The sequence below is a fragment of the Devosia sp. genome (assembly GCF_036563435.1).
In the GTDB taxonomy this organism is placed as follows: Bacteria; Pseudomonadota; Alphaproteobacteria; order Rhizobiales; family Devosiaceae; genus Devosia.
Window position 1 is genome coordinate 224,965 of the sequence record NZ_DATCMJ010000012.1, and the last position, 113,083, is coordinate 338,047.

109 protein-coding genes, 1 other RNA gene and 2 pseudogenes (2 of these 112 running past the window's edge) are annotated in these 113,083 nt (G+C 63.2%); 41 read left to right on the forward strand and 71 right to left on the reverse strand.

From position 1 onward, the window contains the following. Both VIL88_RS07090 and ffs read right to left on the reverse strand, forming a co-directional pair. Positions 1-893, reverse strand: a pseudogene (locus VIL88_RS07090) (DNA polymerase III subunit gamma/tau); its annotated part reaches 874 nt to the left of the window's first position; the annotation flags it as partial. Positions 894-950: 57 nt separating this feature from the next. After that, positions 951-1,046: signal recognition particle sRNA small type (gene ffs / locus VIL88_RS07095), an RNA gene on the reverse strand. A 133-nt stretch (positions 1,047-1,179) separates the two neighbouring features. Here ffs and VIL88_RS07100 point away from each other — a divergent pair. Next, on the forward strand, positions 1,180-2,040 hold the full coding sequence (locus VIL88_RS07100; RefSeq protein WP_331987275.1) for an LOG family protein: 861 nt from the start codon (positions 1,180-1,182) through the stop codon (positions 2,038-2,040). Between the two features lie 3 nt (positions 2,041-2,043). Here the strand turns inward: VIL88_RS07100 and VIL88_RS07105 are convergent, their stop codons facing one another. Further along, positions 2,044-2,874: a prephenate dehydratase gene (locus VIL88_RS07105; protein ID WP_331987277.1), complete on the reverse strand. Its 831-nt coding sequence runs from the start codon at positions 2,872-2,874 to the stop codon at positions 2,044-2,046. A gap of 255 nt (positions 2,875-3,129) precedes the next feature. Here VIL88_RS07105 and VIL88_RS07110 point away from each other — a divergent pair, with 255 nt between their 5' ends. Beyond that, entirely contained in the window at positions 3,130-4,005 is an 876-nt protein-coding gene (locus VIL88_RS07110; RefSeq protein WP_331987279.1) for a cytochrome c family protein, read from the forward strand. Between the two features lie 66 nt (positions 4,006-4,071). Beyond that, positions 4,072-5,013, forward strand: coding sequence for a glyoxylate/hydroxypyruvate reductase A (locus tag VIL88_RS07115; RefSeq protein ID WP_331987281.1), 942 nt, complete (start codon positions 4,072-4,074; stop codon positions 5,011-5,013). A gap of 8 nt (positions 5,014-5,021) precedes the next feature. Here VIL88_RS07115 and VIL88_RS07120 read toward each other — a convergent pair whose 3' ends face one another. Then, positions 5,022-6,380: a leucyl aminopeptidase family protein gene (locus VIL88_RS07120; RefSeq protein ID WP_331987283.1), complete on the reverse strand. Its 1,359-nt coding sequence runs from the start codon at positions 6,378-6,380 to the stop codon at positions 5,022-5,024. A 137-nt stretch (positions 6,381-6,517) separates the two neighbouring features. Between VIL88_RS07120 and VIL88_RS07125 the strand changes: the two genes are divergently transcribed. Further along, positions 6,518-7,288, forward strand: coding sequence for a tetratricopeptide repeat protein (locus VIL88_RS07125; RefSeq protein ID WP_331987285.1), 771 nt, complete (start codon positions 6,518-6,520; stop codon positions 7,286-7,288). A gap of 3 nt (positions 7,289-7,291) precedes the next feature. Here the strand turns inward: VIL88_RS07125 and VIL88_RS07130 are convergent, their stop codons facing one another. From VIL88_RS07130 to VIL88_RS07165, 8 genes are all read right to left on the reverse strand, one after another. Continuing rightward, a complete protein-coding gene (locus VIL88_RS07130) occupies positions 7,292-8,296 on the reverse strand; it encodes a type II secretion system F family protein (RefSeq protein WP_331987287.1) in 1,005 nt (334 codons plus the stop codon). Positions 8,297-8,308: 12 nt separating this feature from the next. Further along, positions 8,309-9,283 carry a type II secretion system F family protein gene (locus tag VIL88_RS07135; RefSeq protein ID WP_331987289.1) on the reverse strand — a complete coding sequence of 325 codons (975 nt, stop codon included), beginning with the start codon at positions 9,281-9,283 and terminating at the stop codon, positions 8,309-8,311. Continuing rightward, positions 9,283-10,776 carry a CpaF family protein gene (locus VIL88_RS07140; RefSeq protein WP_331987291.1) on the reverse strand — a complete coding sequence of 498 codons (1,494 nt, stop codon included), beginning with the start codon at positions 10,774-10,776 and terminating at the stop codon, positions 9,283-9,285. Before VIL88_RS07140 ends, VIL88_RS07135 begins: the two co-directional genes overlap by 1 nt. Before the next feature lie 39 nt (positions 10,777-10,815). Then, a complete protein-coding gene (locus VIL88_RS07145) occupies positions 10,816-12,087 on the reverse strand; it encodes an AAA family ATPase (RefSeq protein ID WP_331987293.1) in 1,272 nt (423 codons plus the stop codon). Between the two features lie 23 nt (positions 12,088-12,110). Then, positions 12,111-13,541: a type II and III secretion system protein family protein gene (locus VIL88_RS07150; RefSeq protein ID WP_331987295.1), complete on the reverse strand. Its 1,431-nt coding sequence runs from the start codon at positions 13,539-13,541 to the stop codon at positions 12,111-12,113. 13 nt (positions 13,542-13,554) lie between these two features. After that, entirely contained in the window at positions 13,555-14,463 is a 909-nt protein-coding gene (cpaB, locus tag VIL88_RS07155) for a Flp pilus assembly protein CpaB (protein ID WP_331987297.1), read from the reverse strand. A gap of 146 nt (positions 14,464-14,609) precedes the next feature. After that, positions 14,610-15,110 (reverse strand): A24 family peptidase, encoded by a 501-nt coding sequence (locus tag VIL88_RS07160; protein WP_331987299.1) that lies wholly within the window; start codon positions 15,108-15,110, stop codon positions 14,610-14,612. A 100-nt stretch (positions 15,111-15,210) separates the two neighbouring features. Continuing rightward, a complete protein-coding gene (locus VIL88_RS07165) occupies positions 15,211-15,396 on the reverse strand; it encodes a Flp family type IVb pilin (RefSeq protein WP_331987301.1) in 186 nt (61 codons plus the stop codon). 365 nt (positions 15,397-15,761) lie between these two features. Between VIL88_RS07165 and VIL88_RS07170 the strand changes: the two genes are divergently transcribed. From VIL88_RS07170 to VIL88_RS07185, 4 genes are all read left to right on the forward strand, one after another. Then, positions 15,762-16,202, forward strand: a complete 441-nt coding sequence (locus tag VIL88_RS07170; protein WP_331987303.1) for a pilus assembly protein N-terminal domain-containing protein — start codon at positions 15,762-15,764, stop codon at positions 16,200-16,202. A 98-nt stretch (positions 16,203-16,300) separates the two neighbouring features. After that, a complete protein-coding gene (locus VIL88_RS07175) occupies positions 16,301-16,864 on the forward strand; it encodes a TadE/TadG family type IV pilus assembly protein (RefSeq protein ID WP_331987305.1) in 564 nt (187 codons plus the stop codon). After that, the gene (locus VIL88_RS07180) at positions 16,864-17,427 is read left to right on the forward strand and encodes a TadE/TadG family type IV pilus assembly protein (protein ID WP_331987307.1); all 564 of its coding nucleotides are present in this window, start codon (positions 16,864-16,866) and stop codon (positions 17,425-17,427) included. The genes VIL88_RS07175 and VIL88_RS07180 overlap by 1 nt, the downstream gene beginning before the upstream one ends. A gap of 72 nt (positions 17,428-17,499) precedes the next feature. Continuing rightward, positions 17,500-18,120 (forward strand): HAD family phosphatase, encoded by a 621-nt coding sequence (locus tag VIL88_RS07185; protein ID WP_331987309.1) that lies wholly within the window; start codon positions 17,500-17,502, stop codon positions 18,118-18,120. A 119-nt stretch (positions 18,121-18,239) separates the two neighbouring features. On the opposite strand, the gene VIL88_RS07190 is transcribed toward VIL88_RS07185, so the two are convergent. From VIL88_RS07190 to VIL88_RS07250, 13 genes are all read right to left on the reverse strand, one after another. Next, on the reverse strand, positions 18,240-18,635 hold the full coding sequence (locus VIL88_RS07190; RefSeq protein ID WP_331987311.1) for a VOC family protein: 396 nt from the start codon (positions 18,633-18,635) through the stop codon (positions 18,240-18,242). Beyond that, on the reverse strand, positions 18,635-19,264 hold the full coding sequence (upp, locus tag VIL88_RS07195; protein WP_331987313.1) for a uracil phosphoribosyltransferase: 630 nt from the start codon (positions 19,262-19,264) through the stop codon (positions 18,635-18,637). Before upp ends, VIL88_RS07190 begins: the two co-directional genes overlap by 1 nt. A gap of 12 nt (positions 19,265-19,276) precedes the next feature. Continuing rightward, complete coding sequence (locus tag VIL88_RS07200; RefSeq protein ID WP_331987314.1) at positions 19,277-20,494, reverse strand: phosphopentomutase; 1,218 nt, start codon at positions 20,492-20,494, stop codon at positions 19,277-19,279. 3 nt (positions 20,495-20,497) lie between these two features. Then, positions 20,498-21,820: a thymidine phosphorylase gene (gene deoA / locus VIL88_RS07205; RefSeq protein ID WP_331987316.1), complete on the reverse strand. Its 1,323-nt coding sequence runs from the start codon at positions 21,818-21,820 to the stop codon at positions 20,498-20,500. A gap of 81 nt (positions 21,821-21,901) precedes the next feature. After that, a complete protein-coding gene (locus VIL88_RS07210) occupies positions 21,902-24,280 on the reverse strand; it encodes an aldehyde dehydrogenase family protein (protein WP_331987317.1) in 2,379 nt (792 codons plus the stop codon). 99 nt (positions 24,281-24,379) lie between these two features. Then, positions 24,380-25,384 carry a deoxyribose-phosphate aldolase gene (gene deoC, locus VIL88_RS07215; RefSeq protein ID WP_331987319.1) on the reverse strand — a complete coding sequence of 335 codons (1,005 nt, stop codon included), beginning with the start codon at positions 25,382-25,384 and terminating at the stop codon, positions 24,380-24,382. Beyond that, positions 25,381-26,175 carry a purine-nucleoside phosphorylase gene (locus VIL88_RS07220; RefSeq protein ID WP_331987320.1) on the reverse strand — a complete coding sequence of 265 codons (795 nt, stop codon included), beginning with the start codon at positions 26,173-26,175 and terminating at the stop codon, positions 25,381-25,383. The genes deoC and VIL88_RS07220 overlap by 4 nt, the downstream gene beginning before the upstream one ends. An 11-nt stretch (positions 26,176-26,186) precedes the next feature. Then, a complete protein-coding gene (locus VIL88_RS07225; RefSeq protein WP_331987322.1) occupies positions 26,187-26,594 on the reverse strand; it encodes a cytidine deaminase in 408 nt (135 codons plus the stop codon). Positions 26,595-26,621: 27 nt separating this feature from the next. Further along, positions 26,622-27,587 (reverse strand): ABC transporter permease, encoded by a 966-nt coding sequence (locus VIL88_RS07230; protein WP_331987323.1) that lies wholly within the window; start codon positions 27,585-27,587, stop codon positions 26,622-26,624. Positions 27,588-27,590: 3 nt separating this feature from the next. Then, positions 27,591-28,721: an ABC transporter permease gene (locus VIL88_RS07235; RefSeq protein ID WP_331987325.1), complete on the reverse strand. Its 1,131-nt coding sequence runs from the start codon at positions 28,719-28,721 to the stop codon at positions 27,591-27,593. Beyond that, positions 28,718-30,328: an ABC transporter ATP-binding protein gene (locus VIL88_RS07240; RefSeq protein WP_331987514.1), complete on the reverse strand. Its 1,611-nt coding sequence runs from the start codon at positions 30,326-30,328 to the stop codon at positions 28,718-28,720. The genes VIL88_RS07235 and VIL88_RS07240 overlap by 4 nt, the downstream gene beginning before the upstream one ends. A 25-nt stretch (positions 30,329-30,353) precedes the next feature. Continuing rightward, a complete protein-coding gene (locus VIL88_RS07245; protein WP_414650112.1) occupies positions 30,354-31,358 on the reverse strand; it encodes a BMP family lipoprotein in 1,005 nt (334 codons plus the stop codon). A 210-nt stretch (positions 31,359-31,568) separates the two neighbouring features. Continuing rightward, complete coding sequence (locus VIL88_RS07250) at positions 31,569-32,033, reverse strand: carbon monoxide dehydrogenase subunit G (protein WP_331987327.1); 465 nt, start codon at positions 32,031-32,033, stop codon at positions 31,569-31,571. Positions 32,034-32,233: 200 nt separating this feature from the next. On the opposite strand from VIL88_RS07250, the gene VIL88_RS07255 reads away from it, so the two are divergent. Genes VIL88_RS07255 through VIL88_RS07265 form a run of 3 tightly spaced genes read left to right on the forward strand, consistent with a single transcriptional unit; the run spans position 32,234 to position 35,976 of the window. After that, the gene (locus VIL88_RS07255) at positions 32,234-33,457 is read left to right on the forward strand and encodes a cell surface protein (protein WP_331987328.1); all 1,224 of its coding nucleotides are present in this window, start codon (positions 32,234-32,236) and stop codon (positions 33,455-33,457) included. A gap of 28 nt (positions 33,458-33,485) precedes the next feature. Beyond that, on the forward strand, positions 33,486-34,424 hold the full coding sequence (locus VIL88_RS07260; RefSeq protein ID WP_331987330.1) for a DUF6384 family protein: 939 nt from the start codon (positions 33,486-33,488) through the stop codon (positions 34,422-34,424). A 4-nt stretch (positions 34,425-34,428) separates the two neighbouring features. After that, positions 34,429-35,976 (forward strand): hypothetical protein, encoded by a 1,548-nt coding sequence (locus VIL88_RS07265; protein ID WP_331987331.1) that lies wholly within the window; start codon positions 34,429-34,431, stop codon positions 35,974-35,976. Between the two features lie 10 nt (positions 35,977-35,986). Here the strand turns inward: VIL88_RS07265 and VIL88_RS07270 are convergent, their stop codons facing one another. From VIL88_RS07270 to VIL88_RS07365, 20 genes are all read right to left on the reverse strand, one after another. Further along, positions 35,987-36,385 carry a VOC family protein gene (locus VIL88_RS07270; protein ID WP_331987332.1) on the reverse strand — a complete coding sequence of 133 codons (399 nt, stop codon included), beginning with the start codon at positions 36,383-36,385 and terminating at the stop codon, positions 35,987-35,989. A gap of 65 nt (positions 36,386-36,450) precedes the next feature. Then, positions 36,451-37,209 carry an ABC transporter ATP-binding protein gene (locus VIL88_RS07275; protein WP_331987334.1) on the reverse strand — a complete coding sequence of 253 codons (759 nt, stop codon included), beginning with the start codon at positions 37,207-37,209 and terminating at the stop codon, positions 36,451-36,453. Continuing rightward, positions 37,206-38,192: an iron chelate uptake ABC transporter family permease subunit gene (locus VIL88_RS07280; RefSeq protein WP_331987335.1), complete on the reverse strand. Its 987-nt coding sequence runs from the start codon at positions 38,190-38,192 to the stop codon at positions 37,206-37,208. Before VIL88_RS07280 ends, VIL88_RS07275 begins: the two co-directional genes overlap by 4 nt. Next, positions 38,189-39,151, reverse strand: coding sequence for an ABC transporter permease (locus VIL88_RS07285; RefSeq protein ID WP_331987336.1), 963 nt, complete (start codon positions 39,149-39,151; stop codon positions 38,189-38,191). The genes VIL88_RS07280 and VIL88_RS07285 overlap by 4 nt, the downstream gene beginning before the upstream one ends. A 62-nt stretch (positions 39,152-39,213) precedes the next feature. Continuing rightward, positions 39,214-40,131, reverse strand: coding sequence for a siderophore ABC transporter substrate-binding protein (locus VIL88_RS07290; protein ID WP_331987338.1), 918 nt, complete (start codon positions 40,129-40,131; stop codon positions 39,214-39,216). Positions 40,132-40,291: 160 nt separating this feature from the next. Then, entirely contained in the window at positions 40,292-40,888 is a 597-nt protein-coding gene (locus VIL88_RS07295; protein ID WP_331987339.1) for an SCO family protein, read from the reverse strand. Then, on the reverse strand, positions 40,888-41,373 hold the full coding sequence (locus VIL88_RS07300; RefSeq protein WP_331987341.1) for a copper chaperone PCu(A)C: 486 nt from the start codon (positions 41,371-41,373) through the stop codon (positions 40,888-40,890). Before VIL88_RS07300 ends, VIL88_RS07295 begins: the two co-directional genes overlap by 1 nt. A gap of 49 nt (positions 41,374-41,422) precedes the next feature. Further along, positions 41,423-41,812: a hypothetical protein gene (locus tag VIL88_RS07305; RefSeq protein ID WP_331987342.1), complete on the reverse strand. Its 390-nt coding sequence runs from the start codon at positions 41,810-41,812 to the stop codon at positions 41,423-41,425. A 45-nt stretch (positions 41,813-41,857) separates the two neighbouring features. Next, positions 41,858-42,769 carry a LysR family transcriptional regulator gene (locus VIL88_RS07310; protein ID WP_331987343.1) on the reverse strand — a complete coding sequence of 304 codons (912 nt, stop codon included), beginning with the start codon at positions 42,767-42,769 and terminating at the stop codon, positions 41,858-41,860. Positions 42,770-42,795: 26 nt separating this feature from the next. Next, positions 42,796-43,539: a TSUP family transporter gene (locus VIL88_RS07315; RefSeq protein WP_331987345.1), complete on the reverse strand. Its 744-nt coding sequence runs from the start codon at positions 43,537-43,539 to the stop codon at positions 42,796-42,798. A gap of 233 nt (positions 43,540-43,772) precedes the next feature. Beyond that, positions 43,773-45,671, reverse strand: a complete 1,899-nt coding sequence (locus tag VIL88_RS07320) for an ABC transporter ATP-binding protein (protein WP_331987346.1) — start codon at positions 45,669-45,671, stop codon at positions 43,773-43,775. Then, positions 45,668-47,524, reverse strand: coding sequence for an ABC transporter ATP-binding protein (locus VIL88_RS07325; protein ID WP_331987348.1), 1,857 nt, complete (start codon positions 47,522-47,524; stop codon positions 45,668-45,670). Before VIL88_RS07325 ends, VIL88_RS07320 begins: the two co-directional genes overlap by 4 nt. 164 nt (positions 47,525-47,688) lie before the next feature. Then, complete coding sequence (locus tag VIL88_RS07330; protein ID WP_331987349.1) at positions 47,689-48,660, reverse strand: heparan-alpha-glucosaminide N-acetyltransferase; 972 nt, start codon at positions 48,658-48,660, stop codon at positions 47,689-47,691. Next, entirely contained in the window at positions 48,657-50,465 is a 1,809-nt protein-coding gene (gene recQ, locus VIL88_RS07335; protein ID WP_331987517.1) for a DNA helicase RecQ, read from the reverse strand. Before recQ ends, VIL88_RS07330 begins: the two co-directional genes overlap by 4 nt. An 84-nt stretch (positions 50,466-50,549) precedes the next feature. Then, complete coding sequence (locus VIL88_RS07340; RefSeq protein WP_331987351.1) at positions 50,550-50,867, reverse strand: hypothetical protein; 318 nt, start codon at positions 50,865-50,867, stop codon at positions 50,550-50,552. 54 nt (positions 50,868-50,921) lie between these two features. Beyond that, on the reverse strand, positions 50,922-51,227 hold the full coding sequence (locus tag VIL88_RS07345; protein ID WP_331987352.1) for a plasmid stabilization protein: 306 nt from the start codon (positions 51,225-51,227) through the stop codon (positions 50,922-50,924). A gap of 178 nt (positions 51,228-51,405) precedes the next feature. Then, positions 51,406-51,957, reverse strand: a complete 552-nt coding sequence (locus VIL88_RS07350) for a DNA-3-methyladenine glycosylase (protein ID WP_331987353.1) — start codon at positions 51,955-51,957, stop codon at positions 51,406-51,408. Positions 51,958-52,113: 156 nt separating this feature from the next. After that, positions 52,114-53,178, reverse strand: coding sequence for a D-TA family PLP-dependent enzyme (locus VIL88_RS07355; protein WP_331987355.1), 1,065 nt, complete (start codon positions 53,176-53,178; stop codon positions 52,114-52,116). Then, on the reverse strand, positions 53,175-53,948 hold the full coding sequence (locus VIL88_RS07360) for an SDR family oxidoreductase (protein WP_331987357.1): 774 nt from the start codon (positions 53,946-53,948) through the stop codon (positions 53,175-53,177). Before VIL88_RS07360 ends, VIL88_RS07355 begins: the two co-directional genes overlap by 4 nt. Then, entirely contained in the window at positions 53,945-54,331 is a 387-nt protein-coding gene (locus VIL88_RS07365) for a RidA family protein (RefSeq protein WP_331987359.1), read from the reverse strand. The genes VIL88_RS07360 and VIL88_RS07365 overlap by 4 nt, the downstream gene beginning before the upstream one ends. Before the next feature lie 175 nt (positions 54,332-54,506). Here VIL88_RS07365 and VIL88_RS07370 point away from each other — a divergent pair, with 175 nt between their 5' ends. Continuing rightward, positions 54,507-55,964 (forward strand): M81 family metallopeptidase, encoded by a 1,458-nt coding sequence (locus VIL88_RS07370; protein ID WP_331987361.1) that lies wholly within the window; start codon positions 54,507-54,509, stop codon positions 55,962-55,964. A gap of 138 nt (positions 55,965-56,102) precedes the next feature. On the opposite strand, the gene VIL88_RS07375 is transcribed toward VIL88_RS07370, so the two are convergent. From VIL88_RS07375 to VIL88_RS07405, 7 genes are all read right to left on the reverse strand, one after another. Beyond that, positions 56,103-58,115: a beta-N-acetylhexosaminidase gene (locus VIL88_RS07375; protein ID WP_331987363.1), complete on the reverse strand. Its 2,013-nt coding sequence runs from the start codon at positions 58,113-58,115 to the stop codon at positions 56,103-56,105. A 162-nt stretch (positions 58,116-58,277) separates the two neighbouring features. Further along, positions 58,278-59,144, reverse strand: coding sequence for a MurR/RpiR family transcriptional regulator (locus tag VIL88_RS07380; protein WP_331987365.1), 867 nt, complete (start codon positions 59,142-59,144; stop codon positions 58,278-58,280). Between the two features lie 29 nt (positions 59,145-59,173). Further along, a complete protein-coding gene (locus tag VIL88_RS07385) occupies positions 59,174-60,250 on the reverse strand; it encodes a sn-glycerol-3-phosphate ABC transporter ATP-binding protein UgpC (protein WP_331987367.1) in 1,077 nt (358 codons plus the stop codon). Between the two features lie 89 nt (positions 60,251-60,339). Beyond that, positions 60,340-61,563, reverse strand: a complete 1,224-nt coding sequence (locus VIL88_RS07390; protein WP_331987368.1) for an extracellular solute-binding protein — start codon at positions 61,561-61,563, stop codon at positions 60,340-60,342. A 71-nt stretch (positions 61,564-61,634) separates the two neighbouring features. Beyond that, entirely contained in the window at positions 61,635-62,477 is an 843-nt protein-coding gene (locus tag VIL88_RS07395; protein ID WP_331987518.1) for a carbohydrate ABC transporter permease, read from the reverse strand. Between the two features lie 86 nt (positions 62,478-62,563). Continuing rightward, entirely contained in the window at positions 62,564-63,451 is an 888-nt protein-coding gene (locus VIL88_RS07400; protein WP_331987370.1) for a sugar ABC transporter permease, read from the reverse strand. Positions 63,452-63,461: 10 nt separating this feature from the next. After that, positions 63,462-64,616: a Gfo/Idh/MocA family oxidoreductase gene (locus tag VIL88_RS07405; RefSeq protein ID WP_331987372.1), complete on the reverse strand. Its 1,155-nt coding sequence runs from the start codon at positions 64,614-64,616 to the stop codon at positions 63,462-63,464. A 354-nt stretch (positions 64,617-64,970) separates the two neighbouring features. Between VIL88_RS07405 and VIL88_RS07410 the strand changes: the two genes are divergently transcribed. The 4 genes from VIL88_RS07410 (at position 64,971) to VIL88_RS07425 (ending at position 68,984) form a co-directional block, all read left to right on the forward strand. Further along, positions 64,971-65,462, forward strand: a complete 492-nt coding sequence (locus VIL88_RS07410; protein WP_331987374.1) for a hypothetical protein — start codon at positions 64,971-64,973, stop codon at positions 65,460-65,462. Positions 65,463-65,540: 78 nt separating this feature from the next. Next, positions 65,541-66,719 (forward strand): MFS transporter, encoded by a 1,179-nt coding sequence (locus VIL88_RS07415; protein WP_331987376.1) that lies wholly within the window; start codon positions 65,541-65,543, stop codon positions 66,717-66,719. Then, the gene (locus VIL88_RS07420; protein WP_331987378.1) at positions 66,719-68,155 is read left to right on the forward strand and encodes a M81 family metallopeptidase; all 1,437 of its coding nucleotides are present in this window, start codon (positions 66,719-66,721) and stop codon (positions 68,153-68,155) included. The genes VIL88_RS07415 and VIL88_RS07420 overlap by 1 nt, the downstream gene beginning before the upstream one ends. A 49-nt stretch (positions 68,156-68,204) precedes the next feature. Continuing rightward, entirely contained in the window at positions 68,205-68,984 is a 780-nt protein-coding gene (locus VIL88_RS07425; RefSeq protein ID WP_331987380.1) for an SDR family NAD(P)-dependent oxidoreductase, read from the forward strand. Positions 68,985-69,129: 145 nt separating this feature from the next. Here VIL88_RS07425 and VIL88_RS07430 read toward each other — a convergent pair whose 3' ends face one another. The 4 genes from VIL88_RS07430 to VIL88_RS07445 all read right to left on the reverse strand — a co-directional run bounded on the left by VIL88_RS07430 (position 69,130) and on the right by VIL88_RS07445 (position 73,518). Next, positions 69,130-69,858 carry an ATP-binding cassette domain-containing protein gene (locus VIL88_RS07430; protein ID WP_331987382.1) on the reverse strand — a complete coding sequence of 243 codons (729 nt, stop codon included), beginning with the start codon at positions 69,856-69,858 and terminating at the stop codon, positions 69,130-69,132. Next, entirely contained in the window at positions 69,855-70,844 is a 990-nt protein-coding gene (locus VIL88_RS07435) for an ABC transporter permease (RefSeq protein WP_414650117.1), read from the reverse strand. Before VIL88_RS07435 ends, VIL88_RS07430 begins: the two co-directional genes overlap by 4 nt. A 99-nt stretch (positions 70,845-70,943) precedes the next feature. Further along, positions 70,944-71,894, reverse strand: a complete 951-nt coding sequence (locus tag VIL88_RS07440; protein WP_331987384.1) for a substrate-binding domain-containing protein — start codon at positions 71,892-71,894, stop codon at positions 70,944-70,946. A gap of 94 nt (positions 71,895-71,988) precedes the next feature. Next, positions 71,989-73,518 carry an aldehyde dehydrogenase family protein gene (locus VIL88_RS07445; RefSeq protein ID WP_414650113.1) on the reverse strand — a complete coding sequence of 510 codons (1,530 nt, stop codon included), beginning with the start codon at positions 73,516-73,518 and terminating at the stop codon, positions 71,989-71,991. A gap of 131 nt (positions 73,519-73,649) precedes the next feature. Here VIL88_RS07445 and VIL88_RS07450 point away from each other — a divergent pair, with 131 nt between their 5' ends. Genes VIL88_RS07450 through VIL88_RS07460 form a run of 3 tightly spaced genes read left to right on the forward strand, consistent with a single transcriptional unit; the run spans position 73,650 to position 75,689 of the window. Then, positions 73,650-74,333 carry a GntR family transcriptional regulator gene (locus VIL88_RS07450; protein ID WP_331987386.1) on the forward strand — a complete coding sequence of 228 codons (684 nt, stop codon included), beginning with the start codon at positions 73,650-73,652 and terminating at the stop codon, positions 74,331-74,333. An 18-nt stretch (positions 74,334-74,351) separates the two neighbouring features. Beyond that, positions 74,352-75,122: an SDR family oxidoreductase gene (locus VIL88_RS07455; protein ID WP_331987388.1), complete on the forward strand. Its 771-nt coding sequence runs from the start codon at positions 74,352-74,354 to the stop codon at positions 75,120-75,122. Positions 75,123-75,161: 39 nt separating this feature from the next. Continuing rightward, entirely contained in the window at positions 75,162-75,689 is a 528-nt protein-coding gene (locus VIL88_RS07460) for a peptidylprolyl isomerase (protein ID WP_331987390.1), read from the forward strand. On the opposite strand, the gene VIL88_RS07465 is transcribed toward VIL88_RS07460, so the two are convergent. Beyond that, on the reverse strand, positions 75,686-76,576 hold the full coding sequence (locus tag VIL88_RS07465; RefSeq protein WP_331987392.1) for a sugar kinase: 891 nt from the start codon (positions 76,574-76,576) through the stop codon (positions 75,686-75,688). The genes VIL88_RS07460 and VIL88_RS07465 overlap by 4 nt on opposite strands. 122 nt (positions 76,577-76,698) lie before the next feature. Here VIL88_RS07465 and VIL88_RS07470 point away from each other — a divergent pair, with 122 nt between their 5' ends. Both VIL88_RS07470 and VIL88_RS07475 read left to right on the forward strand, forming a co-directional pair. Further along, complete coding sequence (locus VIL88_RS07470; RefSeq protein ID WP_331987394.1) at positions 76,699-77,952, forward strand: D-amino acid dehydrogenase; 1,254 nt, start codon at positions 76,699-76,701, stop codon at positions 77,950-77,952. Between the two features lie 158 nt (positions 77,953-78,110). Then, complete coding sequence (locus tag VIL88_RS07475) at positions 78,111-79,877, forward strand: sensor domain-containing diguanylate cyclase (RefSeq protein WP_331987396.1); 1,767 nt, start codon at positions 78,111-78,113, stop codon at positions 79,875-79,877. A gap of 99 nt (positions 79,878-79,976) precedes the next feature. Here VIL88_RS07475 and VIL88_RS07480 read toward each other — a convergent pair whose 3' ends face one another. From VIL88_RS07480 to VIL88_RS07490, 3 genes are all read right to left on the reverse strand, one after another. Next, the gene (locus tag VIL88_RS07480) at positions 79,977-80,123 is read right to left on the reverse strand and encodes a hypothetical protein (RefSeq protein ID WP_331987398.1); all 147 of its coding nucleotides are present in this window, start codon (positions 80,121-80,123) and stop codon (positions 79,977-79,979) included. Between the two features lie 22 nt (positions 80,124-80,145). Beyond that, positions 80,146-80,310: a DUF1127 domain-containing protein gene (locus VIL88_RS07485; RefSeq protein WP_331987399.1), complete on the reverse strand. Its 165-nt coding sequence runs from the start codon at positions 80,308-80,310 to the stop codon at positions 80,146-80,148. 172 nt (positions 80,311-80,482) lie between these two features. After that, positions 80,483-80,707 (reverse strand): hypothetical protein, encoded by a 225-nt coding sequence (locus tag VIL88_RS07490; protein ID WP_331987400.1) that lies wholly within the window; start codon positions 80,705-80,707, stop codon positions 80,483-80,485. A 271-nt stretch (positions 80,708-80,978) separates the two neighbouring features. On the opposite strand from VIL88_RS07490, the gene VIL88_RS07495 reads away from it, so the two are divergent. Genes VIL88_RS07495 through VIL88_RS07505 form a run of 3 tightly spaced genes read left to right on the forward strand, consistent with a single transcriptional unit; the run spans position 80,979 to position 83,922 of the window. Next, a complete protein-coding gene (locus VIL88_RS07495) occupies positions 80,979-81,521 on the forward strand; it encodes a molybdopterin-dependent oxidoreductase (protein ID WP_331987402.1) in 543 nt (180 codons plus the stop codon). Next, positions 81,518-82,891 carry a HAMP domain-containing sensor histidine kinase gene (locus tag VIL88_RS07500; protein ID WP_331987403.1) on the forward strand — a complete coding sequence of 458 codons (1,374 nt, stop codon included), beginning with the start codon at positions 81,518-81,520 and terminating at the stop codon, positions 82,889-82,891. Before VIL88_RS07495 ends, VIL88_RS07500 begins: the two co-directional genes overlap by 4 nt. Beyond that, entirely contained in the window at positions 82,888-83,922 is a 1,035-nt protein-coding gene (locus VIL88_RS07505; RefSeq protein ID WP_331987405.1) for a response regulator, read from the forward strand. The genes VIL88_RS07500 and VIL88_RS07505 overlap by 4 nt, the downstream gene beginning before the upstream one ends. A 3-nt stretch (positions 83,923-83,925) precedes the next feature. Here VIL88_RS07505 and VIL88_RS07510 read toward each other — a convergent pair whose 3' ends face one another. Next, complete coding sequence (locus VIL88_RS07510) at positions 83,926-84,135, reverse strand: hypothetical protein (protein ID WP_331987406.1); 210 nt, start codon at positions 84,133-84,135, stop codon at positions 83,926-83,928. A 283-nt stretch (positions 84,136-84,418) separates the two neighbouring features. After that, a complete protein-coding gene (locus tag VIL88_RS07515; RefSeq protein WP_331987407.1) occupies positions 84,419-85,822 on the reverse strand; it encodes an FAD-binding oxidoreductase in 1,404 nt (467 codons plus the stop codon). A 213-nt stretch (positions 85,823-86,035) separates the two neighbouring features. Here VIL88_RS07515 and VIL88_RS07520 point away from each other — a divergent pair, with 213 nt between their 5' ends. The 6 genes from VIL88_RS07520 (at position 86,036) to VIL88_RS07545 (ending at position 90,833) form a co-directional block, all read left to right on the forward strand. Continuing rightward, positions 86,036-86,572, forward strand: a complete 537-nt coding sequence (locus VIL88_RS07520; protein ID WP_331987409.1) for a molybdopterin-dependent oxidoreductase — start codon at positions 86,036-86,038, stop codon at positions 86,570-86,572. Next, positions 86,542-87,927 carry a HAMP domain-containing sensor histidine kinase gene (locus VIL88_RS07525; protein ID WP_331987410.1) on the forward strand — a complete coding sequence of 462 codons (1,386 nt, stop codon included), beginning with the start codon at positions 86,542-86,544 and terminating at the stop codon, positions 87,925-87,927. Before VIL88_RS07520 ends, VIL88_RS07525 begins: the two co-directional genes overlap by 31 nt. A 119-nt stretch (positions 87,928-88,046) precedes the next feature. Beyond that, positions 88,047-88,625 carry a TetR/AcrR family transcriptional regulator gene (locus VIL88_RS07530; protein ID WP_331987411.1) on the forward strand — a complete coding sequence of 193 codons (579 nt, stop codon included), beginning with the start codon at positions 88,047-88,049 and terminating at the stop codon, positions 88,623-88,625. Positions 88,626-88,645: 20 nt separating this feature from the next. Further along, the gene (locus VIL88_RS07535) at positions 88,646-89,689 is read left to right on the forward strand and encodes an NAD-dependent epimerase/dehydratase family protein (RefSeq protein WP_331987413.1); all 1,044 of its coding nucleotides are present in this window, start codon (positions 88,646-88,648) and stop codon (positions 89,687-89,689) included. Between the two features lie 17 nt (positions 89,690-89,706). Then, entirely contained in the window at positions 89,707-90,564 is an 858-nt protein-coding gene (gene bla / locus VIL88_RS07540) for a class A beta-lactamase (RefSeq protein ID WP_349257495.1), read from the forward strand. Between the two features lie 62 nt (positions 90,565-90,626). Beyond that, positions 90,627-90,833, forward strand: a complete 207-nt coding sequence (locus tag VIL88_RS07545) for a hypothetical protein (RefSeq protein ID WP_331987417.1) — start codon at positions 90,627-90,629, stop codon at positions 90,831-90,833. Here VIL88_RS07545 and VIL88_RS07550 read toward each other — a convergent pair. Continuing rightward, positions 90,830-91,027: a DUF2934 domain-containing protein gene (locus VIL88_RS07550; protein WP_331987419.1), complete on the reverse strand. Its 198-nt coding sequence runs from the start codon at positions 91,025-91,027 to the stop codon at positions 90,830-90,832. The two genes, VIL88_RS07545 and VIL88_RS07550, sit on opposite strands and share 4 nt — an antisense overlap. A gap of 240 nt (positions 91,028-91,267) precedes the next feature. Between VIL88_RS07550 and VIL88_RS07555 the strand changes: the two genes are divergently transcribed. From VIL88_RS07555 to VIL88_RS07585, 7 genes are read left to right on the forward strand one after another with little or no spacing between them, the layout of a single operon-like run. Continuing rightward, positions 91,268-92,809 carry a UbiA family prenyltransferase gene (locus tag VIL88_RS07555; RefSeq protein WP_331987421.1) on the forward strand — a complete coding sequence of 514 codons (1,542 nt, stop codon included), beginning with the start codon at positions 91,268-91,270 and terminating at the stop codon, positions 92,807-92,809. Positions 92,810-92,861: 52 nt separating this feature from the next. Beyond that, positions 92,862-93,260, forward strand: a complete 399-nt coding sequence (locus VIL88_RS07560) for a GtrA family protein (RefSeq protein ID WP_331987423.1) — start codon at positions 92,862-92,864, stop codon at positions 93,258-93,260. Continuing rightward, entirely contained in the window at positions 93,261-94,586 is a 1,326-nt protein-coding gene (locus VIL88_RS07565; RefSeq protein ID WP_331987425.1) for an FAD-binding oxidoreductase, read from the forward strand. It begins immediately after the preceding gene. Then, positions 94,583-95,326 carry an SDR family oxidoreductase gene (locus VIL88_RS07570; protein ID WP_331987427.1) on the forward strand — a complete coding sequence of 248 codons (744 nt, stop codon included), beginning with the start codon at positions 94,583-94,585 and terminating at the stop codon, positions 95,324-95,326. Before VIL88_RS07565 ends, VIL88_RS07570 begins: the two co-directional genes overlap by 4 nt. A 1-nt stretch (position 95,327) precedes the next feature. Then, entirely contained in the window at positions 95,328-96,938 is a 1,611-nt protein-coding gene (locus VIL88_RS07575; RefSeq protein ID WP_331987429.1) for a hypothetical protein, read from the forward strand. Continuing rightward, on the forward strand, positions 96,935-98,446 hold the full coding sequence (locus VIL88_RS07580; protein ID WP_331987431.1) for a hypothetical protein: 1,512 nt from the start codon (positions 96,935-96,937) through the stop codon (positions 98,444-98,446). Before VIL88_RS07575 ends, VIL88_RS07580 begins: the two co-directional genes overlap by 4 nt. Then, positions 98,443-100,071, forward strand: coding sequence for a hypothetical protein (locus tag VIL88_RS07585; protein ID WP_331987433.1), 1,629 nt, complete (start codon positions 98,443-98,445; stop codon positions 100,069-100,071). Before VIL88_RS07580 ends, VIL88_RS07585 begins: the two co-directional genes overlap by 4 nt. Here VIL88_RS07585 and VIL88_RS07590 read toward each other — a convergent pair. Beyond that, on the reverse strand, positions 99,993-101,153 hold the full coding sequence (locus VIL88_RS07590) for a glycosyltransferase family 87 protein (RefSeq protein ID WP_331987435.1): 1,161 nt from the start codon (positions 101,151-101,153) through the stop codon (positions 99,993-99,995). The two genes, VIL88_RS07585 and VIL88_RS07590, sit on opposite strands and share 79 nt — an antisense overlap. A gap of 515 nt (positions 101,154-101,668) precedes the next feature. Between VIL88_RS07590 and VIL88_RS07595 the strand changes: the two genes are divergently transcribed. Continuing rightward, positions 101,669-102,136, forward strand: coding sequence for a DUF2231 domain-containing protein (locus VIL88_RS07595; protein ID WP_331987437.1), 468 nt, complete (start codon positions 101,669-101,671; stop codon positions 102,134-102,136). A 58-nt stretch (positions 102,137-102,194) separates the two neighbouring features. Here the strand turns inward: VIL88_RS07595 and VIL88_RS18105 are convergent. Continuing rightward, a pseudogene (locus VIL88_RS18105) lies at positions 102,195-102,536 on the reverse strand (DUF4267 domain-containing protein); the annotation flags it as partial. Positions 102,537-102,628: 92 nt separating this feature from the next. On the opposite strand from VIL88_RS18105, the gene VIL88_RS07600 reads away from it, so the two are divergent. Next, complete coding sequence (locus VIL88_RS07600; protein WP_331987438.1) at positions 102,629-103,012, forward strand: SPW repeat domain-containing protein; 384 nt, start codon at positions 102,629-102,631, stop codon at positions 103,010-103,012. A gap of 126 nt (positions 103,013-103,138) precedes the next feature. Here VIL88_RS07600 and VIL88_RS07605 read toward each other — a convergent pair whose 3' ends face one another. Beyond that, entirely contained in the window at positions 103,139-105,199 is a 2,061-nt protein-coding gene (locus tag VIL88_RS07605; protein WP_331987439.1) for a response regulator, read from the reverse strand. 165 nt (positions 105,200-105,364) lie between these two features. Here VIL88_RS07605 and VIL88_RS07610 point away from each other — a divergent pair, with 165 nt between their 5' ends. Further along, the gene (locus VIL88_RS07610; RefSeq protein WP_331987441.1) at positions 105,365-107,119 is read left to right on the forward strand and encodes a PAS domain S-box protein; all 1,755 of its coding nucleotides are present in this window, start codon (positions 105,365-105,367) and stop codon (positions 107,117-107,119) included. A gap of 187 nt (positions 107,120-107,306) precedes the next feature. After that, entirely contained in the window at positions 107,307-108,605 is a 1,299-nt protein-coding gene (locus tag VIL88_RS07615; protein ID WP_331987442.1) for a phytase, read from the forward strand. 123 nt (positions 108,606-108,728) lie between these two features. Here the strand turns inward: VIL88_RS07615 and VIL88_RS07620 are convergent, their stop codons facing one another. The 5 genes from VIL88_RS07620 to VIL88_RS07640 all read right to left on the reverse strand — a co-directional run. Then, the gene (locus tag VIL88_RS07620; RefSeq protein ID WP_331987443.1) at positions 108,729-109,793 is read right to left on the reverse strand and encodes a sn-glycerol-3-phosphate ABC transporter ATP-binding protein UgpC; all 1,065 of its coding nucleotides are present in this window, start codon (positions 109,791-109,793) and stop codon (positions 108,729-108,731) included. A gap of 15 nt (positions 109,794-109,808) precedes the next feature. Continuing rightward, entirely contained in the window at positions 109,809-110,657 is an 849-nt protein-coding gene (locus tag VIL88_RS07625; protein ID WP_331987445.1) for a carbohydrate ABC transporter permease, read from the reverse strand. Continuing rightward, positions 110,647-111,582 carry a sugar ABC transporter permease gene (locus VIL88_RS07630; RefSeq protein WP_331987446.1) on the reverse strand — a complete coding sequence of 312 codons (936 nt, stop codon included), beginning with the start codon at positions 111,580-111,582 and terminating at the stop codon, positions 110,647-110,649. The genes VIL88_RS07625 and VIL88_RS07630 overlap by 11 nt, the downstream gene beginning before the upstream one ends. A 59-nt stretch (positions 111,583-111,641) precedes the next feature. Continuing rightward, positions 111,642-112,856 (reverse strand): sugar ABC transporter substrate-binding protein, encoded by a 1,215-nt coding sequence (locus VIL88_RS07635; protein ID WP_331987447.1) that lies wholly within the window; start codon positions 112,854-112,856, stop codon positions 111,642-111,644. A 78-nt stretch (positions 112,857-112,934) separates the two neighbouring features. Further along, positions 112,935-113,083, reverse strand: the 3' portion of a protein-coding gene (locus VIL88_RS07640) for a DUF4037 domain-containing protein (RefSeq protein WP_331987449.1). Its footprint extends 637 nt past the window's final position; only the last 149 of its 786 coding nucleotides appear in the window; the start codon falls outside the window, past its right edge; its stop codon occupies positions 112,935-112,937.

Consider the following 113,083-nt stretch of genomic DNA (forward strand, 5'->3'; position numbering starts at 1 on the left):
GCAAGGTCCGCCACCAGCGTCTGCGGATCGGCACCCAGGTCATAGAGCGCGCGCATGGTTTCGATGGCCTGCCCCACCTGCCCACCCATCAGTTCCTCGAAGAGGTCGATAACGCGTGCCCGGTCGCCGAGGCCGAGCATGGACTTGACGGTGGCCGCTGTCACCGTGCCATTGCCATGGGCAATGGCCTGGTCCAGCAGCGAAAGGTTGTCGCGTGCCGAGCCTTCGCCGGCCCGCACGATCATGGCCAGCGCCTCGGGTTCGAAGCTGATGCCCTCTTGCCCCAGGATCGACTCGAGGTAGGCCGTCATGATCTCGGGCGTGATCCGGCGCAGGTCGAAGCGCATGCAGCGGGAAAGGATCGTCACCGGCACCTTGCGGATTTCGGTGGTGGCGAAGATGAACTTCACGTAGGGCGGCGGTTCTTCGAGAGTCTTGAGCAGCCCGTTGAAGGCCGCCGTCGAGAGCATGTGCACTTCGTCGATGACATAGACTTTGTAGGGCGCCGACGAGGGCGCGTATTTCACCGAGTCGATGATCTCGCGAATGTCGTTGATGCCGGTATTGCTGGCGGCGTCCATCTCGATGACGTCGACATGGCGTCCCTCGATGATAGCGCGGCAATGCTCGCCCTCGACGCTGAGGTCGAGCGTCGGATGCGGCCCAGAGGCATCTTCATAGTTAAAGGCACGGGCCAGGATGCGCGCCGTGGTGGTCTTGCCCACGCCGCGGACGCCGGTCAGGATAAAGGCGTGGTGGATGCGGTTCTGCGCAAAGGCATTGCCCAGCGTCTGCACCATCGCGTCTTGGCCGACAAGCGTGGTGAAGTCGCGCGGCCGGTATTTGCGGGCGAGAACGAGATAGGGCGAGGTCGGTGCGTCAGCCATCGAGCCCTTCCACTGCTGGCATGCTGGAGAATCTGCCTGGAGCCATGGCTCATCATAGGGCGAAGTAGGAGGCTGGCAACGACCCGTGAAGGTCTCGTTGGGGCTGCTTCCTTCCGGACCTGACCCGGTTGGCGAGGAACACGTCCGCGCCAACCTCCCGACCCGCTATATGCGAACAAATGTCCCCAAAGGCAAGAGCGGCGCACCGATTTGAACGCATCCTCTTTCCTCCGCGGCCATTGCACCTTAACTGCGGAGGCAGACGATATGCCGCTCAAGGAGAAGCCGGAACATGGCCAGACGCCGCCCCACGCCCCTACGCACTTCCGTGGAAGATGTTGCAGCGTCCAAGCGCGCCCCCTCGACGCCGCAGACCGAGTCACCGGCATTCCGACTCGCCTTTGCCGACGACGACTTCATGACTTCGGAAGACACGCGCGGCATCCGCTTTCAGCTCGAATACCTCAAACCCGAATACCGCCTGCGCGAACAGGGGATCAACTCCACCGTCGTCCTGTTCGGCGGCGCGCGCATCCCAGCACCTGGCAAGCCGGCTTGGGCGGCCAAGAACGAGGTGCAGAAAGCCAATCTCGAAGCCGCATCCATCTACTATGACGAGGCGCGTGAATTCGCCCGGCTGGCATCGACTACCTCCAAGGCGCTCGACTTCAAGGAATTCGTGGTCACCACCGGTGGCGGGCCCGGAGTCATGGAAGCGGGCAATCGCGGCGCGGCCGATGTCGGCGCACCATCGATCGGGCTCAACATTGTCCTGCCGCACGAGCAGGCGCCCAACCTCTTCGTCACCCCCGAGCTCAGCTTCAACTTTCACTATTTCGCGACGCGCAAGATCCACTTCCTGATGCGCGCCAAGGCCGTGGCGGTGTTTCCCGGCGGCTTCGGCACCCTTGACGAGTTTTTCGAAACCCTGACGCTGATCCAGACCGGCCGTATGGACAAGATCCCGCTGCTGCTCTTTGGCGCGGAGTTCTGGGGCAAGGTCATCAATTTTGAGGCGCTGGCCGAAGCCGGCACCATCGCGCCCAACGACCCGCACCTGTTCCATGTCGTCGACACGGCGCAGGAAGGCTGGGAAGTGGTGCGCCGGTTCTACGACCTGCCCGTCACCAACGAGCCACCGCGCGGCGACTAACGCCTATTTCGGTTCGCTGGCGGGGTAGACGCCGAGGATACGGAACTGGTCGGTGAAAAAGCTCAGTTCCTCGAAGGCATGCTGCACACCCACGTCGGACGGGTGGCCCTCGATATCGGCATAGAACTGGGTAGCGGTGAAGGCGCCGCCCACCATATAGCTTTCGAGTTTGGTCATGTTGATGCCATTGGTGGCAAAGCCGCCCATGGCCTTGTAGAGCGCGGCCGGGACGTTGCGGACGCGGAACACAAAGGTGGTCTTGACCTTGCCCGAGCCTGCTGGTGCCTCCTGCTTGTCCCGCGACATTACAAGGAAGCGGGTGGTGTTGTGCCCTTCATCCTCGATATTGGCCTGCAGCAGGTCCAGTCCATAGATTTCACCGGCGAGGCGCGAACCGATGGCAGCAACAGTCTTGTCACCCTTGGCGGCGACCTCGCGGGCAGAACCGGCCGTGTCGGCGCCGTTGATGGTGCGCAGGTTGTGCTGGGCAATGAACTTGCGGCACTGCCCCAGCGCCGGCGGCTGCGACTGCACCGCCGTCAGGTCGGCAATGGTCGCGCCGGGCACGCCCAGGAGGTTCATCTCGATACGAAGATAGGTCTCGCCGATGATGAAGAGGCCGCTTTCGGGCAGCAGGTGGTGAATGTCGGTGATGCGGCCATAGAGCGAGTTCTCGACCGGCAATACCGCCCGGTCCGCCTCGCCCGACTGCACCGCAGCCATCGCCTCTTCAAAGGTCACTTTAGGCACAAAGCTCGCGTCAGGGAAAACGCCGCGCGCGGCAGCGTGGCTGAAGGCACCGGGTTCACCCTGGAAGGCGATCTTCATGGTCATGGCAGTCCCTGCAATGGAGGCGAGTGGCTTTTGAACCGAGGCCGGGATGGAGTCAATTGAACCGCGGTCAAAGCTATGGCGTTGGGTGCGGTGGGGAAATGTCGCAGCGCCGCTTTGAGTGGTTGCACCACTCTAACCGACCGACTATCTTCCGCGCGCGTCGGACCCCTCGTTGAGCAGATTTCCCCCGGGATATCGGAAGTTGGGCGGAGTTCGCATATCGTCCATAGGGGATGGACTGGCAGAGAGTTTCAAATGGATTCGTTCGAGCTAAACAAGATCATGGGCGCCGTGCTCGGCACGCTGCTGTTCGTCATGGGCGCCGGCTTTGTCGCTGAAGCCATCTACCATCCCATCGAGAACCGTGGGCCCGGCTACGCCCTCCCCGAACCGGAAGTCGCAGCCGAAGGCGGCGAAGCCGTCGCCGAAGCCCCGGCCGTTCCGCTCGGCGTCCTCTTGGCGAGCGCCAGCGTCGAACGCGGGCAGGCTGCAGTGCGCAAGTGCCAGTCCTGCCACAACTTCGGTGAAGGCGAACCCAACAAACAGGGTCCCCACCTCTATGGCGTCGTCGGCCGCCTCGAAGGCTCCGTGCCGGACTTCGCCTATTCGGAAGGCATGATGGCGCATAACGCTGCCGGCGATGTCTGGACCTATGAGAACCTCGACCACTTCCTCACCAAGCCCAGCGACTACGTGCCCGGCACCAAGATGAACTTTGCCGGTGTGCGCACCGCTGAAGAACGCGCCGACATCCTGGCATATCTCCAGACCCTGTCGCCCGATCCGGTGCCGTTCCCGGCTGCCGATGTCGCTCCAGCAGAAGCGCCTGCGGCTGACGAAGGCGAAACCGACGCAGGGGCGCCTGCCGCCGAAGCTGCCGGTACTCAGCAGCCTGAACATACAACGCCGACCGATCCGGCTGCAGACCAGCCCGGCAACGCCACCGAGCCCTCCGCTCCGGCCGAGGTCAATGACACGCCGACGACCACTCAAAGCGAAACGCCCGTGGTCGGCACCCCGACCGGCAGCGGCGTTCCTGCGCCCAATGCTGGCGCAACGCCCACCACCACGCCGGCGCCTGCCAATCCACCCGAAGCCGAGCCTGCTCCAGCGGGCGCGACCGTGCAGTAGTGGCTGCCGGATAACGATCACCCAGCCGCGCCCGTCAAACGGCGCGGCTTTTTCTTGAGGTTCACTATGCTGCTGCTGCACCTTTCCGACGTGGACGAAGCGAGTTGGGGCGCCAGACTCAAAGAGGAACTGGCTCCCTACCCAGTGGTGCGCCGGGGCGAGACCTACGATCCCGCCGATATTCGCTACATCTTCGTCTGGAAGCCCAAGCCGGAGGCCTTTGACGGGCTCACTGGGCTCAAGGCCATTCTCTCGCTGGGCGCCGGCGTCGATGCGCTGCTCAAGCATCCCAAGCTCCCGCGAGACGTGCCCATCGTGCGCTTTGTGGATGACGATCTCAGCCAGCGCATGAGCGACTATGTGGTGGCCCATGTCACCATGCACCACCGGCTCTACACCCGCTTCCGGGCCGACCAGAAGGCGCGGCGCTGGAGCCAACTCTACCCACCCGCCGCCTCGCAAACCACGGTGGGGATCATGGGCATGGGCGTGCTCGGGCAGGATGCAGCCAAGCGCCTGCTCGCCCTGGGCTTCACACTGCGCAGCTGGAGCCGCACGCCCAAGCAGATCGAAGGCGTGGAGGGTTTTGCGGGACAGGACACGTTCGACGCCTTCCTTTCGGGCACCGACATCCTGGTCAACCTGCTGCCGCTGACGCCGGAAACGGCAGGCATTCTCAACTACGAGACCTTCGGCAAGCTCCGCCGCAATGTGCTGGAGGGCGGCCCGGTGATCATCAACGCCGCTCGTGGCGGCCACCAGCGGGAAGCCGACATCGTGCGCGCCCTTGGGGACGGAACCCTCGCGGCCGCAAGCTTGGATGTGTTCGAGACCGAGCCCCTGCCGGAGCAGAGCCCGCTATGGGACCTCGACAACTGCTATATCACGCCCCACATCGCTGCCATTTCCAGCGAAACGACGGGCGTGCGCTACTTCTCGCGCATCATTCGCGAACATGAAGCGGGCAAGCCGCTGATCAACGTGGTGGACCGCAGCCTCGGCTACTAGCCGGGGCGTCAGTGCCTCTCCGGAAAGCGGCGCTTGAGCATGCGGTAGACGGCACGGATGCCCTGGTCGGTGCCACCCTGGCTGCGTCCGGCCCGCGCTTCCGGGGCCCAGCCGAAGATGTCGAGGTGCACCCACGCCCCGGCATTGGCGACGAAGCGGCGGAGGAACAGGGCGGCCGTAACCGAGCCGGCAAAGCCACCGCTGCCAGCATTGTTAACGTCAGCGATCTTGGAACTCATCATCGCATCATAGGGCGACCAGAGCGGCATCTGCCACAGCGGGTCGTCCGATAACGCGCCCTCGGCCATGAGTTCGCGGGCGAGCGCGTCATCGGTCGAATAGAGCGGCGGCAGTTCGGGACCGAGCGCCACCCGCGCCGCGCCGGTCAGCGTTGCCATGTCGATCAGCAGCTCCGGGCTTTCCTCATCGGCCAGGGCCAGTGCGTCAGCCAGGATGAGGCGGCCTTCGGCATCGGTGTTGCCGATCTCCACCGTCAAGCCCTTGCGCGAGGGAAGAACGTCGCAGGGACGGAAGGAATTGCCGCTGATGGCATTCTCGACGATCGGCAGGAGGACGCGCAGCCGCACCGGCAGCCCAGCCGAGACGATGGCGTGCGCGAGACCCAGGACGTTGGCGGCACCGCCCATGTCCTTTTTCATGATCAGCATGCCGGCCGAGGTCTTGATGTCGAGACCGCCTGTGTCGAAGGTCACGCCCTTGCCCACCAGGGTCACCTTGGGGTCCCCTTCCCGGCCCCACCGCAGGTCCACGAGCCGCGGCGCCTCTGTGCTGGCGCGGCCAACTGCATGGATCATGGGGAAATTGGCGGCAAGCAGCTCATCGCCGCGCGTCACCTCAATCTGCATGTCGCGCGCCTGGGCAAACTGCTGGATCGCCGCTTCGAAAGCGTCTGGCCCCAAGTCATTGGAGGGCGTGTTGATGAGGTCTCGCGCCAGGGCGGCAGCCTCGAACAGCCGGTCCACTTCGGCGACGTCAGCCTCTGGCGGATATTCCGCTAGTTCTGCAACAGCGGTGGCCTTGCGATAGCGATCGAAGCGATAGGTGCCAAGGCGGAAGCCCAGCGCCGCCAGGATGGGGTCGCCAAAGGCGCCCTCCAGCCGGTAGGATCCAGCCGGCAAGGCAGCACTCGCGAGACCCAGCACCAGGGCCGGACGCTCCTTGGCCGCACCCAGGCCGAAGAGGTAAGACGCCACGCGACCACCCTCGCCCGGCATTGCCAGCAATCGGCCGCGCTGCCCCGTAAAACCGTTTGCTGCAGCCCAGCTCGCCTGCTCCCCTTGGAGCCCAGCGGCCGCCAACCCGCCTTCCTCGATGCAGATGATGGGGATGATTGCGTGTTCTGGCATGAGCGAACTCCATTGGGCGCCGAGTTGTAACCACGCTCTCCCTGCTCCGCAACGCCCGGCACCACCGGTTTAACCGCGCGTTAGGGTTAATGATTTATTGAACAGGCACGGGATCTGCTACCCGAGGAGTAACGCCTGTGCTGTCGCTTGCCCAGTTTTGCAAACCCATGCGAGCCCTGCTGCTGGCGGGCGTGGCCGCACTGGCAATCAGCGCCTGCGCGTCCAACCGCGGCAGCATGCCCTCACCCGATTATTCAGGCATGCCGGCGGCGCAAAGCCAGCAGAGCCTGGCGGAACTGACAGCCCGATACAAAAGCAATCCCAAGGACAAGATGGTGGCCATCCACTATGCGGCGGCTCTCCGCGTTGCGGGGCAGAGCCAGCAGGCCGTCGCTGTCCTCGAGATCAGCATGACGCTTCATCCAAAGGACGTCGACATCAACGTCGCCTATGCCAAGGCCCTGACTGCCGATGGCCGCTTCGAACAGTCGCTGCAGGTGCTCGACAACGTCATCCGCCCCGAAGCGCCCGATTGGAACGCCCTCCTCGTCAAGGGCGCGGCGCTGGACCAACTCGGCCGCAACGGCGAAGCGCGAGCCCTTTATGCGCAGGCGCTGGTGCATGCACCGGGCGAAGCCTCGATCGAAGCCAATCTGGGCCTCTCCTATGCCATGACCAATGAACTCCCCGCTGCCGAACAGCATCTCCGCCGTGCGGTGCAGATGCGCGGGGCGACCAGCCAGATCCGGCAGAACCTTGCATTGGTGGTGGGGCTGCAGGGGCGGTTCGACGAGTGCCGCGCCATCTATGCCGCCGAACTGCCGCCCGAGCAGGTTGAAAGCAACATGGCCTATGTGCGCGCCCTGCTGACGCAGCAGAACCGCTGGGACATGATCGCCAAGAGCTGAGCCCTAGCCGCCGAATGCGCTGACCGAAGGCCCGCTCATGATCTTGATCACGGCAGGCGCCATGATCACGATGAACAGCACCGGCAGGAAAAACAGGATCAGCGGTACCGTGAGCTTGGGCGGCAGGGCCGAGGCCTTCTTCTCCGCCTCCGACATGCGCTGATCACGCCCCTCTTCGGCCATGACGCGGAGCGCCTGGCCGATGGAGGTACCATAGCGGTCCGCCTGGATCAGCGCGGTCATCACGGACTTCACGCCATCAAGGCCCGTGCGCCGCCCCAGATTGTCATAGGCGCGGGTGCGGTCTTCGAGGAAGGCCAGTTCGGCGGTGGTCAGCGTCAGCTCTTCTGCTAGTTCCACGCTCTGCTGGCCGATCTCCTTGGCCACGCGCTTGAAGGCATGTTCAACCGACATGCCCGATTCCACGCAGAGCAGCATCAGATCGAGGCAGTCCGGCCATGCCTTCTTGATCGAAGCCTGGCGCTTGGTCGTCGTGTTCTTGAGCAGCAGCAGCGGCAGGTAGGCGCCCACAAGTGCCGCGCCCACTGCATAGGTCAGGTTGAGATAAAGCGGACGCCCACCAGGCGCCAACACCAGAAGGTAGAGCGCGGCCACCACAAAGATGATGATCGGGGTCATCAGGCGCATGAACAGGAACGTCGTCAGGTGCCCCTGCCCGCGATAGCCAGCCATAGCCAGCTTGTCGACCGTGGCGTCGTCCTGGAACGCCTTCTTGAGGTCGAAACGCTCGACCACCGTCTTCATATAGGTCTTGGTCTCGGCATTGCGGCGGATGTTGCGGCTGTCGCCGGCGGCAACCCCGCGCAAGCGCGCCATTTCCTCGGCGCGCATCTTCTCGCGCTCCAGGGCTACGCGCTTGATGCGATCGCGCATCTCCGACTTGACGATGAAGCTCGAGCCGAATGTGAAAACCACGGCGGCCGCGGAGACCGCAGCAAGCACGGAGATCAGGAATTCCCGCTGACCCAGAAGCGCAAAGATGTCCATGCTAGGCTCCGATCAGTAGTCGAACTGCACCATGCGGCTCATGAAGAACACGCCCGCCGAGAGCATGACCGCGCCGATGCCCAGCCAAATCTGGCCCAGCGTGGTGAAAAACAGCGGCGCTAGGTAAGACGGCGACACAAGGCTCACCAGGATCGCCACGACGAAGGGCAGCGAGCCGATAATGCCGGCCGAAGCCTTGGCTTCGGACGACATGGCCTTGATCTTCTGCTTCATTTTCTTGCGATTGCGCAGCACCTTGGCGAGGTTCCCCAGCGCCTCGCTGAGATTGCCGCCGGCCTGCTGCTGCACGGTGATCACCACGACGAAGAAGTTGACCTCCGGCAGCGGCACGCGGTCGAGCAGGACCACGACGGCCTCGCTCATGGACATGCCGAAGGCCTGCTGGTCTAGCACGCGCCCGAACTCTGATTTCACCGGTTCCTTGGCATCCTTGGCGACCACGCGGATGGAGTCGTTGAGCGGCAAGCCGGTCTTGACGCCACGGACAATGGCCTCCACCGCGTTGGGAAGTTCATCGAGAAACTGGTTCTGGTACTTCTTGCGCTTGCGGTTGATCCACATGCGCGGCAGCAGGTAGGCCGCAGCCACGGCAAAGACCGGCGCGAGGAAGATCGGCACCTGAACGATCACGAGGACCACGAAGACCACCGCGCCGAAGATGACGCTGTTGCGGATAAAGGCTCCTGGCTTGATGGTCATGCCCGCCTGAAACAGCATCTGCGGCAGGGTCAGGCGCTTCTTGGCGTTAAGAGCGTCAGTCTGCGATTTCAGGGCCTGCTGCACGCTCTTGCGCCGCTCGTCGCGGCTGCGGGCAGCGTTGGCTTCCATGCGGTTGACGCGCATATTGCCCTGCAGCGCCTTGCGGCGCTTTTCCGCCCGGCCGCTGCCCAGCGCATTAGGCACCAGCGCGAAGCCGGCTGCTCCAACTGTGATCATGGCCAGGACGATAAGGAGGATGGTGGTCATCAGGCGTTCAGCAACTGGTGTTGCTCGGTATTGGCCTGCTCCAGCGCCTCGATGAGGTTGGGTTCCTCGTTGAAGTACCGGGCGCGCTCGGCAAATTGCGGCTTGGTGATGCCGGTGGAGCGGTGCTTGCCGAGCAGCATGCCGTGCTGGTCTTCGCCCATGATGTCGTAGACGAAGATGTCCTGCGTCACGATCACATCGCCCTCCATGCCCAGGATCTCGGTGATGTGGGTGATGCGGCGCGAGCCGTCCCGCAGGCGTGCCGCCTGCACCACCACGTCGATGGAGGAGGTAATCATCTCGCGGATGGTGCGGCTGGGCAGTGCATAGCCACCCATGGTGATCATGGATTCAAGACGCGAAAGGGCTTCGCGCGGCGAATTAGCGTGGAGCGTGCCCATCGAACCGTCATGGCCGGTATTCATGGCCTGGAGGAGGTCGAAGGCCTCGGGGCCGCGCACTTCGCCAACGATGATGCGTTCGGGGCGCATGCGCAGGCAGTTCTTGATCAGGTCGCGCATGGTGATCTCGCCCTCGCCCTCGAGATTGGGCGGGCGGGTTTCCAGGCGCACCACGTGCGGCTGCTGCAATTGCAGTTCCGCCGAGTCTTCGCAGGTGATGACGCGCTCGTCCTTCTCGATGAAGGCGGTGAGGCAGTTGAGCAGCGTCGTCTTGCCCGAGCCAGTACCGCCCGAGATCAGCACATTGGCGCGAACGCGACCCAGGATGCGCAGGACCTCGGCACCCTCGGGCGAGATGGAGTTGTACTTGACCAGCTGCTGGAGGGTCAGCTTGTCCTTCTTGAACTTGCGGATGGTGAGCGCGGCGCCATCGATGGCCAGTGGCGGGGCGATGACGTTGACGCGCGAGCCGTCAGGCAGGCGGGCGTCGCAAATGGGGGAACTTTCATCGACGCGGCGGCCGACCTGGGACACGATGCGTTGGCAGACGTTCATCAGGTGCGCATCGTCGCGGAAGCGCACATTGGTAAGGCGCACCTTGCCACCCACTTCGATGTAGCACTTCTGCGACCCGTTCACCATGATATCGGCGATGTCGTCGCGCGCCAGCAGCGGCTCGAGCGGGCCATAGCCCAGCACGTCGTTGCAGATGTCTTCGAGCAGGTCTTCCTGCTCGGAGATGGACATGATGATGGACTTGAGCGCGATGATCTCGGCGACAATGTCGCGGATTTCCTCGCGTGCCGCATCCTGGTCCATGGTGGCCAGCTGCGACAGGTCTATGGAGTCGATCAGCGCATTAAAGATCGCCGACTTGGTCTGGAAATACTGCTGGTCCCGCGCCGCATCGATAGGCGCGCGCACGTCGACGACTTCGTCGGCGTTGCGCATGCGGTTGGCCATAGCATCGCTCCGCACGTCCTGGCGAACGGGTGCGGCGGGTTCAGGGCGCGGCAGCGGGCTGGCAATGGGGCGCGCGACTTCAGCGACGCCGGGCGTATTGCCGCCAAAAGTTGTGCGCTTGCCAAACATGGTATCCTACCGTTTCAGAGGGCTTGACGTGGAGCGCCCTCAGGCTCGCTTCTTCAAAAAGGCCGGCAGCTTCATCAGGCTGGCCGAGCGTCCACCGGCCTGCATGGCCTGCCGGCCGGTCACGTGCATGCCGACGCTGCGATAGATGTCGTTGATCCTGTTGCTGGCCGAGACCTCAGCAATCATCTGCCCATTGTTGGCGGCCGTGCCGAACAGCGCCGCGTCGAACGGTATCTGGCCCAGCAGCTGGCACTCGACGGAGTCGGCAAATTCAGCAGCGTTGATCTCGGGCCGGCGTGGCATAGCGAGCTTGTTGAGCACCAGCGACGGCGCGCTCTCGGTTGGCCTCAGGGCGCGGATCGTGTCGGCAAGGTTCTTGGCGTTACGCAGGTTTGCCAGGTCCGGTTCGGCGACAATCACCACCTCGTCCACCGTTGCCAGCGTGTGCCGGATCCATGCGTTCCAGGCATGAGGAATGTCCAGCACCACGACGGGCATGGCGTTCTGGCACATTTCGATGACCTGCTCGAACTCGCGGCCCTCGAAATCGAAGGTGCGGTCCAGCGTGACCGGGGCGGTCAGCAGGTTGATGTGGTTGGCCGCCTTGCTCATCAGCCGATCAAGCATGGTCTGGTCGATCTTCACATTGGCCTGCAGCACGTCCGCGATGCCGTGCGGTGGGTCCTGGTTGAAGTTGAGCCCGACCGTGCCGAAGGCCAAGTCCATGTCGATGATCAGCGTGTCCTGGCGCAGGGCCGTAGCGATGGCCCAGGATACGTTGTGCGCCACCGTGGACCCGCCGGCGCCGCCTTTGGCGGAGACAAAGCCGATGGTGCGGCCGATAGGCGCCGCGTTCTCGGAGGCAAAGAGTTCTGTGATGGCCCCGACGATCTGCTGGGCCGAGGCCGGCAGCACGATATACTCGGAGATGCCGGAGCGGATCAGTTCGCGGTAGAGCAGCACGTCGTTGACATGACCGAGGACGATCACCCGGGTCGAGGCGTCGCACACTTCGGCGAGCCGCTCCAGCGCCGCCGGGATCTCGTCAGGCGGCAGCGTGGTTTCGACGATGATCAGGTTCGGCGTCGGGTTGGACTTGTAGGTCTCGACCGCCCCATCGATGCCGCCATTATGCGTGGTCAGCGCCACCTTGGACATGCGCCGGTCATGAATGGCGCTTTCCACCAGCTGAGCCGTCTGTGAGTGGTCGCAGAAGGCCTGGATGGTGATGCGCGGAATGAGCCGGGCGCCCGAGGCGATCTCGGCTGCAGGCTCTTCCGGCTTCTTTGGCTCAGGAGTGAGAAAACTCATTACAAACTCTCTTTATCGTCGTCTCAGTCGAGCACGAAGCCGACCGACCCACTGAAACCGCCGCGCATCTCACCCGTCTTGCCCACGCCATAGAGGGTTTCGAGGCGGCCGAGGAAGATACCCTCGGCGTCAGGGGCCGGCACTGAATGGTCGGTTGGCACAGGAATGGAATTGGCGATGCTTGGCGCTACCAAGTATGGCGTGACAAGGATGACAAGCTCCGTCTGCTGCGTCTGATAATCCCGAGAGCGGAACAGCGCGCCCAGGATAGGAATGTCGCCTAACCACGGAAACTGATCGACCTGTGTGCTGGAGCGCTCTTCCAGAAGCCCTCCAATGGACAGGGTCGTGCCGCTCGGCAGTTCCACAGAAGTGCTCGCTTCGCGCTTGCTGATCGACATATCAGCCTGAGGCTCAGAGACGGAGGTATCGACCTTCAGCCCTATTGAGCCGTTCGAGCGGACTACCGGAGTGAAGGCCAGCTCGACACCGTATGGTTTGAAGATGACGGTTCTCTTGAGGCGATCCTCATCGTTCTCTGGTTCGTAGGTAACATAGGGGATCTCACCGCCCGCGAGGAAGGTGGCTTGCTCACCTGAAATCGCGGTCAGCGTGGGCTGAGCCAGAACACGCAGGGCTCCACGCTCCTCCAGCGCCCGAATAGCCGAAGTGACCCTGTTGCCATTGGCTCCGAAGCTCGCATCGGCGCCATGCGGGCTATCCTGGTCCTTCATCACATTCGCAAAGTTCAGGAGGTTGGTGGTACCAACGTTGAAGACAGCGGATAGATTGATGCCGAATTGCTTGGCAACAGAACGCTTAACCTCCGAGACAGTGACCTGCAGCATGACCTGCTGAGCGCCCGAAACGTCGAGGATATTGGCGACATTTTCTACCCCGCCGGCGAACTGAATCGCGACTTGTGTGGCGCGGTCGCGATCCTCGGAAGACATAACATTGCCGGTGAGCACCACACGGTTCACTTCGCCGATGTCGTCACCTAGGGTGACCGACTCCACACGAATATTGGAGCCAGGAATTACGCGAGCCAGCGCCGTTTCAAGCGCGTTGCCCACTTGCGATGGCTCCTCCATCACCTTCACGTCCAGCACCGCGATGGTGCGGCCGCTGTCATCGAGGAAAAAGATGTTGGTGTCGCCGCCCGTCACGCCCTGGACGATCGCCCGGGTACGGGTACGCATGATGGCTGCAGCCACTTCAGGCTGCGAGACGATGACCTCCGCCGCTCCCGCGGGTAGATCAACCAGAACCGTCTTGTTGAGCTCGATCTGCATTTCCCGGGTCGCACCGTAGGCGGCCGGTGAGATCGAGACGTGGTTTTCTTGTGCAGTGACTGCCGAGAGGCTCGACCCAGCCAGCAAGGCCACAGCGAACATGGGGACGGCGACAGCACAGACAGCAGCACTGCGGAGAATGGAATGGAAGGTTTTCATGGTCATCTCCGCCCTACATGGGCACCGAGGCGGGGTCGATGGGAGGCATGGTCTGCGGCGCTGCCGCTGGGGTCACGCTCACAGGCGTGTTCACAATTGCCTGCTGATCGGAAGAGACAGATCCCGCTTGCACGGCCTGTTCCTTGCCGAAGCGGATCAGTCGCACGGTCTTGGAGCCTGAAGCGTCAGCAGTCACCGGGTTGTTGAAGTCTACCACCGAACGCAGGGTGAGGCTTAGTTGGCCAGCCGTAGAGGCGTTGACGAGCGTTTCAGCCTGCCCCGGGGTGAGTTCAAGGGTCGCGATAGTAGCGTCGGTAAAGGTAGCCGGCGTTGTCTCTGCGGCACCGGGATTTTCGCCGCCGCCGGTGACGCCGAGTTCGCCAAGGCGCTGGCCAATGGCGAGGACCCGAACGTTAGAGAGGATAAGTTGCGATTGCTGCGCAGCGCCGCTGCCCGTGGTCAAAAGAACGTCGACATGATCATTGGGTACAACAAAGCCGCCCGCGCTGGAGGCTGGCGTAACGTTCACCGAGACACCGCGCATCCCTTCCGACAAAACTGCCGAAAGGTAGCCTTGTTCGGAGCGTACCAGCTTGGCTTCACGGATGGGTTCGCCCGGAAAAAACTCGAAGCGAGCAACCGCGCCAGTTAGCGCCGCGGGCGCATCTGGCATGGCCGAGCTGGTGACATATTCGCTGCGCAGCGCGCCTTCGGGCCAATCCTGCCACGCCACCATGTCTGGCGTGAGCCGCTCGCCCATGCCGATCGGGGTCCGCGCGACGAGAACCTGCGCCTTGGCCTCCTCGATGACTTCAGTCTGGGTAATCGTGGTGGGCGCAGAGCCGCCGCGCGTGACCAGGAAGGCCGCCAGACCACCGGCAACGATCGCCACGATCAGCAAGATGATACGCGCGGGCTTCATGACTTACTCCGGCTGTACGCGGGCACAACGAGCCCAATTCCACCGGGTTGAAGTGTGAGGCCAAAGGGTCAAAGTTTGGTTAACCGGAGCTTTGCGCGTGCGGTTAACAAAAGGTTAGCCAATTGACAGCATATCGGGCGCAGAAGCTAAGCCGTCAGCCGCTGGAAAATGCTGGAGTCCGCATAGACAAGCATGCCCGCGATTGCCAGCGCAATGCCATAGGGCACCCCCTGCTTGCGGTCATGCAATCGCTCCAGCCAGGCAAAGCGCGTGATCACCGGATTGAGCGGCATGGCTCTCAGGGCCAATACGGACAAAGTAAGCGCCCCGCCCAGAAGCCCGGCATAAACCAGGTAGGGCAAGGTCAGACCAAAGCCAAGCCACAGCGTTGTCGCCGCCGCCAGCTTGGCATCCCCGCCCCCGATCCAGCGCAGCGCGAACATGGCAAAGCCCGCGGCCAATACCGCAAAGGCGCACAGCACATGCATGCCAAGCTGTTGAAGCGGAAGGTTTATTATGAGCGCGAGCCCGAAAAAGCCGGCGACCAGAAGCAGGACCAGCTTGTTGGAAATGCGCATGGTCAATAGATCGGACGACGCGGCGAAGGCCATTCCCAAAGGGAAAATCAGCATTGCCAAAGTGGACATCGATCTGCCTCGTGGTCTCAAACGCCACGATCATGCCCAAGCCGCTTTAAGAAAGCGCAAATGAGGGGGCCATACGGCCCCCCTCCGTGCAATAATGACGTTACTGAGCAGTATTGGCCGCTTCGAGATCAAGCCTGTCACTGATGCCATCAAACAGGCCGCTCAAGCTGCCACCGAGAGTGGTTGCAGCAACGATGATGCCAACGGCGATCAGAGCGGCGATCAGGCCGTATTCAATTGCGGTCGCGCCGGACTCGTCCTGCGCAAAGCGTGCGAAGATGTTCATTCCCCAACTCCATTTTACGTCAGCTCGTGACGTTCATCGTTCGACACGTGATACATCGAACAGGAGCGAAGTTACTGGGCGGCGTCTTGCCAAGGAGTTAATTACCGCAAGCATTGGGCCGAAGAATTCGGTATGTTTATCATGCAGTTAATGCGACAACTCAAATACCAACGAGTTTCTCCGGAGCGAACAACTTCCCCTACTCAAACTGACACTGCAAACAACCTCAAGCACTTCACGCTTGGTCAATGCAATCGAAGCTTCCCACCCAACTTAGCCGGGCAGAGATAATCCGCCACATTTGGCAATTGTAAACCATTCTTGTCCAAGCTGCGCGGTGAAGTATCGCGTACCGGATCGCCCTCATGCGTAAAATGTTTGCTGCTGCTCTTGCACTTGGCGTATCGCTGGCATCCTCCGCCTATGCCGTCGACGGCGCACCGATCGACGTCAACGTGAACATGGCCCGCGTGCTGCGCATCAGCGGGGCTGCCGCCACCGTGATCGTGGGCAATCCCGGCATCGCCGACGTCACCATCCAGGACCCGCAAACGCTTATCCTGACCGGAAAAAGCTACGGCCAAACCAATCTCATTGTGCTCGACAGTGCCGGCAATCCAGTGGCCGATACACTGATCGAAGTGGTGCAGATGCAGGCGGGAGCCGTTACCGTCTACCAGGGCCAGGCGCGTACCAGCCTGGCCTGTGCACCCGTCTGCCAATCCGTGGTCATGATGGGCGATGACACCGCCTTCTCCTCGGAAGCCATTGCCTCGGCGCAGATGATCCAGACGCTGGGCAACTGACGGTCACGTCCGGTTAACTCAAACAGCATTCGGCAGGCTATCCTAACGGACAGTTAGGCAAGGCCGCCTAGTCTGAGCGCCGGAAACTGGGCGCGGCCATGGCTTTTGCACGCACATCGCTGATCGGACGGGCATTGCGGCAGCGCAGGCGCGGCTTCCTTCGCGACGACCTCGGCGCCACCGCGGTTGAAGTCGGTCTTCTGGCCCCCGTGTTCTTTCTGATCATCGGTGCGATCCTTGAAACAGCGGTGGTTTTCCTCTCCAGCCAGGTTCTCGACAGCGCCGTTCATGATGCCAGCCGCCTGGTGCGAACCGGGCAGGTCCGCACGACCACGGTAGAGACGTTCAAGACCAGCGTCTGCGACGGGCTCTATGGCCTGTTCGACTGCAGCAAGCTTCATGTGGAAGTGCAGCCTCTGGGCACCTTCAGTGCGGCCAACATCACCCCACCCGTCGACTATGCGTGCAAGACGGCGGTGGAATGCGAAAAATGGACCCGCAACGAAGCTGTAGACACCGGCAGCACGTCGGCAATCATGGTGGCGCAGGTCTACTACCGCTGGCCGGTCATTCTCAATTTTGGTGGCTTCACTCTCGCCAATCTCTCGAACGGTTCGCGTGTACTTGGCAGCGCGACCGTATTTCGCAACGAGCCGTTCTGATGCGCGCCATCTACCTGAAGCTCCTCTCCCATTTGCGCACACTGTGGCTGGCACAGCAGGGTGCCGCCGCAATCGAGTTCGCGCTGATCTTGCCGATCATGCTGACCGTCTATGTGGGATCGGTGGAAGGCAGCACCATGATCTCCATGGACCGCCGCGTCCAATCGGTCGCTGGTTCGATAGGCGACCTTGTGGCGCGCACCAACGGCAAACTCGAAACCTTCTGGCTAACCGACTATTTCAAGGCCTCGGCCGGTATCATGACCCCTTACCCGATCGGGGACCTCAAGCAGGTGGTGACGCAGGTCGAGGTCAAGGCGGACGGGTCCACGGTCGTCATCTGGTCTTATGAATATGCCGGCAACAAGCTGAGCACCAAGACGAACTATGCGCCTCTAGTGCCTGCTGAAATGATCAACATAGCCAAGGGCAAGTTCGTCGTCGTTGCGGAGGCAAGCTACACTTTCACGCCGCTGTCCGGCTTCGTCTATACGCAACCCATTGGTCTCTACCGGCAGAATTTCTTCATGCCGCGCTTCGGCACCAAGATCGAGGTCAAGTAGCCGGCTCTGCTTGCGCCGGCCCCGGACCCATGCCACAAGCCGCTCACCCTTCCATATGCCGGCGGCTAGACCATGACTGATACGCTTGTTCCTGTGTTCGATCTTGGCGGCGTCTTCGTCGACTGGAACCCGATGTATCTGTTCCGCAAGCTCTTCGACAACGAGGAGGATGCGCTCTGGTTCCATCAGACGATCTGCACGGGCGACTGGAACCTCGAATTCGATGCCGGCGAAATCTATGCCGAGGGCGTGGCCAAGCTGATCACCCGCTTCCCGCGCTACTGGCGCGAAATCCAGGCTTTCGACCTGCGCTGGAAGGAGACCCTGGGTGATTTCATCCAGGGCACGATTGACATCCACAACGAACTGATCGAGCAGGATATTCCCACTTTCGCCATCACCAACTTCTCTTGGGAGAAGTGGGTGAGCTGCCTGCCCGAATGGCCGTTCCTCGAAAAGTTCGATGGCGTGATCGTTTCGGGCCTGGAAGGCATGGTCAAGCCTGATCCACGCATCTACCGCGTCTTCTGCGAGCGCTATGGCTTGGCACCCGATTCCTGCGTCTTCATCGATGACAGCGAGCCCAACATCAGCTCGGCGCGCAAATTTGGCATGCACGGTATCCACTTCAAGGACCCGGCCCAGACGAGAGCAGAGTTGATCGCGCTGGGGCTGCCGCTCAAAGCCAAGTAGGCCCCATACCAGATCGTCACCCTCGGGCTTAACCCGAGGGCTCTACACCACTGCCGCATGAGGAAACTGAACCGCCCGCGGTTCAGGCTCGAGGATGACAACCGGTGGTTGACGGCGCACTACCTGAACCGCCCACCCTTCTGGATGACCTCGATCTTGTAACCGTCCGGATCGGTCGCGAAAAAGAACCGGGCGACAGGAGCGTCGCCGTTCTTGAAGTCCACCAGCTTGCCGACGCTTAGCCCTTCGGCGCTAAAGCGGGCGTGTTCGGCCTCGACATCGTCCACCACCACCGCCAGGTGACCATAGCCGTCGCCGAGCTGATAGGGTTCGGTGCGACCCTTGTTGATTGTCAGTTCGAGTTCAAAGTCACTCTCTTCCGCCGCCATGTAGATGAGCGTGAAGGTCTCAAAATCAAGCCGGTCGACGACACGCAGCCCGAACGCCTGTTCGTAGAACCGAACCGAGCGTGCTTCGTCTAGCACGCGGATCATGCTGTGGACCAGCTTGGCCATTACTTGGTCCCGTACATGCGGTCGCCCGCATCGCCGAGGCCGGGAATGATGTAGCCCTTCTCGTTGAGGTGGCTGTCGACCGAGGCGGTGAAGACGGGGACGTCTGGGTGCGCCTTGTTGAAGCGCTCTATGCCCTCGGGTGCTGCCAGGAGGCAGAGGAAGCGGATGTTGTTGGCGCCGCGTTCCTTGAGCTTGTCGATCGCAGCCGTCGCAGAGTTGGCCGTGGCCAGCATCGGATCGACAACGATGATCAGGCGGTCTTCGAGGTTCGAGGGCGCCTTGAAGTAGTATTCCACCGGCTCCAGCGTCTCATGATCACGGTAGATACCGATATGGGCAACGCGTGCCGCCGGGACTAGGTCGAGCATGCCGTCCAGCAGTCCGTTGCCGGCCCGCAAAATGGAGGCGAAAACCAGTTTCTTGCCCTTGATGGCAGGCGAATTCATCTCCGCCATCGGCGTCTCGATCGGGATCATTTCGAGCTCGAGATCGCGCGTGACCTCGTAGCACATGAGGTGCGCGATCTCGCGCAGCAGGCGCCGGAAGCCGGCGATCGAGGTCTCCTTGTTGCGCATGATGGTCAGCTTGTGCTGGATCAGCGGGTGATCGATGACGGTTACGCTGCTCATAGGATCACCTCTCTAAAGGAATGACTTGCCGTGGCGGCCGAGCGCGAGGCCAAGCCAGTGGGCTATGCTTTCACCTATATCAGCGAAGGTGTGGCGAATGCCAATCTCTCCCGGTGGCAGGGCTGGGGAAAAGACCAGGATCGGCACCTGCTCGCGCGTATGGTCCGTGCCGGTCCAGGTTGGATCGTTGCCATGATCGGCAGTTAAGACAAGTAGGTCGTCGTGGCGCAGCTTGCTGATCAGTTCGGGCACGCGGGAGTCGAAATATTCGAGCGCCGCGGCATAGCCCGGCACGTCGCGGCGATGGCCATACTCGCTGTCGAAATCAACGAAGTTGGTCATGATGAAGGCGTTATCATCAGCCATTTCCATGGCGTCCAGCGTCTTGTCGAAAAGCTGCGGCAGTCCGGTGCCCTTGAGCTTATGGGTGACCCCGTGGCCGGCATAGATGTCGGATATCTTGCCGATGGCATAGACCTGGTTGCCTGCCGCCTGGTTGCGGTCGAGCAAAGTGGGCTCGGGGGGAGCGATGGCGAAGTCGCGGCGATTGCCGGTCCGCTTGAAGCTCGTCGCATCCTTACCCACAAAGGGGCGCGCAATGACGCGGCCGATCTGGAGCGGCGCCGTCAGTTCAAAGGCGATCTGGCAAATCTCGTAGAGCCGCTCCAATCCAAAATGCGTTTCGTGCGCCGCGATCTGGAACACGGAGTCGATCGAGGTGTAGCAAATGGGCTTGCCGGTGCGGATCGACTCCTCGCCCAGGGCGGCGATGATATCTGTACCCGACGCATGCTTGTTGCCGAGAATGCCGGGCAGGTTCGCCCGTTGGACGAATTCGGCGATCAGTTCGGCCGGGAAAGTCGGGTCCGACTGAGGGAAATAGCCCCAGTCGAAGGGAACAGGAACGCCGGCAATCTCCCAGTGTCCGGAGGGCGTATCCTTGCCCTTGGAGACCTCACGTCCCACGCCGAAGCGTCCGCCTTTCGGTGTGGCGGACATGCCTGGTGGCAGCGCGCCGGTGGAGAGCGTTATGGCGGCACCCATGCCGAGCGCATCGAGGTTAGGCAGGCGAAGGGGGCCGGAGCGGAGGCCGTCGCGATCTGCCCGGCCAGCAGCGGCCCACTCGGCGATGTGACCGACGGTGTTGGCGCCGACGTCGCCATAAAGCTGGGCGTCGGGCGCTCCGCCGATGCCGACGCTGTCGAGAATGCAAAGAATGGCACGTGGCATGGGTTACTCCCTGGGGTGAATGCGCTCGACGATCAGCGGATGTTTGGGGGGCGCGTCGCCGAGGCGATAGGCGGACTGCAGCCGCGTTTCGGCTTCGGCGGCAGCAGCTTCGTCGGCAGCGTGGATACGCGCGATGGGCGTCTGGGCGTCCGCCTTGGCGCCCAGTCCAAGCAGGCGATCGAAACCGACTCGAGGATCGATGCTGTCGGTCGGCATCGCCCGTCCGCCGCCCAGGGCGACTACGGCCATACCAACGCCGCGCGTGTCGATAGCGACGATCGTCCCCTCCCCCACAGCATAGACGTCGCGGATGATAGGCGCCGGGGCGAGGTACCCATCCATATTGGCGATGAAGTCGGCAGGGCCGCCGAGTGCCGCGACCATGCGACCGAAATGTTCGCTGGCGCGTCCGCTGTCGAGCGCTTCGGCAACGAGAAGACGTGCCGCCTCGGCATCGTCTGCCTTGCCGGCCATCAGCGCGATCTCCGCGCACAAGGCCAGGGTAACCTCGCGCAGGCGCACATCCTGGTGGCGGCCCGTGAGGAAGTCCACGGCGTTGCGGATCTCCAAACCATTCCCGGCGGCACTGGCGAGAGGTTCATTCATGTCGGTAACGAGGGCGCTAGTCCTGAGCCCCGCACCATTGGCGACGGCCACCAGGCTTTCAGCAAGTTCGCGCGATTTCTCGGGAGTGGGCATAAAGGCGCCGGAGCCGGTCTTGACGTCGAGGACCAGCGCGCCAAGCCCTGCGGCCAGTTTCTTGGACAGGATGGAGGCGGTGATCAGCGGAATGGATTCCACCGTCCCGGTCACGTCGCGGATGGCATAGAGCGTCTTGTCTGCAGGCGCCAGATCCGCGGTCTGGCCGATAATGGCGCAGCCGGCCTCCCGCACCGCCTTGCGGAACAGCGCCAGGTCAGGACTGGTCTGGTAGCCGGGAATGGCGTCGAACTTGTCGAGCGTGCCACCAGTATGGCCCAGCCCACGCCCGGAAATCATGGGCACGTAGATGCCGATAGCCGCGAGGATCGGCGCCAGCATCAAGGAGACATTATCGCCCACGCCTCCCGTCGAATGCTTGTCCGCGACCGGACCATCAAGGCCGGACCAGTCCAGCACCGTGCCGCTATCGCGCATGGCAAGCGTCAGCGCCACCCGCTCGTCCATGCTCATGTTCTGGAAGTAGACCGCCATGGCAAAGGCCGCCGCCTGGGCATGGGACACCGTGCCCGCAGCAAAACCGCCGATGAATTGTGCGATCTCCTGCCGGGAGAGCGGCTCGCCGTTCCGCTTCTTGAGAATGACTTCTTGCGGGAGGAAGACCATGGAGGGCTTTCTGTTGTTGCCAGGACCCGCCCACAGTGTCACCCCGGCCCACGCTGGGGCAACACCATGTGTGCTGGAGCCTCAAGCCCCGTAGGGGATCCAGACATTCTTGACCTGGGTGGCCTTCGCCAGGAAGTAATCGCCCTCGAAGCGCCGGTCGGCGAGATCGTAGTCGAGGCCGCGCGTGGTCCAGGTCTGCTTGAGGTTGCCAACAGAGGTTTTTTCGACCATTGCCGAGGCTTCGGCGCTACCTGCGAACCAGAGACCGTCAACGCCGTCGTGCTCGGCCAGGGTCTTGGCCAAGGCCACGCTGTCGCCGGTTACGATGTTGATCACGCCCGAGGGCACGTCCGAGGTTTCGATGACTTGGTAAAGGTCGGTGACGCTGAGCGGCGATACGCTGGACGGGACCAGCACAACCGTGTTGCCCATGGCCAGTGCGGGCGCGAGGAGCGCGACGGAACCCAGCAGCGGGCGTGACGGCGCCGCCACTATGCCGAGGACGCCCAGAGGCTCGACCATGGCGGCAGCGACTGCGCGCGAGGGCGGATTGTGGATGGCGCCATCATACTTGTCCGCGCAGCCGGCGAATGCAAAGAGCCGCTCCACAGAAAGGGCAACTTCCTCGGCTCCGTCATGACCCGTTTGCGCCTCGATGCGGCGGGCGAACTCGGCGCGCCGGTAGTCGAGGTTCTCGGCCAGGAAGTAGAGGATCTGCGCCCGGGAATGGGCCGCGGTGCTTGACCAGCCGAGCGCCGCCCGCGCAGCCTCAACGGCGTTGCGGATATCCTTGCGGTTGCCCTCGCCTACCTCTCCCACGGTCGCGCCGGAGGAGCCGACGACGGCGCGGGTATAGGCGCTGTCGGGGCGGACCTGCTTGCCGCCGATATACATCTTGGCGGTCCGGTCCAGGGGAGCCGCGTCCAGGGGATTGGCTTGTTCGCTCCGCTGGGCCGGAGCGAGTTCTACGCTGGAGAGCGGCTTCAGGTCCTTCTCCCACCGTGGCTTGAGATAGCTGACCATGCCCTCGCGGCCGCCTTCGCGTCCGAAGCCAGACTCCTTGTAGCCGCCGAAGCCTACTGCCGCGTCGAAATTATTGGTGCCGTTGATCCAGACCACGCCCGCCTTGAGCTTGGGCGCAATGTCAAGCGCAAGGTTGATGTTCTCGCTCCAGACCGTGGCCGCGAGCCCATATTTGGTGTTGTTGGCCAGGGCCACCGCTTCTTCCGGCGTGCGGAAGCTCATGGCGACGAGGACAGGGCCGAAGATTTCTTCCGCGACCAGCGTATTGGCGGGCGAGACATTGGTGACGAGCGCGGGCTTGAGGAAGCAGCCAGCGCCCGGCAAGGTCATGTTGTCCGGCTCATAGACTACCGCACCTTCGGCCGCGCCCCGCTGCATCAGGTCGCGGATGCGTTCCACCTGCACCGGCGCGATCATGGCGCCGATATCGACCGACTTGTCGAGCGGATCGCCGACACGCAAGGTCTTCATGCGCGTCTTGAGCTTGGCGAGGAACCGTTCTTCGATGCTCTCCTGCACGAGAAGGCGGGACCCGGCGCAGCAGACCTGGCCCTGGTTGAACCAGATGGCGTCAACCAGGCCTTCGATCGCCGAGTCGATGTCAGCGTCTTCAAAGACGATATAGGGCGACTTGCCGCCCAGCTCGAGCGACAGGCCCTTGCCGGTGCCCGAAGTTGCCGCGCGGATCAGCTTGCCCACTTCCGTCGAGCCGGTAAAGGCGATCTTGTCGATACCGGGATGCGCCGTGATGGCAGCACCAGTCTCGCCCTGCCCGGTGACGATGTTGACCACGCCCTTGGGCAGGCCAATTCGGCCGCAGATTTCGGCAAAGAGCAGCGCCGTCAGCGAGGTGAATTCAGCAGGCTTGAGCACCACGGTGTTGCCTGCCGCCAGCGCCGGCGCGATCTTCCAGGCCAGCATCAGCAGCGGGAAGTTCCACGGGATGATCTGGCCGCAAACGCCATAGGGGACATGGTCGGGAAACTCGCGTGCCAGATGCTGTGCCCAGCCGGCATGGTGGTAGAAGTGGCGGGCGACGAGCGGGATGTCGATATCGCGCGACTCGCGAATGGGCTTGCCGTTGTCGAGCGATTCCAGCACGGCAAACAGCCGCGCATGCTTCTGCACGGCGCGCGCAATGGCATAGAGGTATTTGGCGCGCTCGTAGCCCGAAAGCGCGCTCCAGGAGCCAAAGGCCGCCCGCGCCGCGCGGACCGCGGCGTCCACATCCTCGGCCGTGCCGTCGGTGATCTGCGCCAGCGACTGGCCGGTGGCCGGGTTGTCGGAGGAGAAGGTCTTGCCCGGGGCTGTCCATTCGCCCGCAATGAAGTGGCCGAATTGCCGGTCATGGGAGTCCAGCCAGGCATAGGCCTGGTCTGGCGCCTCGGGCGCGGCGCCGTAGTCGAGCGTATCGAAGATTTGCGCGATCTTGTTCATTTCAGATCCTCCCGCGAGGTCCTGGACCACCGCGTCATTCGCGTTCTATTCACCGCGTCATTCCCGCGTAGGCGGGAATGACGCCGTGGCGCAAAGTCGTCAAACCATGGGCTGACGATAATCCGCCGCATAATGCCCGGTCAGCCCGTGTTCCAGCTGCCGTTCGATATCGGTCAGGAGCGACGAGGCGCCAAAGCGGAACAGATGGGGCTGCAGCCAATGGGTGCCCAGTTCCTCCTTCATCAGCGCCATGTATTTGAGCGCATCGCCGGCAGTCGCGATGCCGCCGGCAGGCTTGTAGCCGATCTCGATGCCCGTTTCCTCGGCGAACCAGCGGATCATGCGGATCATGGTCAGTGAGGTGACCAGATTGGCGTTGACCTTTTCCTTGCCGGTCGAGGTCTTGATGAAGTCGGCACCCGCCAGCATGCAGACCAGCGAGGCCTTGGCGATGTTGGTCTGGGTGGCCAACTCGCCGGTACCCAGGATGGTCTTGATATGGGCGTCGCCGCAGGCCTTGCGGAAGGCGCGGACCTGATCGTAGAGCGCCTGCCAGTCGCCGCGCAGGACCATGCCGCGCTCGATGACGATGTCGATCTCCTCGGCACCATCGGCAACCGAGAGCTCGATCTCGCGGATCTTGGTTTCCACCGGCGCGAGGCCATGCGGAAAGGCGGTGGAAACGGCGGCAACAGGGATGCCGGTGCCCTTGAGCGCCTTGACCGCCGTGTGGACAAAGCTGTGATAGACGCAGACCGCGCCCGGCAGGATGCGCAGGTCACCGACGTCTAGCCGGTCCAGAAGGTCCTGCCGCAGGGGATGACGCGCCTTGGCGCAGAGGCGTTCGACGCGCCCGTCGGTATCATCAGCGTTGAGCGTTGTCAGATCAATCAGCGTGATGGCTTTCAGCAGCCACGCCAGCTGATAGTCCTTTTTCACCGTGCGCCGCGCGCCGATGGTCGAGGCGCGGCGCTCGAGCGCCGAGCGGTTCATGCGGACGCGGCCGACCCAGTCGAGATCGAGCCGAAAGCCGGGATTACGCTTGTGGGGCGTTTCGGCGGGCGGGTTACTTGTAGGCGTCTTGTCGATAACGCGCAGGCTCATAGCTCCTCCACCAGCGCGGGAATGAGCTTCTTGAGCTTGTCCGCGCCCTGCACAGCCATGGTCTTGGTGTGCTCATGGCTGATGTTTTCGGTCGAAAGCCCAGCGCCCATATTGGTTATGGACGAGCAGGCCCAGACTTTCATGCCAAGGAAACGCCCGAGAATGACTTCGGGTGCCGTCGACATGCCCACGGCGTTGGCGCCGAGGCGGATGGCCATCTGGATCTCGGCCACCGTTTCGAAGCTCGGGCCGGAATACCAGAGGTAGATGCCCTCCCCGATGCGGATGTCGAGCCGCTCGGCCAGGGCCCGCGCCTTGGCGCGGAGGTCGGGGGCGTAGCAATCGACCATGTTGACGAAGCGCCGGTCGGTCGGCTCGCCGATCAGCGGGTTCATGCCGGCATAGTTGATGTGGTCCGAAAGCATCATCAGGTCGCCAGGGCGGAAGCGCTCGTCCAGCGATCCAGCCGAATTGGTAAGCAGCAGCGTCTGCGCGCCAAGGTCCGCCATTGCTTCCAATGCCGGCCGCATGGCTGCGGCATTGCCGTGCTCATAATAGTGTTCCCTGCCGGTGAGGACCGCGATGCGCTTGCCGCCCAGGTTGCCGATCAGGAGGTCGCGGCCATGCCCGGACACGCCGCCCCCGGGAAAACCCTTGAGCTCGGAATAGGGAATGGTGACCTTGTCGTGAATGAGATCGCCGATGGCCGACAGACCGGAGCCCAGAACAACCGCAGCGGCAATCGGCTCCTTGCCGGCGATCTTGTGAATGGTCTTGCTGGCCTTGGTCATCATAGGTGCCTTTATCTGCCCAGGAATTCGGGGCCGAAGCTATGCGGAAGCAGCTGTTCGAGCGTCTGCACGAGCGGCTCGCCGTCCACGCCGTGCGAGATCACCTCGACGTCGGGATCGGCGAATTCGCGGATTCGCTGGCGGCAGCCGCCACAGGGGGTGACCGGTGTGCTGCCCGGACCGGTCACATAGATCCGCCGAATGCGCTTGCCGCCACCGGCCAGCATGGCGGCAATGGCGCTGGGTTCGGCGCAATTGCCCACCGGATACGCGGCATTCTCCACATTGCAGCCGCTATAGATGTTGCCATCGTCAGCCAGGATCGCCGCCCCCACCTGGAAGTTGGAATAGGGTGCATAGGCCTTGGCGCGAACAGCTTCGGCGGCCTCGAAGAGCGCCTGGTCGGATGGCTTGATCATGTTACGTCCTCGTGCGCCAGCTAGCAGCTAGCGCTCCTTGGTATAGGGCACGCCGCCTGCCTTGGGTCCGACAGCCTTGCCGATAAAACCGGCCAGAAGAATGACCGTCAGCACATAGGGCAGCGCCTGGATGGCCTGAACAGGGATCTCCACCCCACCGAGTTCGGCGCCCTGAAGCCGGATCTGCAGCGCATCGAGGAAGCCGAACAGCAGGCAGGTGAACATGGCGGGTACGGGCTTCCACTTGGCAAAGATCAGGGCCGCCAGGGCGATATAGCCCTTGCCGGCCGTCATGTTGTTGCCAAAGCCGGAGCCCTGCGCGATGGAAAAGTAGGCGCCGGCAAGGCCGGCAAGCAGTCCGGTAATGATCACCGCCTGGTAGCGCAGCCGCACCACCGAAATACCCGCCGTGTCGACCGCCTTGGGATTCTCACCCACGGCCCGCATGCGAAGGCCAAAGCGCGTGCGGTAAAGCACATAGGCGGTGACCGCGACCATGATGAAGGCGATATAGACCAGCACATAGTGGCCCGAGATCAGGTCGGCATAGATGGGGCCGATGATCGGCACGCCCGCCAGTTCGCTGGCGAATGGCAGGGTGATGGGCTCAAAGCGTCCGCCGGGTCCGAGCGGCGGCGTACGCCCACCCTGCGAAAACCAGGTCTGCCCCAGAAAGGTGGTCAGCCCGGCCGCCAGCATGTTGATGGCAACGCCGGCAATCAACTGGTTGCCCTTGAGCGTGATGGCCGCAGCGCCCTGGAGCAGCGAGGTACCGAGCGAAACAGCCATGCCGGCCAGCAGGCCCAGCCAGGCCGAACCGGTAATGGCCGCCACCGCACCTGCCGCAAAAGCGGCGGCCAGCATCTTGCCCTCGAGCCCGATGTCGAACAGGCCAGCCCGCTCGGAATAGAGGCCAGCCAGGCAGGCGAGCAAGAGCGGGGTGGACAGGCGGATGGTGGCGTCAAGGATGGAGAGAATGGAAGCCAAATCCATGGATCAGCTCTCCCCCTTGGCAGTGGATACCGCAATGGCCTCGGTCTTGGCCTCGGGCGTCATCAGCATGAAGGCCCGTTCCAGCGATGGCCGGAACAGCCCTTCCATGGCGCCGGTGAAGAGGATCACTAGAGCCTGGATCACCACGATCATCTCGCGGGTAATACCCGGGATAACAAATTGCAGCTCCTGCCCGCCCTGGTAGAGCGCGCCAAACAGCAGCGCCGCCAGCGCAATGCCGATGGGATGGTTGCGGCCCATGAGCGCCACGGCGATGCCCACAAAGCCGGCGCCGGCCACGTAATCGAGCACCAGCCGGTTCTGCACGCCCATGACTTCGTTGATCGCCACCATGCCGGCGAGCGCGCCGGAGATGGTCATGGTGATCATGATCATCTTGGAATTGGAGATGCCGGCATAGCGCGAGGCAGTGGGGTTGGCGCCCAGCACGCGCATGGCATAGCCAAACTTGGTGTGCCAGACGAGGATATAGACCCCGACCAGCGCCAGCACCGCGATTACCAGGGACAGGTTGACCGGCGAATAGCCGAAGAAGCTCAGAAACTGCCGCAACTGCGGCACCCGGCCGGCTAGATCGATGGTTTCCGACTCCGGCGCCATGGTGGTGGCGGGCTTGAGCACCCGGTTGACCATGTAGACCATCAGCGCCGAAGCAATGAAGTTGAACATGATGGTGGTGATGACGACGTGCGAGCCGCGCTTGGCCTGCAGCCATCCCGGCACGAAGGCCCAGAAACCCCCTACGGCAGCCGCGGCGAGAATCGCCAGCGGCATGGCCAGGAGCCAGTGTGTCTGGTCCAGCGCCAGCGCCACCACAATGGCGCCAAGCCCGGCAACATAGGCCTGCCCGTCGCCACCGATGTTGAAGAGCCCGGCATGCGCGGCCACCGCCACGGCGAGGCCGGTGAAAATGAAGTTGGTGGCGTAATAGAGCGTATAGCCCAGCCCGTCGCCATAGCCGAAGGCACCATACAGGATGACCTGAATAGCATGGAACGGGTTCTGCCCCACCAGCAGCACAACGAGGCCCGAGACCAGGAAGGCTAGGAGGAGGTTGATGGCCGGCAGCAGGGCCACATCGGCCCAGCGCGGAATAGGTCTGCGGGCGCTCATGGGAGGGGTCCCTGTTCGGCAATGCCTAGCCCGCGTGGGGCGGCCTTGTTGTTGATGCCGGCCATCATAAGGCCCAGTTCGCCCTCCGTAGCGGTTGCAGGGTCGACTTCGCCCACGATGACGCCGTCGAACATCACCAAGATGCGGTCGGCGAGCGAGCGGATTTCATCGAGCTCGACTGAGACGAGGAGGATGGCCTTGCCCTCGTCGCGCATCTTGATGATCTCGTTATGGATGAACTCGATGGCGCCGATGTCGACACCGCGTGTCGGCTGGCCGATCACCAGCACGTCCGGGTCCTGCTCCATTTCACGGGCCAGCACGATCTTTTGCTGGTTGCCGCCGGAAAAGAGCGACGACTTGAGGTTTATGTTGGCCGGGCGCACGTCGAAAAGCTTCACATGTGCCTGCGCTGCCTTCTTGGCCGCGCCGATGTCAAGGAATGGGCCGGAGCCGTATTCGGGCTTGTCGTGGTAGCCCAGAATGGCGTTTTCCCATTCCTGGAACGTCGTGACGAGGCCCATGCGCTGGCGATCTTCGGGAACATGAGCCAGGCCGGCCAGTCGGGCGCGGGCAGCGCCATCGTCGCCCTCGAGCGACAGGGGCTTGCCATTGAGGATCACCGTGCCCGACTTCTGGTCACGCATGCCGGTGATCGATTCCAGCAATTCGGTTTGACCATTGCCGGACACGCCGGCAATGCCCACGATCTCGCCGGCGCGGATGGAAAAGCTCACATCCTTGACGCGGGTGACGCCCAGATCATCGGCAACGACGAGGTTCTGCACCTCTAGCAGGGTCTTGCCGGGCTTTGCCGGAGTCTTGTCGACCCGCAGGAGCACGCGGCGCCCCACCATGAGCTCCGCCAGTTGTTCGGGGCTGGTCTCGCTGGTCTTGACGGTCGCGACCATCTCGCCCTGCCGCATCACCGAGACATTGTCGGTGATGGCCATGATCTCGCGCAGCTTGTGGGTGATCAGGATCACCGTCTTGCCCTGTGCCCGCAGCGTTTCAAGTACGCGGAACAGGTCGTCGGCCTCCTTGGGCGTGAGGACGCCGGTCGGCTCGTCGAGGATCAGCGTTTCGGCGCCGCGATAGAGGGCCTTCAGGATCTCTACGCGCTGCTGCTGGCCGACGGAAATGTCTTCGATGGTCGCGTCGGGGTCGACTTCGAGGTCATACTCGTGCTCGAGCCGGTCGAGCTCCTTGCGGGCGCGGTTGAGGCTGGGCTTGATGAGGCCGGAGTCCTCGGCGCCGAGCACCACGTTTTCGAGGACGGTGAAATTGTCGACCAGCATGAAGTGCTGGTGCACCATGCCGATGCCCAGCGCCAGGGCCTGGCGGCTGTCGGCGATGGACACCTCGGCGCCGTTGACGCGGATGGTGCCGCTATCGGCAGTGTAAAAACCATAAAGGATGGACATGAGCGTAGACTTGCCGGCGCCGTTCTCCCCCACGATGCCGTGGATGGTGCCGCGCGCGACCTTGAGGTCGATGTCCTTGTTGGCGTGAACCGCGCCGAACCGCTTGTTGATCTTTTCAAGCTCGATCGCCCAGCCGCTGGCTTGGACGGATGCAGCGGCCGTTTCCGGCCGCTGCGGGTTCATGGTGCCGTCTTGGCTCATACAGGTCCTAGAGCGGGCAGTTCGAGTCGGTGGTGTAGTCGTGGACTTCGATCTCGCCGGCGATGATCTTGGCCTTGTAGTCTTCTACGGCCGCCGTCATCTCTTCGGTGATCAGCGACTGGTTGTTCTCGTCCACGGCATAGCCGACGCCGTCTTCGGCCAGGCCCAGCACGGTGATGCCCGGCTTGAAGGTCGCGTCGTCAGCGGCTTCGGTCAGGGCGTTCTGCACCGCCACGTCGACGCGCTTGACCATGGAGGTCAGCACCGAACCGGGCTGGAGGTAGTTCTGGTTGCTGTCGACGCCGATCGAGAACTTGCCGGCATCCTTGGCAGCCTGCAGCACGCCGAGGCCCGAGCCGCCAGCGGCGGCAAAGACCACGTCGGCGCCAGCATCGATGGCGGCCTTGGTGAGTTCGCCGGCCGTCACCGGGTCATTCCAGGCAGCCGGGGTGGTGCCGGTGTAGTTTTCGATCAGCTTGATGTCCGGGTTAACCGCCTTGGCGCCTTGGGCATAGCCGCAATAGAACTTGTGGATCAGCGGAACGTCCATGCCGCCGACGAAGCCGACCGAGCCGGTTTCGGACTTGAGGGCCGCCAGCGCGCCGACCAGGAACGAGCCGGTATGCTCGTCGAACAGGATCGACTGCACGTTGGGAGCTTCGACGACGGTGTCGAGCACGACGAAATTGGTGTCGGGGAATTCGGGAGCCACGGCACTCAGCGCAGCAGTCCAGGAGAAACCAGCCATGACGATGGGGTTGCTGCCCTGACCGGCGAAGCGGCGGAGGGCCTGCTCGCGCTGCGCGTCATTCTGCAGTTCCAGATCGACGAAGTTGCCGCCGGTCGCTTCCTTCCAGGCCTGGCCGCCGTTGTAGGCCGCTTCGTTGAACGATTTGTCGAACTTGCCGCCAAGGTCATAGATCAGTGCCGGATCGGCAAAGGCCGCGCCGGTAAGGATCGCGGAAAGCGCGACGCCGCCAGCCATGGCCTTGGTGAAGGTGGTGAGTTTCATTGCGTAGTCTCCCTGTCTCGCACATGAGGGCCGATCCTGGGTCCGGCGGTGCGTCTCCGTGCGCTCGGGCAGAATACAATCGTGCAAACGGGCCCGCTGCAAGAGGAAATCGAGCAGTTTTATCCGGATGGTCAAAATTTGGACGCGCTGCCCACAACTACCTGCAGTGCCGCACAATCCATGGGCGCCAAAGGCACAGAACGCAAGCGATCACTCGGGCGGCAGCGGCGTGACCTTGGCGCCCATCGCCTCGCCGAAGCGTTCGAAGAAGCCGTCGATGATGCGCTGCGCCGAATTGCCGATGATGGCCCGGCCGAGCTTCATGATCTGGCCGGAGGCGCCGCCATGGGCGGTAAAAACCAGGCGTGTATCGTCGCCCTGGTCGCCAAGGACGATATCGGCGGCCCCCTCCGCCATGCCCAGGAGCCCACCCTTGCCGCGGCCCGAAAGCGTATAGCGTTCCGCCTCGACAATGTCGGACAGCACCAGCTCGCCTCGGAAGGTGGGATGGACCACGCCGAGGTTCACCTTGATCTCGAGGTCCAGCGTCGATGCGCTCACCCATTCGATCTTGTGGCAACCTGGGATGGCAGCCTTGAGCACGCCTACGTCGTTGAGCGCCGTCCAAACGGCCTGCCGGGACGCCCCGATGATATAGCGGCCACCGAACTCCATTACCCCTCCGCCCCAATAAGGCCTTGATGCAGCACGAAAGATTTGCTCGCCATTGGGTGTGGTCCCGCTCTTCACGTGCGGCTTTTTCGCACCAATATGGTCTAAATAGTTGCGGTGGCGACCGGTTGCAATTGTAAGCGGCAGCGCGAGCAGCGATCTATAGCGCAGAGCCGCTGGCGGCGGGATGACAGGAGCAAAGAATGGCCAATGAAGTGACCACGGCAACTGAAACCAAGCTGGCCCCCGTCGCCATGACGGAAAAGCCGCTGCAGTACCTCGACAAGGCCGTCAATGCCATCCGCGACCTCGGCCTCTGGCCCGAGCAGCAGGGCGAGCAGCCGATCACCGGTCTCCTGATCCAGATCACCGAATTGGACGAAACCCGCGTCGTTCTCATCGGGCGCACACTGTCGCAGGCTTCAGCCTTCAACGAGGTGGTGCGCGAGCAGATCGCCGCGATGAAGATCGGTGAGCGCTATGAAGAGATCACCAAGGGCTTCGACTCTATCCGCGACGATGCCAAGGGCATGGTCGACCAGCTTGCCGACAACAAGATCGACCTCCTCGAACGCGCCAGCAATGTCTGGATGAAGGTCAGCCGCGGCGACATTGCCACGCGCTTCAACAATATCCGCGACACCTACCTTTCGGTGACCAAGGACACCAAGGACCAGATCGACCGCGAATATGTGATCCTCGAAGCGTATCGCGACTTCCGTGGCGCGCTGAAGCAGGCCGAAGTCATGGCCCTGGAAGTGCTGCAGACCGCCGAGCAGCGCCTGGCCGAGAAGAAGACCACTCTGGAAGCGGCTTCGACGGCGGTTTCGAACTATAGCGGCACCGTGCCGGCAGACCGGGCGCGGCTGGAACTGGATCGCGACGAGAAGCTACGCGAGATGCAGAACGAGGAAAAGCGTTACCAGATCGCCAAGGACCTCTCGGACAACCTCACCATCTCCTACAACACGTCCGAAGTGGTGATGGCGCGGCTGATGCAGACGACCAACGCCAAGGAGCGCGTCTACCAGCAGTCGATCTCGTTCTTTTCGACCAATGAGACGGTGCTGACTGCCCTCTCTGCGTCCTTCACCGGCATGTTCGGCCTCCATGAATCCACCGAAACACTGAACGCCATGAAGGAGGGCATGAGCAAATCGCTCGAAACGCTGTCCGAGATCGGCAATCGCGTCGGAGAGGAAGCTGTGCGCGCCGGCTATGGCCCGACGGTCAGGGCTGATGCGGTTAAGAAGCTCGTGGATTCGGTGATCAACTTCCAGGAAAAGAGCCGCACCATCATCAACGAAATGCGCGTGGCCTCGACCAAAAACTCCGCGGAAATCCGCGACGCGGTGGAAGACGGCAAGCGCCGCCTGGCCACTCTGGCGGCAGAGGGCAATGCCCTGCTGCTCGAAAAGCGGACCTGAGCAGGCGGAGCACTGGGTAACGCCGACAATGAGTGACGTGACAGCGAAAAGTGCTGCGCCCCTGGATGAACTCATGCTGGCCATGGACGTGGTCGACACGCTCCGGCACCGGCAGGACCTGGCGACGCGCGAACTGGCCGGCGTCACCCGCGAACAGCAGCTGATCGAGAAGCTGCGCGACATCTACCACCAGCAGGGCATCGAGGTGCCCGACCACATCCTGCGCGAAGGGGTGGCGGCACTCGCCGAGAGCCGCTTCGTCTATGATCCGCCCAAGCCCGGCTTCGGCACCAGCCTTGCCCGCCTCTATGTCAGCCGCAAGCGCTGGGGCAAGTCGGTGGCCGCCGCCCTGCTCGCCCTGCTTGCGCTGGGTGTCGGTTACTTTGGCGTCTGGCAGCCCTATCAGCGCGGACAGGCTGAGGAGGCGCGCCTCGAATTGAGCGAAGGCATACCCGCCCAGCTCGACGCGCTTTATCAGACCGTCTTTGAAGAAACCAAGGTACAGAAGGCCGTGACCGAAGCCGAGGCGTTGCGGACGCGTGGCAAGGCCTTGGCCGCTGAAGGCAATCGCGAAGGAGCCGAAGGGGCCGTGGCGGACCTGATGGCGCTGCGCGACCAGCTCCGCCAGGAATATACGCTGCGAGTGGTCAACCGCTCGGGCGTTCAATCCGGCTTCTGGACCATACCCGAGGTCAACACTGCTGCGACCAACTACTATATCGTGGTGGAAGCGCTCGACGCCGACGGCAACATGCTGAGCCTGCCCATCCTCAACGAGGAGAATGGCGAAACCGAAGTGGTTTCCCGTTGGGGCGTGCGCGTACCGGAAAATGTTTATGATATGCTGGTCGTCGACAAGCGCGACGACGGCATCATCCAGAACAATGAACTGGGCCGCAAATCCAGCGGCTTCCTCGATGTTGAATATAGCATGCCGGTTCTCGGCGGCGCCGTGACCCGGTGGTGAGGCCATGAGCATACGCGGACCCCAAGCCCTGGCGAGCCTCGACGAAGCCATGCGCGACATCCGTCGTGAAGAAGAGGATATTTCCAGGCGCCTTGCCCGTTCGGCTGAAAAGCTGGGAAAGATCCGCGAAAACGAGGCTGAACTGTTCCGCCAGCTCGCACAGCTCCGGCTCGACCCCTCGGTGCAGGGGGAACTGGACGGGCGGATATCGGGTGCGGAAAACCGCGCGCGCGAACTGTTCAGGTCCCATTCCAAGGAGCTGAGCGAGGCCGAGGCGAATATCGCATCGCTGGACAGCGCCCTGGTGGGACTGACGGCGGAACGTGCAGAAGCCCTCAAGGGGCTCGAAAGCGAGCAAGGCGCTCTTAAGGCGCTTGCTGCCAGGCTTGGCCCCTCCATCGCGCGCGAGCCGCAGTTTGCCGCCAAGCGCGCCGAGGCCAGCGAACTGGCCGACATCGCCGCGCAATCCATGCGCAAGACCGAGCAGGCAGAGGCCGACCGCGACCAGAAGGGCAAGCCTTACCGCGACGACCCGCTGTTTACCTATCTCTGGGAGGCAGGCTACGGCACGGCAAGCTATCGCGCCAACAACCTTGTCCGCTTCTTCGACGGCAAGGTCGCCGACCTGATTGGATTCTCCAAGGCGCGGCCGAACTTTGCCATGCTCAACGAGATTCCGCTGCGCCTGCGCGAACATGCGGAGCGTCAGGTGGAAATCGCCCGACAAGCAGAGCTTGAACTCGACCAGCTCGAAACGGCAGCCATCGACAACGCCGGCGGCAAGACGCTGCGCGAAGCGATTGTGGCAGCACAGGCCCGGATCGATGCGCTGGACGCGCAGATCGTTACGCTTGAAGACCAGCGCGATGATGCCGCCCAGGCCCTCGGGCAGCTCTCCCAAGGCGGCAATCCGGCCTTCGAAGGTGCCTTGAGCGAGCTGGCACAGGCACTCGGCCGCGAGGACATCCAGACACTCCTGACCGAGGCGCGCAAGACCCGTACCGGGCAGGACGACACGCTCGTGGCGCAGATCGACGAGGCACGGAACCGCGCCAAGGAAGAAGAAGGGGAAACCCGCGAACTCAACGAGCGGCTGAAGACCCTCGCGGCGCGCCGCCGCGAACTCGAAGACATCCAGTGGGAGTTCAAGAAGCAGCGCTTCGACGATCCCCGCTCCACTTTTCGCGACGACAAGCTCGTGGGCGACGTGCTCAACGACTTCCTGCGCGGCGGCATCTCCGCGGCATCCTATTGGGATCAGTGGCGGCGCTCGCAGAACTGGAGCGCCGGCACCTCCGACTGGGGCGGCGGGGTGGGCCTGCCCAACAATGGCCGGCAGCGCTCCGGCTCTCCCTGGTCAGGTGGTGGTGGATCGACGTTCAACTGGCCAGATTCCAGCTTTGGCGGTGGCTCGGGTTCGCGCTCGCGCGGCAGTTCGGGGGGCTTTGGCGGTGGCTGGGGTGGTGGATCGGGAGGCGGCTTCTCGCGCCCGCGCACCGGCTCCACCGGCACCCGCAAGCATGGCGGCTTCAAGACCGGCGGCGGCTTCTGACGCCAATTGCCTAGTTGGCCGTGGGCTGCGCCATCAGCTCCCAGACATTGCCCTCGCTGTCCTCGAAATAGGCCGAGTAGCCCCATTCGGATTGCGTGCCGTCGGTGATCACGGCGCCACCGGCGATGACCACCCGGCGGAGAATGTCGTCCACCTCTTCAGGGCTCGATGCCTGGTGGCTGAGCACAAAGCCCGGCGTTCCGGCAACTGCTTCTTCCTTGCCGGCGGTATGCGCAATCTGCGCCCGGGGAAACAGGACAAAGGAGAAGTTGTTGGGAAAGAAGAAGGCCACATGGTCCTCTCCTGCCCCGATCTGCTCGTCGCCGAGGTCGAACAGCGCCCGGTAAAAGGCGAAGGCGCGCTCCAGGTCATCGACACCGATGGTGATGATGGAGATCAATGGCTTCATGGCAGACACTCCTTGCGATCGGGCGACCCTAGAGCATTCGCCCGACCAGTCAAACCGGCGCAGCCCTAGCCATAATAGACGCTGATCAGCTGGCCGCCGATTTCATGCACCTTGATGTCCATCTCGTAGATATCGGAGAGCACTTCTGGCCGGATCATGGCGCTGGCGGCGCCCTGGGCAGCCACCTTGCCATGCTTCATGGCGACGATGTGGTCCGAATACCAGGAGGCGAAGTTGATGTCGTGGAGGACGAGGACAATGGTCTTGCCCAGCTCGTTGGCCGCCTGCCGCATCAGCTTCATCATGCCCATGGCATGCTTCATGTCGAGGTTGTTGAGCGGCTCGTCGAGCAGCACATAGTCGGTGTCCTGCGCCAGAACCATGGCCACGAAGGCCCGCTGGCGCTGCCCGCCCGATAGTTCGTCGAGAAAGCGGCCTTCGAGCGCATCGAGATCGAGGAAGCTGATGGCGCGGTCGATATGGACCTTGTCCTCTGCGGTCAGCCGACCCTTGGAATGCGGATAGCGGCCAAAGGAAACCAGGTCGCGCACGGTCAGCCGGGCCGTCATGTGGTTGTCCTGCCGCAGGATGGACAGCCGGCGCGCCAGGACGTCCGAAGGAGTTTTGCTGACGTCGAGACCAGCAACCGTAATGGTGCCCTTGTCCATCGCCATGAGGCGGCTGACCATGGAAAGCAGCGTCGACTTACCGGCGCCATTGGGGCCGATGATGGAGGTGATCCCCCCTTTTGCCAGTTCAAGCGATACGCCGTCCACAACGCAGCTTTCGCCGTAGTTCTTGGACACATTGGCCGCAACGATCATCGGGCCGATCTCCTCAGCACGAGTGCGATAAAAACGATGCCGCCCAGAAACTCGATGATGATCGAGAGGGCCGTATCGAAGGCGAAAACCCGCTCCAACAGCGTTTGACCGCCCACCAGGGCGACGATCCCGAGAAGGACCGATGCGGGCAAGATGAAGCGATGGAGGGAGTTGCCGACGAGCGTATGGGCCAGGGTGACTACGAGAAGACCAAAGAAGGTCACCGGCCCCACAAGCGCAGTCGACACCGAAACCAGCACTGCCACCAGAACCAGGATCATGCCGACGGTACGCTTGTAGTCGACACCCAGGTTGATGGCATGGGGACGGCCCAGCGTCAGCACATCGTAGACATGGAGCATGCGCCAGCCGATGGCGCTGACCGCGGCAACGATCACCGTCGAAATGCCGAGAAGGCTTGGATCGGCGGTCGAGAAGCTGGCAAACAGCGTGTCCTGCAACACGTTGAAGGCGCCGGGATCCATCATGCGCTGCATGAATTGGGAGAAGGAGCGGAACAGGATGCCGAAGATGATCCCGACCAGCACCAGCAGGTGCAGGCTCCGCTCCTCGCCCAGAAACAGCCAGCGGAACAAAAGAGCGGAGAAGCCCACCATGGCAACCAGTTCGATTAGGAACTGTATTTGCGTATCGATCGAGACCAGGGCGCCGACGCCCAGGAAGAAGACCACGGAGGTCTTGAGCAGCACGTAGAGCGCATCGAAGCCCATGATCGAGGGCGTGAGGATGCGGTTGTTGGTAACGGTCTGGAACAGCACGGTCGAGACAGCCACGGCATAGGCCACCAGCAGCAGCGACAGCAGCTTCTTGCCGCGGAAGGTCAGGACAAAGGTCCAGCTCCCCTTGGCACCCAGGGTCATGAACAGGACGATCGACAGCAGTGCCAAGACCGAAAGAGCGATCAACACCAGGGCCGGGCGGCTCAGCGCGTGGCCAGCCGGACGAACAGTGGCTTCCGTCATCTCGCGCCTCGGGGCGTGCGCAAGAGCAGGTAAAGAAACAGCATGCTCCCCACCACGCCCATCACCACCGAGATCGGGATCTCGTAGGGAAAGCGGATAAGACGTCCGACAATGTCGCAGGCCAGCACCATGCCCGCGCCGCCGACGGCAACCCAGGGCACGGTGCGGCGCATGTTGTCGCCAATCAGCATGGAGACCAGGTTTGGCACGATCAGGCCCAGAAAGGGAATGGAGCCGACCGACACCAGCACCACGGCGCTGACAACCGAAACAATGACCAGGCCCAGCCACATGACGTGCTGGTAGTTGAGGCCAAGATTGGTGGTGAAATCCTTGCCCATGCCGGCCACGGTGAAGCGATCGGCCGCAAGATAGGCGAGGAGGCACCCCGCAAGGCCGAACCAGAGCAGTTCATAGCGGCCGCGGATCACGCCTGAAAAATCGCCCATGTTCCAGGCCAGCAGCGTGCCCATCATGTTGGTGCGATAGGCAATGAAGGCGGAGACCGCACCGACGATGCCGCCCAGCATGATGCCCACCAGCGGCACGAGGAGCACATCGCGCAGCGGAACGGCGCGCAGCACGCGGAGGAACAGGGCCGTTCCCCCAAGCGCGAACAGGGCCGAAACAGCCATCTTGCCCATCAGCGGCCAGCCCGGCGCCAGCAGCGTCACCACGAGAAAGCCGAGGGCAGCCGATTCGCTGGTGCCCGTCGTGCCCGGTTCGACGAAGCGGTTGCGCACCACCATCTGCATGACAAGGCCGGCGATAGCCATGGAAGCGCCCGACAGCAGAAGGGCAACGGTGCGCGGAATTCGGCTGATCAGGAGAACCTCCCCGGCGCGGCCACCCAGCTCACCCGACAGCAAAGACGCCAGCGACACATCGCTGACGCCGACGAAAAGGCTAATGACCGCCAGGGCGACGGTGATGGCAAGTCCAGCGAGAAGGGCGGGCAAGAATCCGGTCCGGAAGAAAAAGGACCCGGCGGCGGCGGCCGCCGGATCTCCGATTGAGCAGTTTACTTGTTGAGGCCTTCAAGCACCTGGTCGAGCAGCAGCATCACGCCTTGGTAGCCATGCATGGTGATGTAGGCAGCCTGGGGATCGACGTAGACGACGTGACCTTCCTTAGCCGCGGTGGTCTGGTTGAAGAGCTCATTGTCGAGCAGTGCGGCAGCAGCGCCTTCGTTGCCGACGCCGGCGTCACGATCCACCACGAAGACCCAGTCGGGGTTGGTTTCGAGCAGGAACTCAAAGGTCACGGAATCACCACCGTGGTCACCATCGGCAACGCTTTCCAGTGCGGAGGGCATCCCGATCTCGTTGTAGATCCAGGAAACGCGGGAATCGGGACCATAGACGCCGAGCTTGCCGGCATTGGTGACGATGGCTAGGGCGTTGCCCTTGCCCTCAGCCGCCGCTGACACTTCGGCCACCTTGGCATCGAGCGAGGCGATCAGCTCGTTGGCCTTGTCCTCGACGCCGAAGATCTGGCCATACTTGGTTAGGTTGGTCTTGATGCCTTCGATGATGGCGCCGTTGTCGATCGACATGTCGATCGTGGGGACCAGGTCCTTGGCAGTTTCATAAGCGGTACGCGAACGCGCAGCAACGATATAGAGGTCGGCCTCGCTGGCAGCGATGGCTTCGAAATCCGGCTCCTGCAGCGAACCGATGGTCGCGGTGTCAGCCGAAACGGCATCGGCGAGGTAGCCAGGAGCATTGGAACCAGGAACGCCAGCCACCTCGATCCCGAGGGCGGTGAGGTTGTCGAAGGCAGCCCAATCCTGCACCAAGACCTTTTCCGGCTTGCCCGGGAGGGTGGTTTCACCCTGGGCATGGGTGACAACGATTTCCTGGGCGGAAACCAGGCCGGTCATGGCCATGGAGCCGGCGACAAGCGCGGCAAGAAGGGCGGGAGTACGTGTGTGCTGCACGGAAGACTTCCAATCCGGGTCTGTGAACGGGCACGCTGCCAAACATGACAACGTCGCTCCGGTAACTAGCCGCGCCCCTCGCCCGAGTCAAAAGCTAAGATGACGCACCAGATCATATTAAGATGCCCGGTCTGAACCTATTCCGGACCGGGCACTGGCATCAGGATTTGGCCAGCAGGTTGCGCAGCTTGCCCAGGGCGGTGGCGCGATCTTCGCGATAGGCGATGGTGCCCTGGAACTCTCCCTGCTTGTCGAGCAGGAAGACCGAGGCCGTATGGTCCATCGTGTAGTCCCCGTCCTCGAGTGGCACCTTGGCGGCATAGACTGCCCAGGCCTTGGTCGCCTTTTCGATCTCGGCCGCTTCGCCGGTCACGCCGGTGACCTTGCCGGTCCAGGCGACGTAGTCGGACAGGACTCCAGCAGTATCGCGCTCAGGGTCGACCGTCACGAAATAGGCGGCGAGGTCGTCCGCCTCCTCGCCCAGTTCCTCGTACCAGGAGGCGATCTCCGCCAAGGAGGTGGGGCACACTTCCGGGCAGTGGGTAAACCCGAAGAACAGGACGGAAGGCTTGCCGTTGAGGCTCTCGCGATTGAAGGGCTCACCCGAGACTGTCGTGAGCTGGTAGTCGCCATGGCCGAGCCCCTGCGCCTGCGCAGGGCGCGAGAGGGCGGTGTAGCCATAGAGCCCGATTGCAGCTACGACAACGAGACCGACAATAGCCCAGAGGCCGGTGCGAAGGCGTGAGAAAGCGGCCATCAGTGCACGTGCTCCACGGCTTCCGCCCCATCGGCTGCCGAACCCAGGACCGGCAGTTCGAGCTCGACGGTTCCAGCCTTCTCGAAAGTCAGCGTGATCGAAACCGTCTCGCCTTCCACCAGCGGCTGGTTGATACCCATGAACATGAGGTGAAAGCCACCCGGCGCCAGTGCCACGGTTTCGCCAGCGGGGATCTCAAGCCCGTCGGGGAGCTTGCGCATCTTCATGACATCGCCTTGCAGCGCCATCTCGTGAATCTGGGTGTCCTTGGCGATGGTGGAGGTGGCGGAAACGAGACGGTCGGCTTCGGTTCCGGTGTTCTCGATGGTGAAGAAGCCACCGCCCACCGGCGCATTGGGTAGCGTTGCCCGCGTGAAGGGCTTGGAGATGTTGATGGGACCGAGGTGAACGACACCGTTATGGGCAAAGGCAGGCGTGGCAAGCAAGATGGCAGCCGCAAAGGCGGCGCGAAGCAGACGGATCATGGTTGTTTTCCGGATGAGGACTTGGGTCTGGTGGCCAGGGGCCGAAATGTCAGACCGAAGCCGGCGGCGCCCGGGGCCCACCGGGCGGAGCCGTAGCCGCAGGCAGCACCGTCAGTGGCGCTGGCGGCAATGCGTGAGCAAGAGCAACACGCTCAAGACCTGCCGGCAAAGCCACAAGGCTGGGCAGCAGAAGATCGTTCTTGCCGATGCCCGCCGCCGGGCATTTTGCGATGCCAGTCTCGGCGTCGTCCTGGCCAGCGGGGGAACACAGGACCCAGCCCGTGGTGGATGTGGTGTATCCGAGCTCCTCGAATACCAGCTGGCTGGCGCGTGCCTGGTGCAGCGGCGCCAGAAGCGTCAGCAGATAGATGGCCAGTACGGCAAATGCCGTACCGATCTCCCTGCCGATGTTGCGCGTGCCCTGCATGCCCACAGTCATAGAAGGTCCCGCACGCGCGTGGAAGAGCGCAAGTGTCGCAAGCGCTCAGATGCTAGGCAGATAGGTATCGCTGCAGAGCGCAATGAAGCTCTTCATGGCTGCGGAAAGTGGCGAGGTCCTGCGCCGCGCAACCAACAACTGCCGGAGCGCCCAGGGCTCGGCCAGCGGCGCACAGACAAGGTCGGTGCCGGCAAGGAGATGAAGGCTTGTCGAGCGCAAGAAGCCGATGCCGAAACCGGCCTCCACCATGCGGACCAAAGCAGGGAAGCTTTCGACACGAAGGTTCTCCTGCAATGGCTTGCCGGCCTTTGCCGCCGCCTCGCTCAGCAGCCTGTTCAGCGAACCCACCTGGTGAATGCCAACGATCGGGTGGTCGATGACGTCGGCGAAACTGATGTCTCTGCGCGGCTCGATCTGTTGCGCCAGCGGATGGTCGGGTGGCGCGAGGACCCAGACGCGGTCGTCCTCGAAGGGTTTGATCTCGAAGCGCGCGAAATCGTAGTTGTCCGAGATGATGGCGATGTCGGCCCGGCCCTCGTCCAGGGCCAGCAGCGCCTTGGCCGCGCCCATCTCCTGGATGTCGATGCTGATGCCCTTGTGCTTGGCGGCATAACGCGCCAGCAGTTCCGGCAAGCGCCCGGTCAGGGCAGAACTCGTGCAGGCCAGGCGCAGGCTGCCGCGCAAACCGCTACCGAAATCGGTCATCACCACGTCAAGGTCGGCAATCGCCCGCAGGACCAGGCGGCACCCATCGGCATAAGCTTTTCCAGCACTGGTCAGCTTGACCCCGTGAGCCGAGCGGTCGAACAGCACCACGCCCAGCCGGCTTTCGAGATCGGACACACGGCGGCTGACGGCGGAGGAGGCAATGCCCTCGCGCTCCGCGGCGCGGCCAATCGAGCCGGTCTCGGCCAAAAGCAGGATCAAGCGCGCCGTAACGCTGTCAAAAGGTGCCATGTCGTCTCCGAGGGGCACCATACTCATCAGCGCCAGATCAGCAAGGAAATGCCGCGCAGGAGGTAGAAAATCCCGATCCCGGTCACAACCCAGCGCGTCCACCGGCGGAAATCGGCATCGGTGAGGCGCTGCAGGATCCAGTGGCCGGCGCTGGTGCCGGCAATGGCGAAGGGCGCGGCAAGGGCGATGGCCGCCCACTCGAATGGCGTGAGGGTGGTCGCGGCGCCCCAGTAGAAGACCACCTTGGACGCATGGGAGATCACCTGCGTCGCCGCCTTGGTCGCGATCACCGTACGCCGGTCCATGCTGGTGCGGATAAAGAAGATGTCCACGGTCGGCCCGGACACGCCGACAGCAAGGTTGAGGCCGCCGCCGAGCAGCCCGCACACAAAGGCATGATGCGGCTTGCTGGCATCGAGCGCCAGCCAGTCCTTGGGGATCCAGACAAGGATTGGCATCACGCCGATGGCAAGGCAGACGACGACGAGGTCGGGCGAGTAGCGGACAAGATAGAGGATCACGCCTGCGGCCAGGAGCCCCAGGCAGATGAAGCCGAGAATGCGCCAGTCGATGAAAGCGCGGGAAAAGAACGCCCGCGAACCATTGGCGATGATCTGGATGGCGCCCTGCACGGCGATGGCGGTGCTCACCGGCAGGATCAGGAGCAGAACGCCCAGGAGCACCAGTCCCCCGGCCATGCCAAAGACACCGGAGAGGGTCGAGGTCAGGAAGACCGCGAGGAGAAGGGCGGCGACAACAGGCAGGTTCATCGGGCAATCCTTGGGCTTACCCTGGCTTCATGCGCCCGGTGCGGAACGGGCGCTAGCCTCCATGCGGCAAGAGGGGGTGCCGGGCAACTTCACCTCTCTCCCGGCGGGAAAGGTAAGAGCCCCCACCCTCCCCTTAGTAGGGGGAGGAGCAGATCGGGGATGGAGCACCGTCCCGCCATACCCACCGCATGGACTCCTCCCCTCCAGGGGAGGTTGGGTGGGGGTGGTCCAGGTTACGTGCTCGCCGCCCGCGCATTGACTTGCGCCACCAGCTCATCGGGGATGTCGTCGAAGCTGGCATAGTTCATGTTGTAGAGCTTGGCGTAGAGCCCGCCCTTTTCCATCAGCTGGTTATGGTTGCCGGTCTCGATCAGTTCGCCATTCTGCAGCACGATGATACGGTCGGCGCCGCGGATGGTGGCAAGCCGATGGGCGATGACCATGCCTGTGCGGCCCTGGAGCAGCGTCTGCAAGGCCTTCTGGATTTGCCGCTCCGTATAGGAGTCTATGTTGGCCGTTGCTTCGTCCAGCACGAGGATCTTGGCGTCGGCCACCAGCGCCCGCGCAAAGCTCAGCAACTGCCGCTGCCCCAGCGAGAGGTTGGAGCCGCGCTGCTCGAGTACCGAGTCATAGCCCTGCGGCAGCTTGCTGATGAACTCATGCGCACCCACCGCCTTGGCCGCCGCGATCACGTCCTCGATCGTTGCGCTCGCCTGGTTGTAGCGGATGTTGTCGAAGACCGAGCCAGTGAACAGGAATGGCTCCTGCAAGACCATGGCCACCTGCTCCCCCAGCGATTCCTGAGTCACGTCGCGCACGTCGTGGCCGCCCACCAGCACCGCCCCAGAATCCACTTCGTAGAACCGGTGCACCAGCGACATGGCCGATGTCTTGCCCGAACCAGTGGGCCCCACCAGCGCGACCGTCTCGCCGGGCTTGACGGTAAAGCTCACATTCCTGAGCACCGGCCGGTCGGGACTATATCCGAAGACCACGTTACGGAACTCGACCGAGCCGTCCATGTCCCGCGTCAGGGGCATGGCGCCCGGCTTGTCGTTGATCGAGGATGGCACATCGAGCACTTCGGTGATGCGCCGGCCCGAGGTCATGGCCCGCTGCATGATGGAATACTGCATGGTCAGCGAACGGATTGGATCGAAGAAGCGCTGGATATAGAACAGGAAGGCGACAATCACGCCCACTTCCAGCCCTCCATTCAGCACCAGGGAACCGCCCACGACGATGACGATGGCCATGGCGATGCCGGTGAGTGTATCGACGATCGGGACCATCACCTGGGCGAAGCGCGAGCCGGTGAGCTGGGTCTGGAGGTTGTTGTAGGCCTTGTCATCGTAGAGATCGAGGTTGACGGCCTGCCGGTCCAGGTTCTGCACCGTCCGCACGCCATTGATGCCCTCGGCCATGGCACCGGCCGTGATGGAATTGGTCTCGTGCGCTGCCCAGAAGGCGCGTTTGGCCGGCGGCAGCCAGAAGATGCGCACGACGAACAGCACCGGCATGGTGCTCAGCGTCAGCAGGCCGAGGCGGAAGTCGAGCGACAGCAGCACCACCACGATGCCGGCAAGCAGCACCATGTCGCCTACCGAGATCACCGATGTTTCGAGGAATTCCTGCATGGAATTGACGTCGCCCTGCAGCCGGCTCATCAGGCGGCCGACTTCGGTCTTGTCCATGAAGCTCAGCGACACCCGCTGCAGTTGCGCAAACATGGCGCGGCGCATGTCGAACAAGACGTTTTCCGCTACCTGCCCCACTTGCGATTCCTGGATCCAGGACGCGGCATAGTTGATGACCACCACGGCGGCAAAACTCGCCACGGCCCAGAGGAGGTTCGTGGTATTGCCGCCCTTGGTCATGCCGCTGTCGATGGCGTGGCCGATGATCAGCGGAATGGCAAGCTGGGTTGCCGTGAACACCAGCACGGCTGCCACGGACAGGTAGATCTTGTGGCGATAGGGCCGCACGAAGGCCCAGATCCGGCGCACGGTGCGCGGATCGTAAGCCTTGCCGAAGATTTCCTCCTCGATGCGATGGGAGCCGACGCTGGCGCGTGGCGGACGCTGGCCTGGGAAAGCGGCGGTCTCGCGATCGTCCTCTTCGATGGCGCTCATTGAGCCGCACTCCCGATGTCGATGTCCTCGGCCGGACGGGTCTGAAGGTCATAAAGGGCCCGGTAGCGCCCGCCTGCTGCCAGTAGCTGCGCATGAGAGCCGCGCTCGACGATCTTGCCATTTTCCAGGAACAGGATCGTATCGGCATGAAGCAGCGAACTCAGCCTATGGCTGATCACCAGGGTCACGCGGTCGCTGGCATAGGTGCGGATGGCGCTGCGGATGCGGTGTTCGGTTCCGGCATCGATCGCGGCTGTGGAATCGTCAAACACCATGACTGCTGGTCGCAGCAGGAGGCTGCGCGCGATGGACAGGCGCTGGCGCTGGCCACCCGAGAGCGAAACGCCGCGTTCGCCCACCACGGTGCCATATTGCGACGGCAGGCCCATGATGTAGTTGTGCAGCTGCGCGCTTTCGGCAGCCCGCTCGATCTTGGTCTCCTTGGACCACGGATCGCCATAGGCGATGTTGTTCTCGATCGTGGTGGTGAAGAGAAACGAATCCTGCTGCACCACGGCAACCGCCCGCCGGAGCGAAGTCAGCGACACTTCGCTCACATCCTGCCCGTCGATGGTGATGCGGCCCCCGCTCACGTTATAGAAGCGCGGAATGAGATGCGCGAGCGTGGACTTGCCGCTGCCCGGCGCGCCGACAATGCCGATCGTCTGCCCCGCGCGCGCCTCGAAGGAAATGCCATCAAGGGTCGGGTGGGTCGCGCCAGGATAGGTGAAGCTCACATCTTCGAACCGGAGCGTCCCTTCGGACACCTTGAGATCGGGCGCTTCCGGCTCATCCTTGATGGTCAGCGGCTCATCGAGAAAGGCGTAGAAGCGCTCGCCGCAGGTCGAGGCCCTGGCATAGGAATTGACCATCAGCCCAAGCTGGCGCACCGGCATTTGCAGAATGGTCATGAAGGTCAGAAAGCTCGCAAGCGTGCCGACGCTCATCTCGCCGGCGATGACCTTGTTCCCGCCAAACCAGAGCACCAGCCCCATGGCGGCAAAAAAGGAAAAGGTCATGGCCGAGGTGTTGCGCACCCGGACAAGGACGCGTTGGTGGGACAGCTCGAGCGCTTCCCGGCTGGCGGCATCGAACTTGGCCAGCTCGTATTTCTGTCCCGAAAAGGCGCGGACAACGCGAATGCCGCCGAGGTTCTCCTCCATGACGCGCGTGAGGGCGGAGAGCTTTTTCTGCAGCACCAGCCAGGTGCTGCGCAGCGTCAGCTGTGCCACCGAGGAGCGCCAGGCGACAAAGGGCACGAAGCTCAGCGCCAGGCAGCCGAGCAGGACATCGGTGGTCAGCAGCATATAGGCACCGACGCCGATCAGGACGGCCAGAAGAATGGTGCGCACCATGCCGGTGGAAAAGAACATGCGCAGCCCGTCAAGATCGAGCAGGCCCACGGTGATCAGGTCTCCCGTATGCACTCTGTCATGGTAGGAATAGGAGAGGCCCTGCACCTTGTCATAGAAGGCGAGGCGCAGTTCGTAGCCGACGTGATGGCCGACCGATTCCGAAAAGTAGTTCTGGAGCAGGGTGAAGAAGCCACGCGCCACCGACACCCCCAGAAGCAGCAAGGCGCTCCACATCAGGGCCTGCTCGGCGCCCTCGGCTCCTGCGGACAGCACGCCCTGCGCCTGATCCACCGCCCGCCCCAGGAGGCGCGGGATCAGCAGTTGCAGCACCGCCGCCACAACAGTGGCGCCAATGGCAATCGAAGCCTGCCAGGGGTGCCGGAGGGAATAAAGCGCAATGCGCAGCAGCGGACTTTGTCCCTTGCCAGCATGGGCGGCGGCAATGTGGGCGTGAGCATCGCCGCGTGAACGGACGCGGCCAGCCTTGTGGGTGGTCAAGGAAGGATCCAGACTTCAATAATAGCTATGGACCGAGCCGCAGGACGGCAGAAGGCGCCGTGACTCGGAAGAACTCGCCCCGCTAATCAACGCCCGTTCGAGCTACCATTCAAGAGCCAATTGCGCTCAAATCATCATAAGCAACGTTCCAAAGCGTCGTTGCGTTAGGCTGGCGGGGCAAGCTCGGGATAGATCACCGCCGAACATTGCCGGTTCTGCGCATCCAGGAGCGCCTGTTCCTCCGCCGTCACCATGCCCGTAGTGATGGCATTCCAGAGATCGTTTTCCTCCACCCCTTCGAGACCGCACTGGCAATAGGTGGTGCACAGCGCCGCCGATGTGCCGCCCGCCTCGCAGGTGGATTGGCAGGAGCGCAGGAAATCGGTGTCGCGCATTGCCACCTGCGGCTGCAGCACCGCCGCGGCCGGATAGATCAGGCCCAAGAGCAGCGGCTGGTGGAGGAGGTAGATCAGAAGGCTCCAGCGGCCGAGGAAGGCCAGGCCGCGCGGCAGGCGCCCCGTCGGCTGGATCGAGGCCAGTCTCGCCGACCATCGGGAACGCAGCACCAGCCGCGCCACGACGATGCCGCTCAGCACGGCGGCAAAGGTGGGAAAAACCGGAACAAGGTCATTGGTGGGCGGCGGGTTCTGCCAGAAGCCGATCCAGGACCAGAGGCGCTGGTCGAACAGCGCGTCGGAGAAAAACAGCGGCAGCGCGATCAACGCAACCGCAAGAGTTACCGTCACCCAGAGCGGCGCACCAACAAAGAACAGCCCCGCGAGGCTGAACAGCGCAATGGCGTGCAGGACCCCGAAATATACAAAACTGTCGGGAAAGGCGAACCACGTAGCCACCGTGATCGCCAGTGCCCCGGCAACCACAAAGATCCAGCGCCGCCAGAAGGCGCGCCAGCGGATGCCGCTGCCGTGACCCAGAACCAGGCCAACGCCCACCAGGAACATGAAGGACCACAGGATGGTGCGGGCAAACATCGCCCAGGCCGGATCATAACCGACATCGGCTGCAATGAAGCGGAAATAGCTCAGGTCCCAGCAGAAGTGGTAGATCACCATGGCGATGATCGCCACGCCGCGCGCGATGTCGACGACGGCAAAGCGCGGGCGTTTCTGGTTCACCCTGCCACCTTCGCCACTACCGCGAGGAAATCCTCGCCATAGCGATCGAGCTTGGCCTGCCCCACGCCCGGCAGGTTCAGCATGTCATGCGGGTGGCGCGGCACGGCCAGTGCCATGGCCCTGAGCGTTGCATCGTGGAAGATCACATAGGGCGGCACGCCCTGAGCCTTGGCGATGCGGGTGCGCTCCTCGCGCAGCGCCTCGAACAGCGGCAGAGCATGGGGCGGAATGCTGGCGGCACGCTCAAGCGAGCGCCGTACTTCCACCGATTTCTTGGGCCGGTCCTTGCGCAGGGTCACCGTGCGTTCGCGCTTGAACACAGCATGGGCGCCTTCGCTCAAGGTCAAAGCGCCATGGTTGGCATGGTCGACCACGATCAGCCCCGATGCCGTCAGCTGCCGGATCACCGATTGCCAGGCCTTGCCGTCGAGATCGGCGCCCTGGCCAAAAACCTTCTGGTGCTGGTGGCCGAAACGGGTGACCTTTTCGGTCTCCTTGCCCAGAAGCACATCGATCACATGCGCCGCGCCGAACCGCATGCCGGTGCGATAGATCGCAGCCAGCGCCTTGATCGCCGCCTCGGTTCCGTCCCAGGACTCGACCGGAGAACGGCAGGTGTCGCAGTTGCCGCAATTGCCCTCATGCTCCTCGCCGAAATGGCGGAGGATCGCCTTGCGGCGGCATTCGGCGGTCTCGCACACGCCAAGAAGCGCGTTGAGCTTGCCGTGTTCGAGCCGCTTGACCTCGTCGGGCGCATTGCCCTCGTCGATCATGCGGCGGCGCTGCACCACGTCAGCCATGCCATAGCTCATCCAGGCGTCAGAGGGTTGGCCGTCACGGCCGGCGCGGCCGGTCTCCTGATAATAGGCTTCGATCGAGGCCGGCAGGTCCAGGTGGGCGACATAGCGCACGTCGGGCTTGTCGATACCCATGCCGAAGGCAACGGTCGCCACCATGCAGATATTGTCTTCCTTGAGGAAGGCATCCTGGTTGCGGCTGCGCGTCTCGGGCGGCAGGCCGGCATGGTAGGGCAGCGCCGGAATGCCCTTGGCGGACAGCCAGTCGGCCGTGTCCTCAACCTTGGCGCGCGAGAGGCAATAGACGATGCCCGAGCTGCCCTTGTGCGCTGCAAGGAAAGCCAGCAGCTGGTCGCGCGGTTTGTCGCGCTCGACGATGGAATAGGAAATGTTGGGCCGGTCAAAGCTCGTGGTGAAGACCCGTGCCTGCTCCAGCCCCAGCCGCTCGATGATATCCTCGCGCGTGGTGGGATCGGCGGTCGCCGTCAGCGCAATGCGCGGCACGCCGGGGAAGAGCTCGACCAGGTGGATGAGCTCCCGGTATTCGGGCCGGAAGTCATGCCCCCATTGCGATACGCAATGCGCCTCGTCGATGGCAAAGAGCGCGATGTCGATGCCCGAGAGCATATTGGCGAAGCTGGGCGTCGCCACCCGTTCCGGCGCCACATAAAGCAGGTCGAGCTGCCCGTTGCGCAGCTTGCGGCGCACCTCGGCGGATTCTTCGGCGGAGAGCGAGGAGTTGAGCGCCGCCGCCTCCACGCCCGCCTGTTTCAGCGCCTCGACCTGGTCGCGCATCAGCGCGATCAGTGGCGAGATGATGATTCCCACGCCGGGCCGGCAGATGGCCGGGATTTGGTAGCACATGCTCTTGCCGGCGCCGGTCGGAAACAGCACCACGGCATCGCCTCCGCCTACCAGATGATCGACCACTTCGGCCTGCTGGCCGCGAAAGCTCTTGTGGCCGAATACATCGCGCAGCACGGCAAGCGGGTCGCGTGGCATGGCCATCGCGCCGCTGGTGAAGAGGTCCCATGCCGATTCAAGCGTGCTCACGAGAGCCGTTGAATCATAGCGCGGGGTGCGGAGCAACTGTCACTGGTAGCCCAGGGCGGTAAACTGCGTGTCAAACCACCACCAGCCCACGAAGCTGAGCACCGCCACCAGGGCGAACGCGGCCCAGCCCTTGGCGGTGAGATTATCGTGATTGGGGGTACGATAGTCGAAGCTTTCGCCAAAGATCAGGAATGCCAGGCCAAACACCAGGCAAAGTGGCACAAGGGCAAAGACGCGGAGTTCATAATGGACTTGCGGGACAGCGGCCTGCGCCTGCTGCAACGGCCACCACAGGAACACGTAGAAAATCGCCGCCCCAGTCAGCAAAATCGCCAATCCGCCAAGTCGTGCCCACATCGAAAAGCCCCCGCATGCGATCGGCGCGGAGACTGTCACGCACAGGCACGCCGATCAATGATGGGCGTGCTGTTCCTGGTTCCGCTTGCGGGTGGCCGCGGCCTTCTTGGCAGATGCCGAACGTTGGGCGGCGGTCCGGCTAGCCGAGGCCTTGCCACCATTGTGGGCGGCCGGATGATCGGTGTGCTTGCCGCGGCCGGAGCCGGATTTCTTGCCGCCACCATCATCCTTGTTGACGGTGGCCCAGGCGCGACGTTCAGCCTCTTCGTGCGATACGCCCCGGTCCTCGTAGCCCTGCTCGATATGCTCGGCCTTGCGCTTCTGCTTGTCGGTATAGGCGGATTTGTCACCCTGTGGCATGACGCCCTCCATGAGTGGGTGAGACCTGCGCGGGCGGGATAAGGGCTCGGCTGCCGATTCGTTGGCCGGGGCGGGAAACCGGAAAAACCATCCCCGTTCCCTATGCCGCCGCGTCCGGTTGACGCGCGCAGGTCTCTGGGGAGGCAATCGCTGAGCCGGAAGATGGTTCCCGGCTCGATTACGATAGCGGTTTGCTGAGGAAGGGCGAGCCGCGTCGCACAAAGCGCCACGGCGTCTCCACCCCCTTGGTGATGCCGATGCGTGGACCGGTCGCCACGTCTTGGCTTTCGCTGGCCGGCAACAGCTCGAAGGGCAGCGCATCGAGCGGCAAGCCATTGTGGCCGATGTCGACGCCCAATGCCTGGCAGAGCTTGCCCGGTCCCGAACAAAGCTGGCGCTCCCCCAGGCCCCCACGCCGTTCCTGCATCAACTCGAGACCGTGCCTAGGTTCCAGCGCCCGCACCAGCACGGCGCTGCCGGGTTGGCAAACGAAGTTGAGGCACCAGTGAATGCCATAGATCTTGTAGACATAAGCATGGCCCGGCGGACCAAACATCGCCCCATTGCGCAGCGTCGGCCCCTTGAAACTGTGTGACGCCGGGTCAGCCTGGTCATAAGCCTCGACCTCGACCATCGGCCCGCCAATCCCCTCCACCAGCAGCGTCACGCCGATCAGGTCACGAGCCACTTCAGCGACGGGGCGGTCGAAGAATGATTTGGGGAGAGTCATTGGGGCACTATAGCCGTGATCCACAGGTCGTTAGCCGTCATCCACAATTCGTCACCCCCGGGCTTGACCCGGGGGCTCTGTACTCTGGCGCTTTCCATTCAGCACAGTCCGCTCGGGTCAAGCCCGAGGGTGGCGGTCGGTGGGTAAGCTCCCAGCCTAATCCACCCGCCCCCGCGCTGCCACCGGCACCGTCTCGACCACTTCCCCACCGCGCACCAGATGCACCTGGTCGAACAGGTTAGTCACCGGGCAGCAGTGATTGGGAATGATGCGGATCTGTTCGCCAATCTTTGGACCACCATCCGGATAGGCCGAAACGTCCAGCGTGCCGTGCTCCTCGCTGAGGCCCACAACCTTGGCGTCGGGATATTCGACCACATAGCCATGACCGACCAGCCCGAGCAGATCGCTGGTCAGCGCCTTGGAGCCGGCATCGACGATGGCACGGCCGGTCGTGGGGTGCGACACCACGGTCGCCAGCACGGTCAGGGCGCAATCATCGAAGCTCGCAGCACCGGCGGCAACCTGCGAGCGATCCATGTAGATATAGGTGCCGGGGCGATATTCCGTGGCGACGCCCGCCTCATCGGCATGCCAGATATCGGGCGTTCCGCCGGTTGTGATGGTGGGCAGGGCGATGCCTGCTGCCTCGAACATTGCCTTGGCCGCCGCGAGCCATTCGGCGGCCTCGCGGTATTTGCCCGCTGCGGGGTAGGTCATGAGGCCCGCCAGGTCCAGCCCAGGCGCGGCGATGATAGCGCGCGCGAGATCGAGCGCCGCCTCCGGCGACTGTACGCCGCAGCGCCCCATGCCGGTGTCGCACTCGACAAACACCCCCAGCGGCTTGGACGCATCGGCGAAAGCCGCCGCAAGTCCTGCGACGCATTCGTGGCTATCTGCCACGACGCGGATGGTCACCCGGTCATGGAGCGCGCGCAGCCGCTTGAGCTTTGCCGCGCCGATGATGTTGAAGGTCAAGAGCATGTCGCTGATGCCGGCATTGGCCATCACTTCGGCCTCGCCCAGCTTCTGGACGGTGATGCCGACGGCGCCCAGTTCGATGGCGCGTTGGGCAAAGCGCGGCAGCTTGTGCGTCTTGATGTGGGGACGAAGCTTCAGGCCGGCCTTGTCGGCAAAAGCCTGGGCGCGCTGGAGATTGCTTTCGGCCCGGTCGAGGTCGACCAGCACGCAAGGGGTATCGAGTTCACAAATTGCAGTCATTTGCCCCTGAGGACCTCATCAACGAAACGCAGGTTGCCCGCCGTCAGACCGGCGTCGACCGGCAGCACCGTTCCGGTGATACCCGAAGCGGCATCGGAGCAGAAGAACACCGCTGCATTGGCGACTTCCATCGGCAGGACCATGCGACCGAGCGGATAGTGCGGCAGGACATTGTCGAGCAGGCTTGGGTCCGCCGCGAGGCGATGGTCCCAGGCCGGCGTGCGGACCGAGCCGGGACAAATCACGTTGGAGCGCACGCCCTCCCCGCCACGTTCGACGGCGATGGCCTTGCTATAGGCCACCAGCCCCGCCTTGGCCGCCGAATAGGCCGGGTTGCCAAAGTGGCCGAGGGCATTGACCGAGGAGATGAAAACCACGCTTCCCCTGCCCCGTTCGGCCATGGCGGCAACGATCGGGTCGGTCATGGCATAGGCGCCGTTGAGGTTTATCGCCAGTTCCGATGCCCAGACGTCATCATCCACCTGCCCCAGATGCTCGGCCTTGGTAAAGCCGGCATTGGAGACAACGGCGTCAGGCAGGCCATGCTCCTGCAGATACCGGCTGACCGCGGCACGCGTCGCCTTGGCATCGGCCTGGTCGAACAGAAGCTGCCCGGTCAGATCAAGTCCCTTCAGCATGCCCGCCTCGCGATCCGCGCCGATCACGCTGGCACCGGCATCGCGGAATGCCCGCACCAGCGACTGGCCAATACCGCCACCGGCGCCCGAGATCAGGACGCTCTTGCCGTCGAGGCGGAATGGCGAGGTCATTGCGGGTCCTTATAGGCCACGCATTCGATCTCGACCTTGCAGTCCACCATCATGTGCGACTGCACGCAGGCGCGGGCGGGCGGATGTTCGCCGAAATAGCTCTTGTAGACCGCGTTGAAGCTCCAGAAGTCACGCGGATCATCGAGCCAGACGCCGCAGCGCACCACATGCTCGAGCCCGTAGCCGGCCTCTTCCAGAATGGCGATGACATTCTTGATGGTAAGATGCGTCTGCTCGACGATGCCGTTGCCCACGATCTCGCCATCCTTCATCGCCACCTGGCCCGAGACGAAGAGGAAGCCCCCGGCCTCCACCGCTCGCGCGAATGGCAGGTTCTGACCACCGGCACCGGCTTTCTCTGCTCCATAGCGTTTGATCGGCATCTTGTCCCTTTCTGAAACTCAGTTTCTTTTCGACACACACTAGGCTACCCATCGAGGCGAACGGCACCCAAAATCTGCTCGAAAATGTAAATTTCTTACGTGATTGACCCCTCAAGCTCGTGCTAGCGTGCAGCGACATGGCCTCGTGCCGACGCTAACATTGTGTGAGCATTCTGTGCGCATTTTCACGGCCGCTCTGGCTACAGAAACCAACACCTTTTCCCCCATCGCCATCGACAAGCGCGCCTTTGAAGCCTCGCTTTATGCCCGGCCTGGCGAGCACCCGGAAACCCCCACGCTGTGCACGGCGCCGATTACCGTAGGCCGCGAGGTCTGCGCGCGGGAGGGCTGGACCCTGATCGAAGGCAGCGCAAGCTGGGCCGATCCGGCAGGACTTGTGGCGCGGCAGACCTTTGAAGAGCTCCGGGACGAGATCCTCGACCAGTTGCGCGCCGCGCTGCCGGTAAACGCCGTAGTGCTTGGCCTCCACGGCGCCATGGTTGCGCAAGGCTATGATGATCCCGAAGGGGACCTGCTTTCCCGCGTGCGGGAAATCGTCGGACCCGATGTCCTGATCTGCGCCGAACTCGACCCCCACTCGCATCTCACCGCCAAACGAGCACAGGCCGCGGACTTCTTCGTCTACTTCAAGGAGTTCCCCCATACTGATTTCGTCGATCGCGCCCGTGACCTCTGGAGCATCGCCGCCCGCACCCTCAAGGGCGAGATCAAGCCGGTCATGAGCATCTTCGACTGCCGCATGATCGACGTGTTCCCCACCAGCAAGCAGCCGATGCGCGGGTTTGTTGACCGCATGTTTGCCCTGGAACAGTCCGAGCCGGGCCTGCTGTCGCTTTCGGTCGTCCATGGCTTCATGGCCGGCGACGTGCCCGAAATGGGCACCAAGGTGATCGCCGTCACCGATGGGGACGCGGCCAAGGGCGCGGCGCTCGCCGAAAAGCTCGGGCGCGAACTCTTTGCCATGCGCGGCACCTTCATGGTGGCACAGGTGGACGAAACGGTTGCAGTCGAGACAGCGCTCACCGCACCCGCAGGGCCGGTGGTGATTGCCGACGTCTGGGACAATCCGGGCGGCGGCACGGCGGGCGACGCCACGGTCATCCTGGCCGAACTCATCCGGCGCGGCGCCACCGATGTTGCTGTCGGCACGATCTGGGACCCGATCGCTGTACAGATCTGCTTCGCCGCCGGCGAAGGCGCTAACATAATGCTGCGTTTCGGTGCCAAATCGGCACCATATACGGGCAATCCGATAGACCAATATGTCACCGTCCGCCGCCTCGTGCGGGGCGCGCAGATGCGCTTCGGCGAAAGCTACGCTCCCTTTGGCGACGCTGCCTGGATCAGCTTTGGCGGCATAGACGTGATCCTCAACTCCACCCGCGCGCAGAGTTTTGACCCGTCGCTGTTCTCGGCGATGGGCATCGATCCCCGATCGCGCAAGATCCTTTTGATCAAGTCCACCAACCACTTCTACGACAGCTTCAGCAAGATCGCCTCGCAGATCATCTACTGCTCGGCCGGCAAACCCTATCCTAATCGCCCTGCAGAAACGGAATACCGCAAGGCCCGCCGCGATATCTGGCCCATGGTGGAGAACCCTTGGGGGTGAAGCGCGTCGTTCTTGTCTCCCACCGACCGTCACCCTCGGGCTCGACCCGAGAGCTCTCTACTTAGCGTGACGAACGGCAAGTGAAGTACCCTCGGGTCAGGCTCAAGCGTGACGTCCGGATGAGGTCGTCGTGTCCTGCTACTCAGCCGACCAATGGCCGTACATGATCGGCATCAGGCCGACCAAGGCCTGGAACCGGTCCCAGCTTTTGCGCTCGGGCGTGGTCCAGCCTGACTCCGCGATCGCCGAAAGGCGCGGAAAAACCAGGCGGTCGAAGATAGCCCGGTCGGTCATCGACTCGCTCCAGATGCAGGCCTGGATGCCCAGGAGATGCTTGAGTCCCTCTTCGGACATGCCCTCGCGAGACTCGAACTCATAGGTCTCCTGCGGCCCCGACCAGCCGGCCCAGCCTGCACCCGGCTCAGCCCAGGCCACGCCATTTGCCATGTCGAGATAGTAACGCTGCCCGGGCGAGACGACGATGTCATAGCCGCGCTCGGCAAGGGCGGCGTTGATCTCCACATTGCGCCAGCCGATGACGAAGGACTTGTCCTTGTCCACGGCGTCGCCATGGGCCGCTTCTTCCCAGCCACCGGTAATGGCGCCCTTGCTCGAAATGTAGTCGTGCACGCGGCGGATGAAGTGGGCCTGCAGCGCCGCCGTGGGCGAACCCTCGATCTCATCGGCACCGTGGTGATTGCCGAGCTGGTTGAACTGCGCCTCGTGCTTCTTGCGCATTTCAGGGCCGGAAAGCTTTTCGATCATATCGAGCGCCAGCGGCGATCCGGACCAGGCAGCAAGCGGCACTTCGTCGGCACCCAGATGGAAGACACCGGCCGGGAAGAGCTCGAGCATCTCGTCGACGACGGTCTCGACGAACTTGTAGACCGGCTCATGAGCCGGGTTCAGCGAGTTGTTGGGGAAGCCCTGGACCGACTGGTATTCACCCTGCTCGTTGGGGTCGCGGAGTTCGGGCAACGCCTGGAGCGCCGCGTAGAAGTGGCCCGGCATGTCGATTTCGGGGATGATCGAGATGGCGAGGCTATCGGCCAGGGCGACGATCTGGCGGATGACATTCTTGCTGTAGTAGCCGCCCGTGGGATGCGGCCCCGAACCCAGGAGCGGCGGCAGTGCCTTGCCGTGGCCACGCCAGGCGGCGACTTCGGTCAGCTGCGGATAGGCATCGATCTCAACGCGCCAGGCCTCGTCTTCGCTGAGGTGCCAATGGAACTTGTTGAGCTTGTTCCACGCCATCAGCTTGATCAGCCGGCTGACTTCGGCGCCGGAATAGAACTGCCGGGCGACGTCCAGGTGGCAGCCGCGATAGCCGAAACCCGGCTCGTCGGTGATGGTGCCGCCGGTGGGGAAGACAAAGGTCTGCGGATATTGCTTGGCACCACGCAGGACATGGCCAATGGTGACGAGGCCGTAGAACATGCCTTGGCGGGTGCTGGCCTCGACAGTTGCCCCAGCTTCGCTGAAATGCACCTCATAGGCTTCGGCAGGCATGCCCGGCTTGTGGCGAATAACCACCGGCATCCCCGCCTCCGAGGCGGGCCGCACCAGGCCTTCTACCGGAAACAGATCATCCACCAGGCCTGCAAAGGCCGCAGCCGCACGACCGGCATCATCGCCCTCCGGCTGCAGGTCGAGGCCGGGAGGGGCGACGCGCGCGCCTGTCGTTGCAACCGACCTGGGCCACGGAATGATCGAGACCGGCACCGGCGCCTTGGCCGGAACCGGGAACTTTACGGCGCCCTTAAGAAGCGGCGAATTGTGGCCCTTGCCCCTGGTCGGGGCTGTCGGCAGCGGAACCAGGGTGCCATCGCTCAACACGACATAGCCGCTATTGGCGCCATCGCTCCAATGACGCAGGCCATAGGAGAGGCCACGTGCCGTCGAGGTCCAGGTCTGGCCAGGCTCGAGCACAAGCCCGTCGGGCGGGGCGATCAGCGTGTGGTTGGACAAGCGCTTGAGCAGCTTGCCGTTTTCCAGCGTCGCGTGCGGATCGATGCGCGCTGGCCCGGAAAAGCCAAGCTGGAAATCACTGACCGCCTCGTCGCCGGTATTGGTGAGCTCGATGCCATAGCCAAGCGGCTCGCTATCGGTGGCCGGGGTCCAGGTGGTGACGAGGGAGAAGGATATGGTCATGGTCGACTCGCTGCAGTTTGGTGCCACGCCCTCGTGGTTCGAGGCTCGTGAAGAACTCGCACCTCACCATGAGGGCTATTTAGGATCCGCACCACGAGTAGCCCTCATGGTGAGGCGGGAGCGAAGCGACCCTCGAACCACGAGGGCGTATCGCTGTCTTTTTCAATCCCCCAAGGGCTGGGCATCGTCGCCGTCGCGATTGACGACGAGCTGATGCTTGATGCGGCGCATGGAGGCGATGGCGGATGGGCCGAGGCGGGTCGCGATGGTTTGCGCCAGGACGTCCACGGTAGCTAGAAAGGCGTAGCGGCCCGGCGTGGGGCGGAAGATGTCCGTGTTCTCGTGCCAGTTGACGGGCAGGAGGATGTCGGACTGCGCCGAGACCATCGAAGCCGAGCGCGTCACCACGATGCGTGTATGGCCATATTCGCCGGCAACGGTCAGCGCGTTGGCGAGCTGGGAATTGTTGCCCGAGAGCGAGAAGGCGACGATGACGGTGCCAGCGGGAGCGGCGGCAGCCCGCATCATCTGCAGCTGGTGATCGTCGCTGGAAGCAACCTTGAGGCCGAGGCGGAACAGACGCGCCTCGACTTCACCCGCCATCATCGACGAGGCCCCGCCAGAGCCAAAAGACAGGACGAAGCTGGCCTTGGAGATGCTCTCAGCCGCCCGCTCCACGGCGGCGAAATCGAGATGATCGAAAGTATCGTAGATGATGGACTGGATGCCGTTAACGACACCTTGAGCGATCTCGTGCACGCTGGATGGGCCAGCGGTAGGCGCGAAGTAGCGCTGTCCGACAAAGCGTGACTGCGCCAGGCGTACCTTGAAATCGGCATAGGAGTCGCAGCCCAAGCGCCGGCAGAAGCGCGTCACCGTGGGCGGCGACACGTCCGCCTGCGCGGCAAGGTCGACAATGCTCATCTTGAGCACGCTGTCCACATCGGCCAGCACGATCTCGGTCAGCGCCCGTTCCGAACGGGTAAAAGCGTTCTTTTCGGTCTGCAACAGGCCGACGATGTCCGACATAGCCTGCTCCCCCCGAGCCTTCTGTGGGATCAGTAGACCGCCATGCCCGCCTGGTCGAAGAGGTGAACCTGACCCAGCGAGAAGCCGATCTCTACCGGAGTGCCTTCCTCGACCTTGGGATCCCCCTCGAAGAGGCCGATGAAGTTCTCGCCAGCCGGCAGGTCGGAATAGAGCACCGTATGGATGCCCAGATGCTCCACAATGCGCGGGGTGACCTTGAGCGTGAACTCGCCCTGGCCAAGCTTCAGGTGCTCGGGGCGGATACCTACGGTGACGCTCTGCCCGGCACCGATGCGACTCTGGCGAGGCAGGTTGAGCGTACCCAGCGCTCCCAGGTCGATGACTGCCGTGCTGCCATCGGCAGACTGCACCGAACCGTTGATGAAGTTCATCTTTGGCGAACCGATAAAACCGGCAACAAAGAGGTTGTCGGGGCGATGGTAAAGATCGAGGGGCGAGCCCACCTGCGAGATGGTGCCAGCGTCGAGCACCACGATCTTGTCGGCCATGGTCATGGCCTCGACCTGATCGTGGGTGACGTAGATCATGGTGGAGCCTAGCCGCTTGTGCAGCTCCATGAGCTCGATGCGCATTTCGGAGCGAAGCGCGGCATCGAGGTTGGACAGCGGCTCGTCAAAGAGGAAAATCTTCGGCTGGCGGACGATGGCGCGGCCGATGGCAACGCGCTGACGCTGCCCGCCGGACAGTTGTCCTGGGCGATGCTGCAGCCGCGGCTCGAGCTGCAGCACTTTGGCAGCAGCATGGACACGCTTGTCGACCTCCGCCTGCGGCAATTTTTCGACGCGCAGCGGGAAGGCGATGTTTTCGTAGACCGTCATATGCGGGTAAAGCGCATAGGACTGGAACACCATGGCGATGCCGCGTTGCACGGGCGGCAGTTCGTTGACCACCTTGCCATCGATAGAGATGTCACCCTGGGTGACGTCCTCGAGCCCGGCGATCATGCGCAGCAGCGTGGACTTGCCGCAGCCCGATGGGCCGACAAAGACCACGAATTCGCCCTCGGCCACCTCGAGATCGATGCCCTTGATGATGCGCGCCTCATTGAAGGACTTTTCGAGGTGCTTGAGGCTCAGTTGCGACATGGTGCGCATCTCCGGTCGGCGGGCTTTGCCCGTAGGCTGGCGGGGGGGTGCCGCCGCCCCTGAGGGCGACGGCGGGTTTGTACAGGCGCTTACTTGTACTGATCGAGTTCGCCAGCAGCCTTGGTCAGGGCATCCTGCGGCTCGGCAGCACCGGTGACCACGGATTGGACCATTTCGATCATGACGTTCTGGAAGCCGACGTAATCGGTGAAGAGCGGCTCCGGCCCACCATATTCGATGCCGTCGATGAAGGGCTGCCAGTGCGGCTGCTCGGCGACCAACTTGTCGACCTCGGCGGACGGACGCAGGGGTGTCAGGCCACCTTCGGAGAGTTCATAGGCCAGCTGGTTTTCAGGCGACGTCAGGAACTTGCCGAATTCGATGACCTTGTCTTCCTGGCCGGTGCCCTTGAAAACGGCGAGCGAGTCGGTGATCAGGAGCGTGCCGGGACCCTGGGCATTGGGGCCGGTTGGAAGCGGAGCGACGCCCCAGTTGAGACCGGCTTCGGTGCCGCGGACGGCGCAGCTAACCGCACAGTGGAGCATGGCAACGCCACCATCGAGCCAGATCGAACGCACTTCGTTCTGCTCGTAGGCAGTCGGGCCTTCTTCCGAATAAGGAACGATGTCCTTGAAGGCCGTGAGGGCTGCAAGATTCTCTGGCGAGTCGAGGACGATATTGCCCTCGGCGTCGATCACCTGACCACCATTGGTGTAGATCCAGTGGAGGAACCAGTGAACGGTACCGTCAAAGGTCTTGGCGACCATGCCGAAACCGGCAGCGTCTGTCTTTTCGGTGATCTGCTTGGCGAAAGCGATCTCTTCTTCCCAGGTCTTGGGAGGCGTCTCCGGATCAAGGCCAGCCTGCTCGAAGAGGTCCTTGTTCCAGAAGAAGGCCTTGGTGGAGAAGGCGACCGGAATGCCCCACTGCGTGTCGTCGAAGGTGACGGTTTCCGGCACGTAGTTGTAATAAGCACCCTTCTCTTCGTCCGTCATCGGCACAGGAACGATAAGGTCGTTCTGGGCGAACTGCTTAAGGGTGCGAGAGCCGACATAGGCTATATCAACGGGGGTACCGGCAACAGCCAAGGTCGTCACTTTGTCCTGGCACTGTGCCCAGCCGACGAGTTCCGGTGCCACCGGGTAATCGGGGTTGGCAGCGGTCCATTCCTCGAAGAGCTTGGTGTAAACGGGGGTCACCACATCGCCGCAGAGGATGATGTTGATCTCTTCGGCTGCGGCGACGCCGGCCAGGCCCGTGGTGCCGGAGAGCGCCGCAAGCGACGCCAGCACAAAGCCTCTAGTCTTGTTCATTCTTTAGTCTCCCTTGTTGCACGCCCGAAGGCGCCTTCCCTCTCGCCCGCCCCTAGGGACAGGTCGAAAATCTATTGTTTGACCGCCCCCGCGGTCAGGCCTGCCACGAGGTAGCGTTGCAGGAACAGGATCACGATCATCACCGGCAGGATGCCTACGAAACTTGCGGCCATCAGTTCATTCCACTGCACTTCCTGCTTGCCGAAAAAGGCAAACAGACCGACCGGCAATGGCATGAATTCTGTCTTGCTGTTGAAGGTCAGCGCAAAGATGAACTGCTGGGCATAGGCGCCGATGAAAGTCATGATCGCGACCACCACGATGCCGGGCATCGCGAGCGGCAGGATGACCCGGCGCAACGTGTAGAGACGCGATGCGCCATCGACCCAGGCGGCCTCGTCGAGCTCGCGCGGAATGCGCAGCATGTAGGTGCGAAGGAGCCAGATCGAGGACGGGATCAGGAAAGCAGCACCGGGCACGATCATGGCCCAATAGGTGTTGAGCAAGCCAAAGCCGCGCATCAGGCGGAACAGCGGAATGAGCAGCACCGCACCCGAGAACATGTTGACCGCCAGGAACATGCCGAGCAGCATTCCCGAGGCAGGAAACTGAAAGCGTGCAAAGGCATAGGCGGCCGGCACCACGATAGCGATGACGATCAGCGTCACGACCGTGGAGATGAAAAAGGAATTGAAGATGTGCATGCCCAGCATGGGGACCGAGGTCCACATGTTCACATAGGCATCAAACGAGGCATTCTCTGGGATGAAGCTGTAGGGCGTCGAGAAGAGCTGGGCCAGCGGCTTGAGCGAGACCAGGAACCCTTCGATGAAAGGCGACAGGACGAAAAACAGGAAGACGGCGATGCCGAGGTAGATCGCGGCATATTCGTACCACTTGTAGCGGTCGATCATGGGCTTGGCAGTGCGCACCCGCTGCCTCGGCTTGACGATGGCAGGGCTATCGGCGGCAGCAATCTCGGTCGAGCGGGCCATGTCGGTCATTTGGCTTCTCCCTGAGACAGCTTGCGGACGGCGCGGAAGTAGATGAGGCAGAAGATCGACACGAAGATGCAGATCACCACGGCGCGGGCCGCGCCTTCGCCATATTTGCGGCTGCCCATGGCGGTCTTGTAGGTGTCGATGATCATGGTCGTCGTCTGACCGGACGGCCCACCATTGGTCAGGATGTAGATGATGTCGAAGCTGTTGAAGGTGGCGATCAGTGAAAGGAGGCTCATCGTGATGATCGCCGGCAACATCAATGGCAGCGTGATGCGGCGCCAGCGGTAGAAGCGGCCGGCACCATCAGTCCAGGCAGCCTCATGCAGATCCTTGGGGATCGACTGCATGGAGGCCAGGAAATAGATCGTGACCATCGGCACGCCGATCCAAACGTCGGTGACGATCGTGGCCCAGAATGCGGTGTCGCCGTAGGCCAGGAACGCCACCGGACCGTTGACCAGCCCGAAATTCTGCAGCAGGCCGGAGATCATGCCGAAGTTGCCGTTATACATCCATGCCCACATGTAGATGCCGATGGCCATGGGCACGATCCAGGGCGGCATGGTGAGGACGCGAAAGAGGGCCTGGCCCGGCACAGCGGCATTGAGCAGGACCGCTCCGAACATGCCGATGATCATCTTCAGCGAGACGGAAAAGAACGTCCAGATCAGGGTTCGGATGATGACTTCGGTGAAATTGCCGGCCGTGAAAATGCGCTGATAGTTGGCCCAGCCGACGAAGTCGTAGGTGGGGCGGAGCGCCGCATTGGTGAACGACAGGACGATTGTGTCGAACAGCGGATAGGCGACGATTGCCAGAATATAGATCAGGGCTGGAGCCAGCAGGAGAAGGGCGAAGGTGACGGCGCTGCGGCTGCTGGTCATGTCACTATCCTCAGTTGGCTCGTCCGAGCGCAGCATCATATTGCTGCCAGATCGGGGTCATGTCGACCACGCTTCGCGTGCGCATTGCCTGATCCATCGACAGCGCCAGGAGGCCTGCCTCGAGCGCGTCGGTGACCGACACCGGCAGCGACACGCCCTCCAGCATGTGTTTGAGGATGTCTTCGGCCATCTGCTCATCGGCGCCGTAATGCACGCTGAGTTCGCTCGGCTTGTAAGCGGTGTCGACGATACGATCGGAGGTGCGGCTGTCGGTGACGCGCAGGAAATTGCGGATGAAATCGCCCTCAGCCATGCCCTTGACGCCCATGACGGCAAAACGGCGGAAATCGTCGGGGACGTTGAGATTGGTGTGGAAGGTCAGTGCGGCGCCGTTCTCATACTGCACCATGGCCGTCTGGAAATCGATGATGTCGCCATCGCTGTCGAAGACCTTGTCCGAACCCTCCCAGCCGGAGGGCTTGCGATGGTAGACTTCCATGTCGTTGATGCCGACATTGGTTGGCGCATTGGCCGGCACGAAGGTGCGGCGGCCACCGAAGCTCGAGACATATTGCGGCCGGCACCCCATGACGCCGTTGTAGAGGTCGAGGTCGTGGCAGCACTTTTCGAGCATGAAGCTGCCCGAGTAGCGCTCGTAACGTCGCCAGTCGCGCATGAAAAAGGCGCCATGATAGGGCGGAATGTGCTCGGAGGCTTCGATGGAGGTGATGTCGCCCAGCAGTCCCTCGGCCTGTGCCTTGCGCAGGTCGACATAAAGCGGCGCATAACGCAGCACGAGCCCGACCATCACGTTGTCGGAGCCATATTGCGCGATCAGCTTGGCCAGTTCCATGGTCTCTTCGACCGTGGTCACCACCGGCTTTTCGGTGAAGATCTTCATTCCGCGTTCAAGGCCGATGCGGATGTGATCGAGGTGCAGATGATTGGGCGAACCAACCATCAGCAGGTCGAGCTTCTCGCTGTCGAGCATTGCCTCGAGCGAGGGAAATGACTGACCAACGTCGACGCCGTGTTCAGTGGCGTAGGAGAGACCGGCAGGCGCAGGATCGACATACCCGGCAATCGAGAAATCGGGCCGTGCCGCGGCAAATACTCGCGCCAGGTAGCCCAGTCGATAGCCGAGGCCGATAATGCCTACCCGCATATGCAATTCCCTGCCTATTGATCGCCGACTTCTGATGAGCCGGCACTGCATTCTGTAAACGATTTTCAAGACTAGGATCGTTACGAAAACAATGTCAACACGAATTTGTCACGTGTTCAATACCAATTTAAGCCACGTGTACGATTTGCCCATTGAGGCAGCTTGATGCGCGATTTCTGGGCGTTTTCTGCGCCTCAAAGGGGACCGACGATGTGGACAAGCTCACCTAAAAGATGCAGCATGGCGCAATTGGTATTCATCTGGGCTCTTGGGAGCTGTTTCAGTCAGATGTCACCGATGAAAAAATGAAACACCCAGCCGCTCACCACGAGCCGACACCACGACGAGATCCCAATGGCCAGCATCAATCCTTTCCCCAACGACCCTGACCGGAGTGCGATCTGGACTATGCTGGTGGAGCGCGACATTGCTGCCTTCGTCGCGGCCGATTGGAGCATGGTGGACGGCGACTTCGTCAAGGAAGGGTTCCTCGGCATCAACGGCAAGAAGTCCGGCAATCCGGACGACTGGCGCATCAGCTTCCCGACACTTGAGGCCTATCGCGACGATTGGATCCGGCAGGCCAGGGAAAGCCAGAAGCTTGACTATGCCGAAGACGTTCTTGCCGGCATCCATCGCGCAACCAGCCTCACCGAGATCGAAATCAACGGCGACATCGCCATCGCGCACAAGAAGTTCGACGGCGAGATCAAGCTCACGGACGGTGGCAAGGACACCCTGAACTGGCAGACGCTGTATTTCTGCCGCAAGGTCGAAGGCGTGTGGAAGCTCACCGGATTTGCCGGCTACCTGCCCTATCCAATGGGATCAGCTGCTTCCAGCTAGGCCGGCCGCTCTTGGCTTCTGATCGCCCCCAGGAGCTTAGGCTCTTCTCAAGGAGCGTCCCGCAAACCTGAGGCCACAATGCTGTCGCCGCAACGCCTGACCATGCTGATCTTCTTTCTGCAGCCGATTGCCTTTGGGGCGTGGCTGCCCCGCATACCCGAGGTGCAGACCGCTCTGGGACTGGGCCCGGCGGCCCTGGCACTGGCGCTGCTCGGCCTGCCCTGTGGCACGCTGCTGACGCTGCCCTTTGCCGGGCCCCTGGTCGGCCGCATCGGCGCTCGCGCTGCAATCATTTCCGGCTTTGTATTCTACACCGCGGCCGTCAGCTTGCCGGCCCTTGCACCCGATCCGGCGCTGCTCTTTGTTGCGCTGATGCTGGCAGGCTCCTCGATCTCTTTTGTGGAACTCGGGCTCAACGTTCAGGCCGATGCCGTTGAGAAGGGCACGGGTGCCACAATCATGACGACGTCGCACGGCTTTTGGTCGGTCGGCATCATGGTCGGCAGCCTTTTGGGGTCGGCAATGGCCGGCATCGACATCTCGGCGCAGTGGGCCATTCCGCTGGTTGCTTTCCTGGTGCTGCCGATAGCACTTCTGGTCGCCAACCGCCTGCCTGTTTACCCGGAGCCCCCGCAGGCGCCTGGCGAACAGCGTTCGGCCTGGGCGCTGCCGAGCTGGGCACTGCTGGGCATCTGCTTTTTCGTCTTCGGAGTAACCATGACCGAAGGGGCTATGGCAGATTGGTCGGCCATCTTCCTGCGCGATGCGCTTGGTGCTGAGGGAGGCCTTGTCGGGCTCGGCTACTCGGTTTTCGCCATGATGGTGGCGGCGGGGCGCTTTGGTGGCGACACGCTCAAGCGCCGGTTCGGCGCGGTCACGACTGCCCGGATTTGCGGTGTGCTGGCAGTGGCAGGGGCTGCCCTCTTGTATATCGCGCCTAACGAGGCGATCGCCCTCGTTGCCTTCGCCATCATTGGTGTCGGAGTATCCGTTGCGTTCCCATTGGCGGTCACCGGAGCGGCGGGGATCGGCGATCGGGCCGCTTCGGCCAATGTCGCCGTGCTGAGCTTTGTTGCGCTGCTCGGCTTCTTGGTCGGTCCGCCGGTGATCGGCTTTGTCGCTGAACACGCGGGAATACGCCTGGGCATTGCCTGCCTCTTGCCCGTGCTATTGATAAGCCTGCTGCTGACCGGCCGGCTCGCCGTTCGAAACAAGCCCACTCACAATCCTGAAGCCGAAATAGCCGGAGTGCTCTGATGCGTATTGCCGTTGCTGGCCTGCATACCGAATGCAGCACCTATAATCCCGTGATTGCCCGCGAGGCCGACTTCCGGTTGTTGCGCGGCCCATCCATGCTCAAGGATGCCTATTTCGATTTCCTGACGCACTTCCCCGCCGAGTTCATCACCGTGCTGCATGCGAGGGCCATTGCCGGTGGCCCGGTGGAGGGGGCGCTCTATGCCCGCTGGAAGCAAGAAATCCTCGATGGGATTGCTGCCGCCATACCGCTCGACGGCGTCTATCTCGCCATGCATGGCGCCATGTTCGTGGAAGGCCTGCATGATGCCGAAGGGGACTTCATTGCCGCCGTGCGCGAACTGGTCGGACCGGACGTGCTGATCGCCGCAAGCTATGATCTCCACGGCAATGTCAGCCAGCGCATCGTCGACAGCCTGGATATCTTCTCCACCTACCGGACCGCGCCACATATAGACGTGCCTGACACGATGCGCCGCGCGGTCACCATGCTGGTGCGGGCACTCACCACCGGTCAGCGCCCGGTCCTCGCCTGGGCGCCGGTGCCGGTGCTCCTGCCCGGCGAGCGTACGTCGACACAGGACGAACCGGCTCGGACCTTCTACACCCAGCTACAGGCGGTGGAGGACCCCACCGGCATTTGGGACGCCTCCTTCCAGGTGGGCTATGTCTGGGCCGACGAACCACGCGCCACGGCCTGTGCCGTGATTACCGGCACCGATCGCACGGCGATGAGCGCAGCCGCGCAGCACCTGGCGCAGAACTACTGGGACATCCGCGAATACTTCGTCTTTGGCACCAGGACGGGCTCGATCAGCGAATGCGTCCAATGGGCGGTCACGGCCGAAACGAGCCCCGCTGTGCTCGCGGAATCGGGAGACAACCCAACTGGCGGCGGCGTCGGTGACCGCGCAGAGGTCCTGGCTGAACTGATCGCCCAGAACGCGCAGGGCGTGATTTTTGCAGGCATTGCCGACAAGGCAGCAACTGACGCGGCCTATGCTGCCGGCGTCGGTGCCCAGGTGCCGCTAACCATTGGCGGCAGCCTTGATCCATCGAGCCGCAAGGTCGAGGGAACGGCGGAAGTGATCTTCCTGCTCGAAACAGCGGATGTGCGGCTGCGCGAAGCGGTGGTGCGCATCGGCGGCATCGACCTCGTGCTGACGGCGCGGCGCCGCCCCTTCCACAACATCCCCGACTTCACCAAGCTGGGCCTTGACCCCCGCACGGCCAAGATCGTCGTAGTGAAGTCCGGCTATCTCTCCCCCGATCTTGGGCCCATCGCCAATCCCAGCTTAATGGCGCTTTCGCCCGGTGTGGTGGACCAGTTCGTCGAGCGGCTGGAGCGCAAGCACAAGCGCGAGCCGCAATATCCATTCGACCAGAACTTCACCTTCACGCCCAAAGTGCTCTGGTCGGCGCGCGCCGGCGCGTAACCATTCCCTCTCCGGTGCGTTGCCCAGCAAACACGCATCGGAGACAGAGATGGAATTCGACGGCAAGGTAGCGCTGGTGACCGGCGCAGGCTCTGGCATCGGTAAGGCAGCGGCGGTTCGCCTGGCTGAGGGCGGCGCCAAGGTCGTGGTGGTGAGCCGCACGCAGGAGGAGATCGACGAGACCCGCGACGAAATTAAGGCCGCAGGCGGCGATGCCCTTTCTGTGGCTGCTGACGTATCCGAGCAGGATGACGTCAAGAATGTCGTCGAGCAGACGCTCAGCACCTATGGGCGCATTGACATCGTCGTCGCCAATGCCGGGATCAACGGGATGTGGGCGCCCATCGACGATCTCAAGGTCGACGAATGGGACAAGACCATCCGTGTCAACCTGCGTGGCACCTATCTCACGCTGCACCACACGGTGCCGGCGCTCAAGAAACAGGGCGGCTCGATTATCATCGTGTCCTCGATCAACGGCAACCGCACCTTCACCTCGCCGGGCGCAACTGCCTATTCGGCGACCAAGGCGGCCCAGGTGGCCATGGCCCAGCAATTGTCGCTGGAGCTGGGCGACGACGGTATTCGCGTCAATGCGGTCTGCCCGGGCGCGATCGACACCGAGATCAGCGACAATTCACAGCAGCGCAATTCCGACGAAGCCGAAGTGCCTGCCGAGTTCCCCGAGGGGGATATTCCCATCACCGGGGGTAAACCGGGGGAGAGCAAGGACGTCGCCGACGTCATCGCCTTCCTCGCCTCGGACGCCGCCCGGCACGTGACGGGTGTTCCCATCTATGTCGACGGCGGCCAGTCGCTGCTGCGGTAGGGCGCGCCTCCTAGTTAGACCGGGCCCCACTTCGCCTCCCCCTCCGTGAGGGGGAGGAGTTTTCCTAGCAATCGTGGCGAGATGATGCCACGTCCCGGACCTGCTCCTCCCCCTTCCAGGGGGAGGGTGGGAGGGGGTCAGTACGTCAGGTCAACACCACATGCTGAGTGAGTTCCTCGATCGTCGTGTCCGCCTTGGCAACATCGCAGACCTTGGTGCCGTGGCTCATGATCACGAAGCGGTCACAGACCTGGTAGGCATGGTAGAGGTTGTGCGTCACAAGCACGCTCGACACTCCCTCCTCCTTGAGCTTGAGCACCTGATGCAACAGTGCTTCAGTTTCCCGCACCGAGAGAGCCGAAGTCGGCTCGTCGAGCAGCAGGACGCGACGTTTGAAGAAGACGGCACGAGCAATGGCGACCGCCTGCTTCTGGCCACCGGAGAGATCGCCCACCAGCTTGTCGGGCGAGTCGATGCCCGAGATGTGGACGGCGCTCTCCAGCACTTCCATCGCAATCTCGCGCATTCGCTTGAGGTCGAGGAAGCCGAAGCGGTCGGTGAGTTCACGCCCGAGGAAGATGTTCCGGGAGATCGAGAGGCAATCGACCAAAGCCGTGTTCTGGTAGATGGTCTCGATGCCGGCATCGGCCGAGTCACGCCGGCTGGCGAAGTCCTGGCGTTTGCCGTCAACTGAGATATAGCCCGAGTTCGGCCGATGGATACCGGAGAGCATGTTGACCGTGGTCGACTTACCCGCGCCGTTATCGCCTAGAAGCCCTACCACTTCGCTGTGACCCACTTCGAAGCTGAGATCGGTCAAGGCCTTGAGCGGGCCGAAGGTCTTGTTGATGTTGTGCAGGGCTAGAAGGCTCATGATGCCGCTCCCCGACGATCGAGACCGTGGTTGAAGATCGAGGCCACGACGATCAGCGTGGCGATGAACATGTCGAGGTAAAAGCCCGGCGCCCGCATCAAGAGCAGCACGTCGGTGATGGTGAAGATCAGCATGACCCCAAGAAAGACGCCTAGGATCGAGCCGCGGCCGCCGCGCAGCGACAATCCGCCAATGACGCAGGCGGCGATGGCCTGAAGCTCGAGGCCGGCGCCCTGGCCCGGCTGCACCGAGCCGACGCGCGTCGTGGCCAGAATACCAGCGAAGGCAGCCATGAAGCCGGCAATGGCAAAGGTGATGAGCTTGATGCGATTGGTGTTGACGCCAATCGCCGTTGCGGCGGAGCGGTTGCCACCCGTGGCAAAGACATGGTTGCCGAAGCGATGCCGATGCAGCAGCGCCCAGAATATCAGGCAGAGCGCGATGAACCAGATGAAGGCAGCGTTGATGCCCAGCACCGTGCCGCCGAACATGGCGCCGAAAACCGGATTGGGATCGAACCGCACCTGAACAGCGCCGTTGAGCAGGAGCACGGCACCGCGCCAGAACAGCAGCCCGCCCAGGGTAATGATGAAGCTGGGGAGGTTAAAGCGCAGCGTCAGCGCGCCGTTGCAGAGCCCGATCGCGGCGCCGATCAAGAGGCCCACTGGAGCGGCCAGGAAGGCATCGACGCCATTGCCGACCAGCATGGCCATCACCACGGCGGTGAAGGTGTAGACAGAGCCAATAGACAGGTCGAACTCGCCGGCGATCATGAGCATGCCGGCGCCAAGTGCCAGGCAGCCAAGCACGGGCACAGATCGCATCATGATGCCCATGTTCTGCGGCGAGAGGTAGCGGAAGTCCTCGGGAAACAAGAGGCCTGCGATGATGCAGCCCAGCTGCACCAAAACGAAGACCAGCAGGATCGCTCCGGCGGGCATGTCGAGGAGGGCGTGAAGCCTATCGGCAGGCGTGCGCCTGGGCATAGTGGCGCTTACGTGAGTCATGTCGGTCACGGTGCATTGTCTCGGATGGAGTGGGACCCCGGCCGTCGACTTGGGATGCGGACGGCCGGGGCTGTCACATCAGCGATAGGTGCCGATGAAGGGTTTCACGACGCCGATGCGTTCCTGATTGAGAAAGGCGCCTTGGCCGGTGTCGACGTCTGTCGGCGTCAAGCCGTAGCGTGCCGCCATGGCGATCTGGGCGATCGGATAGTAGCCCTGGAGGTAGGGCTGCTGGTCCATGGTGGCGAACATGGCGCCCGATTCCACCGCTTCAACGATCTCAACCGCTAGGTCGAAGCCGCCAAAGGGTACGTCTACACCCGCATCGCGGATGGCGCCGGCGCCGACCGTTGAGGTGACCGAGCCCGTGCCGAACACGGCCTTGATGTCGGGGTTGGCGATCAGCGCCTGTGCCATGATGTTCTGCGCCTCGGCCGGATCGAGGCCGGCGCGCACCGTTTCGACGGTGATGCCGTGTTCGCTCATGGCTCGCTCGATGCCGCCGCCACGCGCCACGGCAAAGCTGGCCTCTGGGATTTCGCGCGGGTTGAACACCACGTCCCCTTCCTTGAGGCCGAATTCCTCGATCATGCGCTTGCCCAGCTCGTAGCCGGAAGCTTCCTCGTCCATGCCGACATAGGCCTGGCGGCAATTGCCATCGGCGCCCTCGAGATCGTCATTGTTGAAGCCGATGACGACGATGCCGGCCTCGACGGCGGCGCAGATGCTGTCGTCGAAGGCATCTGAGCTGGAGATCGACACGGCGATCCCGTCCACGCCAGTAGCCACCGCAGACTCGATCAGGTCGTTCTGACGGACCGGGTCATTGTTGGCATACTGGACGTCGAGATCGACGTTGAAGGCGGTGGCGGCGTCCTGGGCGCCCTTGACCACCGGATTGAAGAACTGCACCGATGGATCGAGATAGATGATCATGGTAGCTTCCACCGGATCATCCTGCGCCACTGCGGCGCCGGTCAGCAGCGTGCAGCCTGCCAGCAGAGCTGCTGTCAGCTTGAACAGTTTCATTGCATTTCCTCCCTTGTGAAACGGGCCCTCCTCAGGTCCCGCTTCGCGCAGCATCCTCACGCCGCGCGAATGGCTTTGCCGGTTCTCGCTCTCCTCAGTGCTGGAACCAGGCTGGTCCCCGCCCAAGCGTCATGTGGAGACCCTTGAACTGGGAATATTCATCGAAGCCGAAGCGGCCGAGCTCGCGGCCGGTGCCGCTTTTCTTGTAGCCGCCGATCGGCAGTTCCGGGGTGCCGTCGATCACCGAATTGATCCAGCAGCGGCCGGCCCGGAGCTTCCGGGTGGTCTGCACGGCATTCTCCAGATCGCGTGACCAGACGCTGGCGGAGAGGCCGAAGGCCGTGCCGTTGGCAAGAGCGACGGCCTCCTCGGGCGTATCGAAGCCGATGGTGGCGAGGACCGGTCCGAAGATCTCCTCCTGCGCGATGCGCATGTCGGGCCGCACCTTGTCGAACACCGTCGGGGCAAAGAAATTGCCGTTCTTGGCGTCGACCATGTCGCCGCCGATCAGCACTTCGGCGCCTTCGTCGATACCGGCCGCAACATAGGAGGCGACCTTTTCGAGGTGGTTCTGGGTGACCATGGCGCCATAGCGCGTGCCTTGGCCCAAAGGATCGCCGAAGGGCAGCTTGCGCGAAAGCTCCAAAAGACGTTCCAGCATTGCGGGACGAATGGAGTTCTCGACGATCAGGCGGCTGCCGGAAATGCAGCACTGGCCGGCATTGTGATAGACACCGTAGGCGATGCCATCTGCCGCGGCTTCCAGATCGGCATCGGCAAAGACGATCTGCGGCCCCTTGCCACCCAGTTCAAGACCTACGCGCTTGACGCCAGTCGCGGCGATCCCCGCCAGCTGGGTTCCCACCCGTACTGAGCCGGTAAAGGCCAGCACGTCCACACGCGGATCTTCGGCCAGAACCTGTCCCGCGGCCGGCCCATAGCCGGTGATGACATTGAAGACGCCCGCCGGCAGCCCGGCCTCCAGCGCCAGTTCGGCCAGCCGGATCGTCGTGCCAGAGGTGAATTCGCTGGGCTTGACCACCACGGTGCAGCCCGCGCCCAGCGCCCACGGCACACGCTCGGACACGATGATGAAGGGGAAGTTCCACGGCGTGATGATGCCCACGACGCCTGCCGGCTCGCGCAGGACGAGGCCGAGGCGGTTCTCGCCAATATTGTTGTGCGTCGCGCCTTCGAGACCCCGCGACATGCCCGCCGCATAGGTCCAGAGGTCAGCGCAATAGCCGATCTCGCCCTTCGCCTGCTCCAAAGGCTTGCCCGTCTCGAGGCATTCGATCAGGCCAAGTTCATCGACATGCGCCAGGATTTTGGCGGCAACGGCATGCAGGATGGTGGAGCGTTCGGCGCCGCTCATGCGCGGCCAGGGGCCGTTGTCGAAGGCATTGCGGGCCGCGGCTATGGCAAGTCCGGCATCGGCCGCGGTGCCGGCGGGCCACTCGCCCACCACCTTGCCACGATGGCCGGGGCTTTCGCGCGTCACCGTCTCGCCAGACTGCGCATCGACCGACTTCCCGTCGATCAGCATGCGATAGCTGCGTTTACTCGCCAGCCGCGCATCACTAAGGTTCGGGGCAACGAAATTATCCTGAAAGCGTGACTGCATGCGTATCGCACTGGCAGGCTAGGCCCACCCTCCTCAAGCATCTTGGACGCTGTTGCTGCGTCCTGTATGGAATTGTATGGTACCGTATGGCGCATTGACATCTCCTGTCAATGGCGTGGGCGAGATGTAAGATGACTTTGGATATGCCGACTGCCGAAAGCGGGGAAAGCGCCGCCGCTTCGATCGAAAAGGACCTGCGCCGGGCCATTATCGAACTGGAACTGCTGCCCGGCGCCCGCCTCAGCGAACAGGACATCGCGACCCGGCTCGGCGTTTCACGGCAGCCTGTGCGAGAGGCGCTCATCCGGCTGGCTAATTCGCGGCTGATCGAGATTCGCCCGCACCGCGGCACAGTCGTGGCCCGGATCTCGGCCAAGGAGATGACGGAGGCGCTGTTTGTGCGGCAGTCGGTGGAAATCGCCGTTGTAGCCAAGGCGGCCGAGAGCTTTGACCCTTGGCAGCGCAAGCGTATCGCCAGCCTCATCGGCAAGCAGGCAGAGGCGGCGGGCAAGCTCGATCACGCCGGCTTCCGCGAACATGATGAGGCGTTCCACTTTGCCGTGGCGCAGGGCGCAGGCGTCGGCATTGCCTGGATCGCCATCGCCGATATGAAGACCCACATGGATCGCGTCTGCAACATGACGCTGCAGAGCGAGGCGGACATGGCCCGCCGCGTTCGCGAACACCAGGCCATCATGGCCGCAATTGACGACCACGATGTGGAAGGGGCCAAGAGCGCCATGGCGGAGCATCTGGGCAGCATTCTCGATGACCTGCCCGAGCTCGAAAGCAAGCATGCCAGCCTTTTTATCTGACTATCCCGGAGCCTCTCCATGACTCAGTTTGCCCGCTATCCCAGCCTCCATGGCGTGCCGGTGGTGATTTCCGGCGGTGCCTCGGGCATTGGCGAGTGCCTGGTGCGCGAGTTTGCCGCCCAGGGCGCCAAGGTGGGCTTCGTCGACATCCAGGCCGAACGCGGCCAGCAGCTGGCGACCGAGATTGTCGCTGCCGGTCAAACAGCGTTGTTTGCGGCCTGCGATATAACGGATGTTGCGGCCTACCAGGCAGCGATCAACACCTTTGCCGAGGCGAATGGCGATGCGCTGGTCCTGGTCAACAATGCCGCGCATGATCAACGCCATGACTGGATAGAGGTGACGCCCGCCTATTGGGACGACCGCATGGCGGTCAATCTCAAGCACGCCTTCTTTGCCATTCAAGCTGTGGCGCCCGGCATGATCAAGGCCAAGCGCGGCTCGATCATCAATACCGGCTCGATCAGCTGGATGATCATGTCGCCCAAGATCCCGGTCTATGAAACCGCCAAAGCGGCGACGCATGGCCTTACCCGCGCCATGGCGCGGGAACTCGGGCCGCACGGCGTCCGCGTCAATTCCCTTGTGCCCGGCTGGGTCATGACGGAGCGGCAACTCACCCATTGGGTCGACGCTGAGGCCGAGCGGCAGATCGATGCAACCCAGGCGCTGGCGGGGCGGGTCTATCCCGAAGATGTGGCCCGCATGGCATTGTTCCTCGCAGCGGAAGACAGTGCCATGATCTCGGCGCAGCAATTTCTTGTCGATGGCGGCTGGGCCCACGGCTGACGCGGTTGCGACGCACCAATCTCGTGCTAAAGCAGCGCCATGACGATACTTGTTGGAATCGACACCGACCTGGGCCCCTTCAGCGTGGCGCTCGAGACCGAAAAGGCGCCGGTCACTGCCGCCAACTTCCTCCGCTATGTGGACGGCGGCCACATCGCCGGAATGACGGCCTACCGCATCGTGACCCTGGACAACCAGCCCAGGGAGACGGTGCATAAGATCGAGGTCGTGCAGTGGGGCGTTCCGCCTGTGGACAATGCCTATGCGCATGTCTTTCCTACCATCGCGCACGAGCCGACGTCAGTCACCGGCTTGCAGCATAAGCACCTGACGCTTTCGATGGCGCGCTTTGCTCCCGGCACGGCCGGGGCCGGCTTTTTCATCTGTATTGGCGATCAACCGGCGCTTGACCACGGTGGTGGCCGCAATCCCGACGGACTGGGTTTTGCCGCCTTTGGCCAGGTGGTCAGTGGCGAGGACGTCGTCAGGTCCATCTTCGGACGCGCCCAGCGCGATAGCGAATCCCTGGCCACGCCGGTTCAATTCACGGGCGCCCGCCGCCTCTAGGCGGGCTGACCGCCTATGGCCTGGACAGCCTGCGAACCGGCGGCAATGCCGGCCTCGAGCGCCGTTGCCTCGTCGCCGGACGCCAGGTAGGTCGCCATGAAACCGGCGGCGAAGGCGTCGCCGGCGCCGGTTGTATCCAGGACGGGAACGACGGGCGCCGGCAGTTGCATTCGCATGCCCGCCGCGCCGCCGAGCATGGCGCCTTGGGCGCCGCGCTTCAGCACCACGTTGCCATAGTGCTGGCCGAGCAGCCGGAGTTGTTCTTGGCTCTCCTTGCTCCCGGTCAGCGTCCTCGCCTCGTCTTCATTGGCGAAAATCCAGCTGGCACCTTGAGTCCAATAGAGGAAGTTTTCCGGACCGACCGCAAGGAGGAAGCCCACCGATGCCGGATCGATGGCAGAGGGAACACCCTGCGACGCCGCCCGGCGCAGCAGCGACTGCACGGCCGCGCGAGGTCCTGGCTCGAAGAAGCTGTAGCCCGAAGCCATGACCATGCCGACGCCTTCCAGCAAAGATGGCGGCAGGTCATGCTCGCAAAGATGAAGGTTTGCCCCGCGATCGGTCAGGAAGCTCCGTTCGCCATCGGGATCGACCATGGTGACCAAGACGCCCGATGGCAGTGCCGGGTCAGCCGCTAGCAGGGGCTCGACCCTCCTGTCGCGGAAATACTCCTCGAGCCGGCAGCGATCCTCCTGCCCCACCCGGCCGGCGAAGCGCACATGGGCACCCATGGCGCCGAGCCAGACGGCCTGGTTTGCCCCCGAGCCACCGGGTCGCTGGCGAATGGTGGCGGCCCGATCCGAGCCCCTGACAAGGGCGCCTTCGGGCACCACGATGATGTCGGTCATGACATCGCCGACGACGAGAATGGTGCTGTTGGTGGCCAATTGGAGCTGCCCGGTTATGGGAACGCGAAGTGCTTGGCGAGATAGCGCAAATCCTATCGGTGGAGTAGCTTCCTTTGGCGGCCATGGATGCCGCGCGTGGGTTCTGAACTGGAAACTGCAGCATGAAAGTCGTTGTTCTGGGCGGCGGAGTTATCGGTGTCACCACGGCCTACTACCTGGCCAAGGCGGGCCACGAGGTTGAGGTGATCGAACGGCAGGCGGGGGTGGCGCTTGAAACCAGCTTCGCCAATGCCGGCGAAGTTTCGCCCGGCTATTCCTCGCCATGGGCGGGGCCGGGCATTCCGCGCAAGGCGATCAAATGGCTGACGATGCGCCATCCGCCGCTCATCGTGCGGCCGGTGCCTGACCCCTATATGGCGCGCTGGATCTTGCAGATGCTGGGCAATTGCACGGCCGAGCGCTACGCAGTCAACAAGGCGCGCATGGTGCGGGTGGCCGAATACAGCCGCGACGTGATGAAGGATTTGCGGTCCGAAACGGGCATCCAGTACGACGAGCGTATGGGCGGCACGCTGCAGCTTTTCCGCACACAGAAGCAGGTCGAAAGTGCCCATAAGGATACCGAAGTGTTAGCACAATACGGTGTCGATTTCGAAGTGCTCGACCGCGCCGGCGCCATCGCGGCCGAGCCTGGCCTCAAGCGCTCCAGTGCCACCATAATGGGCGCACTGCGGCTCCCTGGCGACGAAACCGGTGACTGCCACATGTTCACGCAGCGGCTGGCCGAATTGGCCGCCGCTTTGGGCGTCACCTTCCGGTTCAGCACCACGATCGAAGCCTTGGAGACCTCCGGTAACGAGGTGACAGGCGTTTTGACCCGCGCGGGAAGGATCACCGCAGACCGCTATGTGCTCGCCATTGGCAGCCACACACCCAAGCTCGCGCGCAAGGTGGGCATCGATCTCCCCATCTACCCGGTGAAGGGCTATTCGATCACGGCCTCCGTTCTCGATGCCGATGCAGCGCCGGTCTCGACGGTGCTCGACGAGAGCTACAAAATCGCGGTCACGCGCCTGGGCAATCGTATCCGGGTGGGGGGCATGGCCGAGCTTTCGGGCTATAGCACCGACCTGCCGGCGGAGCGCCGTGCTACCCTGGCGCATTGCCTCAACGACCTGTTCCCGGGCGCAGGCGACACGGTCGCGGCAACTTTCTGGACCGGCCTGCGGCCAATGACGCCGGACAGCACCCCCATTCTTGGCCACTCCAAGCTCAGCAACCTCCTGATCAACAGTGGTCATGGCACGCTCGGCTGGACCATGGCCTGCGGGTCAGCCCGCGTCATCGCCGATCTCGTTTCCGGGCAGCGGCCCGACATTGACATTTCCGACCTAGGGCCCTCGCGCTACATCTAGCGCCGCCAAGGACCAGGGGCATACATTTTGATACGTGGAAGCCTGAGGATGAGCGTTTTTAACTCGCCGCTAAGCTTCCCGGCAGATTGCAGGCATTATTAAGCGTTTAGAGCAGCTTACGTGGGAACCATGCTCGGGTGAACCTGCTGGGGCTGCCCATGTCCAAGATGCTTGCCGATTATTTCCTGATGCTGCGCGACCGCTCGACGCTCGGCCAGCAGGTGGCGGTCGTCACCGCCGCGCTTTGCCTGGCCCTGATCATCGCCCTCTCGGCCACGGCTGCCTTTGTGGGGCGGCAGCAGGCGGCGCAGCGCGCCGAGGCGGAGATCGTCGGCGTCGCTTCCAACATGGCCGAGCGCCTCGATGCGCGCATGTTCGAGCGCTTCCGCGAAGTGCGCAACCTCGCAGCGCTTGAGCCGCTGCAGGACATCTGGATGGACGAGCCGGCCAAGATCCGCTCCGTGCTGCAGCAATTGCAGGATACCCTGCCCGAATATGCCTGGATCGGCTTTGCCCTGCCCGACGGCACCGTCAAGGCCGCTACCAACGGCATGCTGGAAGGCGTGTCAGTGGCGCAGCGCCCCTGGTTCATCGATGGTCTGCAGGGCCTGACGGTCAAGGACGTGCACGATGCCAAGCTACTGGCCGAGCTCCTCGGACCGCAGGCCAATGGCGAGCCGTTCCGTTTCGTGGACGTCGCCGTGCCGGTCAAGAATGCTGCAGGGGAAACAATCGGCGTGCTTGGTGCGCATATGAGCTGGACCTGGGCCAGCGTCGTCCGCGAAACCGTGCTTTCAACCGTCGACGCCTCGCTGGCGACGGAAATCTGGGTGCTCAGCAGCAACGGCGCCGCCCTCCTCGGCCCGCCCTATGGCACCATGCCCTATACTGAGGAAATGGTCAGCGCGTTCCGCAAGGCCGGGCGTCAGTCTTTCCACGACACGACGGGCACTGCCGATCACCTGGCTGCGGCCGTCGCCACCGAAGGTTACCTCGATTATCCGGGGCTCGGCTGGACAGTCGTTGCCCGGCGGCCGCTGGATCTTGCCATGGCGCCGGCCAACCAACTCGCTGCCGTGATCATGCTGATCGGACTGGTCTTTGCTGCCATCGGTGCGGCGGCTACCAGCATCCTGGCGCGTGGCCTGACGCGACCGCTGGCCGAACTGGCGGACGGCATCGACCGCATTGGCCGTGACGGCGGCGCCACGATGATCTCGCGCGACCACTCCTCGCGCGACGTGTCGCAGCTTTCGGTCTCCATCCGCTCGCTGCTGCGGCGCGTCGGCACGGCCGAAACGGCGCAGGAAGCCGCGCAGCGCGAGGCTTTGCTGAGCAAGCAGCTCCTGGCCGAGAAGACCCTCCGCATGGGCGAGGACATGCATGCGCTCCAGGTCCTGGCCGATACCGACCCGCTGACCGGCCTGCTCAACCGCCGCGCCTTCCGAGTCTTCGGCTCGGATGCCATGAACTACTTCAAGCGCCACAAGCGCGATGTGGGCGTCCTCGTCATCGATATCGACTTCTTCAAGCGGGTAAACGACACCTATGGCCACGGCGTGGGCGATGACGTGATCCGCACGGTGGGCGAAAGCGTGCTGGCCGAAGCGCGCAACATCGACAAGGTGGCGCGCTTTGGCGGCGAGGAATTCGTCGTTCTCCTGCGCGAGACCGAGAAGGAAGGCCCCGAAATCCTGGCCGAGCGCATCCGGCAGAAGATCGCCAGTGCGCTGATCGAGCACCCAGAGCATGGCGCCATTCATGTGACGGTGTCGATCGGCGGCGCCATGGCTGCCATGGACGACCGCGACATCGAGGATGTCATAGAACGTGCAGACCGGGCTCTCTATGAAGCCAAGGCCAAGGGTCGCAACTGCGTCGTGGTCGCCAGCCCGGCGAGTCTACGAGAGCGCCTCGCCGCCTAGCGCGTGGCGCAGGCGCAACAGGAAGAACAAGGCTAGGGCTTGGCCCGGCATTGTTCTTCATGTGCGGGAATTACCGGAGAGGGTCGAGGTCGCTGTGGATCAGCCGACCTGCGACGCAAAGCCGAGGACATCGAAAAAGGCGATGACCTCGGTGGGAGCGGGCAGCTCCAGCTTCGGCATCAGGATGACCAAAGCCAGAAGGAGAAAGCCAGCGCGATGCAGGCGCTGGCGAGTGGACTTGCGCATATACATGTCGTGTCGCGGGTCCTTAGCGGCCGAAGCGTTCATGACGCAGGCCAGTGGGTCCGATCAGGGCGATATCGGAACGGGTGAGCCCGATGTCGGAGAGGATCTGGTCGCTGAGACCATAGAGCTCCTGACGGGTCTTGCGGGTGAGGCGCTTCTGGCGCCAGTTTTCGATGATGTTGATCATGATGATCTCCGTTGCTGATGCGCGGCTTCTACGGCCACCGCACCAGCCTCGCCCCACCTGTTTGAGCGGGACGCGCGAAAGTTTTCGCCCAAACAAAAAGCCGCTCGCACAGGGTGCAAAGCGGCTTTAGTGGGAGGCCAGATGCCGGTCAGGACGGCGTAGGCGCTCCATGTTAAGGCAGGTCGCCGCGCATGGCCCCACCCAAATGGGTAGGTGGCGGCATGGGTCGGGCGCGCTGAGACAGGAGCGCCGCGATGACTGACAGGGCGAGCACCAGCACGACCAGGGCAACAGCAAGCAGAAGCGTGGTGCGCAGGCCGACCAGTTCGTAGCCGACAGCCAGCATGGCGAGCAGGATATTGCTGGTCATGGATAGGTCTGGATGGTGACTGGGCATGGCTGCCTCCACATCTTTGGGGGAATGGTGCCTGATCTCACATTCCCCACTTTCCGTCGCCACCCAAACGAGTGGGAGGCCGGTGATCCGTAGAAGCGCGAATATGGCCCGTCTGGAATGGAAATTTTGCGCGATTGTCCCCACTCAAAGAGGTGGGCATGCACGATAATTGCAATTTTTACGGCCCAGACCGCTGGACCCAAGCAACGGGCTGCATCAATATAGAGGCGATGCTGCGGAGCGCTCCGCACATCTGGGGAATGCCGAGACCATGCTGTTACACCGGACGTTTGTTGCTGCATTGCGCAAGGCGATGCAGGCGAGTGTCGTTCTTGCCGCCACCTCCAGCGCCATGGCGCCTGCCTGGGCGCAGGAACCGCTGCCATCGCCAACCGGCCCGGTGATCCTGAGCGTATCGGGCACCATTGCCGTCACCAACAATGGCGACAGTGCCGATTTCGACCGCGAGATGCTCTATGCGCTCGGCCTCGGCGACCTCGAAACCACGACGGCATGGACTGACGGCATCCAAAGCTTTCGCGGTGTGACGCTCCAGAAAGTCCTGGAGCGCGTGGGCGCCGAGGGCACCACCGTTACCGCCACGGCACTCAACGATTTCGTCACCTCCTTTCCCTTCAGCGACGCGCAGCAATATGGCGTGCTGCTGGCCGCCTTCATGAATGGCGAGGAAATGCCGGTGCGCGACCGCGGCCCGCTCTGGATTGTTTATCCGCGCGACGACTTTCCCGAACTGCAGCAGCCCGAATACAACGACCGGTGGGCCTGGCAGCTGCGGTCGCTCGAGATCCGATGAGCCTCCGGCCGTGGATGACCCGGCGCTTCCTAGTGGCGCTCCTGGCCATGGCGTTTCTGTTCTCGCTGCTGGTCGCGGCGTCGGTAAGGCTGCTGACCAGCGAGAACCAGCAGCGGGACTATATCACCGAGGACATGGTCTGGCTTTCCAGCCAGGGTCAGTATGAAGCCGTCCGCTTCGCCGATGCGCTGCAGAGCTATGCCCGCGGCCTGACCACCCTGGATGAGCCGCAACTGCGGCTCGATCTCCTGAGCAGCCGCATCACCGTGCTCGAAGATGGGGAGACCTACCGGCAGTTGCAAAGCATCGGTCACGATGGTGACCTGGTGGGGTTCCGCCAGAGCGTCGACCAGGCCACAGAGCAACTGCTGACGCTGCAGCCCACCGACACCGCAGCCATTGACGATCTACATGAGGGGGCCCAGGAACTCGCGGGCAATCTCCGCAACATTGCCAATGCAGCGCTCTTCAAGGAGCGCGAACGCGAGGCCATGCTGCGCGAGCACCGGCGGCACACCTTGTTCGAGGTGCTCGGCACGCTGGTGGCCACCACGGTCGCGGGCCTCATCCTTGCATTCGTCCTGGTCCGCGACCATCGCAACATGGTCAGTGCCGAAGCGGCCCTCGAGCGCGAGCGGCAGGTGTCGCGCCTCCACCGCGCCTTCATCTCGGTGGTATCGCACCAGTTCCGCACGCCGCTTGCCATCATCGACGCCAGCGCGCAGCGCATGATCCGGCGCGGCGGCAGCATGGACCTGTCCGAGATCGCGCAGCGGGCGGAGAAAATCCGCTCCGCCTGCCTGCGGCTGACCCGGCTGATGGACAGCACCCTCAATGCGGCACGGCTAGAGGAAGGCGAGATCACTCTAAACATCCGCCCCTGCGACGTGGAGGCCCTGCTCCGGCACGTCATCGACAATCAGCCCGAACAGGACCAGCAGCGGATCGAGCTTGTCGTGGAGTCGCTGCCGGCCTGGATCGAGGCGGATGCGACCCTGCTTGAACAGGCCGTGCAGAACCTCGTCTCCAACGCCCTCAAGTATTCGCCGGACGGCGAACGCGTGGTGATCGAGGCGCAGCAGCGCGCCGACAAATTGCGCATCTCGGTGACCGACCATGGCGTCGGCATTCCCGCCGACGAAATGAGTTCGCTGTTCCGCCGGTTCTTCCGCGCGCGCACGGCGGAAGGCATTCCGGGCACCGGCATCGGCCTCAGTTTCGTGGAACAGATCATGGTGCTGCACCACGGCCGCGTCGAAGCCCAGAGCGTAGAAAACCAAGGCTCGACCTTTACCCTGCGCATGCCCGTCAACCAGCCGCTGGCGCAGGGCGCCAGCAAGCTCAACCAGATCGAAACGGCAGACTCATGAGCGCGACCATTCTTTGTGTCGAGGACGAAGCGGACCTGCGGGCGGATATCTGCGAGGAACTGGTCGCCGCCGGCTATCAGGTGGACGAGGCCGGCAATGGCCAGGAGGCGCTGGAGCGACTCAAGGCGCGCAGCTACGACCTCGTGCTGTGCGACATCACCATGCCGCGCATGTCGGGCCTGGACCTGTTGCGCCTGGTGCGCCAGGAGCCGGGGCTGGCCGAGCTGCCCTTTATCTTCCTGACTGCCCTTGCCGGACGGCGCGACATCATCGCCGGCAAGGAGGCCGGCGTCGACGACTACCTAACCAAGCCGATCGACTTCGACCTCATGTTGATCACCATTGCCGCCCGCCTCGACCAGGTGGCGCGGATCAAGGGCGCCAAGCCGCAGCAGAGCGAGAGCGACAGCCATAGTCTTCGGGCCGCGCTCCTGGGCGCCGACGAGGCGCTGAACCGCATTTCCATCGGGGTTTTCCTGCTCGATGCCGAGCGCAAGGTCCTTTTCCGCAACCAGCGGGCCGAGGAACTGCTGGCCGAGGCGGACGGGTTGACGCTGTCGAGGGAGGGGCTGCTGCGGGGCGAGAAGCCGCAGCAAACGCAGGCGCTGCGGGACATCATCGACCTCGCGATCAGCCGCGTCGCTGCCGGCAACCGGCAGGGCAGCGACGCCGTCGCCTTGACCCGCGACAGCGGCAGGCGGCCGCTGATCGCCGTAGCCTGTCCGTTGGGGCGCGGACCGGCCGGAGCCGGGGAGCCAGCAGTCGGGCTCTTCGTGACCGATCCGGAATGGCGCTCCAGCGATGCGGCCCATGCGGTGGCCCAGCTCTATGGCCTGTCGCCTGCGGAGACGCGGCTGGCCCTGGCCCTGGTGCGCGGCTTGCGGCTCGACGAAATTGCCGACGAGTTCGGTCTGTCGCGCAACACGGTGAGCTATACGCTCAAGAACCTGTTCCGCAAAACCGAGACCGACCGGCAGGCAGACCTGATCAGCCTCTTCATGTCCAACCCGGTGGCCCTGGGCAAGTCCTGAGCCTCAGGCGGCCTTGCGCTCCACGCGGCCCTTCCGGGTGCCGGCACTGCCCGGCTTGGCCGAAAGGCTGCGCCGCTTGTGCGCCGGCCTGGGCCGGAAGGCGGGATCGCTCGAAATGATTGAGGCGATGGCAAGATCGATGCCGCGGAAGATGTCGCCGAGCTCGGGATAGGCAAGCTCATCGAAGTCGATGGTATGAGGCAGGCGGGGCATGTGAGGGATCCTTTCCGATCTCAGGCGGTGAGGCCATAGGGCAAAGCCAGAAGTGTGAGGACGAGCATGTAAAGGCTCGTCAGCAAGACGGTTCGTTGCATTTGGTGGTCCAGAAAAAGCGATGGGCGGCGCCACATCGTCTGGGCGCCATTAACCACCTCTTAAAGGATGGCTCGCCCCTCAAATGGGTGGGCGCAAAGGATTTTTCGGCTGGTTGCGGAAGCAAAAAGGCGCCGGACCCTGAGGACCGGCGCCTTTTGTTGGCGATTGATCGTGCCACGTCTCAGACGGGCGGAATGTTCTGGTTGCGGCGGAAGACGTTAGCCGGGTCATAGCTTTGCTTGACCTGCCGGAGCCGCTGCCAGGTCGCGCCCGGATAGCTGGCGCGCACCATATCCTCGCCCTGATCGGCAAGGAAGTTGACATAGGTGCCACGCGGCGCGCCACCGAGTGCGGCAACACAGTCGCTGCCCCAGATGTCGTGGCGGGCAGCAGCTTCGGCCGTGCCGTCGATTGCGAGGAAACCGACCAGCATGGCGGCGTCACGATTGGCATAGGCGGTTGCCTCGTTGCTGATCCGCGCTGCCGCTCCCCCCAGCACCCGGATCTGCGCCATGCGCATGGGCGCATCGCAGAGTTCGAGGCGCCGGAGGACTTCGGCGGCTTCGGTGACGCTGAGGTCATCCTTGAACAGCGTCCTCACTGAGATCGTCGGCTTCATGGAAGGATCTTCGGGCAGGTACATCATGCTGTAAGGGCCCGGCCGCACTAGGTCGGCAATGGGTTCGGCCAAGGCGCGGAAGGGCGCCAGCGCCGCCTGCGCCTCGCCGGCGGGGCCCGCATAGGCCATCATGCCGATCAGCACCGTCTTGCCGAAGAGCTCGGGCGGCAGGAAGGGCATGGGCGGCGCTGGCATGGCCAGGAGAATCGTGGTGAGTTCGTCGGGAGCAGCCTTGGCCGCAGCCACGAACCCGGCCAGCACTTCCGGCGTCGCCGGCAGCACCAGCGGGCCACCAGTGAACTCGGGCAGCGGGTTGAGGCGGAAGCAGAAGCGCGTCACCACGCCGAAATTTCCGCCGCCGCCGCGCAAGGCCCAGAACAGTTCGGGATGGCTCGTTTCGCTGACCATCAGGATATTGCCCGAGGCCGTGACCACCTCGGCCGCCACCAGCGCATCGATGGTGAGGCCGAACTTGCGCGTCATGTAGCCGACGCCGCCCCCGAGGGTCAGGCCGCCGACGCCCACCATGGCGCTATCGCCGAAGCCGACGACGACACGGTGCTGGTCAAGTGCGGCCGAGACCTCGCCTGCGGTCAGGCCGCTGCCGACCCAGACGGTCATCTCGTCCAGATCAATGTCGAGCGACTGCAGGTCGCGCAGGTCGATGACGACGCCATCCTGGCTGGCGCTATGCCCGCAGACAGAATGGCCGCCGCTGCGGATGGCGATCTCAAGCTGATTGCGGCGCGCGAAATCAACGACATCGGCCACATCCGGGGCGTCGGCCACCCGCGCCACAAACAGCGGATACTGATCCCAGTTGCTGTGGGCTATGCCGCGCGTGGCGTCATAGTCCTCGTCGTCCACGCCAACCAGGCGCCCGTTGAGGCGCGCCCGTAGCGCTTCGATGCCCAGCGCAAGAAGAGGCGTAGTCTTGGGTGCACCCACCCGCAAATGCACGTTCATTGTTCTCGCTCCATTTCGGCGCCTTCGTGGGCGCCCCATGGCGACGCGGCATAGAGCAAGCCGACGGGCAGTTCCCCACCCGTTTATGGGGGCACATTGGCTTGGCGGCCTCTCTTCATCAGTTTTTATCCGTCAGCAAGAATCTTGATGCGTTCCGGCTCGCCGCGGCGTAGATGATTGTACTTGATCAAAGTAGTAGATGAGGGGTCAGCTATGTCTTTGTTGCTTCCGAAAACTTGGCTGCGCGCGCTGGCGGGCGCCGTCGCCGCTTTTGCCCTGGCAGCCTCGCCGGCGGCGGCTCAGACGCTCGAGCCGCTTCCTGCGCCCACGGGCGACGTGATCCTGGTGGTCCGCGGCAATGTCGAGGTTACCAATAGCGAGGAGGGCGCCGCCTTCGACCGCGACATGCTCACGGCACTCGGCGAAACCGAAATCCGCACCTCGACGCCGTGGACGGATGGCGTGCAGGTCTTCACCGGCGTGCTTGCCCGCACCGTGTTCGAGCGCGTCGGCGCGGAGGGCACCACGGTCGCCGCCGCTGCCCTCAACGACTATACGGTCGAGGTACCGATGGAAGACTTCCAGAACTATGACGTGCTGCTCGCCACTGCGATGAATGGCGAAGAACTGCGCGTCAGCGACAAGGGCCCGCTCTGGATCGTTTATCCGCGCGACGACCAACGGGCACTTCAGGATCGGCGGCTGCACGACAGATGGGTATGGCAACTCAAGTCGCTCAGCGTGCAATGACGCTGAGGCCATGGCTGTCGCGGCCATTTCTGGCCTCGGCCCTGGCCCTGACCGTTCTGTTCGTGCTGCTGCTCACGGCGGTGACGCGCCTCGCCGTGAACGAAAACCGCCTTGCCGGCGAACCGGCCGAGGGGGTCATCTGGTTTTCGAGCCAAGGCCAGTACGAAGCGATGCGGCTGGCCGATACGGCGCTGCTGTTCGAGCTTGGCCGTGTCTCCCATGACGAACTGGTGCTGCGCTACGACCTGCTCGACAGCCGCATAACGCTGTTCGAGGAAGGACAGATGACCCGGCGGGTCGAGGCGATCGGGTTCGAGGACGAAATCGCTTCACTGCGGACGCAGCTGGAAGCGCATCGCGTGCCGCTGGCAACCATGGTCCCGGAAGACGAGGCGGCCATAGCGGCGCTGCACGACACGGCCGCCGCCATGGCGCTGACCATGCGCGACCTTGCCAATGCCGGCATGCTGGATGGACGCGAGCGGCAAAGCACCGTCCGCGACGGCCGCCGGCAGATCCTCTTTGAAATCCTCGCCTTCCTTCTCGCCACGCTTGTCGCCGGCGTCATCGTTGCCATCATTGTGGTGCGCGGGCATCGCGGCATGGCGCGCGCCGAAGCAGCGCTGAGCCACGAGCGGGAAGTGTCCCGGCTGCATCGCGCCTTTACTTCAGTGGTGTCGCACCAGTTCCGAACCCCGCTTTCCATCATCGACGCCAGTTCGCAGCGCATGTTGCGGCGCGGCGCGGCGATGTCGGCCGAAGAGCTGACCAACCGCGTCACCAAGATCCGCAATGCCTGCCAGCGGCTGACGCGCCTGATGGAAAGCACGCTCAATGCAGCGCGGCTCGAGCAGGGCGAGATCAGCTTCAATGCCCGCCCCTGCAATCTCCACCAGCTGATCGTTTCGGTCTGCGAGAACCAGCCGGAGGAAGACCAGGGGCGGATCAGGCGCTCACTGGAGGCGCTGCCGGAAGTCGCCATGGCCGATACGACGCTGCTGGAACAGGCAGTGCAGAACCTTCTCTCCAACGCCCTCAAATACTCGCCGGAAAACAGCGCCGTCTCGGTTCGCGGCTGGCGGCAAGGCGGCGACATCCACATCAGCGTCGAAGATCACGGCGTGGGCATTCCGGAAGACGAAGTGGGCTTTGTAAGCGAACGGTTCTTCCGCGCCCGCACGGCGGAAGGCATTCCGGGCACCGGCATCGGCCTCAACTTCGTGTCGCAGATCATGGAACTCCATGGCGGCCGCGTCGATGTCCAGAGCAGCGAAGGCAAGGGATCGACCTTCACCCTGGTCTTCCCCTTCCGCGCGGCCGAAGCGCCGCGGTTCGTTCAAGCTGGGGCAGCCTGAGGCTTGGCCGGAGAACCGGCCTCTCTTTGAAAGAAGGTGCGGAGATCGCAAGGCGCTCACTTGACGCCCAGTCTATCATTATTTATAACCGAACGGTCGGAAATAAATCGGAGCAGGTCATGGGCCGCAAGCGGGTGGTGGATCAGCAGAGCATCCTCGATGCAGCCGAGCAGGTGGTTGCCCGGGATGGCGCTGCCAATCTCACCATCGAGCGGGTCGCTGCGGAAGCCGGCGTCAGCAAGGCGACGGTGCTCTATGACTTCAAGAGCAAGCAGGCGATCATGGAAGCCGTGATCGAGCGGGCCTTCCAGCGTGACAACGCCGCGCATGGCGAAGTGGAAGCCGCCCTGCAGCAGAGCGGATCGTCATCGGTGGCAGCCAGCCGCATCGTGACGGCTTCGGCCCCTCCCCCCGACGATTTCCGCAACGCCGCCCTCAACCTCAGTGCGGCTCTCGTCCTCGACCAGGGCCTGCGCAAAAAGATGCAGCTCAACCAGGCCGCCGTTCTTGACCGCATCCGGGAAACCGAAGCGTCGCCGCGCGGCGCGCAACTCGCCTACCTGGCGCTTGAGGGCCTCAAGCTGCTCGAGCATTTCGACTTCCACCATTTCGACAGCGCTGAGCGCGCCCGCATCCTGCGCGAAATCCATTGGCTGGTGACAGCCGAACCCGGCGAAGTGCCGCTCCCGACCACTTAAGCAATTCTCAGGACACAGCAATGACTTCGATCCAGCAGGCGGTTACTCCGCCGGCCCAAGGCGCTCGCGCGCCATTTTCCCCGCGCCGTCCCTTCGTCACAGGCGCCAGCGGCTATGTCGGACGCAACCTCATCCGCCACTTCGTGGCCAAGGGCTGCGCAGTGGTGGGCTTGGTGCGCAGCGCCAAGGCCGCCGAGACCGTGCAGGGCTTGGGCGCGATCCCATACATTGGCGACATTCTGGTCCCCACCCTCGTCGAGGGCATGCGCGACTGCGATGCCTTGATCCACGCCGCTGCCGACACCAGTCACGGACCGGCATCGGCACAGCAACTCCGGACCAACCAGGAGGGGACACGGCTCGTGTTTGCTGCAGCACAAGCAGCGGGCGTCACCCGCGCCATCCACCTCAGCAGCGAGTCGGTCCTCGCCACTGGCAGGCCAATCGTCAATGCGGACGAGACATGGCCCTTGCCACGCAATCCTGCCGGCAGCTACTCGCGCAGCAAGGCCGCTGCGGAACAGATCGCCCTGTCCTTTAGCGGCGGAAGTCTCGATGTCGTCGTGATCCGTCCCCGCTTCGTCTGGGGCCGTGACGACACCACCGCGCTGCCGCATCTCCTGGAAGCGGCGCGATCGGGTCAGCTGGCCTGGATCAACGGTGGAAGCTACCTCACCTCCACGACCCACATCGCCAATCTCTGCCTCGGCATCGAACGCGTGCTCACCGGCGGCAGAAGCGGAGAGGTCTATTTCATCACCGATGGCGCACCGGTCACCTTCCGCCAGTTTGCCAGCCAACTGCTGGAAACGCAGGGCGTCGAGCCGCCGGACAAGTCGGTGCCGCGCCGGCTTCTCCACGCCATCGCCATCGTCGGCGACGCATTGGGAAAAATCTCGCACGGCAGAATCGTTGCCCCCCTTACGCTGCAATCCTTCGCCACCTCTGCCGTGGAAGTGACGCTCGACATCAGCAAGGCGCGGGCAGAACTGGGATACGAGCCCGCCATCTCGCTCGAGCAGGGCATGGCGGAACTGCGTGGGGACTGGGAGTGGGACGCGTGAAACTTGTGGACATTGTGATGATCAAGGCTGCTTTGGCCGTCGCACTTTCTGCGACAGCACTATTGGGCGCCGATGCCGTGGCAGCCCAAGAAGCATCCAGCGATCTGGTGCAACTCGCCCGGGCGCTGGAGGACCGTCTTGATGCACGGATCGGGCTCTATATCCACGATTTCGAGGACGGCCAGAGTTGGGAATATCGCGCGGACGAACGCTTCCCGATGGCCAGCACCTTCAAGATGCTGGCCTGCGCCACCCTTCTCGACCGCGACGCTACTGAAGAGACGGTCACCATCGATGCCGCGGACCTGGTGGACTATTCCCCGGTGACCGAAACCATGGTGGGCGAGAGTGTTTCGGCTGCTTTCCTCTGCGAAACCACCCTGCGCACCAGCGACAACACTGCCGCCAACTATCTTCTTGAAGTGCTGGGCGGCCCCCAAGCCGTGACACAGTTCCTGCGCGAGACCGGAGACGAGACGACACGGCTGGACCGCATGGAGCCCGAGCTCAACGAAGGCGAACCCGGCTCCGAGCTGGACACGACGACGCCGCGCGCCATGGCAAGCCTCGCCCAATCATTCCTAACCGAGGATATGCTTCCACCTGCCGACCGAGAGCAACTGACTGCCTGGCTGATGGCCAACGAAGTTGGTGGCCCGCTGCTGCGCAGCGGCATTCCTGCCGACTGGCGCATTGCCGACCGCACCGGCGCTGGCGGTTACGGCACGCGCGGCATTGTCGCTGTCATGTGGCCGTCTGAACGCGAGCCCATCGTCGCCGCGATCTACCTTACCGAAACCGAGGCCTCCATGGCCGAGCGCAACGCCGCCATAGCCGAAATCGGCGCTGCGCTTGCCCGTGCGGTGCACGAGTAAGAACGGTCGCATTCCGTCATCCTTTTCCGAAAGACCAAAACATGCGTTCGAGTGCAATTTGCTTGGCCTTGATCCTTGCGGCTCAAACCATTGCAGCAGCGCAGCCCGCCCGCGACTTTGAACTCTGCCGCTCCCAGCTTGAACTGCTGATCCGCGGCAACAAGCTTACGGAAGCGGAGATAAAGCTGTTCGAGCAGCAGTGCGCCTGCCTGGCGGAGCAGGAGCAAGCAGATACGACGGAAAAGCAGTCCTGCGCCCAGCAGCGCTAGCCGGCCCGCTCGGACCCCTGGTCGTTCCGCGCCGCGTCATCGGTGCGCTCATCAAGCAGCATTTGCATGGCGCGGAACCAGTAGTCGGTCTCCTTGCCCAGCGGTCGGCCATCGTTTTCCCAAAGATGGTACGCCGTCACACGGACCTTCTGCTCGAAGTCCATATCGACGAATTTCTCGGTGTCTTCATACATGACAAGCCCTCCAGTGCTGCTGAGAACGCAGGATGGGCCAGGAACGATCCACGAGCCGCTCACGTGAAGTGCACGCTGCCAGTGGCCAGGTCTGAACAGGTGCGTGCGACTCAGGTGCCGCACTGATGATTAACCTTGAATAATCAATCCTAGCGATCGGAACGAGCCACGGGAACGGCAGTTGAGTGTCGCAACCCGACGCTTGCCTGAGGGTGCCGCGTCAACTCCCACAGGTGGAAATTGAGCAATTCCGAGCAATACGCTGCGCGCGCATTACGCGAATTCGACGGTGAAGCCTCCGACCTGGCGGTACAGCCCTATTTCGAGGATGTGAGCGAACATGGCGGCGCCCCGGTCGTGCCCTTGTGGTCGCCGCGACCGCTGGTGGTGGACCTCGATGGCACATTGCTGCGATCGGACCTGCTGATCGAGCGCATCTTCGCCGAACTGGGCCGGCGCCCGCATGCCGTTATCGAATTGTTCGCCGCGCTCAGGCAGGGCAAGTCGGTGCTCAAGCACCGCCTTTCCGAAGCCGCCGATTTCAACCCCTCCATCCTGCCCTATGATGAAGTGGTGCTCCGCTGCCTCCAGGAAGCGCGCGCCCAAGGCCGTCCGGTCTACCTGGCCTCCGCAAGCCACGAAAAGCTGGTCGCTCCGATCGCCGAGCATCTCGGGCTGTTCGACGGGTGGTTCGCCACCAACGAATTCACCAACCTGTCGGGCCGGGTCAAGGCGGAGCTTCTCGTCGACACGTTCGGCGAAAAGGGCTTCGACTATATCGGCAACGACAAGGCCGACCTCGAAGTATGGCCTCATGCCGCCAAGGCCCTGGCCATCCGCGCCAGTGGTGGTGTGGGCCGCGCGCTGGCCAGCCGGTGCGACGACATCGAGCATCTCGAACATGACCGGGCCACCTGGCGCGAATGGCTGCGCCTGATGCGTGTGCATCAATACGCCAAGAACGCTCTGGTCTTCGTGCCCTTGCTGACGAGCCAGATGTTCGAGCTGACGGCGTTCCTCGCTGCGCTGACAGCGGTGATTGCCTTTTCGCTTTGCGCGTCCAGTGTCTACATCCTCAACGACCTCATCGACATCCAGGACGATCGCGGGCATCGCAGCAAGCGCTTCCGTCCCCTGGCAGCCGGGACGATCCCGATTGCCGACGCGGTCCTGGCAGTCCCCATACTGCTTGGCATTTCGATGGCGATCGCGTCGGCCATTTCGCTGCCCTTCCTCGGTGTGCTGGTCGCCTACTATGTCCTGACCACCGCCTATTCTTTCTTCCTCAAGCGGCAGTTGATGAGCGATGTCGTGGCGCTTGCCGGGCTTTACACCATTCGCGTGGTGGGCGGCGCAGTGGCCATTGGGGCGGGCCTGTCCTTCTGGTTCCTGGGCTTCCTCATGGCCTGGTTCCTCTCGCTCGCGCTGATCAAGCGGTTTGTGGAAATGCAGGCGCGCCGGGAGGCAGGGCTGCCCGACAGCACGAGCCGGGATTATCGCAACGACGACTACCTGATTGTGGGCGCGCTTGCCGCGGCTGCGGGCTTCCAAGCTATTACGCTGTTCGTTCTCTACGGCACCAGCGATGCAGCGCTGGCGAACTATTCACGGCCGGACCTGCTTTGGCTAGTTGCACCGGTCTTGACCTTCTGGCTGGGCCGTGCCCTCGTCGTGGCTCACCGCGGCGAGATGCATGATGACCCAATGGTCTTTGCGCTCAAGGATCGTGTCAGCATCGTCACCTTGGCGGCAGCGGGCGCTTTGGTTGTAGGTGCCATGTGAGGCAGGCTGTGAACGGAGCTGAACTGTTGCGAACTTTGAACGTGGCGCGTGCATGACCACCGGTGCGCTTTACATCCTCTTTGCCGTCATCTCGACGCTCGTGAATTTTGCGACGCAGGAGGCCGTTTTGCTTGCCCTGCCCTGGGCACCCCTCATGCTGTCCATCCTGGCCGGCACAGGCACGGGCTTCGTCTCCAAATACGTGCTGGACAAGTTCTGGGTGTTTCAGGACGGCTTTGTCAGCAAGGCCGACGAGGCACGCAAGGTCGGGCTCTATGGCCTCTTCAGCGTGGCGACGACCGCTATCTTCTGGGGTTTCGAGCTCACGGCCTGGATGATCTGGCAGACCGATACCGCCAAATATGCTGGTGGTGCCCTTGGGCTGGCCGTAGGTTACGCCGCCAAGTATGCCCTCGATCGCCGCTTTGTTTTCCGGGCGGAGCGCGCCTGAATGCTCCTGGAAGGTTGGGGGCGCTATCCGCGCCATGAAAGCAAGCCACTCGCAGCGCGTGCAGGGCTGCATGAACTTGGGCATTTAGTCAGCCAGCATCAAGGCCTCGTCGCCCGCGGCAACGGCCGCGCCTATGGCGATGCGGCTATCGGGGAAGACGCCACGTTGTTGATGCGCGGCCTCGACCGCATGAAGGCCTTCGACGAGGAGGCGTGCTTGCTCACCGTCGAGGGCGGTGTCCTGCTCGGCGATATCATCGAGACTTTCCTGCCACGCGGCTTTTTCCTGCCGGTTGTTCCGGGCACCAAGTTCGTGACGGTTGGCGGGGCAATCGCTGCCGACGTTCATGGCAAGAACCACCACCGCGACGGGGGCTTCGGCGCGACCGTTCATAGCCTTCGCCTCGTGCTTCCCAGCGGCCAGACGGTAACCTGCTCGCCCAGCGAAAACGGGGAGCTCTTCCGGGCGACGATCGGCGGCATGGGTCTTACCGGCGCCATTGCCGAGGCCACGATCCGGCTGCGGAGGGTGGAAACCAGCTTCATCAGGCAACAGACATCGGTGGCGCCAAACCTCTCCGCTGCGCTGGCGGCTCTGGATGCGGCTGACGAGGTGACCTATTCGGTGGCCTGGATTGACTGCCTGGCGGGCGGCGCCGCTTTGGGCCGATCGCTGATCTATGCGGGTGAGCACGCGTCGGCGGAGGAAGTGGTGGACGGCAAGGAAAGGCTTGCCGTTGCCGCCAGCAAGCGGCTCAGCGTTCCCGTGGACCTGCCGGGCTGGACGCTCAACCGCGCGTCGGTGATGGCTTTCAACGAGCTTTACTTCCGGCGCGGGTCCGCCGCCGGTCGCGAGCACACTCTGGTTCAGTACGAGCCCTATTTTTTCCCGCTCGACGGGGTGGGGCAGTGGAACCGCATCTACGGCAAGCGCGGCTTTCTTCAGCACCAATGTGTGGTGCCGCCAGACAATGCCGAAGCGGTGCTCAGTGAAATCCTGGCGCGCTTTGCCCGGTCGGGCAAGGCCTCATTCCTGGCCGTGCTCAAGAAGCTTGGCGAAGGCAGCGGCATGCTGTCATTCCCAATGCGCGGCTATACCCTGGCGCTCGATGTCCAGGTGAGCGAGGAGATATTCCCCCTGCTCGATGAAATCGATAGCTTGGTGGCGCGCGCGGGCGGCAGGCTCTACCTGGCGAAGGACGCAAGGCAATCGCGCGCAACCTTCGAGCAGGGCTATCCAGAACTAGAAGCATTCCGGCAGGTAAGGCGCAGTATCGGTGCCGAGGGCCACATAACATCGAAACTTTCAAGGCGGCTGGGCATATGAGCGAACAAAAGACACTCCTGCTTATCGGCGCCACGTCCGATATCGGCCATGCCACGGCGACCGCCTTTGCCAAGGCCGGCTGGCGCATTCACCTCACGGCAAGAAACCTTGAGGCCGCCGAGCGCAACCGCGCCGATATCGCCGTCCGCACCAGTGTTCCGGTCACCGCCGAGGTTCTGAATATCCTCGACACCGAAAAGCTCGAGAGCTTCGTGGGTGGTCTCGTCCCGCTACCCGACGCGGTTGTGTGCGTGGTGGGGGAACTGGGCGACCAGCAGCGGGCGCAGACCGACATCGCCCATGCCGCACGGGTCATACGCACCAATTTCGAAGGACCGTCGCTGCTGCTTGGAATCCTGGCCGAGCGGTTCATCCAGCGCGGCCACGGTTCAATCGTTGGCGTCAGCTCGGTGGCGGGAGATCGTGGCCGCGGGTCAAACTACGTCTATGGCGCTGCGAAGGCTGGCTTTTCCGCATTCCTTTCCGGTCTGCGCAACCGGGCCAGCGCCAGCAATGTGCAAGTCATCACCATCAAACCCGGCTTCGTGCGGACACGCATGACGTCCGGTATGAAACTGCCGCCACTGCTCACGGCCGAGCCGGATGAAGTGGGCAATGCCATTCTGGCGGCAGTCGAGAAGTCGCGCTCCGGTGTCCACTATGTCCGCAAGATCTGGCGTCCGGTAATGACGGCCATCTGCCTCATACCGGAACCGGTCTTCAAGAAGATGCGGCTCTAGCATGAGCGACGTCGCCGCTAGGAGGACGGGCACGCCCTGGCTTCAGCTCTCCTGGGAGCGGGTCATGGCGGCGCCGGGGCGCATCATTCTTGCGGTCGGGCTGCTGCTGGCAGTGGCACTTGCATTGCCCGGCGAAACGGTGGCGACGCGGCTGCTTGAGGATCTGTTCGCCATCCTTGATGGCGTCCAGCGGGTATCCTGGGGACAGGTCCCGAACCGGGATTTCCATAGCGCCTTTGGGCCCCTCGTCGCCTATATTCCGGCCCTTGGCTATTGGCTGACCGGCAGCCTCGGGGCGGCGCTGCCGCTCGGCAACGCGATCGTGGTCGCGGTTGTGGCAGCTGTTTTATCCTATGTGCTTCCCTCGCGGCTCTCGCCTGCGCTGGCCATTCCCTTCGGCTTCTTCCTGCTGGTGGTACTTGCCGCGCCGCTGAACCTCGGCGACGGCATAACGGCCCTGTCCTTCAACCAGTTTTTCAACCGGATCGGCTGGGTCGGGTTGGCGGCCCTGCTGGTATTCTTCCTCCCGGTACGCGGTAAAATTCAGCCGCGCCTGCTGATGGATGTCGCCTGCGCGGCCGGGCTGGTGCTCCTCTTGATCTACACCAGGGCCACCTATGGACTGGTGGCGCTGGTCTTCCTCCTCTTCATGCTGACCGACCGGCGCCAGTGGCGTTGGGCTGCCTTGTCGCTGGCCGCGGTGGTCGTTGCAGCCGGTCTGATCGAGCTCGTCTGGCGCAGCTCGTTTGCTTATGCAGAAGATGTCGGGCTTGCCCTCGCTGCCGGCGGACTGCTGCGCGGCACACCGGCGCAGTGGCTCGAACTCTTCCTGGGCAATTTCGCCGATTACATACTCCTCGGCTTTCTTTCCGGCCTGCTGTTCTGGCGTCGATTCCGCCTGCGCGATCTCCTGTTCGTGCTGTTCTGCGCCCTTGCCGGTTTCTGGTTGATCAACCAGAACGACCAGCGCTGGGGCATCATCGTTATGCATGCTGCGGCCGCCGTGGTCGCCGAACGGCTGCTTCGCGAGATGGCGCACAAGCCCGCTCCGGCCGGTCAGTTGGTCAACGCAGCGGGCGTCCAGCTCTTTCTGTTCGGCCTGTTGTTCCCCACCATGGTCCATTGCACTGCCGCACTGCTGCTCCATGCGGGCACAGCCGTGGTCAATGGCGGTCAATCGCTTGCCATCGCCCGTCTTGAACGGGTGCGCCTCGCCGACTTGTGGACGCCCGGCGAGTTCGGCGGCAGCCGCTGGTACCTTGATCTCGTCGGCGACGGCTTGAGGGCGCTCGAAGCTGCGGACCAGCCTCCCGGCCGCATCGTTGTTCTGGGCGGGCCCAACCCTTTCTCCGCCACGCTGGACCTGGCTCCAGCTACAGGCGATGTCGCGCAGATGCGCTGGGGCGCCACGCACAATCCGGCGCACCATATCGATCCCGAGCAGTTTCTCTCCTCGGCCGACACCGTGATGGAGCGCCTTGCTGCAGGCGGCACGGGTGACCTGGGCGCGGTCTACCTGCCCTACGTAGTCGAGCACTTCACCGTCGCCGCGCAGACGCGAGACTGGCGCATCTACCAGCGCACCACCGGCGCCGAGCCGACGATTCCATGACCCGGATTTCGGTTCCTGCGGCAACGATCGTCGCCGCCGCTATAACCTTGTCCCTGCTGTTGGCGCTGCCGGCTCGAACCATCACCACCGCCTATATAAATGACGTCTTGATCTTCCTCGATGGGGCGCAGCGGGTCGCCTTCGGGCAGATGCCCAACCGGGATTTCCATACCGCACTGGGCCCGCTAGTCTACTATCTGCCGGCCGTGGGACTGTGGCTGTCGGGCCGCATGGGTGGCGCCTTGCCCGTAGGGATGGGCGTGCTGATCCTGGTGCTCACGCCGGTCCTCGCGTATGTCGTGACCAGCCGGCTCCGGCCGGTCCTCGGCGTCACCTTCGCGCTCTTCCTCCTGCTGATCCTTGCCACGCCGGTCAATCTCGGCGATCCGCTTTCCTCGCTCTCCTTTGCCATGTTCTACAACCGCATCGGCTGGTTCGCGTTGGGATTGCTGGCTATCTTGCATCTCGAACCAACGTCCGGCGGAAAGGCCATTCCGTGGCTGGACGCGGGGGCGGCGGCCCTGCTGGTGCTAATAACGATCTACACCAAGATCACCTATGCGCCCGTGGCGCTGGCCTTTGTCCTGCTAAGTCTGTTCAACAGCCGGCAGCGCTTTTCGGCAGCCGTCGCCATTGGCCTCATCGCGGCCTGCGGCGTGCTCGTGGAACTGGTCTGGGGAGGCACTGCCGGCCACGTCAACGATCTTCTGGCCACCGCGAAGGTGAGCGGTGACCGGAGCCTCCGGGCCATCGTTCAGGCCGGCCTCAACAACCTCCCAGACTTGCTTGTCGCTGCCGTGCTTGCCGTTTGGGCGCTCTTCTGCCGGCCTCGCCTCCAGGACCTCTTATTCTATGGCCTGTGCTTCGGCGGCGGCGTGCTGATCTTGTCGCAGAACGCCCATAGCTGGGGGATCATCACTCTGTTTGCCGCCGCAGCGGTCGCCGGAGAAACCATTATCCGCTCCGGCTCGGCGCGGGCTTTGTCTGGCGCAGCGCTCCTGTTCCTGCTTCTCGCCCTGCCGCCCATTGCGCGGCACACGATCGCCTTTGTCACCCATTCCGCGCTGGCCTTCGCCGATTTCGGCGCGCCATTGCCGCTACCCCGCTTCCAAGAAGTTCGCTTCGGCAGGCTCTGGTCCCCGGGCGACAACGGCTTCAGTGAGCTTTATATCGGCACGTTCGCCGAGGGGGCGGCCATGCTGGAGCAACGCAAACCTGCTCCGGAGCAGGTGCTGGTCCTCGATTTTGCCAACCCGTTCTCGGCCGGGTTGAACCTTGCGCCCCCTACCGGCGACCTGTCGTGGATGCACTGGGGCCGCAACATCAGCGCCGCGCACCATCCTAAGCCCGAGCAACTCTTTGCTGGCGCCGCCGTGGTCATGATCCCCAAGATCGGCATCAACAGTGCCCAATTATCGGAGATCTACGAACCCTATCTTTCCGCGAACTGGCAACTGGTGCGCAATACAAGGACCTGGAAGCTTTTCGTGCCGAGAACCACGCCATGAGTACAGTGCTTGATAGCAGACCAGCCCGCGCTGACATGTCCAGCCTGCGCCGCTTCCTCTCCGTTCCCCGGGTCATCGTGGCCCTGGGCGTCGTTCTGGCGCTGCTGCTGGCCCTGCCCGGCCAAACCGTCACCACAAAATATGTAAATGACCTCTTCATCTTCCTCGACGGGGCCTATCGCATCGTCGAGGGCCAAGTTCCCAATCGCGACTTCCATTCCTCGCTCGGGCCGCTTGCCTTCTACCTGCCCGCCATCGGCTATGGCTTGACCGGCAGCCTGGGCGCCGCCATGCCCGTCGGCCTGGCGCTGGTCGTGGTGCTGCTTTCGGTAATCGGCGCACATCTCATCGGCACACGCATGCCGGCCGCGATCGGGTTGCCGCTGGCCGGGTTCCTGCTTGTGGCCGCCACGGCGCCTCTTAATCCGGGCGAGGGAATAGCCGACCTGTCCTTTGCAATGTTCTACAACCGCATCGGTTGGGCCGCACTGGGCCTGCTGTTCGTGCTGTACCTGCCGCCGGTGCGACCGCACCGCTGGCAGACATGGCTGGACGCAGCTTCGGCGACAGCGCTGACCTTGCTGCTCGTCTACATGAAGGCCAGCTATGGTCTCGTGGCGCTCGGTTTCCTCCTTTTCATGCTGACCGACCGCCAGCAGAGGCTGGCTATGGCGCTCGCTCTCGCCACCTGCGGCGTGAGCGCGGTTCTGGTCGAACTGATCTGGCGCGGCAGCCTGACCTATATCGCCGATCTGCAGCTCGCAGCCGATGTCAGCGGGGATCTGCCGGACCTGCAGCGCCTCGTCACCATCGTGCTGCAGAATCTGGCCGACATAGCCGTCTACCTGATTTTTGCTGCAGCCCTCCTTATCAGCCGCCGCCGCTTCCGCGACTGGCTGTTTGCCAACTTCTGCCTCGGCGCCGGGATCCTCATCATCGAGCAGAACTTCCAAACGGTCGGTATTCTGACCCTGGCGGCAGGCGCGGCAGTCATGGCGGTGAGGCTGTCCGAGAAGCCGCGCACGGGCGCAGTGGCCCGGGGTCTGCCCTTGTTGCTGGCCATTCTGATGCTTCCGGTGGCGGTGCAATATAGCCTCACGCTGCTGCTCCACACGGGGCTTGCCATAACGCGGCAAGCCGAGCCGATGCCCATGCCCGGCTTCGAGGCGGTGCATCTGGCGCGCCTCTCCAACGACGGGCTGTTCCAGAACTTCTCGCGCTACAACCGCTCGCTGGCCGATGGCGCCGCAGCGCTGGCCCAGATGGAGCCAGAGCCCGAGCGCGTCGTCGTCTTCGACTTCGTTGGCCCCTTCACCGCTGGCCTCGGCTTGCCGCCGGCGCGCGGCGACTACCCTTGGTACCATTGGGGCCGGACGCTGGATGACACGGTCTATCCACCCGCGGAAGAAATTCTCGCCGATGCCCAGGTCATCATGGAGCCCAAGGCGCCGATCGAGTTCTGGACCGCCGCGGGCATGCGCCGGATCTATGCGCCTTACCTCGATGCCAATTTCCGGCTGGTCCGCGAAACCGCTGACTGGCGCATCTATGCCCGGCGGCCAGGCTCTTCCGGTTCGCTGGCAAATACCAGCGTCACCAGACAAAGAACCAGCGCCCAGCCATAGGTTGACCCGACGGTGAGCTGGACAGCCGGGGCGGCGCCGAAATAGCCGAGCACAATGGGCACCGGGATGGCCAGCATTGCCGCCACAAGCCACATGGGCCACTGCCGCCAATAGGCGACCATGACCGGTAGCAGGAACAGCGTGTACTGGATCCAACCCAGCGGCGAAGCCATGATGGCGCCGAGCAGGGCGAAGCTGCTGACGCGCATCACCGAGGGGCGCTTGAAGAAGGCCCAGGCGGCCAAGGCCAGCAGCAGCAATCCGCTCAAGGCTGTACCGAGCAGGGGAATGCCGGCGCGTGCGCCGAAGCCGGAGAGCGATGCGTTGGTCAGGAAAAAGGCGCGCTCGCCATCGGACACGACCAGCTCCAGCCACTGCCGGTAGATCTCCGGGCCGTACACGACGAGCGGGATCGCGCTGATCACGGCTGCGCAGAGCACCGAGGCGATGCTCGACTTTCGATAGCCGGCCAAAAACAGCAGCACTGGCCAGACCAGGAAATTCGGCTTCATGGCGATCACGACGCCGATCAAAACACCCGCGAAAACCCACTGCCGGCGTTCCAGCAAGAGCCAGGCGCCGACGGTCGAGAGGACCAGCGGGATATAGATCTGGCCCAGATAGAGCGTGTCCCAGAAGCCGGCCAGCGCCAGCGCCCAAACGGCGAGCAGGGCGGCCCAGCCATTGGGCGCATAGCGCCAGGCGAGAAGCGCGATGACGACAAGGTAGCAGGCGGCGGAAATCAGGTTCCAAACTTGAAAGGTGGTCTCCGGCGGCGCCAGGTCAAACAATTGGAACAGCAGTGCCGAAATGGGAGGATTAAGATTGGGGTTCCAGGTTTCAAAGCCCGGAAAAACCACATGAGGCGTCAGTGGGGGATAGATCCCGTAGGGATTGAGCCCTTCGGCCGCGGCGCGGCCCGACGCCACGAAAGCACCGAAGTCCCATAGTCCGTGCGGCGGAACAACCCGGTGCCACTCACCATAGATGGTCCAGACCGACAGCGCCAACAGCAGAGCCGCCGCCAGGGCGTAAACCACCGCAGGCCCTTTGCTGGGCGAGCGCACCTCGACATAGCTCATGAAGTTCGTCCTCCACTTTCCTTGTCATAACACATGAAGGGTGATCAGTCGGCCACGGGCAAGTAGATCCTCTGCGTGATCTTGCGCCGGGTGGACGTCGTTCTCCGAATGTCGAGGGGATAGCTGCAGCCCGCTTAGCCGGTAAGCCAGACACGCGTCCCCGTCTTGTTCGCGCTTTCGCTCAGCTTTACCCCGACTGGGGGAACGATGAAGGCCGATCGGACGATGTCTTCGCCGCACAGCCGCCCGGACCACCGCATAATCGAGACTGTCTTGCGGCCGTTTGGGAGGCCAGAAATGGTCCATCAGTGTCGTCCGCAGCGGCGCTACCCTCACAATGAGGTAAGCGACGCCCGGTTCGATCCCAAGCAACAAAGCAACACACACTAATCCGCTTGGTGCTGCCCCACGTCTCTGCACCAGTCGTCTCACTGTCAAACCTGGGTTTTGCTTCGGAACACAAGCGATGCAGCCTCATTGATCCAGCAGAGGAATGCGGCTTGGAGAAGTTAGCTATGGCGCAGGATCTTCGGGGACTTTCCACCACGGCTCAAATCGGCGGGCATCCGCTCCACCCCATGCTGATCCCCCTTCCCATCGGGCTTCTGGTTGGGACATTTGCCTGTGACCTGGCCTTCTGGGGTACTGGCGATACGTTCTGGGCATCGGCCGCCTTCTGGGCCCTGGTCGGCGCCCTCGTCACTGCGGCCATCGCCGCTGTCGCTGGCTTCATGGACTTCTTCGGCAACAGCAAGATCCGGGCGATCAAAGATGCCTGGCGTCACATGGTCGGCAACTTGGTTGCGGTTGTGCTGGCTGTCGTCAGCCTCTGGCTCAGGGCAAGCAGTGGTGCCCAGGTCGTTCTACCCTGGGGCCTACTGTTATCCACCCTAGTGGTTGTCCTGATCCTCTATACCGGCTGGAAGGGCGGCGAGCTTTCCTATCGCCACCGCGTCGGTATGCTCCCGGACGATAGGACCTAGGATTGCGCCTCAGGCACGGAAGGCGGCAAATCTTTGGCGCGGTGATGACTAGACCCACGAGCACCGCGGCGCTGGCAGCATGAAGCATCAGCGGCAGGGGTGCTCCTGGTCCGCCAGTGAGTAAAACCAAGACGATATCACCTAAGGGGATCAGGGCGCTAGCCGCCAGCAGGCGCCGGAGCGCGGGGACGGAAACCGGAGCCAGGGCGACTATGAAGCCGCAAAGGGCCAAGTCGCGGATGCCGAGGGCCCGTACATAGGTGCTGTCCGCGTGAGACCCGAGGGGCACACCAAATATTGCGGAGGCCGGCTCTGGCGCCAGCACAAACAACGCGCCCAGTACTGCGAAAACAACCGCAAGCATGAGGGTCAGTGTAAGCCATATCTGCCGCGACAGCATGTCGGTCTCCGCCTCTTGTTGCTTCAGGTAAGAAGGCGGAACTGCAGGCGGAGGTTGCCGTTGAATCAGACGACTAACCTCTGGAGGCAGAAATGATCAATACTCGCACACATGGCATCATCGACTACGTAATGGGCCTGGCTCTGATCGTGGTGCCCTTTCTCTTCAACTTCGGCGCTCAGTCGGAAGCGGCTCTGTGGGTGCCGGTCGTCTTGGGCGTGGTCATTCTTATGACCAGCCTCTTGACCAAATACGAACTGAGCATCGCCAAGATCATTCCCATGCCCGTCCATATTGGCGCGGACGTGCTCGTCGGCTTGCTGCTTGCTGTGTCCCCATGGCTATTCGGCTTCGCCGAGCAGATGTGGATGCCCCATGTCGTGCTCGGCGCGCTTGAAATCGGCGTCGCCCTGACGACCCAGAAGCACTCTGCCTACGACGGGCACGCTTCGGTGGGCAGCGCAGCACATCGCTAAGATCTGACTTAAGGCTGACCAGGGGCGGTGCCACGCAAGGGGCGCCGCCCCTCCGCTTGATATGTCCTAGCACACTTAGACTTTGAAGCAGCTTCGATTGGTGAACTGCTGAGCAACGATCGTTTCTCATCGCTTCGTGGCAAGCTGCACGACGTTCCCGGATGCTCTCCTGGCGCTCACCGCCTCGGCCGCGGTGCGGAGGAGGAGCTCCTCTCCGAACGGCTTGGGAAGGATCGGGAAAGCGACGCGGCTGCCGTTTTCCAGTTGATCGCTATAGCCGGTCATCAGTACCACAGCCAGGTTCTGATCAGCGGCGACGGCCTGCTCGGCCAGTTCGATACCCGACATGGCTGGCATGGTGATGTCCGAGATCAGCAGGTCGAACCGGGCACTGTTGAGCTTGAACAGGCCCTCCGCTCCCGAAGCGGCAATGTCGACCAGCATGCCGGCACTCTCGACGATGCCGGCCACGCCCTGAGCCACGGTAGCATCGTCGTCAACTACGAGCACTCGCATACCGGACAGGGGCGAGAGATCGGCGGCCTCTGCCTCCACCGTCTCGTGCGAAGCGACCTCGACCCGCGGGAGCAGGATATGGACAATTGTTCCCGCATTGGGCACGCTCGATGCAACTGCCGCGCCGCCCGAGCGCCGGGCAAAGCCATAGACCTGACTTAGCCCAAGGCCCTTGGCGTCGGGTCCCCTTGTGGTGAAGAAGGGGTCAAAGACGCGGTGGATGTGCTCGGGCGCAATGCCCCGGCCGTTGTCGCGCAGGGAAATGGCTACCGCCGGACCGCGCATCTGCGGCGTCAGTTGCTCGGCGGCCAGGACATTACGGATTTCGAGGACGATCTCGCCGCCATCGGGCATGGCATCCCGGCTGTTGGCCGCGAGATTGACCAGCGCAACTTCCAGATCCTGAAGATCGAGGCGCACCGCCCAAAGGTCGGGAGCAATATCGGCGCGTACTGCTATATTGGCGGGCAGCGCCTGGGCGATGATCTCCATTAGGCCCTTGGAGCGCTCCCTCAAGCAAACCAGCCGGGCGCCGGCATCGGAACGCTTGGTGAAACTGGCCAAGCGTTGCACCGTGACACGTCCCTTCTCGACGCTCTCCAGCATGAGCCGCGCGGTTTGGTCGAAGCGCGCAGGATCGTCACGGCGCTTCCTGAGCTGCTCGACACCTGACAGCATGCCCATCAGCAGATTGTTGAAGTCGTGGGACAGGCCACCGGCCATTTTGCTCAGGGCATCGAAGCGCTGCCATGTCGCGACAATGACGTCACGCTCCTGGGCGGCCTTGAGTTCTCGGCGTGCCAGGACCACCCCCGACCCGACAATGGCAGCTGACAGAAGCCCGGCGGCCATAAGGGCCCAGAGCGCAGCCCGGCCCGGCGCCTGATACTGTTCCAGTGGCATGCCAACGAAAACACGCCATCCCGAACTTCCCACTGGGCTGGCAATCGCCCGGAGCCCCTTCCCGACATCGGTAGCCGGAGCCTCCAGATGCACCACATCCGCTAAGGGCTGCTCTGCCGCCGCCGCACCGGAAGGTTCTGCGATCGTCCGTCCTTGATCGTCCAGGATCTTGACCTGCCATCCGGCCGGAATGGCGCTTTCCTCGGCGGCGGCGATCAGGGTCGGGGGCCGGAGAACGGCGCTGAGGACGCTCACCACAACACCGTTGCGAAGCACGGGCACTCGGACGGCGAAGGCTGCCGAGCCCAAGGGCCCGACAACAAGTGATCCGATCACGGGCGTTGCGGTCGCAACGCTTTGCCGAAGGCTTTCGAGATCCACTGCCTTTGAGGCCACTCCTTCACGCAGAAGCGGAGAGGTCGTCAGGAGATTTCCTTGGAGGTCTGAAACACGGATGCTCGACCATTCCGGCAGCCGCTCGCGAAGGCGATCCGCGATTTCCCGAAAGGCCGCAGCCTCCATCGGCGGATCGAGCCGCGGCGACTCGGCCAGAATGGTCAGAAGCGCGACCTGCGTATCGAGAGCCTTGGTGACCGAGAGCGCTGCGCGTTCTGCCGTGCGCCGCAACTGTTCGTCGATCTGGTGTTCTTCGCTTCGCTGATACAGCTGGGACAGGAAAGCTGCGCCCAGAGTCAGCGGCAGCAAGGCGGCAAGGACCAGCAGCCTGACGCTGTTCTGGCGGAAGTGTCTTGAGATCTGCAACGTCACTTCTCTGTGCCTGTTCTGCCGTCAGCTTAGCACAAGGTGTGAGCGCTGCCAGTAGTTTGCAGAAGGGCAGTGCTTGCTGGCGATAAGTGTCCCAAGCACTTTCATTGTTCCGCAAATTGGCTAAGGTCGGTCAAGAGCGCTTCGCCTCCAGAACGGGCCTTGATCTTGCCAGACCAACTCACGTCCCGCGCTATCCAGACCGACAACGACTTTCGCGCGCTCATCGATATAGCTCCCGTCATGATCTGGGTGGCTACGCCAGAGGGCGAGTGCACCTTTCTGAGCCGCTCCTGGCGTGATTTCACTGGACAGTCGGAACAAGACGGGCTCGGCTCGGGCTGGTTGTCGTGCATCCATGCTGACGACTGGGCAAGCGTTCAGGGCGCATTCGACCAGGCTAAAGCAGAATGCCGCCCCTACCAAACTGAGTACCGGGTGCGGAACCAGGCGGGCGAGTTTCACTGGGTGCTCGATTCAGCGGCGCCTGTTCTGGGACCAGGCGGCGCCTTGCAAGGCTATATCGGCTCCATCGTCGACAACGAGGCGCGCAAATCCGCCGAGCTTGCCCGCCTGCGCGTGGAGCGGCGTCTGCAAATCGCTATGGAGGCGTCCGGCATCGGCAGCTGGGAGTGGGATCTCGCCTCCAACCTCTTCCACTTCTCTGACCGGGCCCTTGACATCTTCGGCATCGAGCCAACCGGCAGCCCCATCTCCTTCGAGCATGTTCGCCGCCTCATTCATCCCGAGGATCTGCCCGAAGTCACGCGCCTGTCGGCAGCGGCGCTTGACCCGGCCATTCGCGCCCGGGAGCCCTATCGCTACCGCATCAGCCGGGAGCGGGACGGTGAGCTGCGCTGGATCGCGGCACATGGCGAAGCCCTGTTCGACCGGGGGGCTGACGGACCGCCTTTGGTTTATATCGGCACCTTCGAGGACATCACTGAAGAAGTGGTCAGGGAGCAGTCGCTCCAGGACGCCGCTGCCAGACTAAGTCTGGCGCTCGACGCCGCGCAGCTGGCGGTGTGGGAGCTCGACATCACCGAGGACAGGCTATCCCCCTCCCCCGCCCTCAACCGCCTTTACGGCTTCCCAGAAGACGCTCGGCCAACTTCCGACGAGTTCCGCTCGCGCTATGCTCCAGGCGAGCAGCAACGGATCGAAGAACTTGGACGCGAGGCCCGGCTGCGGGGCGAGAACCGCATCCGCGCCGAGGTGAAGCACGTCATGCCGGATGGCTCCGTCAAATGGCTTTTGGTCCAGGCCCAGGAGGCTGAGCCCCTGGCAGACGGGCATGCCCGCGCCATCGGCGTTGCCATGGACATCACCGAGCGCAGGCAGAGCGAGGAGAAACTCGCCGTGATTGCCCGGGAAATGGAACACCGGGTCAAGAACTCGCTGACGCTGGTGCAGGCGCTGGTGGATCAATCCTTCCGCGCACCCCGACCCGCTGAAGAAGGCAAGCTGGTGTTCTCGCAGCGCCTGGCTGCCTATGTACGGGCCACCGAACTGCTCACGAAAAGCGAACAGGGCGCCGAGATGGCAGCCTTGGCCGATGTGGCGCTGGCACCCTTTCGCGGCAACGAGAATGACCAGATCACGACCAATGGACCGTCCGTGCAGCTCGAGCCCGACCTCGCCGCGGCGATCGTTCTGGGCCTCCACGAGCTGGCGACAAACGCGGTCAAATATGGTTCGCTGAGCGTCCCAGAGGGGGGCGTCGAGATCGTCTGGTCCCAAGACAAGGGCCGTTTCACCCTGGACTGGCGGGAGCGGGGCGGCCCTCCTGTGGCGCAGCCGGCCCGCACCGGCTTTGGCTCTCGCCTCCTGGGCGGTGCGCTCCTCCAGGGCAAGGGGGGCGAAACAAGCCTCAGCTTTGCACCGGATGGGGTGCATTTTCACCTCTCGTGCTCGCTTCGATAGGCAGTCGCAAGTACCCGCTCGCGCGAGCGGGTCAGGCGGGACGGTCAGCGGACGTATCAGCCGGCCCCCTCTTGCACATTCGGATCTGAGGCAGTCTGCTATTCGCGCGCTTCTGCCGGTGCGACCGTCATCACACCGTTGCTCGCCAGTGCCAAACTCGGTCATCACCTACCCACGGTACATGACCATGATGCGCGCACTGACCATTGCCTCGATTCTCCTTGCCGGTACCTGCCAGCACGTCCTGGCTCAGCAACCCTCCATTGCCGAAGTTGCTCCCAGGCTCGAGACACTCGCCCTTACAGAGGCAGACAATGATGCCGATGCCGACGATCCGGCGATCTGGATCAATGCCGCGGACCCGGCCCGCAGCCTGATTGTCACCGCGGTGAAAAATGGCGGCATCCGCGTCTATGATCTGGATGGCCAGCTGGTGCAAAGCATTATCCCGGCGGAAGACGGCCGCATCAACAATGTCGATGTCGTCTATGGCTTCGAACTTGGCGGCGAGCCGGTCGATCTTGTCGTTGCCGCGGACCGTGGGCTCGATGTCATCCGCACCTTCCGGATTGATGCCGCCATAGCCGAGCCCCTGACCGAGGTCACCGACCCGGCGGCGGCCCGCGCATTTCCCACGCGCTACCTGGCAAGTGGATCGACCGAGGACAACCCGGTTGATGACCAGAACACAGTTTATGGCCTTGCAGCCTGGCGCAACCCCGCCGATGGCAAGACCTGGGTCGTGGGCACGCAGCGCCACCAGCCAACGGTGGGGATCTTCACGCTCGCCGAAACCACAGATGGCCATGTGTCGGCCACGCTCGACCATGACTTCACCGTTCCCTCCGAGCATGACGGCCAGGATCTGTTTGCAGAGAACGAGGACGACCCGCTGCTCGATTTCAGCCCCCAGTTCGAAGGCACCGTGATCGATCGGGAAACAGGTGTGATCTACGCTGGCCAGGAAGACGTCGGCATCTGGAGTGTTGCGCTGTCGGGCGGGGAGCCAGAGCTGCTCTATGCAACGCGTGGCTCAAGCGAAAGCAGCTTCCACAATCCAGACAGCGTCATTGCCCGCGATGTCGAAGGTCTGACGATCTATTATGGTGGGGACGTCCGCTATCTGCTCGCGTCGAGCCAGGGCGGAGCCCATGGCGATGCCCCGGCACCCGATGCGCCCTATGACGACAGCTTCGCTGTGTTCGACATCACGTCCGGCTTCGAACTGCTGGGCCAGTTCCGGGTCAGTGCAGCGGGAGACATGGATGCAGTGCAGGAAAGCGATGGTGCCGACGTGACGTCCATCACGCTGCCCGGTTTTGAGAACGGTCTCTTCATCACCCAGGACGGGTATGCCGGTGACCTCAACGGGCTTGACGGCGAAACCGCGTCCACCAACTTCAAGTTCGTGGACTGGAAAGCCATCGCCGAGACGTTCGAGCCGCCACTCGCTGTGGTCCCGCAGCCAGTAGCAGCAGGCCAATAGCAGTCCCTCCCGCAGCGGACATAACGTCGAGGATCCGTCCATCAGGATGCGGTTCCGGCGGGAGTTGCTTCAAGGGCCGGGACAGTGAGGTGCTGTGAAATATCTCAGCACCACTGTTTCGCCCTACTGCAACCTGAGGCCTGTATTCTGGTCGAACAGCTTGATGTGGTCTGTGTCCAGTTGCACTTGGACCGGCGTCCCCACTGGGACCGTCAGCCGCTGTCGAGTAAGCATGACGACTGCGGTCTGCCCGATCTGGACCTTGAGGTGGGTTTCAGAGCCAGTTGGTTCGATGTCTCGTAGAATTCCCGATAGGCCAACTTCGCTCAAAGCAACGTGCTCCGGCCGAATGCCGAGGATCACCGAACGTCCCACCAGAGCGTCATCTCCTTGGGGGAGCGGCCACTTTGTGCCCTCGTCGTCGCGCAACGCCAGTTCGGGCTCGCGCACCACAACCCCTTGAACGAAGTTCATGGCCGGAGACCCGATGAAGCCGGCAACGAAGCTGTTGGCGGGATTGTCGTAGATGTCGAGCGGCGAGCCCACCTGTTCGATGCGCCCATCGCGCATGACCACGATCCTGTCGGCCATGGTCATGGCCTCCATCTGGTCGTGCGTGACATAGATCATGGTGGCCCCGAGCCGGGCATGGAGGGCCTTGATCTCGCCCCGCATCTGCACGCGCAGCTTGGCATCGAGATTCGACAGCGGCTCATCGAACAGGAACACGGCCGGGTTGCGCACAATGGCGCGGCCCATGGCGACGCGCTGACGCTGCCCGCCTGAAAGCTGGCGTGGATAGCGGTCGAGCAGCGGCTCAAGGCCCAAAATAGCGGCAGCGCGATTGACCGCAGCCTCGATGTCGGCGCGGCTTTGCCGCGACAGCTTGAGCGAGAAGGCCATGTTGTCGCGCACCGTCATGTGCGGATAGAGCGCATAGGACTGGAACACCATGGCGATGTCGCGCTCCTTGGGCTCGAGGTCATTGACCACCCGCCCGCCGATATCGATCTCGCCATCGGTGATGCTCTCGAGCCCGGCAATCATGCGCAACAGCGTGGACTTGCCGCAGCCGGAGGGCCCCACAAGCACGACGAACTCTCCGTCGCGCGCGGCAAGCGACACGCCGTGCAGTACCTGGAGCGGACCATAGCTCTTGATCGCATTGCGGATGGTGACATTGGCCATTCTGGTTCTCCCCGGTCAGCGACCGCCCATGCCCGCATTGAGGGCGATGGAGTTGTAGATGAGCTTCTGCAAAAGGATGGCGAGGACGATGCCGGGCAGCATCGACAGCGCAGCGCCGGCCATGATGAAGTTCCACTGCGTGCCCTGCTGCGACTGGAAATAGGTCAGCCCCACCGGGAGCGTGGCATTCTCGGTTCCGGTCATCACGATCAGCGGCCAGAGGAAGTTGTTCCACTGCCCGATGAAGGTGAAGAGCGAGAGCAGGCCGATCGCCGGCATCGAGAGCGGGACGATGACGCTGACCAGGATGCGCAGGCGCGAGGCGCCGTCGACCCGCGCTGCCTCTTCGAGCTCCATGGGAATGGAGAGAAAGAACTGCCGCATCAGGAAGGCGCCAAAGGTGCCGAAGGCCACCGGGAGGATGACGCCCTGGAAGGTGTTCACCATGCCCAGGCTGTTGACGATCAGGTAGAGCGGAATGATCAGCATGATGGCGGGCACCATTAGGGTGCCGAGATAGGTCACCAGCAGCGCCTCGCGCCCGGGAAACTTCAGCCGTGCGAAGGCATAGCCGGAGAGGCACGAGATCACCACGGTGATGACGGTGACGCTGAGCGAAACAAAGAGGCTGTTGAGGAAGAAGCGGCCGAAGGGCAGCTGCGTCCAGGCCTTGGCGAAATTGTCCCACTCAAAGACCGTCGGCAGGATGCGGACCGGGATGGCCATCACTTCGGCATTGCTGCGCACGGCATTGGACACCATCCAGAAGAAAGGAAACAGGAACAGCAGCGCGACCAGCGCCAAAGCTCCGTGATTGAGGATGTCCAAGAGGAGGGTGGAGCGGGAACGGGACCTAGTTGTCATAGTGCACCCACTTGCGCTGGAGCCAGAACTGCATCGCCGTCAGCGCCATGATCAGCGCGAACATGACCCAGGCGATGGTGGAGGCGTAGCCCATCTGGAAATTCTGGAAGCCACGCTGGTAGATGGTGTAGCCCAGCGTTGCGGTGGCATTGCCGGGGCCGCCGCGCGTCATCACGTAGATCTGGTCGAAGACCTGGAGCGAGGTGATGGCGGTCATCACCGTGCCGAAGAACAGGGTGGGCGAGATGAGCGGCAGGCGGATCTTCCAGAACCGGTCCCAGGCATTGGCGCCGTCGATGCGGGCGGCCTCCAGATAGTTCTTGGGCACCATGTCGAGCGCCGCATTGAACAGGACCGTGTTGTAGCCCACGCCGGCCCAGAGCGAGACGATGACCACCGCCTGCATGGCCAGCTTCTGATCGGTCAGCATGCTGGGCATGTGGATCGACAGCGAGCCCATCACGAAGTCGAAGAAGCCATTGGGGGCAAAGATCAGCATCCAGACGATGGCGACGGCGATGCCTGGGGTGAAGGTGGGGAGGAAGAAGATTACCCGGAACCACTTCTGCCCGTATTTGAGGCTGGAGATCCAGACCGCCAGGCCCAGCGAGATGACGATGTTGAGCACCAGGTATTCGGCGGTGAAAAACAGAGTGTTGCGCAGCACCGGCCAGAATTGCGGGTCAGCGGTGAACAGGCGGACATAGTTGGAAATGCCGACGAATTGCGGCTGCCCCAGCAGCTTCCAGTTGGTGAAGCTCAGCACCACCGAGGCGACGATCGGCACGACCAGGAACAGGATCATGCCGATAAGGCCCGGCAAGAGGAAGAAGAAGGCCGTGCGCGCCTCCAGCCGATCCAGCCGATTGCCCCAGCGCTTGCGCGCTGCGACCGGCGCCGCAGGCAGATTGTCGATCGCCGCCATGGTCTCCTCCCTCTGGCAGTGGAAACGGCCCGGCCGGTGATCCGGCCGAGCCAGATCGCCTAGAACGGAAGCTGGCTCTGGATATCGGCCAGCACCGCTTCGGGCGTCGAGTCGCCATTGAGGGCAACGGGCATGTACTGGGTGATGAGGTTCTCGAACTCGTTCCAGTATTCGTTGATGCGGAAGGGCGTTGTGTGTTCGAACATAAAGGCGAGCACTTCGCGCGTGCCGGCCACGTCCTTGGCGGCGACATCGTACCAGTAGGTCTGCTCTGCAACCCGGCCCGGCAGGGCGCGGCCTGCCGAGGCGAGGATCTCCGCCGCCTTGGGGCCGGTCAGGATCTGCAGCGCCTTGTAGGCTTCTTCCTTGTGCTGGCTGGCGGCGGAGATGCCCCAGCCGGAGCCGGCGGTGATGAAGCGGGAATCGCCTTCGCCGTGCGGCAGGGGCGCAACGCCGATCTCGAAGTCGACGCTGTCCTTGGTCTGGAGCAGCACCCATGGACCATCGATATACATCGCGGCGGTGCCGGCGGCAAAGTGGCCGCTGCCGGTCACGGCGCCAGCACCCGAGGCAAAAACCGGCGAAACCTTGTCGACCGAGACCAGCTCGGCATATTTGGTGACCGCATCGACATAGCCGGGATTGGTCAACTCGAACTGGTCGGCGTCGTTGAAATATTCGGCGCCCAGCGCCACGGGTCCGGCGATGAAGTCGAAGGCCTGAACGGCATAACCGTAGGTCTGGCCTTCGGTCAGGGCCGCGGCTGCGGCCTTGAAGTCGTCGAAGGTCCAGTCGAGCGCCGGCTCCTCGAGCCCGGCTGCAGCAAACTTGTCCCGATTGTAGTAGACCAGCCACGGGCCCACGTCATAGGGCAGCGCATATTGCGTGCCCTCATGGGAAAGTCCGGCCATGATCGAGGGCTCGAAGACCGAGGTGTCGAAGCCATCGGCCTCGAAGTGCGGGTTGAGCGGCTCCAGGATGGAATGAAAGCTCGGCATGCGCATGGACTGCATGGCCACGATATCGGCAATCTGCCCTGATGAGGCCAGGACCGGCAGGCGGGTCCAGTAGTCGGTCCAGCCCGAGAATTGCGGCGTGACCTTGATATTGGGGTATTCGGCGGTCACCAGGTCGGCCAGGCTGGTGAAGAGTTCGGTGTCATTCTCATCCCCCCACATCTGCCAGGTCAGGTTCACCTGCTCCTGGGCATGGGCGGTGGCAATAAAGGCGCTACTGGCCAGCAAGGCGGTAGCCAAAACATTCGACAGTTTCACGGTAGTCTCTCCTCAAACTACAGGTTGATAGTCAGGTCATGGGCTCCGAAGTGCCAGCCAGGCTGGCGCCGCGGCCAGTCAGGCGGAAAGCATCACCTCCAGGTCGTCGATCATGGCGATGAAGTCCGTGCGCTGCCGGTGCCAGGCGTCCTCGCTCGCGCCGGGCTCTAGCATCCGCGTCATGCGCGCAACGAAATCGGGAGGCAGCCGCTCAAGGTCGGCCGCCA

Coding starts and splice junctions, on each gene's coding strand:
- VIL88_RS07235 (WP_331987325.1), bottom strand. CDS start 28,721: ATGAGCGCCCGCAGACCTATTCCGCGCTGGGCCGATGTGGCCCTGCTG.
- VIL88_RS07255 (WP_331987328.1), top strand. CDS start 32,234: ATGGCCAATGAAGTGACCACGGCAACTGAAACCAAGCTGGCCCCCGTC.
- VIL88_RS07275 (WP_331987334.1), bottom strand. CDS start 37,209: ATGATCGTTGCGGCCAATGTGTCCAAGAACTACGGCGAAAGCTGCGTT.
- VIL88_RS07490 (WP_331987400.1), bottom strand. CDS start 80,707: ATGCCCAGTCACCATCCAGACCTATCCATGACCAGCAATATCCTGCTC.
- VIL88_RS07135 (WP_331987289.1), bottom strand. CDS start 9,283: ATGACCACCATCCTCCTTATCGTCCTGGCCATGATCACAGTTGGAGCA.
- VIL88_RS07375 (WP_331987363.1), bottom strand. CDS start 58,115: ATGACCATATCCTTCTCCCTCGTCACCACCTGGACCCCGGCCACCGAT.
- VIL88_RS07320 (WP_331987346.1), bottom strand. CDS start 45,671: ATGAGCGCCATCGAAGAGGACGATCGCGAGACCGCCGCTTTCCCAGGC.
- VIL88_RS07150 (WP_331987295.1), bottom strand. CDS start 13,541: ATGAAAACCTTCCATTCCATTCTCCGCAGTGCTGCTGTCTGTGCTGTC.
- VIL88_RS07180 (WP_331987307.1), top strand. CDS start 16,864: ATGCGCGCCATCTACCTGAAGCTCCTCTCCCATTTGCGCACACTGTGG.
- VIL88_RS07520 (WP_331987409.1), top strand. CDS start 86,036: ATGTCTTTGTTGCTTCCGAAAACTTGGCTGCGCGCGCTGGCGGGCGCC.
- VIL88_RS07505 (WP_331987405.1), top strand. CDS start 82,888: ATGAGCGCGACCATTCTTTGTGTCGAGGACGAAGCGGACCTGCGGGCG.
- VIL88_RS07450 (WP_331987386.1), top strand. CDS start 73,650: ATGACTTTGGATATGCCGACTGCCGAAAGCGGGGAAAGCGCCGCCGCT.
- VIL88_RS07225 (WP_331987322.1), bottom strand. CDS start 26,594: ATGATCAAGCCATCCGACCAGGCGCTCTTCGAGGCCGCCGAAGCTGTT.
- VIL88_RS07425 (WP_331987380.1), top strand. CDS start 68,205: ATGGAATTCGACGGCAAGGTAGCGCTGGTGACCGGCGCAGGCTCTGGC.
- VIL88_RS07130 (WP_331987287.1), bottom strand. CDS start 8,296: ATGGACATCTTTGCGCTTCTGGGTCAGCGGGAATTCCTGATCTCCGTG.
- VIL88_RS07595 (WP_331987437.1), top strand. CDS start 101,669: ATGGCGCAGGATCTTCGGGGACTTTCCACCACGGCTCAAATCGGCGGG.
- VIL88_RS07615 (WP_331987442.1), top strand. CDS start 107,307: ATGATGCGCGCACTGACCATTGCCTCGATTCTCCTTGCCGGTACCTGC.
- VIL88_RS07260 (WP_331987330.1), top strand. CDS start 33,486: ATGAGTGACGTGACAGCGAAAAGTGCTGCGCCCCTGGATGAACTCATG.
- VIL88_RS07165 (WP_331987301.1), bottom strand. CDS start 15,396: ATGAACATCTTCGCACGCTTTGCGCAGGACGAGTCCGGCGCGACCGCA.
- VIL88_RS07395 (WP_331987518.1), bottom strand. CDS start 62,477: ATGATCGACCGCTACAAGTGGTACGAATATGCCGCGATCTACCTCGGC.
- VIL88_RS07600 (WP_331987438.1), top strand. CDS start 102,629: ATGATCAATACTCGCACACATGGCATCATCGACTACGTAATGGGCCTG.
- VIL88_RS07140 (WP_331987291.1), bottom strand. CDS start 10,776: ATGTTTGGCAAGCGCACAACTTTTGGCGGCAATACGCCCGGCGTCGCT.
- VIL88_RS07115 (WP_331987281.1), top strand. CDS start 4,072: ATGCTGCTGCTGCACCTTTCCGACGTGGACGAAGCGAGTTGGGGCGCC.
- VIL88_RS07625 (WP_331987445.1), bottom strand. CDS start 110,657: ATGACAACTAGGTCCCGTTCCCGCTCCACCCTCCTCTTGGACATCCTC.
- VIL88_RS07240 (WP_331987514.1), bottom strand. CDS start 30,328: ATGAACCCGCAGCGGCCGGAAACGGCCGCTGCATCCGTCCAAGCCAGC.
- VIL88_RS07440 (WP_331987384.1), bottom strand. CDS start 71,894: ATGAAACTGTTCAAGCTGACAGCAGCTCTGCTGGCAGGCTGCACGCTG.
- VIL88_RS07170 (WP_331987303.1), top strand. CDS start 15,762: ATGCGTAAAATGTTTGCTGCTGCTCTTGCACTTGGCGTATCGCTGGCA.
- VIL88_RS07630 (WP_331987446.1), bottom strand. CDS start 111,582: ATGGCGGCGATCGACAATCTGCCTGCGGCGCCGGTCGCAGCGCGCAAG.
- VIL88_RS07230 (WP_331987323.1), bottom strand. CDS start 27,587: ATGGATTTGGCTTCCATTCTCTCCATCCTTGACGCCACCATCCGCCTG.
- VIL88_RS07535 (WP_331987413.1), top strand. CDS start 88,646: ATGACTTCGATCCAGCAGGCGGTTACTCCGCCGGCCCAAGGCGCTCGC.
- VIL88_RS07245 (WP_414650112.1), bottom strand. CDS start 31,358: ATGAAACTCACCACCTTCACCAAGGCCATGGCTGGCGGCGTCGCGCTT.
- VIL88_RS07385 (WP_331987367.1), bottom strand. CDS start 60,250: ATGTCGCAACTGAGCCTCAAGCACCTCGAAAAGTCCTTCAATGAGGCG.
- VIL88_RS07460 (WP_331987390.1), top strand. CDS start 75,162: ATGACGATACTTGTTGGAATCGACACCGACCTGGGCCCCTTCAGCGTG.
- VIL88_RS07410 (WP_331987374.1), top strand. CDS start 64,971: ATGGCCAGCATCAATCCTTTCCCCAACGACCCTGACCGGAGTGCGATC.
- VIL88_RS07435 (WP_414650117.1), bottom strand. CDS start 70,844: ATGCCCAGGCGCACGCCTGCCGATAGGCTTCACGCCCTCCTCGACATG.
- VIL88_RS07310 (WP_331987343.1), bottom strand. CDS start 42,769: ATGGCACCTTTTGACAGCGTTACGGCGCGCTTGATCCTGCTTTTGGCC.
- VIL88_RS07575 (WP_331987429.1), top strand. CDS start 95,328: ATGAGCGACGTCGCCGCTAGGAGGACGGGCACGCCCTGGCTTCAGCTC.
- VIL88_RS07510 (WP_331987406.1), bottom strand. CDS start 84,135: ATGCCCCGCCTGCCTCATACCATCGACTTCGATGAGCTTGCCTATCCC.
- VIL88_RS07250 (WP_331987327.1), bottom strand. CDS start 32,033: ATGGAGTTCGGTGGCCGCTATATCATCGGGGCGTCCCGGCAGGCCGTT.
- VIL88_RS07560 (WP_331987423.1), top strand. CDS start 92,862: ATGACCACCGGTGCGCTTTACATCCTCTTTGCCGTCATCTCGACGCTC.
- VIL88_RS07590 (WP_331987435.1), bottom strand. CDS start 101,153: ATGAGCTATGTCGAGGTGCGCTCGCCCAGCAAAGGGCCTGCGGTGGTT.
- VIL88_RS07620 (WP_331987443.1), bottom strand. CDS start 109,793: ATGGCCAATGTCACCATCCGCAATGCGATCAAGAGCTATGGTCCGCTC.
- VIL88_RS07185 (WP_331987309.1), top strand. CDS start 17,500: ATGACTGATACGCTTGTTCCTGTGTTCGATCTTGGCGGCGTCTTCGTC.
- VIL88_RS07345 (WP_331987352.1), bottom strand. CDS start 51,227: ATGCCACAGGGTGACAAATCCGCCTATACCGACAAGCAGAAGCGCAAG.
- VIL88_RS07175 (WP_331987305.1), top strand. CDS start 16,301: ATGGCTTTTGCACGCACATCGCTGATCGGACGGGCATTGCGGCAGCGC.
- VIL88_RS07415 (WP_331987376.1), top strand. CDS start 65,541: ATGCTGTCGCCGCAACGCCTGACCATGCTGATCTTCTTTCTGCAGCCG.
- deoA (WP_331987316.1), bottom strand. CDS start 21,820: ATGGTCTTCCTCCCGCAAGAAGTCATTCTCAAGAAGCGGAACGGCGAG.
- VIL88_RS07110 (WP_331987279.1), top strand. CDS start 3,130: ATGGATTCGTTCGAGCTAAACAAGATCATGGGCGCCGTGCTCGGCACG.
- deoC (WP_331987319.1), bottom strand. CDS start 25,384: ATGAGCCTGCGCGTTATCGACAAGACGCCTACAAGTAACCCGCCCGCC.
- VIL88_RS07470 (WP_331987394.1), top strand. CDS start 76,699: ATGAAAGTCGTTGTTCTGGGCGGCGGAGTTATCGGTGTCACCACGGCC.
- VIL88_RS07105 (WP_331987277.1), bottom strand. CDS start 2,874: ATGACCATGAAGATCGCCTTCCAGGGTGAACCCGGTGCCTTCAGCCAC.
- VIL88_RS07390 (WP_331987368.1), bottom strand. CDS start 61,563: ATGAACAAGACTAGAGGCTTTGTGCTGGCGTCGCTTGCGGCGCTCTCC.
- VIL88_RS07515 (WP_331987407.1), bottom strand. CDS start 85,822: ATGAACGTGCATTTGCGGGTGGGTGCACCCAAGACTACGCCTCTTCTT.
- VIL88_RS07355 (WP_331987355.1), bottom strand. CDS start 53,178: ATGACTGCAATTTGTGAACTCGATACCCCTTGCGTGCTGGTCGACCTC.
- VIL88_RS07210 (WP_331987317.1), bottom strand. CDS start 24,280: ATGAACAAGATCGCGCAAATCTTCGATACGCTCGACTACGGCGCCGCG.
- VIL88_RS07270 (WP_331987332.1), bottom strand. CDS start 36,385: ATGAAGCCATTGATCTCCATCATCACCATCGGTGTCGATGACCTGGAG.
- VIL88_RS07190 (WP_331987311.1), bottom strand. CDS start 18,635: ATGGCCAAGCTGGTCCACAGCATGATCCGCGTGCTAGACGAAGCACGC.
- VIL88_RS07265 (WP_331987331.1), top strand. CDS start 34,429: ATGAGCATACGCGGACCCCAAGCCCTGGCGAGCCTCGACGAAGCCATG.
- VIL88_RS07480 (WP_331987398.1), bottom strand. CDS start 80,123: ATGCGCAAGTCCACTCGCCAGCGCCTGCATCGCGCTGGCTTTCTCCTT.
- VIL88_RS07365 (WP_331987359.1), bottom strand. CDS start 54,331: ATGCCGATCAAACGCTATGGAGCAGAGAAAGCCGGTGCCGGTGGTCAG.
- VIL88_RS07495 (WP_331987402.1), top strand. CDS start 80,979: ATGCTGTTACACCGGACGTTTGTTGCTGCATTGCGCAAGGCGATGCAG.
- VIL88_RS07525 (WP_331987410.1), top strand. CDS start 86,542: ATGGCAACTCAAGTCGCTCAGCGTGCAATGACGCTGAGGCCATGGCTG.
- VIL88_RS07400 (WP_331987370.1), bottom strand. CDS start 63,451: ATGACCAGCAGCCGCAGCGCCGTCACCTTCGCCCTTCTCCTGCTGGCT.
- VIL88_RS07380 (WP_331987365.1), bottom strand. CDS start 59,144: ATGTCGGACATCGTCGGCCTGTTGCAGACCGAAAAGAACGCTTTTACC.
- VIL88_RS07360 (WP_331987357.1), bottom strand. CDS start 53,948: ATGACCTCGCCATTCCGCCTCGACGGCAAGAGCGTCCTGATCTCGGGC.
- VIL88_RS07475 (WP_331987396.1), top strand. CDS start 78,111: ATGTCCAAGATGCTTGCCGATTATTTCCTGATGCTGCGCGACCGCTCG.
- VIL88_RS07350 (WP_331987353.1), bottom strand. CDS start 51,957: ATGACTCTCCCCAAATCATTCTTCGACCGCCCCGTCGCTGAAGTGGCT.
- VIL88_RS07485 (WP_331987399.1), bottom strand. CDS start 80,310: ATGATCAACATCATCGAAAACTGGCGCCAGAAGCGCCTCACCCGCAAG.
- VIL88_RS07530 (WP_331987411.1), top strand. CDS start 88,047: ATGGGCCGCAAGCGGGTGGTGGATCAGCAGAGCATCCTCGATGCAGCC.
- VIL88_RS07120 (WP_331987283.1), bottom strand. CDS start 6,380: ATGCCAGAACACGCAATCATCCCCATCATCTGCATCGAGGAAGGCGGG.
- VIL88_RS07565 (WP_331987425.1), top strand. CDS start 93,261: ATGCTCCTGGAAGGTTGGGGGCGCTATCCGCGCCATGAAAGCAAGCCA.
- upp (WP_331987313.1), bottom strand. CDS start 19,264: ATGAGCAGCGTAACCGTCATCGATCACCCGCTGATCCAGCACAAGCTG.
- VIL88_RS07580 (WP_331987431.1), top strand. CDS start 96,935: ATGACCCGGATTTCGGTTCCTGCGGCAACGATCGTCGCCGCCGCTATA.
- VIL88_RS07430 (WP_331987382.1), bottom strand. CDS start 69,858: ATGAGCCTTCTAGCCCTGCACAACATCAACAAGACCTTCGGCCCGCTC.
- VIL88_RS07315 (WP_331987345.1), bottom strand. CDS start 43,539: ATGAACCTGCCTGTTGTCGCCGCCCTTCTCCTCGCGGTCTTCCTGACC.
- VIL88_RS07145 (WP_331987293.1), bottom strand. CDS start 12,087: ATGAGTTTTCTCACTCCTGAGCCAAAGAAGCCGGAAGAGCCTGCAGCC.
- bla (WP_349257495.1), top strand. CDS start 89,707: ATGATCAAGGCTGCTTTGGCCGTCGCACTTTCTGCGACAGCACTATTG.
- VIL88_RS07500 (WP_331987403.1), top strand. CDS start 81,518: ATGAGCCTCCGGCCGTGGATGACCCGGCGCTTCCTAGTGGCGCTCCTG.
- VIL88_RS07305 (WP_331987342.1), bottom strand. CDS start 41,812: ATGACTGTGGGCATGCAGGGCACGCGCAACATCGGCAGGGAGATCGGT.
- VIL88_RS07340 (WP_331987351.1), bottom strand. CDS start 50,867: ATGTGGGCACGACTTGGCGGATTGGCGATTTTGCTGACTGGGGCGGCG.
- VIL88_RS07220 (WP_331987320.1), bottom strand. CDS start 26,175: ATGACCAAGGCCAGCAAGACCATTCACAAGATCGCCGGCAAGGAGCCG.
- VIL88_RS07455 (WP_331987388.1), top strand. CDS start 74,352: ATGACTCAGTTTGCCCGCTATCCCAGCCTCCATGGCGTGCCGGTGGTG.
- VIL88_RS07420 (WP_331987378.1), top strand. CDS start 66,719: ATGCGTATTGCCGTTGCTGGCCTGCATACCGAATGCAGCACCTATAAT.
- VIL88_RS07280 (WP_331987335.1), bottom strand. CDS start 38,192: ATGACGGAAGCCACTGTTCGTCCGGCTGGCCACGCGCTGAGCCGCCCG.
- VIL88_RS07550 (WP_331987419.1), bottom strand. CDS start 91,027: ATGTATGAAGACACCGAGAAATTCGTCGATATGGACTTCGAGCAGAAG.
- VIL88_RS07200 (WP_331987314.1), bottom strand. CDS start 20,494: ATGCCACGTGCCATTCTTTGCATTCTCGACAGCGTCGGCATCGGCGGA.
- VIL88_RS07585 (WP_331987433.1), top strand. CDS start 98,443: ATGAGTACAGTGCTTGATAGCAGACCAGCCCGCGCTGACATGTCCAGC.
- recQ (WP_331987517.1), bottom strand. CDS start 50,465: ATGGCCATGCCACGCGACCCGCTTGCCGTGCTGCGCGATGTATTCGGC.
- VIL88_RS07405 (WP_331987372.1), bottom strand. CDS start 64,616: ATGCGGGTAGGCATTATCGGCCTCGGCTATCGACTGGGCTACCTGGCG.
- VIL88_RS07570 (WP_331987427.1), top strand. CDS start 94,583: ATGAGCGAACAAAAGACACTCCTGCTTATCGGCGCCACGTCCGATATC.
- cpaB (WP_331987297.1), bottom strand. CDS start 14,463: ATGAAGCCCGCGCGTATCATCTTGCTGATCGTGGCGATCGTTGCCGGT.
- VIL88_RS07160 (WP_331987299.1), bottom strand. CDS start 15,110: ATGTCCACTTTGGCAATGCTGATTTTCCCTTTGGGAATGGCCTTCGCC.
- VIL88_RS07100 (WP_331987275.1), top strand. CDS start 1,180: ATGGCCAGACGCCGCCCCACGCCCCTACGCACTTCCGTGGAAGATGTT.
- VIL88_RS07445 (WP_414650113.1), bottom strand. CDS start 73,518: ATGCAGTCACGCTTTCAGGATAATTTCGTTGCCCCGAACCTTAGTGAT.
- VIL88_RS07300 (WP_331987341.1), bottom strand. CDS start 41,373: ATGATCCGTCTGCTTCGCGCCGCCTTTGCGGCTGCCATCTTGCTTGCC.
- VIL88_RS07295 (WP_331987339.1), bottom strand. CDS start 40,888: ATGGCCGCTTTCTCACGCCTTCGCACCGGCCTCTGGGCTATTGTCGGT.